This is a genomic window from Ignicoccus sp. (genome assembly GCF_056435145.1).
The window spans coordinates 1-111,189 of the sequence record NZ_JBWNMZ010000005.1 but is presented as its reverse complement, the minus strand read 5'-3'; the positions used below and the strand labels follow the sequence as shown (position 1 = coordinate 111,189).

Annotated in this window: 133 protein-coding genes and 4 tRNA genes (1 of these 137 only partly in view); 72 read left to right on the top strand and 65 right to left on the bottom strand. The window is 51.1% G+C overall.

The genetic code is table 11. The features are described from left to right. A protein-coding gene (gene dnaG / locus AC1HCZ_RS02175) for a DNA primase DnaG (protein ID WP_479461899.1) crosses the window boundary here: on the top strand, positions 1-662 show its 3' portion. It extends 679 nt beyond the left edge of the window; the window shows 662 of its 1,341 coding nt (coding positions 680-1,341); its start codon lies off the left edge, out of view; the stop codon is at positions 660-662. Positions 663-667: 5 nt separating this feature from the next. On the opposite strand, the gene AC1HCZ_RS02170 is transcribed toward dnaG, so the two are convergent. Both AC1HCZ_RS02170 and AC1HCZ_RS02165 read right to left on the bottom strand, forming a co-directional pair. After that, positions 668-3,043 carry a DNA-directed DNA polymerase gene (locus tag AC1HCZ_RS02170; protein WP_479461898.1) on the bottom strand — a complete coding sequence of 792 codons (2,376 nt, stop codon included), beginning with the start codon at positions 3,041-3,043 and terminating at the stop codon, positions 668-670. 23 nt (positions 3,044-3,066) lie between these two features. Beyond that, entirely contained in the window at positions 3,067-3,429 is a 363-nt protein-coding gene (locus AC1HCZ_RS02165) for a hypothetical protein (protein ID WP_479461897.1), read from the bottom strand. A gap of 87 nt (positions 3,430-3,516) precedes the next feature. Here AC1HCZ_RS02165 and AC1HCZ_RS02160 point away from each other — a divergent pair, with 87 nt between their 5' ends. Beyond that, positions 3,517-4,131: a hypothetical protein gene (locus AC1HCZ_RS02160; RefSeq protein ID WP_479461896.1), complete on the top strand. Its 615-nt coding sequence runs from the start codon at positions 3,517-3,519 to the stop codon at positions 4,129-4,131. A 35-nt stretch (positions 4,132-4,166) separates the two neighbouring features. Then, complete coding sequence (gene rpsJ / locus AC1HCZ_RS02155; RefSeq protein ID WP_479461895.1) at positions 4,167-4,487, top strand: 30S ribosomal protein S10; 321 nt, start codon at positions 4,167-4,169, stop codon at positions 4,485-4,487. Between the two features lie 341 nt (positions 4,488-4,828). On the opposite strand, the gene AC1HCZ_RS02150 is transcribed toward rpsJ, so the two are convergent. From AC1HCZ_RS02150 to AC1HCZ_RS02140, 3 genes are all read right to left on the bottom strand, one after another. Next, positions 4,829-4,917: transfer RNA gene (locus AC1HCZ_RS02150), tRNA-Ser, on the bottom strand. Between the two features lie 30 nt (positions 4,918-4,947). Next, complete coding sequence (locus tag AC1HCZ_RS02145) at positions 4,948-6,021, bottom strand: NAD(P)/FAD-dependent oxidoreductase (RefSeq protein WP_479461894.1); 1,074 nt, start codon at positions 6,019-6,021, stop codon at positions 4,948-4,950. 63 nt (positions 6,022-6,084) lie between these two features. Beyond that, a complete protein-coding gene (locus tag AC1HCZ_RS02140) occupies positions 6,085-7,065 on the bottom strand; it encodes an RsmB/NOP family class I SAM-dependent RNA methyltransferase (RefSeq protein WP_479461893.1) in 981 nt (326 codons plus the stop codon). 39 nt (positions 7,066-7,104) lie between these two features. Between AC1HCZ_RS02140 and AC1HCZ_RS02135 the strand changes: the two genes are divergently transcribed. Next, positions 7,105-7,881, top strand: coding sequence for a hypothetical protein (locus AC1HCZ_RS02135; protein ID WP_479461892.1), 777 nt, complete (start codon positions 7,105-7,107; stop codon positions 7,879-7,881). Here the strand turns inward: AC1HCZ_RS02135 and AC1HCZ_RS02130 are convergent. Further along, the gene (locus AC1HCZ_RS02130) at positions 7,878-8,588 is read right to left on the bottom strand and encodes a sulfite exporter TauE/SafE family protein (RefSeq protein ID WP_479461891.1); all 711 of its coding nucleotides are present in this window, start codon (positions 8,586-8,588) and stop codon (positions 7,878-7,880) included. The genes AC1HCZ_RS02135 and AC1HCZ_RS02130 overlap by 4 nt on opposite strands. 156 nt (positions 8,589-8,744) lie before the next feature. On the opposite strand from AC1HCZ_RS02130, the gene AC1HCZ_RS02125 reads away from it, so the two are divergent. Next, complete coding sequence (locus tag AC1HCZ_RS02125; RefSeq protein WP_479461890.1) at positions 8,745-10,040, top strand: C/D box methylation guide ribonucleoprotein complex aNOP56 subunit; 1,296 nt, start codon at positions 8,745-8,747, stop codon at positions 10,038-10,040. Positions 10,041-10,045: 5 nt separating this feature from the next. Next, entirely contained in the window at positions 10,046-10,738 is a 693-nt protein-coding gene (locus AC1HCZ_RS02120) for a hypothetical protein (RefSeq protein ID WP_479461889.1), read from the top strand. On the opposite strand, the gene AC1HCZ_RS02115 is transcribed toward AC1HCZ_RS02120, so the two are convergent. From AC1HCZ_RS02115 to gatE, 5 genes are read right to left on the bottom strand one after another with little or no spacing between them, the layout of a single operon-like run. After that, positions 10,735-11,670: a metallophosphoesterase family protein gene (locus AC1HCZ_RS02115; protein ID WP_479461888.1), complete on the bottom strand. Its 936-nt coding sequence runs from the start codon at positions 11,668-11,670 to the stop codon at positions 10,735-10,737. The genes AC1HCZ_RS02120 and AC1HCZ_RS02115 overlap by 4 nt on opposite strands. Before the next feature lie 60 nt (positions 11,671-11,730). Then, on the bottom strand, positions 11,731-13,713 hold the full coding sequence (locus AC1HCZ_RS02110; RefSeq protein ID WP_479461887.1) for a DUF2079 domain-containing protein: 1,983 nt from the start codon (positions 13,711-13,713) through the stop codon (positions 11,731-11,733). Positions 13,714-13,717: 4 nt separating this feature from the next. After that, positions 13,718-14,095, bottom strand: a complete 378-nt coding sequence (locus AC1HCZ_RS02105) for a ribbon-helix-helix domain-containing protein (protein WP_479461886.1) — start codon at positions 14,093-14,095, stop codon at positions 13,718-13,720. A gap of 52 nt (positions 14,096-14,147) precedes the next feature. Next, positions 14,148-14,333 carry a hypothetical protein gene (locus tag AC1HCZ_RS02100; RefSeq protein WP_479461885.1) on the bottom strand — a complete coding sequence of 62 codons (186 nt, stop codon included), beginning with the start codon at positions 14,331-14,333 and terminating at the stop codon, positions 14,148-14,150. Continuing rightward, positions 14,326-16,239 carry a Glu-tRNA(Gln) amidotransferase subunit GatE gene (gene gatE, locus AC1HCZ_RS02095; protein ID WP_479461884.1) on the bottom strand — a complete coding sequence of 638 codons (1,914 nt, stop codon included), beginning with the start codon at positions 16,237-16,239 and terminating at the stop codon, positions 14,326-14,328. Before gatE ends, AC1HCZ_RS02100 begins: the two co-directional genes overlap by 8 nt. A 189-nt stretch (positions 16,240-16,428) precedes the next feature. Between gatE and AC1HCZ_RS02090 the strand changes: the two genes are divergently transcribed. Continuing rightward, positions 16,429-17,493, top strand: a complete 1,065-nt coding sequence (locus AC1HCZ_RS02090) for a hypothetical protein (RefSeq protein ID WP_479461883.1) — start codon at positions 16,429-16,431, stop codon at positions 17,491-17,493. On the opposite strand, the gene AC1HCZ_RS02085 is transcribed toward AC1HCZ_RS02090, so the two are convergent. Next, entirely contained in the window at positions 17,465-18,139 is a 675-nt protein-coding gene (locus AC1HCZ_RS02085) for an MBL fold metallo-hydrolase (RefSeq protein ID WP_479461919.1), read from the bottom strand. The genes AC1HCZ_RS02090 and AC1HCZ_RS02085 overlap by 29 nt on opposite strands. Before the next feature lie 49 nt (positions 18,140-18,188). Continuing rightward, a complete protein-coding gene (locus AC1HCZ_RS02080; protein WP_479461882.1) occupies positions 18,189-18,545 on the bottom strand; it encodes a cupin domain-containing protein in 357 nt (118 codons plus the stop codon). A gap of 169 nt (positions 18,546-18,714) precedes the next feature. Here AC1HCZ_RS02080 and AC1HCZ_RS02075 point away from each other — a divergent pair, with 169 nt between their 5' ends. Beyond that, positions 18,715-22,923, top strand: coding sequence for a hypothetical protein (locus AC1HCZ_RS02075; protein WP_479461881.1), 4,209 nt, complete (start codon positions 18,715-18,717; stop codon positions 22,921-22,923). On the opposite strand, the gene AC1HCZ_RS02070 is transcribed toward AC1HCZ_RS02075, so the two are convergent. The 5 genes from AC1HCZ_RS02070 to sucC all read right to left on the bottom strand — a co-directional run bounded on the left by AC1HCZ_RS02070 (position 22,837) and on the right by sucC (position 26,248). After that, on the bottom strand, positions 22,837-23,391 hold the full coding sequence (locus AC1HCZ_RS02070; protein ID WP_479461880.1) for a GTP-dependent dephospho-CoA kinase family protein: 555 nt from the start codon (positions 23,389-23,391) through the stop codon (positions 22,837-22,839). The two genes, AC1HCZ_RS02075 and AC1HCZ_RS02070, sit on opposite strands and share 87 nt — an antisense overlap. 14 nt (positions 23,392-23,405) lie before the next feature. Beyond that, positions 23,406-23,618 carry a transcription elongation factor subunit Spt4 gene (spt4, locus tag AC1HCZ_RS02065; protein WP_479461879.1) on the bottom strand — a complete coding sequence of 71 codons (213 nt, stop codon included), beginning with the start codon at positions 23,616-23,618 and terminating at the stop codon, positions 23,406-23,408. Beyond that, positions 23,615-24,148: a DNA-directed RNA polymerase gene (locus AC1HCZ_RS02060; RefSeq protein WP_479461878.1), complete on the bottom strand. Its 534-nt coding sequence runs from the start codon at positions 24,146-24,148 to the stop codon at positions 23,615-23,617. Before AC1HCZ_RS02060 ends, spt4 begins: the two co-directional genes overlap by 4 nt. 62 nt (positions 24,149-24,210) lie before the next feature. Further along, positions 24,211-25,101 (bottom strand): succinate--CoA ligase subunit alpha, encoded by an 891-nt coding sequence (sucD, locus tag AC1HCZ_RS02055; protein WP_479461877.1) that lies wholly within the window; start codon positions 25,099-25,101, stop codon positions 24,211-24,213. Positions 25,102-25,117: 16 nt separating this feature from the next. Next, positions 25,118-26,248: an ADP-forming succinate--CoA ligase subunit beta gene (gene sucC, locus AC1HCZ_RS02050; protein ID WP_479461876.1), complete on the bottom strand. Its 1,131-nt coding sequence runs from the start codon at positions 26,246-26,248 to the stop codon at positions 25,118-25,120. A gap of 145 nt (positions 26,249-26,393) precedes the next feature. Between sucC and pfdA the strand changes: the two genes are divergently transcribed. The 5 genes from pfdA to AC1HCZ_RS02025 are packed head-to-tail and all read left to right on the top strand — an operon-like array spanning position 26,394 to position 28,734. Further along, a complete protein-coding gene (gene pfdA, locus AC1HCZ_RS02045; protein WP_479461875.1) occupies positions 26,394-26,846 on the top strand; it encodes a prefoldin subunit alpha in 453 nt (150 codons plus the stop codon). 10 nt (positions 26,847-26,856) lie between these two features. Next, positions 26,857-27,090 (top strand): hypothetical protein, encoded by a 234-nt coding sequence (locus tag AC1HCZ_RS02040; protein ID WP_479461874.1) that lies wholly within the window; start codon positions 26,857-26,859, stop codon positions 27,088-27,090. 26 nt (positions 27,091-27,116) lie between these two features. Further along, positions 27,117-27,863, top strand: coding sequence for a uroporphyrinogen-III C-methyltransferase (gene cobA, locus AC1HCZ_RS02035; protein WP_479461873.1), 747 nt, complete (start codon positions 27,117-27,119; stop codon positions 27,861-27,863). Next, positions 27,851-28,555: a uroporphyrinogen-III synthase gene (locus tag AC1HCZ_RS02030; RefSeq protein ID WP_479461872.1), complete on the top strand. Its 705-nt coding sequence runs from the start codon at positions 27,851-27,853 to the stop codon at positions 28,553-28,555. Before cobA ends, AC1HCZ_RS02030 begins: the two co-directional genes overlap by 13 nt. A 20-nt stretch (positions 28,556-28,575) precedes the next feature. Then, positions 28,576-28,734, top strand: a complete 159-nt coding sequence (locus AC1HCZ_RS02025) for a hypothetical protein (protein WP_479461871.1) — start codon at positions 28,576-28,578, stop codon at positions 28,732-28,734. Here the strand turns inward: AC1HCZ_RS02025 and AC1HCZ_RS02020 are convergent. Next, the gene (locus AC1HCZ_RS02020) at positions 28,731-29,345 is read right to left on the bottom strand and encodes an RNA ligase partner protein (protein ID WP_479461870.1); all 615 of its coding nucleotides are present in this window, start codon (positions 29,343-29,345) and stop codon (positions 28,731-28,733) included. The genes AC1HCZ_RS02025 and AC1HCZ_RS02020 overlap by 4 nt on opposite strands. Positions 29,346-29,408: 63 nt before the next feature. On the opposite strand from AC1HCZ_RS02020, the gene AC1HCZ_RS02015 reads away from it, so the two are divergent. Further along, positions 29,409-29,485 (top strand) — tRNA-Arg (locus tag AC1HCZ_RS02015). Positions 29,486-29,492: 7 nt separating this feature from the next. On the opposite strand, the gene AC1HCZ_RS02010 is transcribed toward AC1HCZ_RS02015, so the two are convergent. The 3 genes from AC1HCZ_RS02010 to AC1HCZ_RS02000 are packed head-to-tail and all read right to left on the bottom strand — an operon-like array spanning position 29,493 to position 30,936. Next, entirely contained in the window at positions 29,493-30,140 is a 648-nt protein-coding gene (locus AC1HCZ_RS02010) for a hypothetical protein (RefSeq protein WP_479461869.1), read from the bottom strand. 32 nt (positions 30,141-30,172) lie between these two features. Further along, a complete protein-coding gene (locus AC1HCZ_RS02005; RefSeq protein ID WP_479461868.1) occupies positions 30,173-30,577 on the bottom strand; it encodes a hypothetical protein in 405 nt (134 codons plus the stop codon). 50 nt (positions 30,578-30,627) lie between these two features. Beyond that, positions 30,628-30,936, bottom strand: a complete 309-nt coding sequence (locus tag AC1HCZ_RS02000) for a ferritin family protein (RefSeq protein WP_479461918.1) — start codon at positions 30,934-30,936, stop codon at positions 30,628-30,630. Positions 30,937-31,134: 198 nt separating this feature from the next. Between AC1HCZ_RS02000 and thsA the strand changes: the two genes are divergently transcribed. The 3 genes from thsA to AC1HCZ_RS01985 are packed head-to-tail and all read left to right on the top strand — an operon-like array spanning position 31,135 to position 34,744. Beyond that, positions 31,135-32,814, top strand: a complete 1,680-nt coding sequence (gene thsA / locus AC1HCZ_RS01995) for a thermosome subunit alpha (protein WP_479461917.1) — start codon at positions 31,135-31,137, stop codon at positions 32,812-32,814. Between the two features lie 46 nt (positions 32,815-32,860). Continuing rightward, positions 32,861-33,676, top strand: coding sequence for an ARMT1-like domain-containing protein (locus AC1HCZ_RS01990; protein ID WP_479461916.1), 816 nt, complete (start codon positions 32,861-32,863; stop codon positions 33,674-33,676). A gap of 3 nt (positions 33,677-33,679) precedes the next feature. Beyond that, positions 33,680-34,744 carry a glycosyltransferase gene (locus AC1HCZ_RS01985; protein WP_479461867.1) on the top strand — a complete coding sequence of 355 codons (1,065 nt, stop codon included), beginning with the start codon at positions 33,680-33,682 and terminating at the stop codon, positions 34,742-34,744. On the opposite strand, the gene AC1HCZ_RS01980 is transcribed toward AC1HCZ_RS01985, so the two are convergent. From AC1HCZ_RS01980 to AC1HCZ_RS01965, 4 genes are all read right to left on the bottom strand, one after another. Further along, a complete protein-coding gene (locus AC1HCZ_RS01980) occupies positions 34,726-35,139 on the bottom strand; it encodes a winged helix-turn-helix transcriptional regulator (protein ID WP_479461866.1) in 414 nt (137 codons plus the stop codon). The two genes, AC1HCZ_RS01985 and AC1HCZ_RS01980, sit on opposite strands and share 19 nt — an antisense overlap. Then, positions 35,133-36,119: a M24 family metallopeptidase gene (locus AC1HCZ_RS01975; protein WP_479461915.1), complete on the bottom strand. Its 987-nt coding sequence runs from the start codon at positions 36,117-36,119 to the stop codon at positions 35,133-35,135. Before AC1HCZ_RS01975 ends, AC1HCZ_RS01980 begins: the two co-directional genes overlap by 7 nt. A 58-nt stretch (positions 36,120-36,177) precedes the next feature. After that, positions 36,178-36,708: a Snf7 family protein gene (locus AC1HCZ_RS01970; protein ID WP_479461914.1), complete on the bottom strand. Its 531-nt coding sequence runs from the start codon at positions 36,706-36,708 to the stop codon at positions 36,178-36,180. Between the two features lie 76 nt (positions 36,709-36,784). Continuing rightward, positions 36,785-37,840, bottom strand: a complete 1,056-nt coding sequence (locus AC1HCZ_RS01965; protein ID WP_479461865.1) for a heterodisulfide reductase-related iron-sulfur binding cluster — start codon at positions 37,838-37,840, stop codon at positions 36,785-36,787. A gap of 67 nt (positions 37,841-37,907) precedes the next feature. Between AC1HCZ_RS01965 and AC1HCZ_RS01960 the strand changes: the two genes are divergently transcribed. Then, the gene (locus AC1HCZ_RS01960) at positions 37,908-38,117 is read left to right on the top strand and encodes a 30S ribosomal protein S27e (protein ID WP_479461864.1); all 210 of its coding nucleotides are present in this window, start codon (positions 37,908-37,910) and stop codon (positions 38,115-38,117) included. Between the two features lie 83 nt (positions 38,118-38,200). After that, entirely contained in the window at positions 38,201-39,520 is a 1,320-nt protein-coding gene (gene thiC, locus AC1HCZ_RS01955) for a phosphomethylpyrimidine synthase ThiC (protein ID WP_479461863.1), read from the top strand. Here thiC and AC1HCZ_RS01950 read toward each other — a convergent pair. The 16 genes from AC1HCZ_RS01950 to AC1HCZ_RS01875 all read right to left on the bottom strand — a co-directional run bounded on the left by AC1HCZ_RS01950 (position 39,502) and on the right by AC1HCZ_RS01875 (position 51,086). Further along, positions 39,502-40,626 (bottom strand): DUF763 domain-containing protein, encoded by a 1,125-nt coding sequence (locus AC1HCZ_RS01950; RefSeq protein ID WP_479461862.1) that lies wholly within the window; start codon positions 40,624-40,626, stop codon positions 39,502-39,504. The two genes, thiC and AC1HCZ_RS01950, sit on opposite strands and share 19 nt — an antisense overlap. Then, positions 40,626-41,384, bottom strand: a complete 759-nt coding sequence (pstB, locus tag AC1HCZ_RS01945) for a phosphate ABC transporter ATP-binding protein PstB (RefSeq protein WP_479461861.1) — start codon at positions 41,382-41,384, stop codon at positions 40,626-40,628. The genes AC1HCZ_RS01950 and pstB overlap by 1 nt, the downstream gene beginning before the upstream one ends. Then, positions 41,374-42,213: a PstA family ABC transporter permease gene (locus AC1HCZ_RS01940; protein ID WP_479461860.1), complete on the bottom strand. Its 840-nt coding sequence runs from the start codon at positions 42,211-42,213 to the stop codon at positions 41,374-41,376. Before AC1HCZ_RS01940 ends, pstB begins: the two co-directional genes overlap by 11 nt. Next, positions 42,206-43,129: a phosphate ABC transporter permease subunit PstC gene (pstC, locus tag AC1HCZ_RS01935; RefSeq protein WP_479461859.1), complete on the bottom strand. Its 924-nt coding sequence runs from the start codon at positions 43,127-43,129 to the stop codon at positions 42,206-42,208. Before pstC ends, AC1HCZ_RS01940 begins: the two co-directional genes overlap by 8 nt. Positions 43,130-43,175: 46 nt before the next feature. Further along, positions 43,176-43,763 (bottom strand): site-2 protease family protein, encoded by a 588-nt coding sequence (locus AC1HCZ_RS01930; RefSeq protein WP_479461858.1) that lies wholly within the window; start codon positions 43,761-43,763, stop codon positions 43,176-43,178. 1 nt (position 43,764) lies between these two features. Then, complete coding sequence (gene metG / locus AC1HCZ_RS01925) at positions 43,765-44,100, bottom strand: methionine--tRNA ligase subunit beta (protein WP_479461857.1); 336 nt, start codon at positions 44,098-44,100, stop codon at positions 43,765-43,767. Positions 44,101-44,137: 37 nt separating this feature from the next. Next, the gene (locus AC1HCZ_RS01920) at positions 44,138-45,121 is read right to left on the bottom strand and encodes a histone deacetylase family protein (RefSeq protein WP_479461856.1); all 984 of its coding nucleotides are present in this window, start codon (positions 45,119-45,121) and stop codon (positions 44,138-44,140) included. Between the two features lie 11 nt (positions 45,122-45,132). Then, positions 45,133-46,014, bottom strand: coding sequence for a TIM barrel protein (locus tag AC1HCZ_RS01915; RefSeq protein ID WP_479461855.1), 882 nt, complete (start codon positions 46,012-46,014; stop codon positions 45,133-45,135). 33 nt (positions 46,015-46,047) lie between these two features. Beyond that, the gene (locus tag AC1HCZ_RS01910) at positions 46,048-46,341 is read right to left on the bottom strand and encodes a hypothetical protein (protein WP_479461854.1); all 294 of its coding nucleotides are present in this window, start codon (positions 46,339-46,341) and stop codon (positions 46,048-46,050) included. Next, positions 46,328-47,128 (bottom strand): hypothetical protein, encoded by an 801-nt coding sequence (locus AC1HCZ_RS01905; protein ID WP_479461853.1) that lies wholly within the window; start codon positions 47,126-47,128, stop codon positions 46,328-46,330. Before AC1HCZ_RS01905 ends, AC1HCZ_RS01910 begins: the two co-directional genes overlap by 14 nt. After that, entirely contained in the window at positions 47,125-47,697 is a 573-nt protein-coding gene (locus AC1HCZ_RS01900; RefSeq protein ID WP_479461852.1) for a HesA/MoeB/ThiF family protein, read from the bottom strand. The genes AC1HCZ_RS01905 and AC1HCZ_RS01900 overlap by 4 nt, the downstream gene beginning before the upstream one ends. Before the next feature lie 191 nt (positions 47,698-47,888). Then, entirely contained in the window at positions 47,889-48,674 is a 786-nt protein-coding gene (locus AC1HCZ_RS01895; RefSeq protein ID WP_479461851.1) for a hypothetical protein, read from the bottom strand. Then, positions 48,664-49,386, bottom strand: a complete 723-nt coding sequence (locus AC1HCZ_RS01890; protein ID WP_479461913.1) for a metal ABC transporter ATP-binding protein — start codon at positions 49,384-49,386, stop codon at positions 48,664-48,666. Before AC1HCZ_RS01890 ends, AC1HCZ_RS01895 begins: the two co-directional genes overlap by 11 nt. Positions 49,387-49,435: 49 nt before the next feature. Next, positions 49,436-49,804 (bottom strand): hypothetical protein, encoded by a 369-nt coding sequence (locus AC1HCZ_RS01885; RefSeq protein WP_479461850.1) that lies wholly within the window; start codon positions 49,802-49,804, stop codon positions 49,436-49,438. 43 nt (positions 49,805-49,847) lie between these two features. After that, positions 49,848-50,390 carry a tRNA-intron lyase gene (endA, locus tag AC1HCZ_RS01880; RefSeq protein ID WP_479461849.1) on the bottom strand — a complete coding sequence of 181 codons (543 nt, stop codon included), beginning with the start codon at positions 50,388-50,390 and terminating at the stop codon, positions 49,848-49,850. 3 nt (positions 50,391-50,393) lie between these two features. Continuing rightward, positions 50,394-51,086, bottom strand: coding sequence for a hypothetical protein (locus AC1HCZ_RS01875; RefSeq protein ID WP_479461848.1), 693 nt, complete (start codon positions 51,084-51,086; stop codon positions 50,394-50,396). Between the two features lie 281 nt (positions 51,087-51,367). On the opposite strand from AC1HCZ_RS01875, the gene AC1HCZ_RS01870 reads away from it, so the two are divergent. After that, entirely contained in the window at positions 51,368-51,916 is a 549-nt protein-coding gene (locus AC1HCZ_RS01870; protein ID WP_479461847.1) for an Lrp/AsnC family transcriptional regulator, read from the top strand. 16 nt (positions 51,917-51,932) lie between these two features. Beyond that, a complete protein-coding gene (locus AC1HCZ_RS01865; RefSeq protein ID WP_479461846.1) occupies positions 51,933-52,514 on the top strand; it encodes a class II glutamine amidotransferase in 582 nt (193 codons plus the stop codon). On the opposite strand, the gene AC1HCZ_RS01860 is transcribed toward AC1HCZ_RS01865, so the two are convergent. Together AC1HCZ_RS01860 and AC1HCZ_RS01855 are read right to left on the bottom strand one after the other, a co-directional pair. After that, positions 52,501-52,731, bottom strand: a complete 231-nt coding sequence (locus AC1HCZ_RS01860; RefSeq protein ID WP_479461845.1) for a hypothetical protein — start codon at positions 52,729-52,731, stop codon at positions 52,501-52,503. The two genes, AC1HCZ_RS01865 and AC1HCZ_RS01860, sit on opposite strands and share 14 nt — an antisense overlap. 26 nt (positions 52,732-52,757) lie before the next feature. Then, positions 52,758-53,498, bottom strand: a complete 741-nt coding sequence (locus AC1HCZ_RS01855) for a rhomboid family intramembrane serine protease (protein ID WP_479461844.1) — start codon at positions 53,496-53,498, stop codon at positions 52,758-52,760. A gap of 103 nt (positions 53,499-53,601) precedes the next feature. Between AC1HCZ_RS01855 and AC1HCZ_RS01850 the strand changes: the two genes are divergently transcribed. Both AC1HCZ_RS01850 and AC1HCZ_RS01845 read left to right on the top strand, forming a co-directional pair. Continuing rightward, entirely contained in the window at positions 53,602-55,395 is a 1,794-nt protein-coding gene (locus tag AC1HCZ_RS01850; protein ID WP_479461843.1) for a DUF505 domain-containing protein, read from the top strand. A 36-nt stretch (positions 55,396-55,431) separates the two neighbouring features. Continuing rightward, positions 55,432-56,118: a TrmH family RNA methyltransferase gene (locus AC1HCZ_RS01845; RefSeq protein WP_479461842.1), complete on the top strand. Its 687-nt coding sequence runs from the start codon at positions 55,432-55,434 to the stop codon at positions 56,116-56,118. On the opposite strand, the gene AC1HCZ_RS01840 is transcribed toward AC1HCZ_RS01845, so the two are convergent. Together AC1HCZ_RS01840 and AC1HCZ_RS01835 are read right to left on the bottom strand one after the other, a co-directional pair. Continuing rightward, on the bottom strand, positions 56,087-56,689 hold the full coding sequence (locus AC1HCZ_RS01840; protein WP_479461841.1) for a MarC family protein: 603 nt from the start codon (positions 56,687-56,689) through the stop codon (positions 56,087-56,089). The two genes, AC1HCZ_RS01845 and AC1HCZ_RS01840, sit on opposite strands and share 32 nt — an antisense overlap. A gap of 13 nt (positions 56,690-56,702) precedes the next feature. Then, positions 56,703-59,138, bottom strand: a complete 2,436-nt coding sequence (locus AC1HCZ_RS01835) for a tRNA(Met) cytidine acetyltransferase TmcA (protein WP_479461840.1) — start codon at positions 59,136-59,138, stop codon at positions 56,703-56,705. A 49-nt stretch (positions 59,139-59,187) separates the two neighbouring features. On the opposite strand from AC1HCZ_RS01835, the gene AC1HCZ_RS01830 reads away from it, so the two are divergent. Beyond that, positions 59,188-59,886 (top strand): TatD family hydrolase, encoded by a 699-nt coding sequence (locus tag AC1HCZ_RS01830; protein WP_479461839.1) that lies wholly within the window; start codon positions 59,188-59,190, stop codon positions 59,884-59,886. Between the two features lie 83 nt (positions 59,887-59,969). On the opposite strand, the gene AC1HCZ_RS01825 is transcribed toward AC1HCZ_RS01830, so the two are convergent. Both AC1HCZ_RS01825 and AC1HCZ_RS01820 read right to left on the bottom strand, forming a co-directional pair. Next, positions 59,970-60,548, bottom strand: coding sequence for an HD domain-containing protein (locus tag AC1HCZ_RS01825; RefSeq protein WP_479461838.1), 579 nt, complete (start codon positions 60,546-60,548; stop codon positions 59,970-59,972). A 21-nt stretch (positions 60,549-60,569) separates the two neighbouring features. Then, the gene (locus AC1HCZ_RS01820; protein WP_479461837.1) at positions 60,570-61,820 is read right to left on the bottom strand and encodes a hydroxyacid-oxoacid transhydrogenase; all 1,251 of its coding nucleotides are present in this window, start codon (positions 61,818-61,820) and stop codon (positions 60,570-60,572) included. A gap of 72 nt (positions 61,821-61,892) precedes the next feature. On the opposite strand from AC1HCZ_RS01820, the gene AC1HCZ_RS01815 reads away from it, so the two are divergent. From AC1HCZ_RS01815 to AC1HCZ_RS01785, 7 genes are read left to right on the top strand one after another with little or no spacing between them, the layout of a single operon-like run. Then, positions 61,893-63,164, top strand: a complete 1,272-nt coding sequence (locus AC1HCZ_RS01815) for a phosphoadenosine phosphosulfate reductase domain-containing protein (protein WP_479461836.1) — start codon at positions 61,893-61,895, stop codon at positions 63,162-63,164. Positions 63,165-63,184: 20 nt separating this feature from the next. After that, positions 63,185-63,982 carry a hypothetical protein gene (locus AC1HCZ_RS01810; protein ID WP_479461835.1) on the top strand — a complete coding sequence of 266 codons (798 nt, stop codon included), beginning with the start codon at positions 63,185-63,187 and terminating at the stop codon, positions 63,980-63,982. Beyond that, entirely contained in the window at positions 63,933-64,379 is a 447-nt protein-coding gene (locus AC1HCZ_RS01805; RefSeq protein WP_479461834.1) for a hypothetical protein, read from the top strand. The genes AC1HCZ_RS01810 and AC1HCZ_RS01805 overlap by 50 nt, the downstream gene beginning before the upstream one ends. Before the next feature lie 2 nt (positions 64,380-64,381). Continuing rightward, on the top strand, positions 64,382-65,110 hold the full coding sequence (locus AC1HCZ_RS01800) for a hypothetical protein (protein ID WP_479461833.1): 729 nt from the start codon (positions 64,382-64,384) through the stop codon (positions 65,108-65,110). Beyond that, positions 65,064-65,504: a hypothetical protein gene (locus AC1HCZ_RS01795; protein ID WP_479461832.1), complete on the top strand. Its 441-nt coding sequence runs from the start codon at positions 65,064-65,066 to the stop codon at positions 65,502-65,504. The genes AC1HCZ_RS01800 and AC1HCZ_RS01795 overlap by 47 nt, the downstream gene beginning before the upstream one ends. Positions 65,505-65,507: 3 nt before the next feature. Then, complete coding sequence (locus AC1HCZ_RS01790; RefSeq protein ID WP_479461831.1) at positions 65,508-65,882, top strand: hypothetical protein; 375 nt, start codon at positions 65,508-65,510, stop codon at positions 65,880-65,882. Beyond that, positions 65,846-66,634, top strand: a complete 789-nt coding sequence (locus AC1HCZ_RS01785) for a ThiF family adenylyltransferase (RefSeq protein ID WP_479461830.1) — start codon at positions 65,846-65,848, stop codon at positions 66,632-66,634. Before AC1HCZ_RS01790 ends, AC1HCZ_RS01785 begins: the two co-directional genes overlap by 37 nt. A gap of 4 nt (positions 66,635-66,638) precedes the next feature. Here AC1HCZ_RS01785 and AC1HCZ_RS01780 read toward each other — a convergent pair whose 3' ends face one another. Next, positions 66,639-67,931 (bottom strand): ABC transporter substrate-binding protein, encoded by a 1,293-nt coding sequence (locus AC1HCZ_RS01780; protein ID WP_479461829.1) that lies wholly within the window; start codon positions 67,929-67,931, stop codon positions 66,639-66,641. Positions 67,932-67,986: 55 nt separating this feature from the next. Next, positions 67,987-69,282 carry an ABC transporter substrate-binding protein gene (locus AC1HCZ_RS01775; protein ID WP_479461828.1) on the bottom strand — a complete coding sequence of 432 codons (1,296 nt, stop codon included), beginning with the start codon at positions 69,280-69,282 and terminating at the stop codon, positions 67,987-67,989. A 182-nt stretch (positions 69,283-69,464) separates the two neighbouring features. Between AC1HCZ_RS01775 and AC1HCZ_RS01770 the strand changes: the two genes are divergently transcribed. From AC1HCZ_RS01770 to AC1HCZ_RS01755, 4 genes are read left to right on the top strand one after another with little or no spacing between them, the layout of a single operon-like run. After that, positions 69,465-70,139: a hypothetical protein gene (locus tag AC1HCZ_RS01770; protein WP_479461827.1), complete on the top strand. Its 675-nt coding sequence runs from the start codon at positions 69,465-69,467 to the stop codon at positions 70,137-70,139. Positions 70,140-70,190: 51 nt separating this feature from the next. Further along, positions 70,191-70,706: a hypothetical protein gene (locus AC1HCZ_RS01765; protein ID WP_479461826.1), complete on the top strand. Its 516-nt coding sequence runs from the start codon at positions 70,191-70,193 to the stop codon at positions 70,704-70,706. Position 70,707: 1 nt separating this feature from the next. Next, positions 70,708-70,908 (top strand): hypothetical protein, encoded by a 201-nt coding sequence (locus AC1HCZ_RS01760; RefSeq protein WP_479461825.1) that lies wholly within the window; start codon positions 70,708-70,710, stop codon positions 70,906-70,908. 4 nt (positions 70,909-70,912) lie between these two features. Further along, positions 70,913-71,356, top strand: a complete 444-nt coding sequence (locus AC1HCZ_RS01755) for a universal stress protein (protein ID WP_479461824.1) — start codon at positions 70,913-70,915, stop codon at positions 71,354-71,356. Positions 71,357-71,363: 7 nt separating this feature from the next. Here AC1HCZ_RS01755 and AC1HCZ_RS01750 read toward each other — a convergent pair whose 3' ends face one another. Beyond that, positions 71,364-73,043: a DEAD/DEAH box helicase gene (locus tag AC1HCZ_RS01750; RefSeq protein WP_479461823.1), complete on the bottom strand. Its 1,680-nt coding sequence runs from the start codon at positions 73,041-73,043 to the stop codon at positions 71,364-71,366. Positions 73,044-73,125: 82 nt separating this feature from the next. On the opposite strand from AC1HCZ_RS01750, the gene AC1HCZ_RS01745 reads away from it, so the two are divergent. Genes AC1HCZ_RS01745 through AC1HCZ_RS01735 form a run of 3 tightly spaced genes read left to right on the top strand, consistent with a single transcriptional unit; the run spans position 73,126 to position 75,187 of the window. Next, positions 73,126-74,085 carry an ATP-binding cassette domain-containing protein gene (locus AC1HCZ_RS01745; protein WP_479461822.1) on the top strand — a complete coding sequence of 320 codons (960 nt, stop codon included), beginning with the start codon at positions 73,126-73,128 and terminating at the stop codon, positions 74,083-74,085. A gap of 4 nt (positions 74,086-74,089) precedes the next feature. After that, positions 74,090-74,857: an ABC transporter permease gene (locus tag AC1HCZ_RS01740; RefSeq protein WP_479461821.1), complete on the top strand. Its 768-nt coding sequence runs from the start codon at positions 74,090-74,092 to the stop codon at positions 74,855-74,857. 42 nt (positions 74,858-74,899) lie between these two features. Beyond that, the gene (locus tag AC1HCZ_RS01735) at positions 74,900-75,187 is read left to right on the top strand and encodes a hypothetical protein (protein WP_479461820.1); all 288 of its coding nucleotides are present in this window, start codon (positions 74,900-74,902) and stop codon (positions 75,185-75,187) included. A gap of 212 nt (positions 75,188-75,399) precedes the next feature. On the opposite strand, the gene AC1HCZ_RS01730 is transcribed toward AC1HCZ_RS01735, so the two are convergent. Beyond that, a complete protein-coding gene (locus AC1HCZ_RS01730; RefSeq protein ID WP_479461819.1) occupies positions 75,400-76,242 on the bottom strand; it encodes a phospholipase D-like domain-containing protein in 843 nt (280 codons plus the stop codon). Between the two features lie 401 nt (positions 76,243-76,643). Between AC1HCZ_RS01730 and leuS the strand changes: the two genes are divergently transcribed. The 4 genes from leuS to AC1HCZ_RS01710 are packed head-to-tail and all read left to right on the top strand — an operon-like array spanning position 76,644 to position 81,374. Continuing rightward, entirely contained in the window at positions 76,644-79,700 is a 3,057-nt protein-coding gene (gene leuS, locus AC1HCZ_RS01725) for a leucine--tRNA ligase (protein WP_479461818.1), read from the top strand. Between the two features lie 39 nt (positions 79,701-79,739). Further along, positions 79,740-80,033, top strand: coding sequence for a DNA-directed RNA polymerase subunit K (locus AC1HCZ_RS01720; RefSeq protein WP_479461817.1), 294 nt, complete (start codon positions 79,740-79,742; stop codon positions 80,031-80,033). Then, positions 79,975-80,889: a hypothetical protein gene (locus AC1HCZ_RS01715; protein WP_479461816.1), complete on the top strand. Its 915-nt coding sequence runs from the start codon at positions 79,975-79,977 to the stop codon at positions 80,887-80,889. The genes AC1HCZ_RS01720 and AC1HCZ_RS01715 overlap by 59 nt, the downstream gene beginning before the upstream one ends. Next, the gene (locus AC1HCZ_RS01710) at positions 80,886-81,374 is read left to right on the top strand and encodes a signal peptidase I (RefSeq protein WP_479461815.1); all 489 of its coding nucleotides are present in this window, start codon (positions 80,886-80,888) and stop codon (positions 81,372-81,374) included. The genes AC1HCZ_RS01715 and AC1HCZ_RS01710 overlap by 4 nt, the downstream gene beginning before the upstream one ends. Here AC1HCZ_RS01710 and AC1HCZ_RS01705 read toward each other — a convergent pair. The 3 genes from AC1HCZ_RS01705 to pdxS form a co-directional block, all read right to left on the bottom strand. After that, a complete protein-coding gene (locus tag AC1HCZ_RS01705) occupies positions 81,326-81,862 on the bottom strand; it encodes a hypothetical protein (RefSeq protein ID WP_479461814.1) in 537 nt (178 codons plus the stop codon). The genes AC1HCZ_RS01710 and AC1HCZ_RS01705 overlap by 49 nt on opposite strands. An 80-nt stretch (positions 81,863-81,942) precedes the next feature. Further along, positions 81,943-82,536, bottom strand: a complete 594-nt coding sequence (gene pdxT / locus AC1HCZ_RS01700; protein ID WP_479461813.1) for a pyridoxal 5'-phosphate synthase glutaminase subunit PdxT — start codon at positions 82,534-82,536, stop codon at positions 81,943-81,945. 2 nt (positions 82,537-82,538) lie between these two features. Continuing rightward, complete coding sequence (pdxS, locus tag AC1HCZ_RS01695; RefSeq protein WP_479461812.1) at positions 82,539-83,585, bottom strand: pyridoxal 5'-phosphate synthase lyase subunit PdxS; 1,047 nt, start codon at positions 83,583-83,585, stop codon at positions 82,539-82,541. A gap of 86 nt (positions 83,586-83,671) precedes the next feature. On the opposite strand from pdxS, the gene AC1HCZ_RS01690 reads away from it, so the two are divergent. Together AC1HCZ_RS01690 and AC1HCZ_RS01685 are read left to right on the top strand one after the other, a co-directional pair. After that, positions 83,672-83,947 carry a U6 snRNA-associated Sm-like protein LSm6 gene (locus AC1HCZ_RS01690; protein ID WP_479461811.1) on the top strand — a complete coding sequence of 92 codons (276 nt, stop codon included), beginning with the start codon at positions 83,672-83,674 and terminating at the stop codon, positions 83,945-83,947. A 10-nt stretch (positions 83,948-83,957) separates the two neighbouring features. Continuing rightward, complete coding sequence (locus tag AC1HCZ_RS01685; protein ID WP_479461810.1) at positions 83,958-85,163, top strand: methionine adenosyltransferase; 1,206 nt, start codon at positions 83,958-83,960, stop codon at positions 85,161-85,163. Here the strand turns inward: AC1HCZ_RS01685 and AC1HCZ_RS01680 are convergent. Next, positions 85,160-85,441 (bottom strand): TIGR00304 family membrane protein, encoded by a 282-nt coding sequence (locus AC1HCZ_RS01680; protein ID WP_479461809.1) that lies wholly within the window; start codon positions 85,439-85,441, stop codon positions 85,160-85,162. The two genes, AC1HCZ_RS01685 and AC1HCZ_RS01680, sit on opposite strands and share 4 nt — an antisense overlap. Positions 85,442-85,464: 23 nt before the next feature. On the opposite strand from AC1HCZ_RS01680, the gene AC1HCZ_RS01675 reads away from it, so the two are divergent. Next, positions 85,465-86,049 carry a class I SAM-dependent methyltransferase gene (locus AC1HCZ_RS01675; protein WP_479461808.1) on the top strand — a complete coding sequence of 195 codons (585 nt, stop codon included), beginning with the start codon at positions 85,465-85,467 and terminating at the stop codon, positions 86,047-86,049. Here the strand turns inward: AC1HCZ_RS01675 and AC1HCZ_RS01670 are convergent. Next, on the bottom strand, positions 86,046-86,255 hold the full coding sequence (locus AC1HCZ_RS01670; protein WP_479461807.1) for a hypothetical protein: 210 nt from the start codon (positions 86,253-86,255) through the stop codon (positions 86,046-86,048). The genes AC1HCZ_RS01675 and AC1HCZ_RS01670 overlap by 4 nt on opposite strands. Before the next feature lie 46 nt (positions 86,256-86,301). Here AC1HCZ_RS01670 and AC1HCZ_RS01665 point away from each other — a divergent pair, with 46 nt between their 5' ends. The 3 genes from AC1HCZ_RS01665 (at position 86,302) to AC1HCZ_RS01655 (ending at position 89,441) form a co-directional block, all read left to right on the top strand. Continuing rightward, the gene (locus tag AC1HCZ_RS01665) at positions 86,302-86,913 is read left to right on the top strand and encodes an ATP-binding cassette domain-containing protein (protein ID WP_479461806.1); all 612 of its coding nucleotides are present in this window, start codon (positions 86,302-86,304) and stop codon (positions 86,911-86,913) included. A 73-nt stretch (positions 86,914-86,986) separates the two neighbouring features. Next, the gene (locus tag AC1HCZ_RS01660; protein ID WP_479461805.1) at positions 86,987-88,741 is read left to right on the top strand and encodes a molybdenum cofactor synthesis domain-containing protein; all 1,755 of its coding nucleotides are present in this window, start codon (positions 86,987-86,989) and stop codon (positions 88,739-88,741) included. Continuing rightward, complete coding sequence (locus AC1HCZ_RS01655; protein ID WP_479461804.1) at positions 88,716-89,441, top strand: ABC transporter ATP-binding protein; 726 nt, start codon at positions 88,716-88,718, stop codon at positions 89,439-89,441. Before AC1HCZ_RS01660 ends, AC1HCZ_RS01655 begins: the two co-directional genes overlap by 26 nt. On the opposite strand, the gene AC1HCZ_RS01650 is transcribed toward AC1HCZ_RS01655, so the two are convergent. After that, entirely contained in the window at positions 89,424-89,972 is a 549-nt protein-coding gene (locus tag AC1HCZ_RS01650; protein ID WP_479461803.1) for a hypothetical protein, read from the bottom strand. The genes AC1HCZ_RS01655 and AC1HCZ_RS01650 overlap by 18 nt on opposite strands. 62 nt (positions 89,973-90,034) lie before the next feature. Between AC1HCZ_RS01650 and purD the strand changes: the two genes are divergently transcribed. The 5 genes from purD (at position 90,035) to AC1HCZ_RS01625 (ending at position 94,006) form a co-directional block, all read left to right on the top strand. Beyond that, positions 90,035-91,420, top strand: coding sequence for a phosphoribosylamine--glycine ligase (gene purD, locus AC1HCZ_RS01645; RefSeq protein ID WP_479461802.1), 1,386 nt, complete (start codon positions 90,035-90,037; stop codon positions 91,418-91,420). Positions 91,421-91,474: 54 nt separating this feature from the next. After that, complete coding sequence (locus AC1HCZ_RS01640) at positions 91,475-92,173, top strand: hypothetical protein (protein WP_479461801.1); 699 nt, start codon at positions 91,475-91,477, stop codon at positions 92,171-92,173. Next, positions 92,170-92,961 (top strand): GTPase, encoded by a 792-nt coding sequence (locus tag AC1HCZ_RS01635; RefSeq protein ID WP_479461912.1) that lies wholly within the window; start codon positions 92,170-92,172, stop codon positions 92,959-92,961. The genes AC1HCZ_RS01640 and AC1HCZ_RS01635 overlap by 4 nt, the downstream gene beginning before the upstream one ends. A gap of 86 nt (positions 92,962-93,047) precedes the next feature. Then, entirely contained in the window at positions 93,048-93,857 is an 810-nt protein-coding gene (locus AC1HCZ_RS01630; RefSeq protein WP_479461800.1) for an ATP-grasp domain-containing protein, read from the top strand. A 61-nt stretch (positions 93,858-93,918) separates the two neighbouring features. Beyond that, a tRNA-Ser gene (locus tag AC1HCZ_RS01625) sits at positions 93,919-94,006 on the top strand. A 161-nt stretch (positions 94,007-94,167) separates the two neighbouring features. On the opposite strand, the gene AC1HCZ_RS01620 is transcribed toward AC1HCZ_RS01625, so the two are convergent. From AC1HCZ_RS01620 to AC1HCZ_RS01610, 3 genes are all read right to left on the bottom strand, one after another. Next, on the bottom strand, positions 94,168-94,521 hold the full coding sequence (locus tag AC1HCZ_RS01620) for a NifB/NifX family molybdenum-iron cluster-binding protein (RefSeq protein ID WP_479461799.1): 354 nt from the start codon (positions 94,519-94,521) through the stop codon (positions 94,168-94,170). 48 nt (positions 94,522-94,569) lie between these two features. After that, on the bottom strand, positions 94,570-94,947 hold the full coding sequence (locus AC1HCZ_RS01615; RefSeq protein ID WP_479461798.1) for a hypothetical protein: 378 nt from the start codon (positions 94,945-94,947) through the stop codon (positions 94,570-94,572). 66 nt (positions 94,948-95,013) lie between these two features. Beyond that, positions 95,014-95,091, bottom strand: a tRNA-Asp gene (locus AC1HCZ_RS01610). A gap of 98 nt (positions 95,092-95,189) precedes the next feature. Between AC1HCZ_RS01610 and glmS the strand changes: the two genes are divergently transcribed. Genes glmS through AC1HCZ_RS01585 form a run of 5 tightly spaced genes read left to right on the top strand, consistent with a single transcriptional unit; the run spans position 95,190 to position 99,086 of the window. Beyond that, on the top strand, positions 95,190-96,968 hold the full coding sequence (glmS, locus tag AC1HCZ_RS01605; protein ID WP_479461797.1) for a glutamine--fructose-6-phosphate transaminase (isomerizing): 1,779 nt from the start codon (positions 95,190-95,192) through the stop codon (positions 96,966-96,968). 54 nt (positions 96,969-97,022) lie between these two features. Beyond that, a complete protein-coding gene (locus AC1HCZ_RS01600) occupies positions 97,023-97,760 on the top strand; it encodes a 4Fe-4S binding protein (protein WP_479461796.1) in 738 nt (245 codons plus the stop codon). Beyond that, positions 97,742-98,380: a 4Fe-4S binding protein gene (locus AC1HCZ_RS01595; protein ID WP_479461795.1), complete on the top strand. Its 639-nt coding sequence runs from the start codon at positions 97,742-97,744 to the stop codon at positions 98,378-98,380. Before AC1HCZ_RS01600 ends, AC1HCZ_RS01595 begins: the two co-directional genes overlap by 19 nt. 33 nt (positions 98,381-98,413) lie before the next feature. Next, the gene (albA, locus tag AC1HCZ_RS01590; protein ID WP_011998210.1) at positions 98,414-98,707 is read left to right on the top strand and encodes a DNA-binding protein Alba; all 294 of its coding nucleotides are present in this window, start codon (positions 98,414-98,416) and stop codon (positions 98,705-98,707) included. A gap of 58 nt (positions 98,708-98,765) precedes the next feature. After that, positions 98,766-99,086: a hypothetical protein gene (locus tag AC1HCZ_RS01585; protein WP_479461794.1), complete on the top strand. Its 321-nt coding sequence runs from the start codon at positions 98,766-98,768 to the stop codon at positions 99,084-99,086. On the opposite strand, the gene AC1HCZ_RS01580 is transcribed toward AC1HCZ_RS01585, so the two are convergent. Then, the gene (locus AC1HCZ_RS01580) at positions 99,071-99,343 is read right to left on the bottom strand and encodes a hypothetical protein (RefSeq protein ID WP_479461793.1); all 273 of its coding nucleotides are present in this window, start codon (positions 99,341-99,343) and stop codon (positions 99,071-99,073) included. The two genes, AC1HCZ_RS01585 and AC1HCZ_RS01580, sit on opposite strands and share 16 nt — an antisense overlap. Then, entirely contained in the window at positions 99,343-100,053 is a 711-nt protein-coding gene (locus AC1HCZ_RS01575) for a 1-(5-phosphoribosyl)-5-[(5-phosphoribosylamino)methylideneamino]imidazole-4-carboxamide isomerase (protein WP_479461792.1), read from the bottom strand. Before AC1HCZ_RS01575 ends, AC1HCZ_RS01580 begins: the two co-directional genes overlap by 1 nt. Positions 100,054-100,103: 50 nt before the next feature. Here AC1HCZ_RS01575 and AC1HCZ_RS01570 point away from each other — a divergent pair, with 50 nt between their 5' ends. From AC1HCZ_RS01570 to AC1HCZ_RS01515, 12 genes are all read left to right on the top strand, one after another. Further along, positions 100,104-100,718: a KEOPS complex kinase/ATPase Bud32 gene (locus tag AC1HCZ_RS01570; RefSeq protein ID WP_479461791.1), complete on the top strand. Its 615-nt coding sequence runs from the start codon at positions 100,104-100,106 to the stop codon at positions 100,716-100,718. After that, positions 100,712-101,314 (top strand): XTP/dITP diphosphatase, encoded by a 603-nt coding sequence (locus AC1HCZ_RS01565; RefSeq protein WP_479461790.1) that lies wholly within the window; start codon positions 100,712-100,714, stop codon positions 101,312-101,314. Before AC1HCZ_RS01570 ends, AC1HCZ_RS01565 begins: the two co-directional genes overlap by 7 nt. 206 nt (positions 101,315-101,520) lie before the next feature. Continuing rightward, positions 101,521-101,970: a 30S ribosomal protein S13 gene (locus AC1HCZ_RS01560; RefSeq protein WP_479461911.1), complete on the top strand. Its 450-nt coding sequence runs from the start codon at positions 101,521-101,523 to the stop codon at positions 101,968-101,970. Between the two features lie 11 nt (positions 101,971-101,981). Beyond that, positions 101,982-102,482 carry a 30S ribosomal protein S4 gene (locus tag AC1HCZ_RS01555; protein ID WP_479461789.1) on the top strand — a complete coding sequence of 167 codons (501 nt, stop codon included), beginning with the start codon at positions 101,982-101,984 and terminating at the stop codon, positions 102,480-102,482. An 18-nt stretch (positions 102,483-102,500) separates the two neighbouring features. Continuing rightward, positions 102,501-102,893: a 30S ribosomal protein S11 gene (locus tag AC1HCZ_RS01550; protein WP_479461788.1), complete on the top strand. Its 393-nt coding sequence runs from the start codon at positions 102,501-102,503 to the stop codon at positions 102,891-102,893. 3 nt (positions 102,894-102,896) lie between these two features. Beyond that, positions 102,897-103,748: a DNA-directed RNA polymerase subunit D gene (locus AC1HCZ_RS01545; protein ID WP_479461787.1), complete on the top strand. Its 852-nt coding sequence runs from the start codon at positions 102,897-102,899 to the stop codon at positions 103,746-103,748. Positions 103,749-103,755: 7 nt separating this feature from the next. Continuing rightward, positions 103,756-104,112 (top strand): 50S ribosomal protein L18e, encoded by a 357-nt coding sequence (locus tag AC1HCZ_RS01540; protein WP_479461786.1) that lies wholly within the window; start codon positions 103,756-103,758, stop codon positions 104,110-104,112. Between the two features lie 4 nt (positions 104,113-104,116). Beyond that, positions 104,117-104,569: a 50S ribosomal protein L13 gene (locus AC1HCZ_RS01535; protein WP_479461910.1), complete on the top strand. Its 453-nt coding sequence runs from the start codon at positions 104,117-104,119 to the stop codon at positions 104,567-104,569. After that, the gene (locus AC1HCZ_RS01530; protein ID WP_479461785.1) at positions 104,569-105,015 is read left to right on the top strand and encodes a 30S ribosomal protein S9; all 447 of its coding nucleotides are present in this window, start codon (positions 104,569-104,571) and stop codon (positions 105,013-105,015) included. Before AC1HCZ_RS01535 ends, AC1HCZ_RS01530 begins: the two co-directional genes overlap by 1 nt. A 7-nt stretch (positions 105,016-105,022) precedes the next feature. Next, positions 105,023-105,232, top strand: a complete 210-nt coding sequence (locus AC1HCZ_RS01525) for a DNA-directed RNA polymerase subunit N (RefSeq protein WP_479461784.1) — start codon at positions 105,023-105,025, stop codon at positions 105,230-105,232. A gap of 2 nt (positions 105,233-105,234) precedes the next feature. Beyond that, positions 105,235-105,873: a 30S ribosomal protein S2 gene (gene rpsB / locus AC1HCZ_RS01520; RefSeq protein WP_479461909.1), complete on the top strand. Its 639-nt coding sequence runs from the start codon at positions 105,235-105,237 to the stop codon at positions 105,871-105,873. A 128-nt stretch (positions 105,874-106,001) separates the two neighbouring features. Continuing rightward, positions 106,002-106,241, top strand: coding sequence for a ferredoxin (locus tag AC1HCZ_RS01515; protein WP_011998225.1), 240 nt, complete (start codon positions 106,002-106,004; stop codon positions 106,239-106,241). A gap of 7 nt (positions 106,242-106,248) precedes the next feature. Here AC1HCZ_RS01515 and AC1HCZ_RS01510 read toward each other — a convergent pair whose 3' ends face one another. Continuing rightward, the gene (locus AC1HCZ_RS01510; protein WP_479461783.1) at positions 106,249-106,548 is read right to left on the bottom strand and encodes a hypothetical protein; all 300 of its coding nucleotides are present in this window, start codon (positions 106,546-106,548) and stop codon (positions 106,249-106,251) included. 40 nt (positions 106,549-106,588) lie between these two features. On the opposite strand from AC1HCZ_RS01510, the gene AC1HCZ_RS01505 reads away from it, so the two are divergent. Both AC1HCZ_RS01505 and AC1HCZ_RS01500 read left to right on the top strand, forming a co-directional pair. Beyond that, positions 106,589-109,414 (top strand): DEAD/DEAH box helicase, encoded by a 2,826-nt coding sequence (locus AC1HCZ_RS01505; RefSeq protein ID WP_479461782.1) that lies wholly within the window; start codon positions 106,589-106,591, stop codon positions 109,412-109,414. Between the two features lie 82 nt (positions 109,415-109,496). After that, positions 109,497-110,834: a TrkH family potassium uptake protein gene (locus AC1HCZ_RS01500; protein WP_479461781.1), complete on the top strand. Its 1,338-nt coding sequence runs from the start codon at positions 109,497-109,499 to the stop codon at positions 110,832-110,834. Here AC1HCZ_RS01500 and AC1HCZ_RS01495 read toward each other — a convergent pair. Next, positions 110,814-110,969: a hypothetical protein gene (locus AC1HCZ_RS01495; protein ID WP_479461780.1), complete on the bottom strand. Its 156-nt coding sequence runs from the start codon at positions 110,967-110,969 to the stop codon at positions 110,814-110,816. The two genes, AC1HCZ_RS01500 and AC1HCZ_RS01495, sit on opposite strands and share 21 nt — an antisense overlap. Between the last annotated feature and the right edge of the window lie 220 nt (positions 110,970-111,189).

Below are 111,189 nucleotides of genomic sequence, written 5' to 3'. Positions count from 1 at the left end.
TCTTATCACAAGCGGACGTCGATTATGTGGCCAGAGCCCCTCCAGGAAAAGAGGTGGAGGACTTGACAGCCAAGGAAATAGCCAAATCGTTGAGCAACTTAGTACCGGCGAGCAAAGTGAAGGAAGAACTCCTAAAGACAGAGCAGTTGCAAAAAGAGGAATCTAAAGAGATTATGATTATAGAGAAAGCAAAAAAGGTCGGAGCCGAAGAGGCGGTAACCAGAGAGGAGGCCTCTGAGAGGGGTGAGGAGATGGAAAGGAAGGCTAAGAAAGCCGAAGAGCAGACGGCCGTCGTTGAGAGGGCTGTAAAAGAGGAGACCGAACAAGAGGCGAAGGCCGAGGGCGTTGAGAAGGTAGAGGAAAAGGTCAAGGAGTATGTAATGTTCATCCCCGACAACGTATTCGAGAAGGCGAAAGAGATAACCGGAACGTTGAAATCGGTTCTCTACGATTCACAGTGGAACATGATAGCGGAGGTGCCCGCGAAGGACGTGGTGAGTGCTATTGAAGAGAAAGGAGCCTACGCAGTGCTCCACGACGGAGTCATAACGCAGAGGATGTTAGACGTCATGAGCATCAAAGGAGGTAGGCTGATACTGGGAAGGAGGGTAGCTAGGGTTAGCAAGAGACCCAAGGGAGTCTTCGTGGTCCTCTTGGGTTAAAGCTCTCACTTGCTTATGAATCTCCAGAGGCCATCCTTTTTCCCTTTTAGTCTTGCCTCAGTGATCCCGAAGTATCCCAGTATCCTCATAGCTGCTGGCACTACTTGGTGGTCAATATAATAGTTGTAGTCTATCATCTCCTTTTTAACCAAGAACCAAGGCCACGATCTGCCGGAAAGCTTCCCTACACCCTTTACTATTACGTATCCCACCTTATCACCTTTCCTAACTTCGTAGCCCCTTTCTATGGCCCTCTTGGCCGCGACAACGTGTGGAAGTTCCGACTTATAATCTTCTAGGGACTTCTCCAAGGTCTTCCAGATCACTAACTTCTCTATCGGCACTTCACCTCTCTTCAACCTCTCTATTACTAAATTAACGTATTCAACTGCTTTGTTTATATCACCTTCTTTTAGCACAATCTCGATAATTTTCTCTTGAACTTCCTTGGCGACTTCTGCCCAGTCTCCTCTAACGGCTTCGAAGCCCACTACGTCTATTCGCCCGTCCTCCAAGATACCTGCATATCTCTTCTTTGCCTCGGTAAAGAAGAGTTTTTTATATACCTTATCTATCTTTATTTCGAAGCCCAGCTCTTTTTCTATTCTATATATCAACTTCTTGACCTTTTCTTTGTCATATACTACGAACAGGCTGTCAGTGTCCCCGTAGATTACCTTGAGCCCGAGCTCACGAGCCATTTGAATAGCTTTCAGAATCAAGTCTCTCCCCCATGAGGTGACTGCTTCTGCACACTCTCTGCAGTACCACCTGGCATGAGGCCACCCCATGTAGCCGTAGTGAGCGTTGGCGAGTACCTTTACGGCTTTCTGTCTCTCGTCCAGAAGCTTGTACAAAGGGTCGTCCGGACTTAATGACTTCATCCTTTCCTTAATTTCTTTCCTCAAATTTATTAGAGTTACTAAGGATTTTTTGAAGAACGCGTCCGGTTTTTTCTTAAACATATAACCGGCTGGCGAGACGTATACCTCTTCCGGCGACACCTTTTCTCCCGGCTTGACTAAGGTGTCAGGACCTACGTTGTACTTTATCATTATGTTAGGGTACATGGACGAGAAGTCTAGGACTGCAACGTTCTCGTGGACGCCCTTGAGCGGGCGCAGTACTATGGCCCCTCTGTAGCTGGCGGCCCTCCTTTCTACTCTGTTAGGGATGAGTTCGTCCATAACATAGGCTATTCTCATCAAATACCATTCTACTCTATAACCTACAGATGCTGCCATGACTTGGTCCAACGGAAGGCCAGTTAGGTAGCTCAACTGTTCTCCGAAGGGAATGAATAGGTTAGCCAACAACAAGGTGCTGAGAGCGTCAGCCTCGTTGTATTTTCTCAAAGTCTCTCTCTTGTTAGGGTCTTCCCAGTACTTGTATATTAAGTGGTGTGGGATTATAGGTCTTTCTTCCTTCTTTACGACATTAAAGTAATCAGATATATTTTCTAAGCTCTTTACCTTAACCTCGTACACTTCCTTGGCGAAGTCGTATATATCCACGTTAAGGCGTCCTGGGACTGAGACGTGGCCGTAAGCGCCGGTCGTGGGTACGACACCAACCTTCCTTCCGACGTCCAAGCGTATCCCGACGACTTTGCTCCTCTCGATCAAGTACGGCCAATCGAAGTTGTTGCTGTTGTAACCGACAATTATGTCTGGGTCGCGCTCCAGTACCTCCTTCTTGAACCAGTTAATTAAGTCCTTGTCGTTCTTATCCTGTGCGAGCTTAGAAACCACCGAACCTTCAGAGGCCAGCGCAATAGAGATTATTGGGTCCCTATCAGGCCTCGGCGTCCCTGACTTGTTATACACTTCTATGTCAAATGCCATCGTCTTGAGCTTAGGTTTAGTATCCAAGTTTAGTGCCTTGGGTCCATTCACGACTTCGTAGACCGCTTCCACTCGATAGTTCTTCTCCGGACTTACTTCCTTTACCTCGAACTCGGCCCAACCACAAGGCCTCAAAGCAGTGTCTATTATGTATCTCATAGAGAATCTTATGTCAGCCTCTAGGACCTCCGAGACCCCTTCAAGTTTCTTGAGTTCCTCTCTGTACTCCCTTACGCTCTCCGGGACGACAGTGGTTATTCTTATTACATTTTTTTCTTCACCCACTAGCTTCTTTTTGACTACTTCGACCGATATTATTGGAGATTTAGGTTTGCTTACAAGAGTAATTCTTCTTTTGAGCTTTTCTATATCGACGCCCTCCCTCGGGAGTACATAGAAGTAAGGCCTAAACCTCTTATCTTTGAGCAATACTCTCCTTTCATTTTCATCTATCCCCCAAATCAATATCACAGGCTTGTTTCCTTCCAGCTCGTAGCTGACGTCGAGCACGTAGATCTTCAACACCCTTTCTACCACTCAAAATGGGTGAGGTTGAGGATTTACGTAGTATTAGTGGGCGGGAGGGGCGGCCACGAAGAGATCGGTGTGCTCACTTGGGTTGGGGTACTCACAGTTATGCTAAGGGGTAGTTGAGGCAAGCTCACGCTGGGCGGCGGGGGAAGACTAGTAGGTATTAACCCGTTATTTATGCTGGCGTTCAAGTACGTTCTCAATACTTTTAAGTACTCTATGTAGAGTTGGAAGTAAAGGCTCGTGACTTTGTCGTACTCATTTATTATTGTGTGGGTTGCGTCTCTGTACGCAGCAATCATCGATTGGTAAATGAGGAAGTATGCAAGAACGTTAAGTATTATCACAACTAGAACTATGCTGACGTATAACGTCGTCGGGTCCACGTCCAAGGCGGGTTGCCCGCGTCGCCGTGAAAACTCTTCTCAAAGAAGTTTTCCCGGGTCTTTGGAGTGGCCGTTCACGCACGAGCCATCCGTTTGGGAATTCCAGTCTTCGACGACAGAGTGGGAAACGTCAGTCTAGGCAGTCTCGAGGTGCTCGTGGGAGACAAGGACTCTCAAGTTCATTTGTTCAACTACTTAATAGCCAAAGCGTGGGTCGATAGGGGGGAGAGAGTAGCGTTCATAATAGATAAAGGCTTCGTAAACGTACACAGAATAGTGGCAGAGAGTTTCGGAATAGACACGCAAGGTCTCGAGGAATCGAACCTATGGAAGTACGAGGAGGTAGATAACAGCGACGACGTTATGACCAAGGCGTTTGAATTGATCGCTAACTTCGCGCTAGTGTTGGTGGACGCGACCTCGTGGTTCAATCCGGACACAACGCTTCTTCACCGGACCATGTCCACGCTTGTAAACAGCAACTCCATAATGGTCATAGCTTTAATTGCCGAAAGGACGAAGCCAGAAGTTCTAGGTATTCTCGAGGCCAACGCTGAATATGTCTTGAGGTTCGAGACTTATTGGGCAAATTTGAGGGTAGAAAGAATAATGAAGCTGGGCAAGAGCCGCCATCCTACAAGTCCCTTCGCGGCATACTACAGCGTGACTAGCGACGGGATAGAGATAGAGGAACTGAAGCGGCTTTGAAAAACCCCGTGGGGTAGTCCCGAGGGGGTTCTGGAGTGCCTTCCAAGAACATGGCTAGGATAAAGATGTGGAGTACGGACGTAAGGTCTATAGAGGAAGTTGCCAAGCAGATAAGGGAAATAGCGGAGCGCTCGGGCGTGGAGGTGAGGGGACCCATCCCCTTGCCAGTCAAGCGCCTTGAGGTATCTACCCTCCGCCTCCCCCACGGCGAGGGCACGAAGGTATTCGATCATTGGGAAATGAGGATTCACAAAAGGTTGATAGACGTGGAGCTGAACGACAGAGTGATGAGGAATATAATGAGGATACGAGTGCCCAGCAACGTATACATCGAAATTCAGATAAAAAAGGCGTAAGGGCGATGACAGCGCCGACATCGGAGGAGTGATGACTGAGAGCTCTCGCACGAGCCCTCTACGGGAGGAATGATGTGAAACCCCGGTACCGAAATCTGGTGTGGATCAACCCCGCATCTCTGACCCCAGGCGTTTTCTGATAACGCGACCGGCACCCGGCCAGACTCATGTGCCCTCAGTTTCAAGGCGCGTCACGCTCGTTTTCCCTCTTGGGCCGATGATCAGTACTCCCCAGGTCGAGGGGTGAGAGCAATTCCTTTACGTGAGGCCTCAGGGCTACAATGGGTCATCATTTGGACCCTTCAGTCCGCCCATCGTTCACCATCGGTTTGTGAGGAATTTGGCGCCGGGGGCGGGATTCGAACCCGCGCCCCCCGTTAGGGGGAGTGGCTCTCCAGGCCACCCCCTTGGGCCGCTCGGGCACCCCGGCGGGCTGACCTCCGTGAGGTTCCTTAAAAATTTAGACCGGTACGGGCGGCCTTAATTTTGCCTCACGGGCTAGCTTGATCATCACCCTCTCTAAGATTTCTTTTACTATAGGTGCTAACCTCCCTGAAATCACCACCCTCCTCACGACGCTTATTCCGTCGTTGGGGCCAAACGTTATGAAGCAAATAGGGTTATCCTTAGTCAAGAAGGGTTCATAGGGTTTAGTCTTTTTGCCAGCTATGTGAAGGACTGCGTACCAGCCGTGTCGGAGCGCCTCCTCTGCCATTTTTAATGAACGGCTACTCGAGGCGTCGCCGGCTACATATATCCTTTTACATCCCTTAGCCCTAAGATACTCGTCTACCACGTAAAACCCTCTCCTGTCCTTCTCGCCGCACGATATCTCAACGTTGGGGCCCCTAACGCCGGCGGCCCAGACCACCAAATCCGCTTCGTACTCCTTTCCGTCCTTCGTCACGACCTTTCTGTCCTTTATTTCAGATACCACGGCGTTTAGGTGATATTCGACCCCATGCTTTTTCAACAGTTTGGGAACGATCTTCCTCACCTTTTCGCACGGGAGCGTGGGCGAGATCGTCGACGCGGCCTCAAGCATGAACACCTTATAGTTGGCAATCCCGGCTTCTCTGACCCACACCAGCTCTCCCGCAGCCTCCAACCCTACCAGCCCAGTCCCCACGACGGCTATGGTGGCGTCGTTTCCTACCCTCTCCAGTTCTCTCCTCAGCGCGCGAGCATGTTCGACCCGGTATAGGGGGAAAGCCCCCTCTACGGGCACCCAAGCTGAGGCGCCGACTGCGACCACGGCGTAGTCTGCGGTTATGGTATCGCCGTCCTTCAGAACTATCTCAACCTTTTCATCACTCTCCTTCACTGCCTGGACGAAGGAGTTTACGTGTTCCCACCGGAACTTGGGAGTGACCTCAAGCCTCTCCGCTTCTCTCCTCCCGCTTAAGACCTTTGTCAAGGAGGGTAGGTACTCAAACTTTTCGGGCCCTATCTGGACTACCTCGAGGTCCAGCTTCTCGGCGGCATGGGCCGCGCTTAGCGCGGCGAAACCGTTTCCTACGATCGCTACCTTCATCGTCTATGTTCCGCGACGCCTCCTATTGTGGAGCCGGAATAAAGTTCATCCGTTTTAAAGTAGCTAAAGCTTTTTCAGTTTACAGAGAAAGAAACCCTCGGATTCGTGCAAGTGTGGCCAAAGGCGTCTGCAACTGTGAGCGAAGGGAAATTCCCACCCCAAGTACTCGCCTATCCCCGGAGAGCCGGCCTCTCCCCCGTTCACTATCTCAACATCATCCCTTCTCTCAAGTATTGAATCAATCACCAGTTCGTTTTCTTCAGGGGCGATAGAACACGTGGAATACACCAACTCGCCGCCCGGCTTTAAGGCGTCCAATGCCTTGTTGAGCAACGCTGTCTGAACTTTGTGCATGAGAGCTAGGTCCTCGGGTCCCCTGGACCTCTTACGCGAGGGGTCGCGCGCTATGACGCCCTCCCCCGTGCAAGGCGCGTCCAACAGAGCCTTGTTGAACGGGCCGTATCTCGGCGCGTTGTAGGCATCATCTATGATTACAATTGCATTTAATATTTCCATCCTCTCTAAGTTGCTCATCAAGGCCTTCGCGCGATCCCTCCTCTTTTCTATTAGTATCAGTTTTCCGCTGTTACCCATTAGCTGGGCCAAGTGCGTTGCCTTTCCTCCGGGGGCCGACGCTAGGTCCGCAACCGTCTCGCCGGGCTTGGGGTCTAGTACTAGAGGGGGTAATGTAGAGGCCTTATCTTGAATGTAAAACCAGCCGTCTAGGTGTTCGGGCGTCGAGGATATAGAGAACGGAGCTTTCAACACTTCGTACGCGTGAGAACACCAAGGGACTTGCCTCAAGACGAATCCTCTGCCCTCCAGCCTCTCTTTCAGCTTCTCGCAGCTCACCTTCAAGAAGTTACACCTTACGGCAATTGGCGGAGGGACCTCGAAAGCCTCGAGCAGCGGAAGGGGGTCGCCGAGTATTTCTCTATACCTTCTGATCATGTAAGGACGGTAACCGTATTTTCTAGCTAGCAACTTGTCCTCGGTTGTCACCTTCAAGTTCTTTAGTTTTCTCAGAACCTCTTGATGTCTCAAAATAAGCGGCCCGTCGGGCGTTTCCCCAGGATCGAGCTAATGTGGGTTGTTGTCGGTAACACTATAGCGGCGCGCTGCGTCGGCGGGCTCGTAGTGGACCCGGTCCAAGCGGATCCATACCCTCTCCGAAAAGCTAGGGTAGGCGGCGTAGATGTCCCAATGATTCCCACGTTGCTACCCCGGTGCCCCGAGCCCTTGGTGTGCGTGGAGGTCGAAGGCGACCCGACAGTTTTGAAAGACGGGTCTCACTACAAGGCTTGTGGAGGACTCCGTTGTCAACCGCCGTGGCCTTTGAGATGGAAAGATATGGAAAGGAGGTACCTTGTAAAAGAGATAAAATGGAAGGGTTCGGAGATTGACATAATACCGGGACGAATCAAGTGGTTAAAAGAGGGAAAGCTGAAGGTAGGGTGGAAGGAGATAGAGTTTGACAGACTGATTTGGACCGCGCCCTACCCCTACTTGGCCTCCCTACTAGGCTTAGCAGCGCCCAAGTGGAAGGAGGCCACAGTGGCCCTCTTCCTCTCCGAGGCTGAATGGAGCTTAGCGTATCATTTGGCCGACTCTAACCCCTTCTACGCGATATTGAGGGTCGGGGAGGTCACGTGGGCTCTGGGGCCTGGCTCGTTCGACGCCCTCAGCGCAGTGAAACACTTGGAAAGGAAAGGTCACTTGAAGTTGAAGGGCAAAGTAGTCAGTTACGTGGTGGACTACTACGCCCTCGAAGATTATGAACCCAAGCCTCCGAAGTGGGTGGAGCTTTTCGGCAGGACGGCCGAGTGGAGGGAGAAGTCGTTACTCGAGACGTTGTGTTAGAGGAGTTTGAGTCCTATTAAGATCATGAATACGCCGAAGGCGCGTTTTAGCGTCTTGCTCTTCAAGTCTTTCATTATGTGTGCACCTACCTTAGTACCAATTATGAGCCCCGGAATCCACGCTGCGGCCACGTCTAGCTTTGCGTAGCCGGCGAGGACCTTCGGTATCGCACTGGCGACCGTAATTAGTGGTAACGCGGTGACGCTCATGCCTATAGCGTACTTTATGTCTATACCTAGCAAGACCAATGTGGGGTTCAATAGTATACCACCACTCATGCCTACTAACGCCGCAAATATCCCCACAAAAAAGCCTATGACAAACAATTTCTTTATAGTGAACGACGAGTAACTGGTCTTCTTGGTAATATCTAGTAACATTAGAACGCCTATCAGAATGAATGACGCTCCCAGCACCGTTTTCATTGTCCCGATCCTACTGATGTAGAGGAAGAGCGCGTTACCAATTGAGGTTCCCAGCATTCCACCGACACCTATCCAGACCCCCTCCTTTCTGAGCGTTCCTTGCTTCCAGTGGAAGAAGGCCGAGAGTAAGGTGCTAGCAACTATTATCACCGAGTTCGTCGCTACAGCTTCGGGAGGCCTTAGTCTCAATAGGAAGATCATGACTGGAATAGACAAGACTCCTCCTCCAACACCGAAGAGCGATGCTATGATCCCTGTCAAAATGCTAATTAAGAGCGACATAATAATCACTTTGGTTTACACCGGTGTCCGGTGGGTTAGTGGAGTAATAAGCCTCGGTCCCGGGATAGGCGGTCATCCCTCCTTAAGGGGCGGGACGTCCTCATCGGCGAGAGCTGTTTTTAATTCCCGGGCAAGCCCGCTTTGGGGACTGAAAGAATGACGAAAAAGTACTTGGTTCAGCACGCTCTGGGAGCGTTCCTGCTCGACGCGCAAGGGAACGTCGAGAGGTACGAGTTGAATACGAAAGACGTTGACGAAGCTGCTGAACAAGCGCTGATAATGGAGGGTTGGGTCAAGGGGATGAAAGAGGGCGAGGAGAAACGCGCCGGACTAGCAACTCCGGCAAAGAAGCTATTGGAGAACTTAAAGAATGAGAACTTTGAAGGCATCTTGGTCTTCGAGACGGACTCCGAGTCGAGAGAGGCAGCAAAACTAGGGTTCGAGGTGGCGGTCGAGCCTGCAAACGAGCCGGCACGCGCGCTGCGCTCAAGGGTGGCGAGCTTTGCCGTCAAGTACGGCTTCGTCGACAGCGAGGAAGAGTTCTACGAGTGGTTGAGAAGAGTTGACATAGAGGTGGTCAGGAGAAAGCTGAGGAGCGTGGCCCAAAAGAGAGACCTATTGGCGGCCCAAGCAGTTAGGAGCATAGATGACATAGACAAGGTGGTAAACTTAATGGTCGCTAGGCTAAGGGAGTGGTATTCTTTGCACTTCCCGGAGCTGGATAAGTTAGTTAAGGACCACGAAGCCTTCGTGAAAATAGTTGCCGAACTAGGTGGAAGGGATAACATAACTAAGGAGAGATTGCTAGAATTGGGATTTAGCGAGAACTTGGCTGAGAAGATAGCCGAGGCGGCCAAGAGGAGTACGGGCGCTGATTTGACCGAGACCGACATAGAACAGCTACAGAAACTCGCTTCGATAATAACGAGCCTATATAACTTGAGGAGAGACTTGGTTGATTATATAAGCTACATTATGAAGGAAGTGGCCCCTAACGTGACGGCCCTAGTGGGGCCGGTGTTGGGAGCGAGGCTGATCTCTCTGGCCGGATCTTTGGAGAACCTCGCGAAGATGCCGGCTTCAACCATACAAGTTCTAGGAGCGGAGAAAGCGCTCTTCAGGGCATTAAGGACAGGGGGCAAGCCGCCCAAACACGGCGTGATCTTCCAATACCCGGACATCCACAGGAGCCCGAAGTGGCAGAGAGGCAAGATAGCTAGGGCTTTGGCGGCCAAGCTAGCGATAGCAGCTAGGACCGACTACTTCACCGGCAGAAACATAGGAGACAAGCTGAGAGAGGAACTAAGGGCCAGGATAGAGGAGATAAAGAGGGTGTACGCCAAACCTCCCAAGAAGACTGAGGAGGAGAAGAGGGCTCCCCCGGCCAAGAGGGGCAGGAGGAGGCCCAAGAAAGGCAGGAGAGCCCCCAGAAAGGGCGGCAGGAGGAAGTAGAACCTTTGTTAAGGAGGCTTAGGAATTGGAGAGAAGCTCGAGCCCCTCTGTTTTGTCACGTTTCCGAAGTTATTGATGAATTCGGGGAAGTAGTTTACTGGAAGGGGCCTTTCGACAAAGAGAGCTTAGCTCTATACAGCGTCTTCGGAATAGAGCCATCAAGAGCTCGTGCTAACTTGAACGTCGGCGAGCCCGTAGCAGTAGTGAGGGTGCCCACTCCCTACTCCAAGTTTAATGCCGTAAAGAACCTGATGAAAATAGAACACGATCCCGCGCTCGTCGTTAAGAAAGGTAATAGAATATTTATCGAGCCGGCCTTGAGGCACCCTAAGGGTTTTGCGTCCCTGAAGGAACCATTAAAGGTTGCTAAGGAAATGAGCTACGAAATCGGGAATCACGTAGTTCTCTTAAAGGAGGTTCCCACTCACTGTTGCTGGTTTGTGGCCCCCCTCGCTTGGACTGCCATCCCCTTCAACGACGCCGGGATCTTCCGCGGCGGCGTCCCGATAGGGACTAGCATTCCCCTCTTCCAACCTCTCGAGGGGTGTTGGGAATATGATGTAAAAATGGATGAGGAAGAAGGTGAAGGTTTTCCTCAAGATGTCCTAAGGCTAATTAAGGTGAAGATGAGCGATAGGGTTAAGATGAAATTAATACCGTTAAGGAGGATTATGATAGAAGTTTTCGGTAAACCCTAAACTACCACGGCCCACCTCTCGGGTTCTAGCTCCCACGCAGGATCCAAGAAGTCGGGGGCCCATGCGCCGACCCTTTTATTGAAGAAGGGCGAGCCGGCTCGGGTGAATATGCTGACAACCCTCTTTTTGTGAAAGAACTTGACGCCGTCGACCGGCGTGTGACCCCTTACCACATAACTTACTTCGAGCGCCTCCAACAGATAACGCGTGGCTCCAGGGCCCCAGAGGAAACCCCTCCCCCTTGGCGAGGGGGCCCAACAAGCCTCCGGCCCGTCCTCCCAGCCGCAGACATTCGCTGGGTCGTTCCACAGTATTTCTTCCACGACTTCCCTCTGAGGTTCGCCGAAGACACAGTCGAGGCCTTTGCACCCTCTGCGAAGGAGGACTGTGGCCGGCCCTCCGTGGTAAGCCACCACGGCTCCGTCGATCACCAGCGCTAAGGGCAGAGCTTCGAACACTGACCTAGCTGCCCTCAACACTTCTCTCCAACGTTTGAACCTCCTAGCGAGGTGTTGAGGGAAATCGTGAGGCAAGGGTTCCAGACCTTTGTAGGGCTCGTGGTTCCCTCTTAAGACGAACACTTCTGAGGGCCTTTTGGCCTTGAGTGATAAAACCAACAACAACGTTTCTAGTTGTTTAGGCCCCCTGTCTACGTAGTTGCCGAGGAAAACCAATTTGTAGTTTCCAAGGACTTCTTTTAGACCCAAGACGTTCCAAACATCGTAGACGCTCACCAAGTCCCCAAATAGGTCCCCGTGGAAAACGGTCCTGGCGTCCGGCTGCGTCACCACGAAGGGCCACTCTCCCCTGAAGTACTTCTTAGCTTCTTCCAACATCTCGGCTACTTCGTCTTCATCCAAGGCCTCGACGGCTTCAGCAAAGGCCCCTAGGTCCTCTACTGGCATGTCCTCTAGCTTCAAGTTCCACCACACTCCGAGGGTCCCATCGCGGTAATTTCTTCATCGCGTGTGCTCGAGGGGGGCAAGTCTTTGTCATCCCCCGATCTTCCGCTCTTGCATATTTAATTCTTTTGATGGTAGGAAGCGCGCGGCCGACGGAGGGTAGGGGGCACAGCTAAAGGGGGTTTTCCAATATAGCTGTACCCATCCTGGGAAGATCTTGACCTTTATCTTGTGCCAGCCTTCGGTGAGCCTCAGTTTGCCGAAGTAACTGGCGTGTACGAAGTCTTGCATAACTTCTATCCTCTTGGTTGGTTTCAAAGTGACATTATCTATCTCTATCTCCAAGACTGCGGGTGAGCCGTAGAGCTCGTAAGTACCGTCTACGCCAACGTAGATGTAACCCTCTAGCCACGTTATGTTTTTTATGCCGTACTTAGGTACGTAATCGTACAAGCTTGGGACGAGCTTCCCGTCTTTAGTGGCCAAGCCGTACTTCACTTTGAAGAGGTTCGATCCGCTGCTGCCTCTCCCTCCATCCTTCCCAACAATTGCGAATGTCCCGTTCGCCAACCAAATTACCTTCATACCACTTAGGATGGACTTGAGTCTAGCTAGTTTGGTTTGGTTCATAATAAATACGTATCCCGCGTCTTTGACCATTATTGCCTTCTCTACTACTTCATCCCAAATATACTTGGGGATATCCATAGTTCTTACTGTTCCATACATGTTTACAAAAACGTGCGCTCTGAGCCAAGTAGCTAAGATCACTGCAATCCTTTGCGGCGTCAGACGGCTGTTCCAATACCAATCCTTCATGGCCATGTTGCCCGTATGTAAGGGTTCATATTTACATGAGAAAATACTCATTAACGTATCGGGCACACTGACCCTCTCACCGGGTTTCAAGTATTTGGATGCGACGTCGTATAACTCCAACGCTTTCCAGAAGCAGTGTAAGTAGTTCGGAGCTATCGGCCTGTAGGTGGTTAACGAGGTCCAAGGGTAAATCGGGTAGGGCGCTGGTTCTCCTCCAGATGAATAATAGTAATAATACTCATATATCATGGCCCAATAAGCAAGGGGGTCGGCGACGACGGCTAAGATTAGTACTAGGGCTAACTGGGCCCCCCACACGCCGGCGCGCAAGCGACCTTTGAGCTTAGATGTATTCAAGATTGCTGCTATGACCATCATTGTTATTAAGAACACTGGGTATTGAAATCCATACCAGAACTTGAACTTATACCACGAAGTAGTGAACAAAAAGTTAAGGAAGTCCGGGAGCCAGAGTAGGACATTGACGTTCGGGATAAGTGAGGGGAATACGCTCAATAGCGTGACTATCAAGAACTGGACCTTCACGTAGTTAAACCTAGCTGAAGGTTTCTCGAAGAAAATATTCCACCTGTCGAACTGAAAGTTAACTAATCTTAGCTTGAGGATTAGGAGGAGTAACAGCGGTGCAACGACTAAAATGAGAACGACAAAAAGTCTCTCGGTCTTATGCTTTACTTTCTTGGTTGCAGTCCTCCATATCATTACGCCTAATAAGGGAAACGCCGCGGTCTCTTTAAAGAGAACAGCGGATATCATTAGAAAATAGCCCTTGAGAATAGACTTATTGGTAACCAAGTACTTAGCTCCGAGAGCCACCAAGGGAAGGGCGTAGGCCTCTGGGTGTATGTCGAAACTTACTATGCCGTGCATCGCTGGATGAAACGCGTATGCCAGGGACGCGACGAATGCCAGTTTCCAACTACCTAGGACCTCTCTAGCTAAGGAGTAGATCGCGTATGTCGCTAGCCCCAATCCCACGCCCTGGAGGAACGCCAACGTGGCTACGAACAGCCAGCACGGCATTACTGCGCACAGCGGTTTGAACAACAAGAGAGCGTAAGAGAAATGGACTTTCAATACTCCTTTATGGCTAGGGTATTGACATATCGTTAGGATAGATGTTGGGGCGTCGCCGTAGAATCTGAGGTCCAAGAACCTTAATACAGAATAGCTCCCAAACAACGTAGAGATGATTACAATATACATCGGTAAGGCGAACCTACGCAATTCCATTACTTTACACCTCGTCGAGGTCAGGGTATACTATAGGATAGATTATTCCTTTCAGCTTCCTCAAGCTCTCGAGGAGGGCGGTGCCCCCTCTCTTGGCGTCAATGAGGATTAGGGCGTATTTACCTTTCATCATTATACACGCAGAGGCCGAACCGTCAAGGCCCTCTAAAGTCATAGCCAGCTTTCCTGCTTCGCTCGAAGGGATTATTGCTAAAAATATAGCTGCCTTAGACGGATCATTTAGGGCTTCCAAGTAGTTGATGAATGTTGATACTGCCATTTCTATAACTTTTGACCTAGACACGTTCAACTTTTCGGCTACCTTGTCAAGACGCTCAACCAACCCCTTCGGTATGGCTACGCCGAACCTCACGTTGGTCATTAGATCCCCGAAAGGGGGAATTCCAAGTTCGGATTTAAATCATTAAATAGTCTCACTGCACTTCTAGTATCCACCAAGATATGACCAACGCTGAGAACAATACCGTTAAAACGTTCGTCCACTTTGCGAGTTGAGGAAAATTGAGGACGTACGCCAAGAAATTACCGACTTGCGATATTATTCCTATAGCTGATAACAAAAGGATAGCTGCCACTGTCACACGGATCGATTTAGTCATTTAGATCACCCAGCTCCTTTAGGAGTTTTCTCACGGTCTCGGCTACCACCTTCCCGTCAACCTTGCCCCTCAGCTCAGCCATGACCTTTCCCATGACTAAGCCGAAACTTCTCTCCGTACCTCTTCTCTTTATTTCATCTAAGTTTTGCTCGATTATCTTCTTGACAACCTCCTCTACGTTAACTTCGTGCGTCGCGGCAAACTCCTTCAGAGCGTCTTTAACGCTCGCTCCGCCGGCGACCTTGCGGAGGACTTCCGGAACAGCCTCCTTAGCTATCCTTCCCTCAGCTACGCTGTCTAACGTCGTCTCTATCGCTTCGTCGGATATCTTATCAACGTCGAAACCCTCTCTTTCCAATTCCCTTAGAGTGTCGACAACGGTCCTCGCTACTAGGTTGGCGCTCAGTCTGCCGTGGTACTTTTTGATTAGCTTGTAAGCCAAGTCGAAGCGCTCGCTAGATATGATTTTTTCTGCCATGTCCTTCGAAAGCTTGTAAGTAGTGATTAATTCTTGAATTAACTCTAGAGGGTTCTTCGGTTTTAGCTTCTCTGCCTTGGCCAGCATTTCTTCGGTTACAATTATTGGAGGTACGTCGGTTTCGGGATACATCCTGGCGGAGCCGGGCCTAGGCCTCAAGAACTTGGTCGTCCCGTCAGGGTTCGCGGCTCTGGTCTCCTCCGGAACTCCCTTGAGAGCGAAGGCCGCCCTCTCTTTGACAGCTTCTAAGGCTTTCTTGGCGTCCGGCGGCGGGGCTATTACCATCACGAACGCGTCTTCTTCGCCACATTCCAGCTCGCTTCTCAAGTCCTCGACCTCTTCTTCGGAAATCCCGTACCCAGGGAGTTCGTCGCTGTGGATTATCCCCCCCACGCCGGCCCAGAACCTAGCGTAGTCAGCAAGTTCTGTACCGAACCTCCGATTAGGCTGTACTTCCCTCCCGAGGATGCCTCTGAACTTGGGGAGCTTGACTGCATACACTCTGTTGCCCTTGGATAATGACTTCCTAACTAGCTTACTTTGGGTGTTCCTAAATATCTCTGTCACATCTTTTATAGGTTGGGAGACGATGTCCTCTTCCTTCACCTCCTTCTTCTTTAATTCATCCTTTATTTCGAGCAGCTTAAGTTGCCTGATCACCTCGTATTCTACTACCTTGTCGATTATCTGAAGTCTCTGAACCCCCTTTATTTCAGTCTTGGCGCCTCCCTTAATGGAGACGTTCAAATCTTGCCTTATAGTGCCTAACCCTCTCTTCACTTTTCCCGTGAGCCTCAACATTTGACCTATCCTAAGTGCAACCTTCTTAGCCTCTTGGGGAGAGGTTATCGAAGGTTCAGTAGCTATTTCTATTAGTGGTATCCCCAAGCGGTCTAGGTTGAAGATCGTAATCCTCTCCTTTTCTTCCACCTTCCTTGCGGCGTCCTCTTCTACACATATAGTTTCTATTCCAATCCTTTTATCCTTTAGGTCAAGCTCTCCCCCGAGCGCGACTAGCATGGTCCTTTGGAAACCGGAGGTGTTAGAACCATCTATAACCATTTTTCTCATCACATGGATTTCATCAACTATCTTCGAGTTGAATGATTTTGCAATGGCCAAGGCTATTATTATCGAGTCTCGGTCGGCCTCGTGAGGAGGTTCCTCGTCTGCTTCGACCAAGCAAGAGTGTCCTGTTGGCGCCTTGTATACGTAAGTTCTGCCCTTCTTCCACTCGAAGAGGGCAGCTACGTCTACCTCGCCCAGCTCGCTCCTCACCGGCCTTAGTCTCCTCTCTATTACGTCGAAGTCTTCATCTTCCTCTGCTAGTTCAGGTTTGCAGTGGCAGAAAAGCTTTCTTTCGGTTTTTAGTTGTTGGTGTATCTCGAGGCCGACTCTCAACCCCAGCTCCTCGTAGTTCAGATTCAAGTAGACCCCTCCTCGAGGCCAGATGTCGGGATATAAGGCATGTTACGCTCCCCCGTCTCGACTCTCGTAGTTAGCTTTATGGAATAGCACTAGGGGATGAGCGAGAACTTCCGGCGGTGAGCGATGAGCGGCTCTGCCAGCAGCGACCCCCTTTAAACGTCAAGACGTTTTCAGTTAACGGATGTCGGGTTGATATACGCGCGTTACCCCTTCGTCGGCAGCGTCTCTAAGCTCTCAAAGAGGATATTCGGGATTGAAATGGACGTGGAGGAGCTGTTGGAGTTATACCCAAATTCGATCAAAGTTGCCAAATCCATGATTGAAGGTGAAGACCTCAGCAGTGGGGTTAACTGTGACGACTTGTGTGCGGTGTTAGCCTATAGAATAGCTCTGGTCTTGGTGGCGGCTACAAGAAGCAGTTGGTTGAAGAACACTTTTGCTGTAAACGTGGCCAAGCGGGCCAGCGAGTCCTTCAAGAAAGAGAGTATAGAAATAGTTGTAGGGGTTATGAAGGCATGCGGCTTTTGGGCAGAAGTTTTGGAGGAGCCGTTGAGGGTTCCTTTGAGGCGTCACAGGAGTGTGGTGTACTCTGAGGAGTACCCAGCCAGAGTGACCTTGAATGATTATGTTAAGTTAGCAAAGAGGTTCCTCAGCGATCCTTCTTGGAAAGTTGTCAACAAAGCCTTGTTGGGAGGTTTTGTATACCTAAAGGAGGACGAGCTGCGGAGACTCGCTGAAGAGGCCGTCGTAATCAAAGTTCTGGAAGATTTAAAGGAGGTTGGCGACGTCGACCCTCAAGCTTTACCCGAAAAGTTCAAGGACGTTTTTGAAAGTATTAGAAAGAAATATACGGCAAAGGGTACTGGCACCCATATAAAGATAAAGGGGTTTGAACCGAAGGCCCTCCCCCCGTGCGTCCGCTTGATATACGAGAGGGCCCTCCAAGGGGACAACCTATCCCATCAAGAGAGGTTTACCTTAGCCACGTTCCTATTAAACGTAGGTAAGGACGTGGATGAGGTCTTAGAGGTTTTTAAAAATATGCCCGATTATAACGAGCGTATAGCGCGTTATCAAATAGAACACTTAGCTGGCCTCAGGGGTTCTCACAAGAAGTATTCTCCACCTTCGTGTAAGACTCTTGTGTCGTGGGGCCTTTGTCCGGGAAAAGAGGAGTGTAAGGGGGACCACCCGCTTAGGGAGTACTGGAGGAGACTCCGCAAGCTCACCAAGGCTCCTTCTCGGGAATCATGACCTTAATACCCAAGGTTTCGACTAACTCTTTGAACCTCAGTGCATCATCTTTCGAACCCACTATAGTTCCCCAGTGCATGGGTACGGCCAGTTGTACTCCTTTTATTAGTTTTAAAGCCTCTACTGCCTCTTCCGCGGTCATTACGTACACCCCCGAAACGGGTAACATGACGACGTCGGCCGAAACCTCGGCCATTTCTGGGATAACGTCGGTATCGCCTGCATGGTAGAAGGTCACGTCCCCCAATTCGAAGACGTAGCCCACCCTCCCGTCCTCCTTGGGGTGAAACACTATTCCAGGCGCTCTGAACTTGTTTACGTTGTACGCCGGGACGGTACGGAACTTAATTCCCGCGACCTCCCCCTCTTCGAACGGTCTCACGAAAACCTTCTCGTTGGGAAACATGGACAAGCACTCTTCGGCTATCGGCGGTGCGACTATTACGGTCTCGGGAGATATTATCTGAGCTATATCCTTGGGAGAGCAGTGGTCGAAGTGCTCGTGCGTGATAAATAATACGTCTGCCTTTTGGTTGCTAGTAACAATAATCTCGAAGGGGTCGAGAGCGACGAGCGTTCTGCCGTCTGTGAACTTGAAGCCGTCGTGGCCCAGCCACGAGACTCTGACTCCCTCTACGTATATCATCGCGTCCACTCGACGCCTAAACGTTCTTAAGAGGTAATTTGTAGGGGGCTCACTTGCCCCCCTCCTTCGGGATTATACATATGAAGCGAAGAACGTCGGTTCCCGTGTTCTTATAGTAGTGCTTGGAGCAAGGAGGAATATAGACGACCGTTCCAGCTTCCACTTCGTACTCCTTTCCGTCTATCTTTATTGTTCCTCTACCACTTAGTACGAATATTTCGTGCTCCCACGGGTGGGAGTGTTCGAAGATCTCCCCTCCGGGCTCTACTTCAAATATTCTCAGGTAGAACGTAGGAGCTTCTCCGGGCCCGATAATCCAACGTATAGTAGTCTTAGTAGCTACCTCCGCCGGAACTTCCTTGGCTTCGACCTCGTCCCACTTCACCACTTTCGGCTTACAGACCAAGGCCTCCCTCACGTTTTTACGAGCCTGGGTTAAAGCTGGACTTGGAGCCCCGCCGTTCCCGGCGACGGCTGGGAGGCCTTAACGCCCGCTATAAGCGGGCGGATGGGCAACCCGCCTCCACGGCGGGGTACACAACACTTTCGGCACTCGCTGGTCAACTATAAACCTTGTGCGCTCTACGAAGACGACGGTAGCAGTGATGGAATGTGGCCCTCTACCCAAGAGAGCGCCAAGCATAACGGGTAAGGACGTCTCTGAGTTGCTTAAGGAACTGTGGGGCGCCGGGGTCAAGATTAGAGAAGAGGTAGAGAACGTAGTGAGGTCGTTCTTAAATATGGTGGCCAACGCCGAGGAGACCGTTTCCATGTTCGTTATAGGCGAGTGGGGAGAAGGAAAGACGAGCGTATTTGACGGTTATATGAAGGCGTTGAAGCCCCCAAACGTCGTACTAATGGAGACAAGCGTGAAGAGGGTAGTATCTACCATTAGAGAGATGAAACATCGACCAGGGCAGTCCTCGGCGGCTACCTTCCTAGCGGCGTTGTTACACTCGTTGGCGATGGAGTATATGGAGAGAGGCGAGAAGTTGATAGAGCCATATGAAGGAGGTCCCGTCCACGAATACGCTAAGAAAGCTTTGGACGAGATGGTAGGCAAGTTCCCGGGGAAGAGGTTCGTCATATTCATAGATGAATTTGAGGAGATCGTGTCTCCTTCAAACAAAGACGTGGTTAAAGAAATAATAAACGGTTTGATAGAACTCATCAACGGTCAATTCGGGTACATGCAAGAGAAGTATCCCGGGATACTTCACTTGGTCGTTGCGATGACTCCTTATGCCTATCACAAGGCTTTAAGCTTGGCAGATATAGACGAGAGCTTGAAGGGGAGGGCTGAGAGGAGGCTCCACTTCAAGTTGGAGCTCCGGTCGCTCACGAGGAGCGAAGCCTATAAATTGGTCGGGTCCTTGTTCAGGTACTCATACGGGGAGGAGTTCTCACCAGTTCCTCCTCAATTTGTCAACACGATATTCACGGCTTCCCAAGGTAACCCGGGCGCCCTTACGAGCTTAACCAACTTCGTGATGAGTTCGTTGGTGAAGGACGGTTGTACCGTACCTTCTAAGAACCCAGAAGAGCTAGTTTCAATATTGTCCGGCGCCACAGTCTTCACGTACGTGGGCTCCAGCAAGGCTTTGGACAAGTTGTACTACGAAAAGGCTCTCCTTCCGTTAACTTATGGTGAAGAAGACAAGAGGAAGGTTTTGGCTGCCCTAGCGGCCTATTATTACCCGCTGTCCGAACGGGAGCTTGAAGAGCTCAGCGGCGTCGAGAGGGCCGTTGAAGCGCTGGAGGTCTTGGACCAGAGGGCCTCCCTAAGTTCGGAACCCCTGGTCTCGACCGTCTGGAGGACCTCTGACTACCAGAGGGCCTTCAATGTCCTCCGAAGGACGCTGAAAAGCTTGATTCCGGACATTGACGACGATACGTTAAAGATGTTAGTGGAAGAGCTCACCTACCCTAAAGGCCTCTGGAGCGAGGAGTACTACTTGGTCCTCCCCGGGGAAGGGGAGGAGCCCGTCTTAGAGGACGTTCTATCTAAGGAAAAGGCTGTGATAGACGCGAAGAAACTAGTCAACTTCTTAAAGCGAAAAATGGAAGAGGAAGGAATAACCTTCGAGAAAGCTTACGTGTTATCCCGCAAACACGCCCTAAACCTCTATCCGCCCCCCGCTGTGACAGCGGCGTCCTTCATAAAAGACCCCCAGCTCAGGGCAAAGGCTTGGAAGGAAGCACTAAACGCGCTCATTAAGGGAGACATAAACCTAGACAAGGTCTTCGCTGAAGTAATAATAAACTCGTTCAAGGGTACCATAGTTGGTAGGTCCGTAAGCGTGAGCCTGGGTGACGTACAACTAAGGATATATCCTAAGGTAGTTCTGTCCTTAGACGCTAAAACGTTGGAGGAGGTCGCTAAGGAGGCTAAGAGGGAGGGCGCACACCTGATAGTAATATCAACCAAACCTGAACTATACGAATCCATAAGGGATAAGGCCTCGTTACTCCCTGTGGACTCCGTAGTGCTGGAGGTCAGAGAAGCCAAGTTGGTTCAGATGGCTGTCTACGAGCTTTACGTGAGAAAGCCGGAGAGACGCGCCTTCGTGGATATGGAGAAGGCGGCGTTGACGTTAAAGCAAATAGGCGATGAAATAGGTATCCCGAAAGCAATAGAGAAATGGATAGAAAAGGCCCGTCGAGAAGGCGTGATAGTAGAGGACTTCAAGAGGCCTTCAGGGGCCAGCGAGGAGACTATTTCCGACGCTTATGTCTTCTACTTAGCATATCCAAAGGACGTACTAACTACCGAGGACGTGTTCGAGCACATAATAAAAACAGTTAGGAGGTTTACAGTCTACGGAAGGGGTTCACGAAGGAGGGCTCCCTTTTCCTCGGGTTTGGATATCGAGAACGTGAGGGGACTAAAGAGGTTTGAGGAGGACTTAATAAGTGCTGGGTTGTTAGAGAGGCTCGAGGACAACAAGCTCAGAATCAGAATAAGCAAGGTGGAGGAGAGGCTGCTGAAGTTGTTGAAGGAGAGAGGGGGCAAGGCGACTTGGAGAGAACTAGAGAGAGAATTCATAGTGGTGTCCCACAACAAGCGAATACTCTCAGACTTCTACTTAAAGATATTAGAGCGAAGGGGACTCGTGAAAGTAGAGAGAAGAGGAAACGACCCCTATTTCGTCACTTTGATTAACACGAAGTCTCTAGTAGAGGAGTTAGAGAACTGGTTGGAGAAGGTAAATGAACTCTGGAGTACCAACGGCGACGTTTGGAGGAGCTACGCTCACTTAGTAGTTTCGAAGAAGAAAGAAGACAATGTCATAGTTCTGGACGAGATCAAAGATTACATAACGAAGGGAGTCGTCTCGCTGAGGTCAGAGTCCTCTAAGGCTACTGTTGCCAGAAGGGCAGCTTTCTTGATTTCCCTCTCCCGTTACCTCGTGGAGACGTTGTACCCAGTCACCCACAAGGCGTGGAGGGAGGCCAACGAACTAATGGATGTAACTAGCAGTTCTGTGACCTCTACAATTTCCAAAATAAGGAACGTCTTGAGTAAAGCATCGGGAGAGGTCGGCGTTCCTGTGTTAGACGCGGAGGAGATGAAGGAGAGTGTGATGATAAAGAAGATGTTGCGCAAGATGGACGAGCTAGCGGACAAATACTTCACGCGCGATGAGTTGGAGAAACGCGTGGCCGAATTAAGGAAAGAGGGAGTACTGCCTGATAAGTTCTATTTTGAGCGCTTCTATGACCAGCGCGAATGGAAGAGGGCTTCTTATTTCAACGTCAAGTATTACATGCTGGAGAAACATGCCGAGGAGATAAAAAACGAACTGGAAAAGGTAAATATGTTAATCAAGGAGATAGATAATATGATATCGAAGATGGTAGAAGGAAGGAGGAAGGTGGAGGAAAAGTTGAAGGAGCTTTCACTAAGGAGCTATAACAGCGAGCTGGCTTCTAAGGCTTACGACCTGTTGTTGAGGCAAGTTATGATGCCTAAGGAGGTCTTGCCCGACGACCTAACCGTGGACTCGCTTGAGGAGTTACGTTTAACCTTGGATAAGGCTATATCTAGCGTCAGTATGACTGATCAGAAGATATTAAGCGTTATCGTGAAGCTGGGCGAAGTCGCGAGGGAAGAAGAAGAGCTGGAGAAGGAGTTCAGACGCCTCAAGAGCTGGTGCTCTTTCGCCTCCAAGTTCTATTCAAGCACGCCCTACTGGGAAGATTTCGAGGAGCTCTGTGAGGGGCTAAACTCGTTGAGGCTGGCCTACGAAAATATGAGTAAAGAGGTGAGGGAGCCAGCCTCCGTCAGCGAACTCAGTGCCGTGTTAGAAAACGTTAAGGATGAGCTAAGGAGGCTCAAGCGTGAAGCCGAAGGCTTGCTGGCTGAAATGAAAGAAATTCACGAGAAGGCAATGAATGAACTTGTAAAGAACTTAGATGAATTAACTAGGATAAGTAGAGTAGCCATTAAGCTAGGCCTAAACATAGAAGATATAAACAAGATGCTAAGCTCTATTAAGTTAAAGATGGAATCGGTAAAACCTCCGGGGGTTGTTGACAACAACACATATCAAATCCTTTACGACGCCCTTGAGAAGACGAGGACTTTGTTGACCATAAAGTTAAGGACGAAGATAAGCCAGAACGAGGAGAAGGTGCTAAGTATCTTGGAGAGGGGTAAATTAGACCTAGTTAAACTCATAGAAGAGGGCAAGAAGTTAAAGCTCAGGGAAGAGGAGGTCGTAGAGGCGCTCGTCCAACTCGCCGAGAAGGGGTTGGTAAGGGTCGTAGTTGAACTCTCTTAAGAGCTCTTCTACATCACCTTCGAACCTCTTAATTATCTCTACAAAATGGAACTTGGTGTATTTGTTAACCTCAATTAGCACTACGCCAGCCTTCGGCTGACCGTACAGCAAGGTCCACCCGTTCTCCGAGCTCAAGAGCGCCGGGATCGCTAAGAGGTCTTCCTCACCCTCAACCTTTACCCACGTAGAAGTTAGGGTTGCTTTCTTTACAACCTTGGCCGCGTCTAAGCATATCTGTCCGGGAGGGTTGAAGGCCTTTAGCACGCCGTTGGGAGCCTTTAGTTCTACCCATCGCGACCTCCTTGTCTTCCCGTCAAATATTGCTGTTCGGGGTACTAGTCCCAACTCCAAGCACCTTTTCGTAGTTACGTCTCCCACGGTTATCAGCGTCTTCCCCTTTAATAGTGCTGGTAAGAGGTGGTCGTTCCTTATCAGAGCTCCTCTAGGGGAAGCCAGGAGGGTCCTCAAGCCCCGGGGTAGTCTCACTCCCTTCCCACTTCTACAGCGTAACGCCCCGGCTCCTTGAGGTATTCCACCTTTCCTACCAGTTCTGAGTCCGTCTTGATTAATATTATCATTCCCTCCCAGTTCTCCGTTAAGTCCGTGGAACCGCACCTCGGACACCTCTCGACCTCTCCTCTCCTGGGCACTAGGAACCTACAATTCATACATGCTAAGAAAGGCTTTCTTCTCATCGTCTAACCTCCTCCGCGTCCTTAATTTTGCCCAGGTAGGGCCCTTTCATGCTCATACCTACCTTAAGGCCCCTCCTGGTGGATATCTGTACTATCCTAGCTCTGACGAGATCTCCTCTCTTTATGACGGTCTTTGTACTCACGCCGACCATACTTCCCGTCGCGGCGTCGTATTCAAACCTCTCGTCCCCTAGTTGGGCTTTGTGTACCATGCCGTCTATCGGGCCTATATTAACGTATATCCCGTTCTTTGTGACGTTTACTACTATTCCTTCAACAACTTCATTCCTTAGCGGCTTGAAGGCCAGTAAGGTGAAGGTAGCTTCGTGGTAGGTGCCGCCGTCTCCCGGCACTATGTAGCCCTCCGGGGATATGTCCACGTCGGTTACGGTCAAGATTACGCCCAACTCTTCATCTATCACGCCCTCGTACTCCTCCCTCAGGAGTTCGAGTGCAACCTTCCTTAAATCCTCGCCAAACCTTTCGGGCGGTATTCTAACCATATTCTTAAAGCGGTAAATTCGGTACAACTCGACGCCCCGCTGGGCGTAGAAGAAGAGGTTTTGATAGATTTGTCTCCCCAGAAGGGGGTTTAGAGCTTGCCCAGCTCTTTGAGCTTCTCGATCACCAGGTCTGGCACTTGGCTGGGTATGTCTGCGACGGGTATGCCGGCTTCCCGGAGGGCCTTCACTTTGCTCTCCGCGGTCCCCGCTCCCATGCTTATTATCGCGCCCGCGTGGCCCATTCTCTTCCCCGGCGGGGCAGTCCTCCCGGCCACGTAGGCCACGAGGGGCTTCTCGATCTCCCCCTTCCTTATGGCGGCCGCGAGCCTCTCCTCGGCGTCTCCCCCTATCTCCCCTATGACTACAATGAGGTCGGTCTCAGGGTCCTTGTCCATAAGCTTAACTGCCTCCACAGTGTCCAGACCTATAATTGGGTCTCCTCCTATCCCTATAGCGGTGCTCTGGCCGATGCCTTTCTTGCTCAACTGGTAGGCTATCTCGTACGTCAGCGTGCCGGACCTGGACACTATCCCTACTCGTCCGGGGGCGAAGTACTTTTCCGGCATTATACCTACCTTCGCTTTACCCGGACTTATCACTCCGGGGCAGTTGGGGCCCACGACAGTGGAACCCTTATTCCTGGCGTACCTTATGGCCTTCATGGTGTCGTGAACGGGTATTCCCTCAGTTATGACAACTATTAGTTTTAACTCTGCGTCTGCGGCCTCAATTATGGCGTCGGCCGCCCCTCCGGCGGGCACGAAGATGATCGAGGTGTTTATCTCTGGGTGCTCCTCTTTTGCTTCCTTGACAGTATCATAAACCGGTACCCCTAGGACCTCTTGTCCTCCCTTTCCCGGAGTTACCCCGGCTACTACTTTGGTTCCGTACTTCATCATCTGCTCAGCGTGGAACCTGCCGTACCTTCCAGTTATGCCCTGAACCACGACTCTAGTGTTTTCGTCTACTAACACGACCATACTTCATCACCCCCGCTCAAGCTGCCTTGGCTAACCTCACGGCTTCTTGTGCAGCCTCGTCCATACTTTCAAAAAGCGGTATGCCCGCTTCCCTCAATATTCTCTTGCCCTCCTCTTCCGCGGTCCCCACGATCCTCGCTACTATGGGTTTCTTAACGTCGGACTCGGAGATTGCGTCCACAATTCCTTGAGCCACCTCGCTAGCCAAGGTTATTCCTCCGAATATGTTGACAAATATGACCTTTACCTTAGGGTTTTTTAGGAGTACGTTGACAGCTGCTTTCACCCTATCCCTCCTGGCCCCGCCCCCTATGTCGAGGAAGTTGGCCGGCTTACCTCCGTAATAGTTAACGATGTCCATAGTAGCCATGGTAAGGCCAGCCCCGTTGCCTATAATCCCTATGTTGCCGTCAAGCTCTACGTAGAAGAAGCCCCAGTGGGCCGCCTCCCTCTCCAATTCGCTCAATTCCCTCTCTCTAGACGCTTCCAACTCGGGGTGTCTGAAGATGGCGTTATCATCAATTATCATCCTGAAGTCTAGAGCTACTAGCCCCCTGTCGGTTATGGCCAACGGATTGCTCTCTACTAGCTCTGCGTCGTAGTCTTCGAAGATCTTGTACATAGTCTTAGCTATTCCTTCGAACTGTCTCAACAAATGGCCGTTTAGGCCTATCCTCTTCCCGACCTCTCTGGCTTCGTGGGCTTTGAGGCCTACCTCGGGCTCTATTGGCAACTTCACTATAGCTTCGGGCTTCTCTTTAGCTAGCTCTTCTATCTCCATCCCTCCTTCCGAGGAAGCCAACATTACTACTTTGCGGTTAGCCCTATCTATGGTAAACGATAAGTATAGCTCCCTTTGGATGTTCTCTGCCCTTTCTACTAGCAACGAGAGTACCGGGAACCCCTTTATCTTTTTCGAGAAGAGTTCTTCCGCGATCTCTAAGGCCTCATCCGGCTCCCGTGCTAGCTTGACTCCTCCTGCCTTCCCCCTCCCGGCCACCGGCACTTGAGCCTTCAGCACTACTGGTAGGCCAAGCTTCTCTACCGCCTCGCTCACTTGTTCGGGCCTTTCTATCAAGACGCCCTCGGGTGTAGGTATTCCATACTTCTTTGCGATAGTCTTAGCTTCATACTCGAGGAGGTTCAAGGCTCGCCCCTCTCTGGCCCCGCTGTGCGGATTAAACTGATTTATGCAATATATATTTCTCATATAATAGAAAAAAGATTAAGCGAATCTTTCCTCGTCACCCCAACTTATATACTTTTCACACAGCTGCTCGCTCGGTGGAAGTGTGGCGGAGGAGAAGGTCCAAACTAATGTAGGAGAGACCAAGGGCAAAGCAGAAGAGAAAGTAAAACTCTTGCAAGACGAGATGAGGAGCTTACTAGCACAGATAGAGTACTTAAGGGATCAAATAGAAACGGTAAATACCGTGATAGATGACCTCTACGCCAGCTTGGAGGTACTTGATTACTTGACCAAGGAGGGCAAGGGTAAGGTGGTGTTGGTGCCCATAGGTGCTGGGAACTTCATCAAAGCGAAGGTAGAAGACACCAACACCGTGATAACGTCCGTCGGAGGTCGGCTGAGCTTAGAAGTTCCTAGCGACGAGGCCAAAAAGGCCATAGAGAACAGAATAGCTGCCTTAGAGCAAGTTAGATTAACGTTGCTGAGGAAGTTAGAAGAACTGAACAGGAAGGTAAACGAGCTCCTCCCCCGCGTGAGGGAAGAGAGCGGTCAGTGAAGGTGGTCCCTTGAAGGTTTTTGACCCTAAGGGGCGCCCCCCTCTCCCCGAGGTCGAGGTAGTTGAGTTGGAAGAAGCTCTGAGACTAATAAGGGAAGGTAAGGTTAGGTCTGCATATAGGGTTTTCGGCAAGGTGATCTTGGAGGTCCCCTTAGAAGAGGCCGAGAGAACAATTAAAGCTCGGTTGAAGGAACTGAGAAGAGACCTCGAGGGGGCCGGGCGCGCCGCGGTCAATACCCCCTAAACCCGCACCTCTAAAGGGGACATTTCTTGAAGGGCAAGGTTTATCTCGTGGGGGCAGGGCCCGGGGGCGCTTGGCTGGCCCCGGCCGCGGTCTTCGGCCTCCTTAGGTCAGCAGACGTGATCTTGTACGATAAGCTGGTAGACGAGTCCCTCCTATCTTCAGCGTATAGGGCCGAGAAGGTTTACGTCGGTAAGGCCCCCGGCGCTCACGCGTTGAGTCAAGAAGAGATAAACGAACTCCTAATAAAGTATGCCAAAGAAGGAAAGACTGTTGTGAGGTTGAAGGGAGGAGACCCCTTTGTGCTGGGAAGGGGGGACGAGGAGTGCGAAGCTCTGGTAGCAGCCGGAGTTGAGTGCGAAGCGCTCCCGGCCCCCACCTCAGCAACGGCAGTACCCGCTTGTGCGGGCATTCCGGTAACTAGGAGGAACTTGGCCAACACCTTTGCCGTCGCTACCGGGTGGGCGGCAGAAGGCAGTAAGAGGCCGCAGTACGGCGAGATGATGAAGGTAGTGGATACTTTAATAGTTTTGATGGGGGTTACGAAGATACGTGAAATAGTTGAAGATGTTTTGAAGACAAGGGATGTCCCGGCCGCGGCCGTGTCCAACGGGTGTACAGAAGCCCAGAAAGTGGTCGTCGCGAGGGCTTCTAGGTTGCCAGAAGTCATGCTCCGCAACGAGGTAAAGCCGCCGGCGGTACTGGTGTTTGGAGAGGTGGTCAAGTGGGCTTGCAAGGCGGGCACGATAAGGGACGTGGTAGAGTGCTCGCTCTAAGCCCTCACGGACCTCCTCCGTTCAAGGAGTTCGAAGTGATCAACATACCGGCACTCGAACTCGTGGACGTCGCCGACGCCGAGCGCATTAAGGAGGCCATAAGAGAGGGAGAAGCGGTAGTCTTCACATCAAAGACCGGTGTAAAGATCGTGTTTGAAAAGCTTGGAGAGGAAGCCCTAGAACTCCTTAAGGAGAAAGACGTAGTCGCAATAGGTCCCAAGACGGCAGCCGAGCTTAAGGCTAAGGGGTTGGAGCCTATAGTGCCGGAGGAATATCACTCCGAAGCTCTGGCAAAGCTCTTGAGACGTTATAACAAGGTAGTAGCACTGAGGTCCGATAAGGCTTCGAAAACGTTGAAGAACGAACTCGGGGACAAATTAATAGAAGTTGTTATTTATAAGACTTTGAGGAAACCATCTCCCAAGATAGTGGAGGTCGCTAAAGAGGTTGACGCAGTCGTGGTGAGCAGCGCCGAGGTAGCTCGGACGTTAATAGAGTCTTTTAAGAAGTACTCTACCCTCGACGAACTTAGGAAACTAAAGATAGCCGTAATAGGTCCAGAGGCCGCGAAGCCTTTGAAAGAGTTAGGGGTAAACTTCGCGACGGCGCCGGAGGCCACGTTTGAGGGGCTTGAGAGAGTAATTAAAAGGATAATACAGAACAAGTCGGAAGAAAGCTCCGAGGGAGCCTAACCGAAAACTGGGAGCGTCGGATGAGGGTGAAGTCCTTCGACGGTCTCCCGGTGGAGGCTGAGGGCGCGGAGGACCCGGAGATGGTCGCGGCCTTGTTGGGAGAGATAGGGAAGCTGATGAAGAGATTAAATATCAAGGTGGTCAAGCTCGACGGCGAGATAGTCGTGGGAGAGGGCTAGCCGTGCCTCCTAATTAAGTTTAGGTACTCCTCAATTGTTTTGACAAACGTTAAGGGGTCAATGCAGCTGACCCCGAGTTTGGACGCCAGCTTACATAGCCCCTCATCGTTGGTAACCAAAACTGCTCCGAGCTCTAGCGCCAGTATCACGGCCTCTAAGTCCGCCACCGAGTCCAAAAGTCCCTTGCGCGTGGCTTCTCTGTATTTCTCCCTCAAGTTACGGATGTGTTCGCCTATCTCCCCACCTTCCATAGCCTTTCTGGTACTTTCCTCTGCTACCCTGAGGCCCTTGTCAAGCCTCCTCTTCACTTCGGCTACGTACTCTAAGAAGACCCTTGCCGGTATCTTAACTTCTGTTTGACTGACGTCCTTTACTAGTATCCAAACACCAAGTTTGCTTATTATTTCTGAGGGACACATAGATCTTTCTAAGAATCCTTTGATTTCTTTCATAACGCTCGGGGTCGTATAGAACGAAAATCCCAACTTAAGTTTTGCTAATGCCATCAATTCTAAGTATTTTTCCATAACTTCCCACAGCTCGTTGACATCGAACACTTGCCTCAGCCTAGGGTCAGTAACTGCGCTGGTATCTATCACGAACTTTATCAAGAGCCTTGCCCGCCGCGAGGCGTATGTGAGAAGCTATTTAGTTGGGCCGCCTCTAGGCGCCCGGCCCCCGTAGCTCAGCCAGGAAGAGCGCGGGCCTTCGGAGCCCGTGGTCGCGGGTTCAAATCCCGCCGGGGGCGCCACCCGGAGCTAAATTTCTATTAAGAACTTTCCGAGCACTGTGCTCACAAAAGCAAAAGTTACTGAGGACATCAAGAAGGGGGCTCCTGGCGCCCCTTTAAGGGCGTCCACTGCCTGTGGAAGGGTCGAGAACAGGAATGGGGCTGAGAGGGCGGCTAGTGCTACGGAAGACAGCAGAGTTCCGGCGTCCGTGTATATTATCATAAATGAAACTAACGCCCCCAAAGACGCCATGTACAGACTTAAGCTGAACACGTATATTAAGTATCCCTGAGATAAGAACGCCTCAGAGGAAAAGAAACTGGTCAAGAGAGCGAAGACTAGATTAAAAGGTACTAAGAACAAGAAGAGGGACGTTATCTTAGAAGCAACGGTTACCTCTGGGGGTATTGGAGCTAGCTTCATCGCGTATATGGTCCCCCTCTCGGCCTCCCTTAGTACTAACACGAAACCCAAGACAGTAGTTATGATTAAGCTGACGGCTTGCTGAGCTAACACCACTAAAAAAGGGGCATCTTGGGGACGAACCGACCCTGGGCCGGATATGGCATAGGATGTTGGCAGTGCCAGGGCAGCAGTTAAAGAGAAGAGCGCCGCTAGTTCGTGCTTTCTCCTCATTTCTTCCTTAATATCCTTTGCGATCAACGTGATGAACAAACTGCAGCCCCAGAGGGATGTGTAGGAGACGTTTAGGAGTTGACTGCGGGTTGTCCGTAGGCGCTGTGACAGCCTTTCAAGATCTCTTCTACTTGCAATACTTTTCCGTCCCAGTAGCCCTTGACGACCATCTCGCCGTTAGTTATGACGACTTGGCTTAGGGGGCCGTATTTCTTTTCTATGTAGCTAACGGGAACGTCGGCCTCTATAGTGGTGCCGTCTTTTCCTCGAAGGTACAAGACTAGGAGCTGTCTGTCAGGAGTTACAGTCCATTTTACTACATCGCCTCTCACCAGGTACGTCCCCGGCTTAGACTTCACCAGTTCAGAGACGTCAGTATAGGAACTGCTAGCCCCTGCGTAGAAGCCCACTACCGCGAAGAGTGCCAGTAGAGAGACCGACATTAATAAGTACCTCGCGCTAGATTTGGTCTTCAACGCTTAGGCCCGCGTGGAGGATAGACACAACCTTAATGGGTTTTACCCATCTACGGGAGGCTCTTAGGTACTATGCCTACTTCCTCCTCTACCTCTTTGTAACCTTTGACGATCATTTCCTTTAGTTCTTCGTCGTATTCGAGCAAGAGCGCGAGGAACTCGCCCACGTGTTCCTTCTCTTCTCGCGCTATGTTTAAGAATACTTTCTTTACACGATCGTCCTCTATCGCTTCAGCCAGTTGTTCGTAAAAGTTTATCGCGTCCAACTCAGCTATGATGCCCCAACGGAGGGCTTGAGCTACTTCTACTTTCTTGAGCTTTCTATCTTTTGGAATAATTAAGGGGTTTTCGCCTAGCACGGGAGCCACCATGCAAGCATTGTGTCGGTCAACTTAAAGTGAGTTATGCGAAGGTAAAACGAATACCTTAATGATAGCATTTATAGTATATGGACGCTCGATCTAAGTCCCTCAGCTTTCAGTTTGATGCACTTATTCGAACGTGGGGAAAAACTTATATAGAACCGGTCCCACCACACCCCACGGTGGGTGAGCGCGATGGCAACCGGTGTGCCCGTTCTGATACTCAAGGAAGGCGCCACTAGGACCTACGGCAGAGAGGCTCTAAGGAGCAACATCTTGGCTGCGAGGATAATTGCGGAGGCATTGAAGACCAGCTTGGGTCCCAGAGGAATGGACAAGATGATTGTGGACGCCTTCGGAGATATAACCGTAACTAACGACGGTGTGACTATACTTAAGGAGATGGACGTCCAGCACCCAGCGGCCAAGTTGATCGTGGAGACTGCTAAGGCCCAAGACGCCGAGGTGGGCGACGGTACCACCAGCGTGGTAGTGCTTGCGGGCAGCTTGCTAGAGAAAGCCGAACCCTTGCTAGACCAGAACATACATCCAAGCATAATCATAGAAGGTTACAAGAAGGCTATGGAGAAGGCCCTAGAGGAGCTCAGCAACATAGCAATTAAGATAAACCCCAAGGACAAGGAATACATGAAGAAGCTGGTGTACACGACCCTCAGCAGCAAATTCGTAGGCCAAGAAGCTGAAGAGATAAGGAACAAGCTACTCGACATGATAATCGAGGCAGCTTACACTGTGGCCGTCGAACAGCCAGACGGTACCCTGAGGATGAGTCTTGATGACATAAAGATAGAGAAGAAGAAGGGTGGGAGCTTACTCGACAGCCAGTTGGTAAAGGGCATAGTGCTCGATAAGGAGGTCGTGCACCCCGGCATGCCGAAGAGAGTAGAGAACGCAAAGATATTGGTACTCGATGCGCCGCTAGAGGTCGAGAAGCCCGACATAACGGCCAAGATAAACATAACTGATCCTAGGCAGATAGAGGCATTCTTGGAGGAGCAGACCAAGATACTCAAGGAGATGGTAGACAAGATTGCCGAGGCGGGCGCCAACGTGGTAATAACTCAGAAGGGCATTGATGACGTGGCTGCCCACTTCCTAGCGAAGAGGGGGATAATGGCCGTCAGGAGGGTGAAGAGGAGCGACATAGAGAAGGTGGCCAAGGCCACTGGGGCTAGGGTGGTGACCAGCATAAAAGACGTCAGTCCCGACGTACTGGGCGAGGCCGAGCTCGTGGAAGAGAGGAGAGTCGGTAAGGACAAGATGGTCTTCATAGAGGGTGCCAAGAACCCGAGGGCTGTTACCATATTGCTGAGGGGCGCCAGCGACATGGCACTCGATGAGGCCGAGAGGAACATAACCGACGCCCTTCACGTACTGAGGAACATATTCATGAAGCCTATGATAATAGGCGGTGGAGGGGCGGTAGAGGTAGAGCTGGCCGAGCGCTTGAGGAAGTTCGCTTCTACCGTCGGCGGTAAGGAACAGCTCGCCATAGAGGCCTACGCCGAAGCTCTCGAGGAAATACCGGTCGTGCTGGCTGACACAGCAGGCATGGACACTCTCGAGACACTCATGGAGTTGAGGAAGCTCCACAGGGAAGGTAAGCTCTGGGCCGGCGTGAACGTGATCGAGGGTAAGATAGAGGAAGACATGACCAAGCTTGGAGTAGTAGAACCAGCAAGGGTGAGGGAGCAAGTACTCAAGAGCGCCACTGAGGCGGCCAACGCGCTGCTGAAGATCGACGACGTAATAGCAGCTGCTCCTCCGAAGGAGAGCAAGAAGGGCAAGAAGGAAGAGGGCGAAGAGGAAGAGGAGGGAGAGAGCTCCGGCAGTAAGTTTGGAAGCGAATTCTGAGGCTTTTTTAGTTTCTCGGCCTTCCCCGTCCTGGAGCCCAGATTTGATGAAATGGCGGGAGGAATGCGTCCGCTGCTTGTTAGATGCTCGCATCTATGACGCCTTTAAGGGTGGCGCCACGGACAAGGAGCTTCAATTCATTTTGAGCGCCACAGTCGGTTCTATGCAGCTTCCCAAGAGCAAGGCTTTCCGTTTCTCATGGAAAGCCTTAAAATCTATCGTGGGCAACGTATACGCCCTCGAGAAGAGGAAGCTCTTGGATGAGGCCCTCTCGAAGGAGCTCAGGGTACCTCAAACCTTCGAAGAGGCGCTCCGGATGGCTACTTTGGGCAACTTGTACGACACAGCGGTCGGCGGGGAGTACAGACTCGGGAAGGTGAAATACGGGAACTTAGTGACCGAAGGCGTTGAAGTGCTCCTTAACCCTGCTGGAACGTTGATCTATGCGGTGGACAACCTTCCAGAGTTGCCATACGATATAATGGTAGCTAAGTACTTCAAGTACATGGGTTGGGACGTGACACTGGTAGCTCGAGAGGAGGATTACGAAATAGACGTCACTTATCCTGAGCTGGCGGAGGTCGCCCAACTCTTGGGCTGGGATGGTCGGCTCGACTCCTTGCCCGGGGACTGCACGATCTTCGATCCTTGTGAGGACGCTAAGAGGCTTAGGAGAGACTCGGACCTCGTCTTCGCCAAGGGTTTACTCAACGCGGACGCTTACGTAGACTACAAGCCTTCCGAGCATGCGGTGCTGGCTTACGCGGCTAAGTGTAGGCCTTTGGCCGAGGCCGTGGGGGCAGAGATAGGCGACGGTGTGGTTGTTTTAGGAGAAGTGCTCCTAAGGTCTTTTAGGAGATGAACGTTGAGAATAGCTGTAGTAAGCTCTTACCCTCCAATGCCGTGCGGTATTGGAATATACGCCCGCGACCTAGCCCACGCATTGGCGAAAAGGGGTCACGAGGTGGTCGTGATTGCTACAGAGTACGCAGATGCTCCGCGGGAGGAGGGCACCAACCCAAAGGTTTTGAGGACGTGGACCCGCGGAGGGGAGAGGTTCCATTACCAGATCTTGGATGCGTTAGAGAGGGAGGGTCCCTTCGACGTTATAGAGTTTCAACTCGAGTACGGCTTGTGGCCAGTGATACCGTTAGACTCTAGAGGCATCTGGTTGTTGAGGAACGCTAAGGCTTACGGTTCAGTCGTCGTCACCCTCCACACAGTTCGATTCTCCTCAGACCGTTGGTGGAGGAGGTTACACGAGGAATTGATAAAAACTAGCGATGCTATAATAGTACACCACTTCATGATGGAAAACACATTGTACAGGATGTTAGGCAAACTGAAGAAGACTTTCATCGTTCCCCACGGCAGCGCTCCGTTACCCGGCGAGAAGAGGGATCTGGGCTACGAGAGACCAATTTACTTGCTCTACGGTTTGTTAAGGAAGGACAAGGGACTGGAGGTCGCGGTGAGGGCGTACGAGTTGGTGGGGAAGGGAACCTTGCTGTTGGCCGGCAAACCCCTCTCTGAGGAAGACGAGGAACTTGTAGAGAAAGCTGAAGAGCTCGGGGCGGTTCGCGTTAAGGGCTTCTTGGACGACGAACTCTTAGGAACCCTTATAAAATCTTCAGACTTCGTCTTGCTGCCCTACGAGGACTTGTCCGACGACTTCGGGATCTCAGGGGCTTTCCACACGGCCATAGCCACCGGGGGTTACACGTTGTGTTCCAGGGTCCAGAGGCTCGTGGAGTGTTGGGAGAGGGCGCCGGAGCTGAGCTTCAGGCCGGGCGACGAGACCGCTCTGGCGTTTGTCATGAGGGCTCCCAAGCTTCCGGACGCCTGGGGAAGGCTTCAGAGCTTCGCTCGTCAAACCTCGTGGGACAACATAGCTAAGCTCAGAGAGAGGATTTACTCTTTATTAATATAAACTGCTATTAAGAACGGCGTCAACGCGTAAACCACCTTCTTGCCCTTCTCCGTTAGTACGTACGCGCTCCTCTTACCCCCAACTTCCACTTTCTCGATCAAGCCTAACTCTTGAAGCCCTTTCAGCTTGTCCGAAAGCACGCGAGAGGATATTCCCAGAGCGTTCTTGAGCTCGTTAAAACTCATTTCATTCTTAAGCATTAGGGCATAAAGTATCTCCGGTATCCACTTCGCGGAGACGGCGCTCACGAAGGGTCTGATCTCCTCTATCCTCTCCTTGACCTCATTTAAGTCTATATCACTTTTCTTTAAGTTATTATCTATTCTTTCCAGTTCTGACAAGCAGCGCTTTACTGCCTCCACTACCTCCTTGGCAGGCCCTCCGGCCCTTACCACCACATCACCGGTGTGGAGTTTAGCACTACAGGGTTATAATCCACGTAAACTAGTTGCTCTACCCGAACCCCGCCTAACCCCTTGAAGTAAACTCCGGGCTCCACCGTGACCACTGCGCCCCTCGGCACGACTTCCTCGGATGAGGGTGACAAGAAGGGCGGCTCGTGGATGTCCGCTCCGACCCCGTGGCCAAGGCCGTGGACGAATGCTCCCCCGAAGCCGTAGTCCGCTAGCACCTCTCGGGCGGCCGAGTCTACGACCTTGCCCTTCACTCCGGGCTGCAAGACCTTAAGCGCTGCGTTGATTGCTTCTAACACCGCGTGGTACCAAGACGTGTAGGGTTCTTTGTCCGGCACGTATGTTCTGGTTATATCGCTCCTAAAGCCCCCGTAGACCGCCCCGAAGTCGAAGAGCGCTACGCTGTCTAGGCTGAACCGGCCATCGCCGGGGACGGCGTGGGGCTTGGATGAGTTAGGTCCGAAGGCAACTATTGTAGGGAAGGCGAACTCTTGTGCCCCAAACTCCCTCATGTGAGCTTCTAGGGATCCCGCCGCGGCGAGTTCCGTCGTGCCCTCTTCTAACTCCTTCCAAGTCTCGAGAAATGCCTTCTCTGAAACTCTCAAAGCATTCTTTATTCTCGAGAGCTCTTCATCGTCCTTAACCATTCTGGCCTTCTTAACAATCTTAGACACGTCGCCCACTCCTAGCTCAGTCATCAAGGTAATTGCAGTCTTGAAGCTGAGGTATGAGAGGTCGGCGAAGAAGGGTCCCTCGCAGAGTTCGAGAGCCTTCTTCCAGAGGGCTCCCCGGGGTCCCTTCACTACGTTCAACCAACCTACGACCTCTAAGGCCCTCTCGTACTCTAGCTCGGGAACTATCAGGTAATCATCGTCCTTCCCCATTAAGACTATACCGGCGTCAAAGCCGGTCAGCCAGCGGACGTTTGAAGGGTGGAGGATGAGGGTACAATCTAAAAACAGTTCCCTCTTACGGGAATAACTGTTTTTCGAGGGGAGTCACCCGAGCGGGTAAAGGAGTTTATGCTTTAGAACCTTCCCCGGACGCTACGACCAAGCCCTCTTCGAACCTCTTCTGCGCTATTAGTTGGGCTTCCTTCATTATCTTCTCTGCCTCGCCGTCCAAGAAGACGTCCACGTAAGTACCTCCTATCAGCTCTTCCTCAGCCAACTCGTCCATGGTCTCTATCAAGTCGTTCATCTCTTCTTCTATCTCCGGCAGGAGGGCCTTCAGTGGGCCGACTATGGTCTTTATCTCATCCATTACAGGTTTTAACGATGCGCCCGCGTCACCGAACATCAGCACGCTCTGCAACCATAGCTCCGCTTGTTCCAACCTGGCTTCGAACACAGTTACAACTTCCATGAACTTCCTCAGCTTAGCGACCTCGTTGGCGTAAACCTTGGCTCTGAGCTCATCGCCGTTCTTCTGGGCTTCCACCACCTTCTCCATAAGCTCTCTCTCCCTCGCCTTAGCTTTGTGTAAGTAAGCCTCTAGCCTCCTCCGGGTGCGGTTGATCTTCCTTAAGGCTTTCACTATCTTAGCTCTCATCCCCACTGGACACTCCCCACGGAGAGGTTAGGGGATCGTAGGGTTACCGGGAGGACGTTCTAATAAGATAACAATATTACGGAGGGGGCAAGGGCATTCCCATCGACCAGGCCACCAAATACCCTAATCTGTGCACTCGGAAGCCCCCTCCGAGCAGCAAAGAATAGGACAACAACATGGACTTACACTTGGCACACGCAGTGGTCACCACCTCAATTCCCCTGAATTGCCGAACTTTCTTGTGCCCCACCACCTCCACTGCCCTCCTCTTCCAAGTTTCGGAGAACGACACGCCCCCGCCCCCTCCGCAGCAGATCTGGTCCCTCCCCCCTGGGCCCCTCTCCTCGTAGTTCTCGCTGATAGTCTTTAGCAGCTTCCTAGGGGGTTCGGTCAGAAAGTTGTATCGCGAGAGCCCGCATGGGTCGTGGTAGGAAGTTTTCCAAGGGAGCTTCCTAACTACGTGCCTTGACCTCAGCTTATTCGAAATGATATTTATTGCAATTTCAACCTTTAGGTCGTGTTTGACCTTTAGGTAGTTCGCTACCCTAGGCCAAACCTTGTAGTCGGCCCCACACTCGCTGAGCAAGAGACCCTTTACTCCCAACATTTTCGCCACTTTTATTATACTAACCACTTTCCTCTTGAAATACTGAGGTTCAGCATAATCGAAGTAAAAGTTGCCAAAACCCTCTGGGACCTCCCTTGAAAGCGTGAAGTCCGTTCCGAGCTCCCTTAGTGTCCAGAGGAGTGCGACGAAGTCGTTCCGCGATGTCGGCAAGGAGTCGAAGCCCCCGGGGAGGAGGAGCCACTCAGCCCTTTCGTCTAATGGATACTCCTTCAAATTGTTCCAGTCCATCTCGACTCCGAAAGTGGAGCCCCTTTCCTTTACCTCATCTCTTATGGCTTCCAAGTCTTTGGGTATCATTCCCTTAGCCTTTCTTTCGTAAACGGCCTTATGGGTTGGTACTTTTAAGGGACACCCTAAGATGCAGTTACCACACATCGTACAACTCTCAACAGCTTTCCGAAGTCCCCGGTTCCTCTGAGAAGGCTTAAAGACTGGGTACCAGGGGCAGCGCGAGGCACACAAGTCACAACCAACGCAGGACCTAGAAAGGAGTTCGTACAACATTTCCCGTCGGTCAGTCGTCCGGTTAAACCATTATAACTGTAGCCCGAGAGCGCCCCGGGGGCGAGAGGTGCCGCGCAAGAGGAAACTCTACAAGATACTGACACCTGAACCGAGGTCTAAGTTCTTGAAGGTTAGATGCCCTACTTGTCATAACGAACAAATAGTGTTTAGCCACGCCACCTATCCGGCTACGTGCCTCATGTGTGGAACCCCCTTGGTCAAACCAAGGGGAGGAAAGGCCGAAATACTGGGAGAGGTCGTCAGGATACTTGACTGAACACGTTTTTTGTTCAGCGTTTACAAAGTCCTAGCCCTAATGCTTAATACCCAACGATGCGTGCGCCCTAAAGGTCCGACATCATGACTATATACGAAGATGCCCGTAACGGGAGGATTACTGAAGAGATGAGGAAGATTGCTGAAGTCGAGGGCGTGGACCCGGAATTCGTTAGGAGAGGGCTGGCGGCGGGCCGAATAGTGCTTCTCAGAAACATCAAGAGGGCTGACAAACTAAAAGTCGTAAGCGTCGGAGAAGGTATGCTGACTAAGGTTAATGCCAACATAGGCACCAGCAATACTTTAATAGACATAAACATGGAGATTGAGAAAGCAAAGATAGCTAAAAAGTATGGAGCCGACACAATAATGGACCTCTCTACCGGAGGAAACTTGGACGTCATAAGGAGGAAGATAATGGAGGCGGCGGAGCCCCTCCCTCTAGGCACAGTGCCCATATATCAAGCCTTCATGGACGTGGCCACGCGTAAGGGAGCGGGACTCTACATGACTGAGGATGACATACTAAATACGATAGAGAAACACCTTAAGGACGGAGTAGACTTCATGACGCTGCACGCCGCTCTCACGAGGGAGCTCGCGGCAAAGGCCGTCAAGAGCGATCGGGCTGAGCCTATAGTGAGCAGAGGAGGATCCATAATCGCCGCTTGGATGCTCGAATACGGAAAAGAGAACCCGCTCCTCACCAACTTCGACTACATCTTGGACATGTTCAAGGAGTATGACGCAGTCATCAGTCTAGGCGATAGCTTGAGGCCCGGCGCGTTGGAGGACGCCCACGACGAGTACCACTTGAGCGAACTTATGGTGAACGCCAAGCTGGTTAAGAGGGCCCGAGAGGCGGGGGTGCAAGTCATGTTAGAGGGACCCGGCCACGTGCCGTTGGACCGCGTTGTGGCAGACGTTAAGTTAGCAAAGAGGCTGACCGAAGGAGCTCCCTACTACATCCTCGGTCCCCTAGTAACAGACATAGCCGCTGGCTACGACCACATCGCTGGCGCGATCGGAGGGGCTATAGCCGCTGCTCAAGGAGCCGACTTCTTGTGTTACGTTACTCCGGCGGAGCACTTGAACTTGCCCAACCCAGAGCAAGTCAGGGAAGGCGTGATAGCCTTCAAGATAGCGGCTCACGCTGCCGACATAGTGAAGTATCCTGACAGGGCGATGAAGGTGGACATAGAGATGGGGAGGTGCAGGGGGAAGCTGGACTGGGAATGCATGATAAGGCTCTCCCTAGATCCAGACAAGGCGAGAGAAATAAGGAACCAGTACGGTCCTACTTCAATAAAGAGCTGCAACATGTGTGGAAGCTTGTGTGTCTTCTTGCTCTTGGATAAGTGGAGGAAGAAGGAGGGCGAGAGGCTTCACGCCCCCCTCACGTGAAGTTTTTCCACTGTACGTCCCAACCTCCTCAAGGCTTTGAGCTTCTCCTTCTCACCCATTTTAGCCTTCATTATTATCTCCTCTAGCGTCTCGATTACTTTGTCAGCAGTCTTGACGTCGTAAGGGTAGGGAACTCCGTCTTTTCCGCCTACTGTATAGGAATACAAGAAAGGATCCAATGGAATTGATACGGGGTCCTCAAACGAGGGCTTCGCGCCGTATACGAGGTGGCTTATTAGCGCTAGGGCTCTCATGACCTTAGGCCCGGCTCCCGGAGCTACGAGTAACTCTTCCCTCCTCTTGGGACGAAACTCGTAGAGGTTTGTTAAAGCTCTCTCCAGCTGGGGGCTCGGCCTGACAGGGTAGTAGAACTTCACTTGAGGCGCTCTTAGCCTCTCCCCCCTTAGGGTCCTCTGTCCCTTAAGCGCTGCCCTCGCAGACTTTAGCATTGATAACACCTTCCTAGGCCCCTCTTTAATCAAATCTAATGATATATCTATAACTTCTATAGAATCCTTCGAGGTTAAGTCTAGCGCTTCTCTCTTCCTCCCCGCCACGGCCGAGTGAGGGTCCTCCCAAGGGGCGTTGAGGTGGCTCAGCTGGTACCTTCTGGCCAACGCGAGCTCCTCGTTCATCCCTTGTTGGACTACTGTCCACGAACGCTCGCTGACCACCAAGGAGTGGATGTAGAGTTCATAGCCATCTTGTAACAAGGCCGAGTCCAGCCTCGCAGAGGCTTTGGAGGCTCTCTTCAACGCGTCGGGGTCGACGTTCAACCGCTTGGCTGCCAACTCGGCTTCATCCTTCACCTTTAACATGTTCTTGCCTTTACCGCCTAGGACCAAAAAGCCGTAATCCTCCTTCCAGCTTATTTCCTTAAGTACTCCCAAGACTACTGTAGTGGAGCCAGAGGAGTCCCAATCCATGCCTATTACGTTGTTAAGCGCCTGAAACCAGAAGGGATCTGATAGTCTGTACACGAGCTCTTCGGGACCCCACTCCTCTATCATAATTTCAACTATGGCCTTAGCTAGGCCCTTCATCCTAACTAGGAGATGAGGAGGGACCTTGCCTCCGTGAAGGGGAAGCTCGCTCCACGAAACCATTATACCTTCCCCAACACGTACTTTTCTGTCAACGGGTTCTTGGGTCTAGTGAATATTTCTGACGTCGGTCCGACCTCCACTAGCTCGCCGTTGTAGATGAACGCAACGTAGTCACTTATCCTCGCGGCTTGTTGAGGGTTGTGAGTAACTATTATTATTGTGAAGTCCTTCTTTAACTCCACGATATTTTCTTCTATCCTCTTCGTAGAGACTACGTCCAGTGCGGACGTGGGCTCGTCCATGAGTAGGACTTTTGGTTTTAGCGCTATAGCCCTAGCTATGCACAGCCTCTGTTGCTGTCCTCCGGAAAGCGCGTGAGCCTTCTTCTTCAGTTCGTCTTTCACTTCGTCCCATAAGTACGCTTTCTTCAATGCCCACTCTACGCGCTCTCTCAGCTCTTTCTTGCTCTTGACGAGTTTGTGGAGCCTCAGTCCTATGGCGACGTTGTCGAATATACTCATATGGGGAAACGGGTTGGGCCTTTGAAATACCATCCCTACGATCTTTCTAAGCTCGTGGGGCGGCATCTCGTCCGTGTCTACTCCGTTGATGTATATCTTCCCGACTACCTTCACTTGCGGGTACAGGTCCCACAGCTTGTTTATTGCCCTCAATAGGGTGCTTTTTCCTGATCCCGAAGGCCCCATTATGGCGAATATGGTGTTCTTCGGGACCTCTAAGTTTATGTTTCGTAAAACTACCCTATCATTTATGGATACTCTCAAGTTCTCTATTTTTACCATTATCTCAGAACTCATGTCTCTTCACCATTAACTTACTCAATACTATTAAAGGAAGAACTATAAGGAACACTAGAACGAAGGACGCGGCCCAGCTCATCTCCAGCCACAGCTCTTGTGAGCTGAAGCCGAACTTGTATATGAGGACGCTGAGCGTGGAGACCGGTTGGAAGGGGTCGACGACGACCTTTTCGTTCCAGCCCGCAGTGAAGAGCAGCGGGGCCGCTTCTCCTGCCCCCTTTGCAACTGCTAGGAGCACGCCCGAAACAACTCCCGGCAATACCAGCCCTCTGGTTAACTTAAACAGTACGGTAGTGTACTTGAGGCCCAACGCGAGCCCTCCCTCTTTTATCAGCTTGGGCACCTTCCGGTAGCTCTCCGCAGTGTACAACGCTATGTAGGGTATCATGATAAGTGACAGAGCTAAGGCACCGGCTGTCGCGGAGAAGGAACCCGTGGGCACAACGACCGTCCAATAGACGGCGACCCCTGCAGTTATGGTGGGCACCTCAACCAGCGTTGAGGCCAAGTTCTCCACTAGCCTTCCCAACCGGGTGTTTCCGAACTCGGATATCACTACTCCAGCCAAAAAGCCTAATGGGAAGGAGATGAGTAAAGCCATCCCAACGACAATCAGTGTCCCAACTATTGCCGGCGCGATGCCGACCTCTATCTTTCCAAAGAGGAAAATTGGGGGCGGGATGTCCTTTAGGAGTATGCCTACGCCGTACTTCGCTATAACTTTAGCTCCGTTTACCGCTATCGAGCCGAGTATCCAGAGCAAGACGGCTAACGCGCTTAAGCTAATTAAATATATCAATGCTATCCAGAGAACTCCCCTACGCAATTATCTCAGCCTCCGTGAGAGCTCTTCCCAGCTTTCTGCCCAAGGCAAGTACTACACTTCCGAGAAAGATCAGGATTAGAACGAGAGCAGTTAACGCCTTGATGTGGTTAGGGTTCATCATTGCTTCCTCGAACTCGTTGACCACCAGAGACGTTATCGTCGATCCCCTACACAGCAAACAAGGCTTGAAAGGCTCTATGGAGTTTCCTATTAACATTGTAACGGCCATGGTTTCTCCCATGGAACGGCCCGCAGCTATTATCACTCCGGCCAGGATTGAGGATTTTATGTAACTCAAGTTTATTCTTATCACATCCCACTTAGTGCCCCCGAGCGCGTAGACGGCCTCTACGAGTTCATTTGGTACCATCTCGTACGAGTTCCTAATTATCGCGGAGGCGTAAGGAGTTATCATTAGCGATAAGATCAATATGGCCGTTATGAAACACTGAGGGCTTATCGCACTTGTGGAGAACAATATACCCAATACCGGAACTCTCGACAGTCCGGCCAGCGCCGGGTAAACCGTGTTCGCCAAGAGTGGACCGAAGATGAGGAGCCCCCAATAACCGTATATTACGCTGGGCACGGCCGCTATCAGATCTATTAGAGTTCCGAAAAATGTCCTCGTCCTTCGGGGCACTAACTCTGTTACGAAAACTGCCAATGCGACTGCCAGCGGGGTAGCCAGTAAAGTCGACCAGAAGGTCACCCAGAGCGTGCCTAAGATGAACTGTAAGCCACCGAACTTGTTGTCGTAGGGTGACCACTCCATCGAGGTTAGGAGCTCCAATATGTGCTTGGCGATGAAATCAAAGCTCATAGCGAACAAGGGTACTGTTAAAATAATTAGCGGTAGGACTACGCCTATAGCCCCTAATATCGCCACTACCTTCAGCGTCCTTTCCTTTATCATAAACCTTCGGGGCTTCCTACGTTAGGGCAAAATAAATTTTTCATCACTAATACACGAAGGTAAAAAGTACGGAAAGCGTGAACAGTAATAGCCACAAGACTAGGTCGTATCTCATAACTTTTGCTCCGTCGAGCGGATCCAGCGGCAGCAAGTTAAATGACGCTAGGAACCAGTTAACGTTAGAGATTATCAGCAAGCCCCAGCTCCCGGTTAGGTAGAACAGCGCTTGCGACGCCAACGCTACAGCTATGTTGGCGATTGGTCCCGCCGCCGCTATCACGCCCTCGGCCTTCCTACTGCGGTAAGCGCAAGCGAAGGTTACGGCCCCTGGGGCAGCGAAGACGAAGGATCCCTTACTTATCAACGCTAAGAACAACGCTATTGCCAACCCTGTAGGCCACAGGACGTATTCCGCCCGACACCCCATCCTCTTGGCGGTCTCCTTGTGTGCGAGTTCGTGAAAGATGAAACCCGTCGCCACGGCTAAGGCTACCCAGATCAAGAGGTACCAGAATCCAAATATCAAGTACCTTATTCCAAAGGCTACTGTTAGCACAACCCACGAGATCAAGAGTGCCGTGAGCCCGTACATAAACTTTATATATTTTTGGTTTGAGGGGAACCAAGCGTACATTTTAGAACACCTTCGTTCCGGGCTTCACGGGCTCGTTAGGAACGACGAAGACGGGCTTGGCCCGTTCGTCCTCTTGTGCCATTAGTATCATACCTTCTGATATAGAACCTGCCATCTTCTTGGGTTCTAAGTTGGCTACCACTACTACGTAGCGCCCGACCAGCTCTTCCGGCCTGTACCACTTCTTTATCCCACTGAGTATTTGCTTCTTCCCCAAGGGTCCCAAGTCTACTACCAGCTTTACCAGCTTCCTCGACTCGGGCACGTCCTCTGCCTCGATCACCTTGCCAACTCTTAAATCAATTCGACTGAAGGTGTCAAAGTCGACCATCTCCACCGCCTCGCACCCCGAGGTCGCTCTAGGGCCGTGAGGTTTAGAACCAATCAACGTTCTTTTCGAAATATCCTAAGACTTGCTCTATCCTTTCTACGGCCTCTGACGGAGAGGGCGTGGATTCTTCTTCTATTACCTTAAACCCTAATTCGGTCAGCATGGGAATAACCGCCCCTTCCCCGTAGCCTCCTCCCCCAGCACCAGCGACGGGAACGCCCAGCCTCCTCAACAACTCGCCTACCTTGTAGTACGCGTTAGTGGTCAGATTTAGGGCACCGCCCAAGGGGTCCTTCCAGTAGCCGTCGACACCCATCTGGGCCACTACGAAGTCAGGTTCGAAGTTTTCTATAGCTCTCTTGACTATTAGGTCTATGGCCATTGCGTACGCCTCGTCGCCCGCGTTTGGGGGCAAGGGTATATTGAGGGAAAAGCCCCTACCCTCCCCAGAGCCCAGCTCCGTGTACCACCCCGTTCCGGGATAGAAGCCAGGGTAGTACATGTGTATGCTCAAAGTAAGTACGTCGTGCCTCTCGTAGAAGATCTCTTGGGTACCGTCCCCGTGGTGGACGTCGAAGTCCAAGTAAGCTACTCGGTAACCTTTTCTAGACAAGGCTTCGGCCAACGCGGCGACGTCGTTAGCTGGACAGAAGCCGGCCGCTCTGCACTTACCGGCGTGGTGCAAACCACCGTAGGGCGTGTATCCAAAGCCTTGTTCTTCTGCTAGCTTCGCTGCCATGAAGACTCCTCCCAAGACGTCTACGAGCGTCGAGACGGAGCCTGGGTATATGTAGGTATCTCCGTAATCTATGACGCCGCCGATGAAGTCGAGCTCTCTTATCTTTTCTATCAAGCTTTCACAGTGTACTAGCTTAAACTCCTCTAAGGAGGCCTCTTGAGGAGGCACGAACTCTGCCTTACCAGTCATCACCTCTTTAAATTTCTTCATCCTAGCAATCCACTCGCGGACTACTGTGGGAGGCGCGAAGAAGTGCCTCGTAAACTTATCACTCCAAACGACCCTCATACCAACTTCCCTCACTTGATGTACGACGTAGCCCTCCCCATAACTTCGCAGTAGAGCCTTACGACGTCTCTGTACTTCAACTGCCAAGGACCAGTGTAGATTAAGTGAGCCTCCAGCCCGGAGGCAGCGTAGTAGAGGTCTTTGGTTAGGAATAGCGCCAGCGCTTCGGCCAAGGGTTCAAGGCTTGGGTAGCCCTTGCCCAAGGGAACCCTCTTCTTCATTATGAACGTTCTAAACTTAAACGCTATTATTTGACTGAATCTAAGACTGAAGTACTTGTTTGTCATATTCTTTAGCTTGTTAAATATGGATAGCCAAAAGTCGACAGTGGCTTGCTTGTCAGCTACGGTCAAGTCTCCATGAGCGTATGCCTTCGTTTCTCTCATGAAGTCGTTTTCTAACTGGGCCGACGGTATGACCCTTTCGCTTCCAACCATTTCTATGATCTCTTTTATTTCGTCTAAACTGCCCAAGAACCTCTCGGTATAGGTGGTCTCTAAGGAGACGTACAGTGAGGGAACTTCTTTTAGTATCGCCTTAACGACGTCTACGACGGGCTCGTAGTCGTATGGGATACCTCTCACCTTCGCTCCCAAATGCATGTTAAATATCTTGGCTCCGGCCGTGCTGGCCTTCTTAGCTGCTTGAACCATAGCACGCTTTACCTTTTCGTGAGTATACTTGTCATGATTCACTAAGCTGTAGTACGGCGCGTGGGCCGTGACCAAGTGGAAGTACTTTGATGAGAATTCTCTGTATTTTAGAAAATGTTCCTCAGTATAGTATTTTCTGGACAGCTCGGCCGGCGGTATTTCGGTGAGCCTCATCCCGGTCAGCGACGCACTCTCAAGCTTCGTCAAGCCGTTATAGGTTCCCCAGTCGAACAGGGCCACGAAGGCTTCCCCAGAGCGGTTTCGCGAGAAGGCTTAATCAGATAGCTTTTCAACAGTTTCTAACTTTTCCTTAATTTTGTCCGCTAGTTCGTCAAGGCAGTCGGCGAAGGCATATAAACCGTGAGGGACTAAAAAAGCAGAGGAGCAAGTGAACGAAGGCGGGAGCTTGTGGAATGGGACGACCTTTGCGTAGTAGCCCTTCGCCCCCTCCTTAACTATGATTGTATACAAACCCCCATTTTCCTTATAATAACACGCCGTGCAGTCGCCCAAGTCCTCACACTTCACGTCCAAGCCCTTAGATCTTAGGACTTCAGCCTCCCTCAAGCCCCCTCACCGCGTACGCCTCTACCCAACCGTCCCCCCTGCCGAGAGCTATTATGTTGCCCCTCCACGCTACGGAGAACAGCGTTAACTGGCATTCCTCAGAGAAGTAGAACGTCTTACGGAACAACAGTTTCCCCGTAGTGGCCTCGACCAAGTTGAGGGTCCCGCTGTACACCTCTGGGTAAACCAAGTACTTACAGTCGTCCGAGAAGTCCGGCTCTCCCGCCCAGCTGGCGGGAGCCTTCCACAAGAGCTTAGTTCCCTCGAACACTGCGATGGAGGAGGTATTAGTCAAAGCGAGTAAGCCCTTACACGAGGAGCCTGCCGTGGCCCCGGCCCTCAACTCCGCTATTATCTTGCCGTCTTTAAGATCTATTAGATATGTAGAGTTGTCCGAAGAGACGAATAGGACCGTGCCGTTTGTCCCTAGCCAGTTACACTTGATAGGGAGCGACCTCTCGGGAGTCACAAGCCTTCCGTCCCTCGTACACTTCGCTAAGCCCTCTTTGAGGGGCAAGGCGTAAGTGCAGTTACAGTCCACCTTTTTAATTACATTTCCATCAACTACGTAAACTTCGTGGTCCCCTACGAACGCGTACTTCCCAAAGGCGTACGAGGCGCGGAGTATCTGAGATCCTGGACACTTCTTGAGGGTCACTGCACCGTCGGTCCAGTTCAACAAATAGAAACAATGGGCGAAGGTCGCGACTCCCAGTTGAGGCCCTGGCGCTAAGGAGCTGACTAGCCAACCTCCCTCGAAGGACCACAACAATATTAGTTCAATCAAGGTTTTTTCCACCAAAATTCAAAATTGTAAGGAGTTATCAAAAGCATTTTTCCTTCGATAGTCGAAGCGCCGCGAGTTAAGTATTCCAGAGCTTCTCTCGCAGCTACAGAGGCCACCATGGTTACCATAGTTACTTCTTGAGGTCCCGTATGTTTACCCTTTCTCATTAAATTCCTCAATTTCAATTTGTTGTCAGTCATCAGCAGGATACCTAAGCCGGGCCTAACCATCGCGTGAAGAGTCTTGTACTTTTCCTCTACCTTTAGTCTGCTAGGTATATTGTCAGTTAGAGCTAAAGCTAGCGGAGCGTCCGGGAGCTCTTCTATGACCTCTTCAACGGCGTTCGGAAAGGCCTTGACCTTAGCCCCTAACGTCTCTAGCTTCCTCTTTAGAGCAAAGACCTTTCTCTTCCCAACGTCCTCGGGGAAGTAAGCTTGTGTGTATAAGTTCTTTTCTTCGACCACGTCGGGATCCACTAGTACGAACTCCTTCCACCCTCCTTTAGCCATTATTATTGAGGTCCAACTCCCCAGTCCTCCACAGCCTACTATAACGGCGGGCCTCTTCAAGGTACCACCTCACGTACTTTTCCAAAGATTTTTTAGTGAGATTGTCGAGCCTCTCCCTCCAGTTTGGCAAGCAACGCTTGCACACCCTAATCCCGGGCTGAACCTCTTCACTGCAACTCTTACAGACGAGTCGTCCGCACACGTAACACCTCGATACTGAGAGCCTCTTTCCGCAGACCTCGCACGTTCCCCTACGACACGCGGGACAGACCGGGGAATGCCTTTCGCAGACCGGGCGCCCGCAGACCTCGCACCTCGCTGTAGCCGAGGAATCGCAGAAATAGCACCTCACCGGCCCTTACCGCTACGGCAGAGCTCGCGCAGGCTAAAGGGGCAGCCAGAGTTGAGGACAGAGCCCACGAGAGGACGAAGAATATAGCCGTGGCTTTGATAGTATCCTTCACGCCAACGGCTGAGAGGGCGAGCACGTGCGCCAGTAAGAACCCCAGGCTTAACGTCAGCGAAAAGCCGTTGAGTATTGAAGTTACCGCCAAGAGAGTCAACCATAGTGCGGGTTTCATGTTCTTCAAGAGGGCGAATTCCGGATCGAAGATAGAGTAGACTACGTTTCTTCTAAATATCACTAGAAAGGACGTTAATAAGACAGTTATGGCGGTTAGGTATAGCGTGCTGGGACACACAAACAAGAACCCTGTGAGGAGCGATTGAGCATAATCGTATACTTCGTAGCTTAGGTAGGGCATCATGAGTGTTGTGATAGTATACGCTATTGCTTTTAAGTAGAGGACTTGACGGCCTCTGCTCCTCCACAAAGCGGCCGCGACTGGTACGGCCGCAACAGACAAGACCACGACGTCTGCCTTCCCTAAGAAGTACAGAGACAGTATAGTAATGGCGAGGGCGAAGTCAGAGGATGCGGGTACTAAGAATGTCGCTCTTAAATACTTCAAATACTTACCAACGTATGATGTCGTAGCAAAAAGGACAGAGTTTAACAAAATAAAGTTAACGTCCATGCTGGTCACCTACCAAGGGTATACACAGCCTTCCTTGCACTAGTACTGGGATCTCTATTCCGTACGTCTTCAACAAGTTTTCTTTAGTGAATATCTTTAGGGGATCACCCACAGCTATTAGTTTCTTGTTCAACAGCGCGACCCTTTTCACGTGATTTGCTATAGGTGTGATGTCGTGAGTTACTAAGATTATTGTAGCCCCTTCTTCCTTATTATATTTCTCCAAGAGCTGCGCCACGATCCTCGAGCTCTGGGCGTCGAGCGCAGAGAACGGTTCGTCCAAGAGCAAGAGCTCAGGCTTTGAGACTATGGCCCTCGCTATCAACACTCTCTGCTTCTGGCCTCCTGACAACTCTCTATAGCTCTTATGAGCCGCGTCTATCAAGCCCACCTCTTCTAACGCTCTGAGGGCCTTGTCCAAGAGGGTATCTTCGTCTTGTGGCTTGAAGCCCTCTATCAGACCCATCATTACTACGTCTATTGCCCTTAGAGGCACCTCGTCGTTTACGTTCTCTTTCTGGGGAACATATCCTATTTTCTTTGCGATCTCGCTTCTTTGTTTATACGGGTCTTTTCCAAATACTCTAACGCTTCCTCTTATCAAAGGCGTTAGGCCCAAGATGGTCTTTAATAGTGTACTCTTTCCAGCGCCGTTGGGCCCCATGATTGCCAAGAAGTCGCCCTTGGGTACATTCAGGGTAACCCCTTCCAGCGCGTATTCGTTACCATACCTTACCCAAACATCGTTTATTTCAACTACGTTAGAATAGGTCTTCGTAGCCGCGGAGCTTGCTCTTTAGCTTATCAAGAGCCTTCTCCTCCTCCTCTACCTCTTTTATGAACGTATCTTCCTTCTCCTCACCTTTCCGGAGGGCCCAAGCGCAGCGGCCGTCGGGCAACAAGTACTTCTTCTCACAGTACGCGTACTGACACCTATATCCTATACACTTGTCTCCTACTAAGCGGCATGTCACCACCGTAATAACTTTCCCTCTCTGGTATTTCTTGGTGAACATGAGGGCGTTTTGGGAGCAGCGGAAGAACGGACACGCTGGGTTGCACTTGTCGCCTAGAGGTTTTGGTTTTAGATCCCTACGACCCCTGCCGCCTCTCCTTACTCCGTTCCTCAACTTAAGCACCCACCTCGCTCCAAGTCCTCTCGTCGAGGGTATCTCACGGTAAGTACCATTTAAGCATAACGTAGTTTATAGAGCCGTTCTCTACTATTGCCATAATGTACCTCTTTCTCACTCCGTGTGCCATCCGACCTCCCTTTATTATTTCTGAGGGATCTATGATTGCGTTCTTTTTTATAACGTCAACCACGTAAGGGGCGTGGTCTATTCCGGGCCCGAACTCGTAGACCACGAAGTCTGAGCCGTACTTTAGCCCCGATCTCACGACGAATCCTTTGTCCCTCAGCTCTTTATATACTATGTATTTGTCATCCAAATCCTCCATGAAGTTCCAAATACTCTTTAACTCTTCGGGAGTATATGCTTTGTCGGTCGTTATGTCCCTTATTTCAATTACTCCGGTCTCCAACAAGTAAAGAGCTTCCAACGGCGAGAGCGCCAGTGGAGCCCTCACGTCCTCCGGCCCCTTTGGCTTTTCTATTCCCAATGGGTGACCGAAGAAGCCTCTCGAATATATTTCCTTGGCGGCAACGTCGCTGAGTACTATTACCCTGTCGCCGACCAAGTAGGCGGTGAACAAAGTTCACACCTTATGCATCAAGAAGTATTTTAAGTTTTCGGCAGCGTCCTTTAATATGTCCGATGCGTCTTCTAAGTTGCCCAGTATTTCCCACGAGAGGACTGCGGACGCACAGTCTTTAGAGCTCTCTAGAACATCCATTAGCTTGGAACGGTAGGTTTTATCTATCTCGTCTTCTAGGTCTATACTTTCGTCTACGTATTTCATTGCCATTTTAGGTTCAGTCACTACGCGGGCCGCTTTGGCTAACCGTTCTGCTTGATCGAGTAAGAGCCCTAGCAGCTCTTGTGTCTCGAGTAAGAGTTCTTCGTGCGCTTTTCCCCTCTTAGCGAGGATACCCAGCCTGTAGCAAGAGCCATCAACGTACTGGGCAGTGTTCGAAATGCCAAGAACTATGGGCATGAACGTATCTTTCATTATCAGTCCGGCGGGTAGCCTAACCAAGTACTCCATCGCTCTGTCCTTGTGATTTTCTATACTCTCCTTCAAACTCCTTACCTTTTGAAGCGCGGCATCTATCTCCACGCCAGTACCCCCGCTGGCCTTCTTGACCATGAACAAGGCCGCCCTTATCTCTTCTGTTAATACATTCATCAAGTTATTCAACGTCTCGATGAGGTTCATCTCGGCTATGCTGCTATACACTTTTGCTTGGGACTCGGGCTCTAAGTAATCGACGCCATGCTCTTCTTCCACTATAGCTCCCCCTTTAACTCACCAAATGTTCAAAGTAAAAAGCTCGATGGACGGTGAGACGTCAATTGTAGAGTCGTAGATAGCGTACTAATATTGATTAAATTTCTTTGTTTTACATGAATAGTGTTTAAATCGTGGAGACCGAGTTAGCTCCTCGAACATAAATCTAGGCTTAACTGTGCGGAAAGTAGCAATTTGGACGCCCGTTCTATATAGAAAGAACCAGAGTAGCGGAAGCTTCATTAGCGGGTAATGTTAACCCCCCTAATGGGGTTCTACAGGTGGCCACTAGGAGGGTTAGGAACCTCGGGGAACCTAACATAATTGATTTCGTCCGCTGGGAGAAAATAAACGACAGGGACAAGCTAATCCTAAAGACCTTGCTGAAGAATTCAAAAACAACGACAACAGATATAGCCGACAAACTCAACATAAGTGACGTAGCGACCAGGAGGAGGATCAAAAAGCTAGAGGAAGAAGGCATAATAAGGTTTTACACCACAATTCTAAATCCGAAGAAGCTAGGGTTCAACGTGGTGGCCCTTCTGCTTATAGAAACTGAGCCTTCCAGCGTGGACGAGGTCGCAAAGACGTTGGTTGAAATACCGCACGTAGTAGAACTAGGCACCCTCTTAGGCGACGCGAGCGTTTACGCCGTTGTGTGGGTAGAAGACTTGGAGAGTTTGGAAAACATCGTTAAGGAAAAGATAGGCAAAATAAAGCAGATAAGGAAGATACATACTTACCTGTTGGCCAAACATTACAAAATCAACGGGTTGCCACTCAAGGAGGGTGAACTTGTGCCGGATGATGGCGGGGACAAGACCTAAGTTTATTACCAATTTCGTGAAGGTAGCCTACAAGGACAGCAAAGGCCTGTCCAACGGGGACGGTTGGGGCTTCGCGGCATATTTGGAGGACGGCACGGTCATAATTAAGAAAAAGGTTGAACCTATATGGGAGAGTCTAGAACCGCTCCCGAGGGCGCCTTTCATCCTCCACGCCCGCAGGGCGGAGAAGCTGCCCAAATCCTTGGAGCACGTCCATCCCCACTTCTGCAACGGCATCATTTTGGCCCACAACGGCAACGCGGAGGTCCCGAGGCTCGCAGGCCTCAAGCTCTACCGAAGGACCTCGAGTGAGGCGCTGGCCTGCTATCTCGGGGCACTCCTAACCTCCGGAAAGGAGTTGGAGGAAGCGCTGGAGATCATCTCAAGGACGGTCAAACCAAAACCGTCGGCCAACTTCGTATCTATAATTCCGAGCTTGTCCAAGCTTGTAATATTCAACTACCACGCTGGTGACGAGTACTACGTAATGTGGGAAAAAGAAGGGGTTTACGCGAGCGAGCCTTTAGGGGGCGGCTGGCGCCCGCTTTCGAAGGACGGAAGTCCCGCGTGGGAAATTCTGGACCTCAGACCCTCTTAACGACTAAAATTAACTTGCTGTTTTCTTCCCTTACTTCAAGCACCTCTGCCCCAATAATCTTTAGCGCTTCTCTATACACGTCCACGCTCTCCTTGTATTCTATGGGGAGTATTATTTTTGCCTCTTCGCCCTTCTCGAGCTGCTGAACAGCCATCGCTATGTTAGACACCATGTCTCCGCAGACGACGTTCTGGTAAGCTAAGTCTATCTCTTTCATACTCCTCCCCGGCCCTTATCGTTTGGTCAGATATAAACGACGTACCTGCTCCTCAGACGCAACTCGACTATCCTGTTGCGGTCGGCCAGCAGGTAGGTCAGAGCGGCCCCGGTCAAGAAACCTCCAACGTGAGCCCACCAAGCGACTCCCGTGGGCATCCCGGTGAGGCTCCAAGCGCCCATTATCAACTGGTAGACAAACCATAAACCTATGAAGACGCTGGCCCTTATCGGGATTAAGAGAGGGTAAGGTGCAAACATAAGAGTCATCACGTGGGCGTGGGGGAAGAAGAGCACGTAAGCAGCTAAAACGCCGCTTATCGCGCCCGACGCGCCTATAGCGGGGGTGAGCCAGGGGTTCTGTCTCAAGTACGGACTCAGTATCATTGAAGGAGTTAACATTATTGAGAGTAAGTGGAAGACCGCGGCCCCCAACCCGGAAAGCAAGTAGAGAATCAAGTACCTCTTCTTTCCCAGTACGGTCTCTACGTTGTCCCCGAAAATGTAAAGGAATAGCATGTTTCCCGCGATGTGTTCTATGCTGCCGTGGAACCACATGTGCGTCAAAAGAGTATACTCCCTCATCCCGTTTACAACGAAGTATGGTACCACGCCGTAGTTCTTGATTAGTTCGTCGAACATCAGTACGTTTCCTTGTAGTAACAGCGGTAGTTCCAACACGGCGAACACCAAGATATTTAGTGTTATTATTGCTGTATTAACTATCGATTTTCCCCTTACTGTGTTTATATCGTAGAGCGGTATCATCCTTCAGTCCGCATCCTGTAAGAAATAGAGAATTCAAAAGACTTGTCCTCTCTAGGACTGATGTATTTATACACCCATCTGGGAGCCGTGCCGGAGGAGGACCGTGCTATTAAAAAGAGAATACATGCAAATATTAGAAAAATTTAAGGATAAGGAGGAAGTCGACATAACCGAAATTGCTACTGGCGAGTACGAGGAGGCCGAAAGCATTTTATTCATCTTGCTCTCCTTGGAGGTGCAAGGGCTTATAGAGCCGGTCAGCAAGGAGAAGCCTCGAAGTTTCAAGCTGACAGATGCCGGCAAGAAGGTCTTGGAGGCTTGGGAGGAGGCCGGAAAGCCGGAGACGGAGAGGTGGTTCGACAGCTCCATCCACGCGGCCGTGTGGAGCTTGTGGAGGACTTCTGCAAAGGCGCCCAAGGACTGGTTCACACCTTTGAGGGAAAGGGGGCTGGTAAACGAAGAGGGGTTATTAACCGACGCTGCCAAGAAGCTCGTCATGCAGTTTGAGCCTAAGGTAAGACCAGCGAAGATAAGGGTCACTAGGGACTTGGGCTGGACCTTGGCGAGGATCCCTCCGGGACTTGCAGCAGTCTCTCCACTCAGTAAGTTCCCTGAGGATCACATAGACTTACTCGAGGCGATGGGCGTCATAGTCTTTACTTCCCCAGATAGGAAGTACTACGCGCTCACGCGTCTCGGACGGTTCTTGAGAGAGGCGGTCAGAGAACTCAGACCGGTGGCTATGGAATACGTCCTCGTAAATATGAAGATAGCAAATATGGTTAAAAAACTTGTAGAAGGGAGCGAGTTAACAGAGGAAGAAAAGTATTGGTTGATGAACTTGGGGTATTACAGAGGCGGCAAACCTACGCGCGCCGCCAAGTGGTTATACCTAGCACTAAAGGAGCTGGAAAGGGGAGAATGGTGGGACACGTTCCCCGTGGGCTTGACTAGGGTGGACGAGTGGGTACTCAAGACCATAGACCACTTGTGGAAAAAGGCCGAAAACAACCCAGAACTAAAGCCGACCAAGAAGTTGGTACAGTACTGGATAGAAAAGCATAGGGACGAGCTAGGGATGGACGAGGAAACCTACAAGGAGCTGGAGTTCAGCGACTACACGATAGGTCTTGCCCTCTATCGCTTGGAGGCAGCGAGGCTGATAAACTCCTATGAAGAGAAGGGTAAGTTGGTCTACGAGTTGACGGAATACGGCAGGAGGCTGCTGGAGGTACTAGGCCAAGTGACGGAGGTGCCCGCCCACGCCGTAAAGACCTTGGTCTACGCGGACAAGGGTATACCGCCGTTCAGACTCTGGATAGAAGACGCTATACGCTGGGGGCTGATGGGGCCTCAAGGGGCCGGCAGCAAGGCCAGAGTGCTCATGTGGATATCGAGAAAGGTAAAGAGGATACCTCTAATAACTAAGTTGGAACACGTAGTGTTACAGAAGACCTTGCCTTCTAGGAGAGCAGAGCCGTTGGAGGAACTAGTCAAGAGGGTGAGCGCCCTAGGTTACGACGAAGAGGAGGTCAGAGCGGCTATCTACTGGCTAGAGATGTGGGGAGCGGTGGAAGTTTATGGGAACGGCTACGTCGAGCTTACTGAAATAGGCGACATGATTAAGCACGCTTTAGTGGCCACCCCTCCCGGCGTGGCCACGCCGGTCCACCCGCACTTCATAAGGGTATTACAAGCGGTTAGGGAGCTCGGAAGCTACGAGGACGTGGCCGAGATAGTCAATAAGACTAGGCTTACACTAGGTATAGTGAAGGACGCTCTAGTGGTCGCTAGGGAAGCGAAGCTCCTCGGCGCTAAGGGCTTGACCGGCGAGGGGGAGATGCTGTTAGAGGCCGTCGAGAAGATACAAGCCCACGTGGAGGAGGGCGTACAATAAACTCTTTTCGGAGCTCCGTCTTCGGGGCTCGCTTACTTGAAGGTCCGTCTGGTCCTGGTGGAACCAGAAGGCAAGATAAATTTCGGGTTCATACTGAGGTTGTGTAAGAACTTCGAAGTGGACGAAATAGTACTGGTAAGGCCGAAGTTTGATATATATGACGAAGAAGTGCTCAGGTTCGCGGCTAACGGGAGGGATTACGTGAGCAGAGTTAGGGTAGTCGAAAATTACAAGAAATCTTTAGAAGGTTTGGTGGTATGTACGAGCTCTAAGGTTTCCAACGTAGACCCGCTCAGAGACTTTATCTTGCCGTGGGAGCTCAAGGAAAAGTTCGGCGAGCCGGACAAGCTTACCCTAGTCTTCGGCAGGGAGAGCGTCGGCCTTACTAGGGAGGAACTGAAGGAGTGTGACGCCCTTCTCCACGTGCCGGCCTCCTCCCAGTACCCAGTGTTAAACCTGTCCCACGCAGTCGCTGTGGTTCTGTGGGAGGTGTGGAAACAATATAGAATAGAAAGAGGGACGTCTGTCGAAAGGCCAGACGAGAAGGACATGTTGCTAACTTTAGGCGTGCTTGAACGTTTAGCGAAGAGGCTGGTAAGGGACGAAAGTAAGAGGGAGAGGACAATGATTGCCGTGAAGAGACTCTTAACAAAGGCTACTAGACAAGAGCTACGGAACTTGTTGTACTTGCTCAGCAAGTGCGCCAACCAGTTGGGGGAATGAAGGAGAGGAGCCCCTCTCTAACCATCGCTATCCCAAGTCCCGCCATAAGTATCGCCAGTATTCTGCTCAGGGCGAGAGTTCCGTTCTTTCCTAACAGTTTATCCAAGTACCCTCCTAGCAACAGAATCGGCAAACTTACTAGCATAACTCCCACTACGACTAGCGCGAGCTCGAAGGGCCCTAACACGGACCTATAGTAAAGTACCAAGCTTATGGCTCCGGGTCCGGCCAGCATCGGAATAGCCATCGGAACTATAGCCACGCTCTCGGGGTCTATCATCTCTGCTTCACTCTTTCCCAATAGAGCTTGGATAGCGTAGATGAGTAGGATCAAGCCAGTAGCTACCTTTATATCTTCTAACGTCATTCCGAACGGCCTCACTATCAAGTCTCCGAACAACGCGAATATCAATAAAATAATCGTCGACAAAGTCGCGCTCCTGATAATAATCCTCTTTCTCCGTTTGGGGTCGAAGCTTGAAGTTAGTTGGTAGAACACGGGAGCGTTAGTAAAGGGGTCAATTATTACTAACATAGAGATAAATGCGTTTATCAAGTCATACGGGTTCATTGTTTAGTACCCCCTAGAAGTCCAACAGCTTCCTCCCCCGAAAGGCTAGGAAAGTCTCCAGCATGGCTTTGGTGACGCCCCTACCTCCTTCTTCAATATCCCAGTAGTGCTTCAGAGCCTTTCGTGCAAACGACTTTAGTATAGCGGTCTGCTTGTTGAATGAGATACCCGTCTCCTCCGCGACCTCTTCCCATTTCTTCGCCTGTAATACTTTAGTTATCAATACTATCTTCATTTCTTCGTCTATTTCCGGTCTCCACGCCTTGGGTTGGGACCAATAGGCCAAAGTTAAGCGGTACAACAAGTCACTCGCCGCTTCGAAGGTCATGGGTCCGTAGGCGTAGATCCAGAGCCTATCTAAGTCCACCGGATGGAAGTGAGGGACCTTTAGGTCTGGTTGGAGGGGCAAGGGCTCCGTTTCTAAGATGAGCTTGGCTACGTCCCACTCCAAGTCTTTGTAGTTGAGGTGCAGCGCCATCAATACCCTTCTGCGGAACAGCCTGTTGGCCTCCATTATTAGGCTCCTTAGGTTCTCGCTGAGTGGCTTTGCCAAGAGTATGGTAAATTCGCCGCTGGAAGGATTTCTGTCGGGGCTCATGTGAACCGGTATGAAGCCGGACCTCAACCAGAACCTCAAGAGTTGGGCGGTGACACCAAATCCCGAGGCGACCCAGTCGTAGCCCCTCTCAGACGCCTCTTCGGACACCTTTCCTAGTCCGAACGTGCCTATGCCCTTTCCCTGGACCTCTGGATGCGTCGCTATTCTTACTATTCTCCAACCCTTCGTATGCGCGAACTCCCTAACCCTCAAGTGCTTCAAGAACCTGTCGGGTATTATGTTTCCCGCTATCTTCCCTCCGGCTAAGAGGTCATCTATCATATCTTCCGGTATGGGACCTTCCTCCGCTAAGTGGATCGCCCCGACTACCTTACCGGTCTCCGTGATGACGGCCCGGGGCTTGTGGTGGGGGGCGTCGGCAATCATCGCCAAATCGTCGGGCTCGTTGCGGTAATGTGCTAGGACGTATATTCCGAAGAGCTGTCTCAAGATTCCTTCGCCTTCTTCCGAGAAGAGCCACTCCGGGTCGAGCTTTAGGTACTTTAACTTCTTCTCCTCTATTGCTTTCAAGTCCTCGCCGTCCAACTTAGCGGGCTCCGCGTCCAACAGGAGAGCGTCGTAAAGCCATCTCTCTACGGGGTCGCCCAAGGCGTACCTTATCGGTTCGGTCATGCGAATCATTTTTAATTCAGTCTTCTTGTCGTTCTTTAAGGCGGGTAAGAAGCGTACGTTAAAGCCCCTTCCGGCGCCCTCGTAGCCGTGTATCGTGGTTGCGAAAAGGCTCCTCTTATGGTTCTTCCATATTTTGTGGAGCAACGGGACCGGAATTCCTGCGGCCTCGTCCACCACTACCAAGTCTGCACTTTTGGTGGCGGCGTCGGCCGGGGGCCAGTACTCTATGCTCCAACCCTCTCCGTGAATTTCGTAAACGTAACCCTTCCTCTCTAACCTTTTAGTCTTAACCTCTAAGATGTTAGCTGCTTTTATTGCTAAGGTGAAGAGTGTCTGGACGCCTATGGGGTCTGCGCTGGTTACTATTACCCTTACGAAACCACCTTTCGACTTCTTGAACGTTTCCACGAACCCTACGAGCCCGATCCCCACGGCCCCGCTCTTACCCCTGCCCCTGTCGGCTGTAACTGCCAACACCCTGTGACTCTTCTTCCTCCCTAATAGCCACTCTATCCCTTGGATTACGTTAACTTGATCTTGGGTAAGTGCCAATTCGTAGAGCTTTCGAGAAAACCGGACCTTCTCCGGTATTTTTGGCCTCTTCGGGATCCATTTAGGGCTCTCAAATCTTTCCTGTTTGATTATTTCGTCTTTATCAGCGTGGTATATGTGCGAGGGATGTTTCATCAGCTTCCTCTTAAACCACGTTATGAAGACGTGGCGCGGCTCTGGGTACTGTGGTACGGTCAATAGCTTCTTAAACAGCGTAATTCGGGCGTCCCACTCTTCCCACTTGGGGACTATCAAGACGACAGGGGCCCCTCCTTCGACCACCTCCACTAGCCTTCCTACGTCGTTCGGCCTCAAGTCGTGTGTTAGGTCCAGCACCAAGCCTTGGTACGTACTCCCGAGGAGCTTCTTAGAGGCCTCATAGACATTTATGCTTAGTTCTATGTTTTTTCCATTTTCTTTGACCCCGGATTTAACTATGTCCTTTATTTTCTTAGCGTCTTCGAACTCATCGTGGAACACGTAGAGTACCGTACCTTTTTCCATGTCCCTCCTGTGTCTTATCCTGTCGTATAGTAACAGAACCTCCTTGACCACCTCCCCGACCTTGGAAGGGTCGTCGCCGGAGACGACCACCAACCTCCTGTGTTTTCCCTCGACCGCGTTTTCAAGGTCGTCCTCAAGCCCCCTTAAGAATCGTTTTAACATTAATTTCGGCCCTTGCGGACCCGCGCGGTGGAAGGCTATTAGGAAGGTAGTGGACGCTCACGTCCACTTACACGAGGATCCCACGATGGTAAGGCGAGAGATCGTTTTGGTGGCTGTTTCTGACGACTTGAAGAGTTCGATCAAGACCATATCGCTTAAGAGCGAGAACGTCGTCCCATGCGTTGGCATTCACCCTTGGAGCTCGCTTGAGACCAGCGACTCGGAGCTGAGGGAGCTTGGAAAGCTAGCGGAAACGGCTCAGTGCTTGGGCGAAATAGGGTTGGACAGGAGGTACGTCTCGGACATAGAGAGGCAGAAAGTGGTCTTCGAATACTTCTTGAAGCTCTCCAAAGAATACTCCCTACCCGTCAACCTTCACGCGCTGGACTCTTGGGAGGAAGTCTTCAATTTGCTTCTGAAGTATGACGTAGATAAGGCGTACTTCCACTGGTTCAACGGCCCCATCTACCTTTTAGACGAGATAACCTCTCAAGGTTATTACGTAGGCATTAACGCAGCGGCTAAGCTGCAGAAGAAGCACATGAGGGTAATAGAAAGAGCCCCCCTTTCATCCATAATGACGGAGAGCGACGGCCCTTATGCTTATAGGGGAGTAAAGCTAACTCCCGAGGCTATCTTAGAATTGATTAAGTTGATTGCCGACGTTAAAAAGGTAAGCGAAGAAACGGTGAAGAACGCTGTGTGGCGCAACTTCAAGCGCTGGTCGGGCGCCCTCGCCCAAGGCTGAACTCCTCACCCCTCGGCCCGGGGGAGCGCTCATCGGACAGCGGGTTCCCGCACACGAGGCAAAAGTTAAACTCGTCTCTGTACTTAAGCCCACAGACCTTGCAAACCTTCATCGAGCTCACCCAAAGCCTCGCTTAGCGCTCTCGCGAACTCCCCGTCCTCCTCCCTTACTTTATTTATGATTTCCTTTAGGTGCGCTAGCATAGTATCTTTTATTTCCCCGACCCTGGAAAGTCCCATGCTTTCGTACTTTTCAGCTTGCCATAACGTTGCCAGCGTTTCGCTTACTTTAGCTAGCGTCCTCTCGCGGCTCTGCTCGTCTATATAGGCTTTAGAGTATTCTACGACCTTCAACGAGTTTAACTCCTCTATAGCGTTTAATTCCAAATCCTCCTTCACGCTGCCTACCTTGTCGGCAGTCCACTTGGGCAAGTCTCCAACTAGGACTTCGGGGAGGTCGTGCGCTAGCGCTATGGAGGCAGCCCTCTCGGGATCCACCTCTATGCCTACTTCCTTTAGCTTTAATCCGAGCTCCAATGCTATTAGTGCCGCATAGAAGGAGTGGAGGGCTACCGTTTCCCCGAGCGAAGGGGGTACTCCCCTTTGCATCCACCCCGTCCTGACCAAGGATGCAGCTGCATCTAAAACTTCCCTTAACTTCATGATTTCTCTATCCCCTAAGGTTTAGTAGTTTCTCATACTCCTCTTGTAAACCCAGTAGACGTCTTCTTCGGTCACGGGCCTCGGGTTTGTAGCTAACAGCCTCTTCTGGTTCAGCGTTTCTTTTGCCATCTCCATCAAGTCTTCTTCCTTAACTCCGACGGCTTCAAGTCCCGGCGTAAACTTTATGTCTCGTTGGAGGGCTCTGATAGCGTTGGCTGCCCACTCGGCACACTTCGCTAGGTCCCTCTCCGGACACTTCTCGCCGGTCAACAGTTCTCCGACTCTTTTGGCCTTCTCGTAGTTGGCTGGCGCGTTGAACTCCAAGACTGCCGGCAACAGTAAGCCCACCGCCTCTCCGTGGGTCACTTTGTAGCGCCCTCCGAGCGGGTAGGAGGCGGCGTGCGCCAGTCCCACACCGGCGTTACCGAAGGCGAGGCCTGCCAAGTAGCTGGCTATAAGCATCCCAGATCTAGCCTCCAGATCGGTCTTACCTTGATATACCGCCCTCCTCAAGTACTTACCTATAAGCTCTATTGCCCTCTCCGCTAGCGCGTCGGTTACCGTGAAGGAGCCCACGTAGACCGGTCTCATGGCCGGGTCCTCCGGCCTCTCCCTTGCCCAGTAGGGCTTGGCTATGTAAGATTCCACGGCATGAGTAAGTGCGTCCATCCCTGTGTCGGCTGTCACTTTAGGAGGCATAGAGAGGGTAAGTTCAGGGTCTAACAAGGCCAGAGCGGGTCTCAAGAAGTCTGAGCTTATGCCTACCTTTACTCCAACGTCCTTTAAGGTAACTACGGCCACGCTCGTGACCTCGCTACCAGTACCAGCGGTGGTGGGGACGGCTATCATGGGCTTGACGGGCCCAGGGACGGGCTTCCCCTCCCCGTAGGGGGGAGCGACGTAATCCCTAACCCTTCCACCGTAGGTAGCGAGCAAGTTAGCTATTTTGGCCGTGTCTAGCGCGGAGCCTCCGCCGACGGCTATTACCGAGTCCGCCCCGCTCTCCGCCAGCGCCTTGGCAGCCTCTTCAACGCTCTCGGCAGAGGGCTCTGGTTCTACTCCGTCCCAATAGGGGACATCCTTTCCAAGTATTTCCCTAATCCTGTCCGTTATACCTCTCTTTACCCACCCTTTGGTAGTTATCAAGAAGGGTTTCTCTACTTTAAGCCTCTCTAAGTCCACCTTGAGTTCGTTCAGCGATCCCGGTCCGAACTTGCTACGAGGCGATCGGAACTCCCAGACGTAGTCGCCGAAGGGGTTGTACACGGTCATCGCCGCGCCCGAAAACCTCTGACAAGTATTTAGTTTTTAAGGAAGTGAGGACAAGCAGCGCTTTGAAGGCTAATGATGCGCATAATCGTGCGAAGTAATAGGGACGCCGACGCGGTCAGGGCAATGCTAGACCAAACCCTCCCATCTTGGAACGTCGAGTTGACAACGCTTAAAGGGGCGAGGAAGGAAAAGATATTAGACGTTATTGATCATGTCGTAAATCCCGACGCAATTAACATAGTATTATTAGGAAGGGAGGATTCCGAAGTAATAAGGAAGTTAGTCGAAGTTACGCCACCTAACGTGATAGTGCACTTGGTGCCGAGGGCTAGGGTTAGGAACGCCAGACTATCCCACTTGAGGTGGGAACTTGAGAGAGCCAAGGCCCAGCCTAGGGGTTGGGTTCGGTGGCAGGACGAGGTACCTTACTTGGGAAAGAAGTACCCCGCGAGGGTGGAGCCGAGCGAGGAACCCTTCCTAGCGTGGGGCCTCTGGTGGAAGACCTTAGGCTTGGGCAAGCCCTCTAAGGACGCATTCTTGGTCTTTAAGAGGCAGAAGGGTTTCCACGAAATATTTTCAGAAGGAAGAACGGTAGCCATGTTCGAAATGAACGACTATCACTACCCTAAGGTAGTTAAATTGGGAGACGTTAAGGGTTTCGACATAATGAGGTCTGTCGAGATGAGCAAAGAATTTCTCGATATATGGGAAAAAGTCTCTTCCTTCACGCTAAGGGGGTGCGAAAAGGCCGTCGTCCCGTGGAGCGGCGGGAAGGACAGCACAGCTGCCTTGATAATAGCAAAGAAAGCATGTGACGAGGTTGTTGCGGTTTACGTCGATACAGGGGTCGATATGTATCTGAATAGGAAGTACGTAGAGTTCTGGTCAGAGCGGCTGGGTGTAGATTTGATAATTAAAGAGGTTCCAGTGAAGAGCCAGATATTTCAGAGAGGCCTCCCTACTAGGGAGGAAAGGTGGTGTACCGCCCTCAAGTTGAAGGGGCTGGAGGAGATAATAAAGGAGGTAAAACCTGACTACATAGTTGTGGGCGACCGGGACGCCGAGTCCCAAGCGCGCTCGGCCAGATGGGAAGAGAGGGTTTGGGAGGGCGTTGGCACGGTCAAGGCCCCTTTGAAGCTCTGGAGCGCCGCGATGGTTCAGCTGTACTTGTTTAGGAACGGAGTACTGCCAAATCCGCTCTACGCTTCGGGCTTCTACCGGTTAGGCTGCTACGTGTGTCCCTTCTTCCGAGCCTACGAGAGGGAACTCGTGAGGTCCGTGCCTCCGGCCAAGCTCGGGACGGACGAAGAACTTCTGAACAAGTTCTTAGGGGTGAGGGCGTAGAGCCCACTAGGTAAAGACTAATGATGTGCCAATCCAAGGAGAGGTTCTTTTTAGAGTTCGAAAAGCTAATGATAGAGAGCGCCAAGGACGAAGTTAATTGGGATTCGACAGTAATAATGGAAATACTGGCAGAGGCTTCCAACAGCTTGACGTCCATTCCGTGTACGCCCAAAACGTCGGTTAAGTGGTCCAAACTAACGGAGATCGTAAAGAAAGCCAGAGAAGAGAACGACCGTTTCCTCAGAAAGATTTATGCAGAGAAAATTAGGGACGGCGCACAAACCTTGGTGAATTTAGAGAGGGAATGGAATGTCAAGTTAAACGTGATATTGTTAATATCGATAATGGTAAGCTTGATGATTAGGCCACTCACGCTTGCCAACTACGTCCCGTGGGCGAGCTTGTTGATTTATCAAGCCTTGCCCTTAGTGGCTCTGGGCATACTCGCGCTCTCAGGATTAATCCTCTTGGCTTCCAAGCCTGCTTTGGGACTAATATTCTTGTTGTCCGCTATAGGAGGGTACCTAGAGAGGGATGTGGAGTTGGACTTGAGCGTGCCTAAGGGGGTGAAGAGGATATCCCGGGAAGACGTAGAACGCTTGTTCGTTCAGTACTACGGTGAGAAGCTAGGGCGCGAGCTCTTCCGTTTCGAGCTATATCAGCTGGTGATATCTGGAAGGACCGTTGAGGAGGCCCTTTCTGAACTATGGGAGAGACTCACCAACACACAAATATCCTCAAAGGGTTCTGGACAACCAGGAGGAGAGCGTGTCAGCGCCGGGAGGAGGGAAGACCAAGGAACTGAAGATAATAACTAGACAAGTGCTGACCGTTGAAGACGTCAAGAAAAATAAGAACATGAAGATAGTGCTACACATAGTCAAACACTTGGGCGAGATCTCAGAAAAAGGATTGACGAGATTACTCTACGAGATGAAGGAGAAGGGCGTCGACTTGGGATACGAGTTCGTGAAAATAGGGAAAGTAATAGGAAGCAAGGATCTCCACCAAGACATAATGGATTTACTCTACGTAGGACTCTTAGAGAGGAATCCGGCCAAGAACAAGCTCAAGTTAACGCGCGACGGGGAGGAATTCTTGGAGAAGTACAGCCTCCCCGAAGAAGAGATCAAACCCATATTGTCGCTAGTTGATCAGTTGAAACCCGTGATCGAACCGATAGAGGCCGAAGTCGAGATGAGGAGGAGGCCGTAAAGTTGAGCACCGAACCGGGCGAGATCCACCTAACTATATTGATGAAGCCCGAGTTCTCAGAATACCACGTAAGTGCCAACTACGGTGAAACCCCGGACGAGGTGAGAAGCAAGCTGGCAGAGAAGCTCGGCATAAGCCCTTCAAGGATAAGGCTATTCATAAAGAGGCCGGACGGGGCGGAATACGAGATAACCCACTCTTCGGAAAGCGTGGGCCAGATAGTTGGCGTTTACGGGAACGTCTGGTACGCTTCCATAGAAGAGCCCTACGGATCGTTGATCGACGCTATCGAGATTTTCAGGGAACACTACTTAGGTTCGACTGAGCTGCGAAACAAATATTCCCCTCTGGCCAACGATCCGGGTTTGGGCATTTGGACGGAGAAGCGTTGTAAGAAGAAGGAGTACTGTAGCCCTTCCAGGCTCTATCGGGTCTTCGTTTTTCCTAGCCTCGGCTACCCCATCACCCAGCCTTTAATATTCGTCTCTCCTAAAGTACTTCATAAGTGTTGTTTTTACAACTTGAAGTCCCAATTCTTTGAAATAAAGGCCAGAGAACTGCCGGAGTTGGCGCCGGCCTTCGAAGAGGCTTCCAAGTTAGTGAACGTTAATATGTGTGTCATGCATATAGAATCTTGGGAGTACTTAAGAAAGACTGAAAGGAACCCCCTAGAGGTGCTAGACGTTGCCCTATGTACGGACGTTGGACTCTGTCACAGTACCGGTACATAACGTCATAATAGACCCTAACATATTCATTCCCTTGGTTGAGGTGGGCATCAAGAATAACTGTTACGAGCTCACTTTAGATGCGTCTGAAGACGCGGTGTCGCTCACGGGAAACATGAACGACACTATAATATTAATTGATGGAATCAGGTACATGAAGGTAATAGAAAAAGGACCGACGTACGTGAGGACATACGACTTCCTACCGAACGACATAATCATTGCACACTACCACTGCGGCATCCCTCCCGAGCCCTCCGCGGTTGACGTAGAGACCATGAAGTTGGCGCTTAGAGCCCAAATAATGGCCACGTTGCCTGGAAGACCGCGAGTCTTCGGCATAATTTCGCCTGTCGTGTCCGCCTCTTCCTTTTGTTTGTCTTTGAGCCTTTACTAACCGGTGCCCAGTGCCACGATAGCCTTCACTACAAAACGCTTGAGGCTGAGCGAGGTCGAAGCCTTGGAGAAGGTTAAGAAGGGCTTCGCTCTCTTAGAGAAGGATGAAGAGGAGTACTACTTAAACGATTTATGTGAGAGGCCGGAACGAGGGTGCTATCCTTTCCGTTACGGGTCCGTGCCGGAAATAGTGTTAGAGGACTTCATATTTATTATTTCATATAGTATAAATACAAACAGCAAGAAGTTTCCATACGCAAAAGTGACGCCGTCCAAGGTACTCGTATATGAAGTAGAGGTCGCTAATTTGGACGTAAGGGAGGCGACCATACGGGGTCTCGTGTGGCGACTCCGAAGGGCTTCTACGAGCGGACGCTAAGGTACTTGCAAGAGGTCGCAAACCCTGAGGAGCTAGAGGACAAGAGCGTTTTGGTAGGCGGCATAGGCACCATAGGTTCTAGATTGGTCAGAAACCTAGCCCGGTTCAATTTTAAAAGAATAACAATAGTTGACATAGACTACGTCGGCCCAGAGAACGTAGGTTACCAATGTTATCATACGGAAGAGATAGGCGTGGCCAAGGTTACCGCGTTAAGCGAGAGGTTTCAGAAGTACCACCCTTGGACGAACGTTCAAGGGGTTTACTTAGAAGTCTTCACCCCATCCGGCTTGAGTTCCTTCAGCGAATTGAAGAAGTTTGCAGAATTGGTAAAGAAGAGCGACGTCGTAGTAACGGCCTTCGATACCTTGCCTCCTCGGGCCACTGCGCTGTTGCTGGCCGTGAAATACGAGAAGAAGTACGTCGACTTAGGTCTTGGGAGTACCAGGGGATACGTCAAGGTATTAAAACGAGGGTACTGCCCGATCTGCTCAAAGGTGTGGCACGAGAAGGCCACTTACTATACTAACCCTAATCTGGCTGAGCTTGTGGCTGCCCTCGGAGCACAAGCGGTTTTGCGGATCGCGTTGGGCATGGACTGGCCTAGCGAAATACACGTTAACTTAGAAGAACCCATGAGAGCCTACATGGCTAGCGACGTCAAAAACGAAGGGTGTCCGCTTTGTTCTGAGGAGGTTAGGTCGCTGAGGATCGAGGAGGTCCCTAAGTACTTAGTAAAAAACGTGTACTAATTGTTTACCTAGGTGTTAGGTTAGTAAAGAGCTTCAGTCCCTCGCTGGGGCTCCAGAACCCTACGTCTTCGAATGCGGGCTTGCCGTTAACTATCTTGATGGTCCAGACGCTGTAGCTGGTACTCAGAGGCTCCTGATATATGGCGTTCATGCTCTTATCACCGCTGAAGCCTTTGTATATGTAGCTCATTTCTATTATGCTGTGCTCCACCAAGTTAGGGTTGTAGCTGGCCGCCCTCAAGGCGCCTAGAGTCACCAGCCATACGGCGTCGTAGAGGGTGTCGCTGAAGACTACTGGCGCTTTGCCGTAGACACTTTCATAGTACTTAATGAAGTTGCCGGAGGTGTAGGGTGCAGTTCCCAGTACGTGCTTTGTTGCCAACACCCGCGCCACTACGGGGTCCTCTATGAGAGCGGGACCCTTTACGGCTTCAGTGAAGAACCACGGGTACCTCTGCAAACCCAGCTGTAAGGCTTGGCGCAAGATGACCTTGATCTCGTCAAAGGCGAGCCATACTATTGCTTGGGGTTTGTAATTGTTGATCGTCCTTAGCTCGGCGAGGTAGCTCCTGGCGTTGGGGTCGTATGGTATTAGGTAAGCCTTTCCCCCTTCAGACTCGAAGGCCTGTTTGAAGGCCATAGCGAATCCCTTGCCGTAGTCGTCGTTTCTGTAGAAGAACACCACTTTGTCGTATCCAAAGCTCTTGACGACCTTGGCTAGAGCCTTCGCTTGGAATAAGTCGCTGCTAACGCTGAAGAATACGTAGCTGTAGCCCAACTTAGCTATGTAGTCGCGATTGTTGAACCTAACGAGCGGGGAGGTGCTGGAGTGGCTCATCAATATTACCTTCAGTTCACCGTTGATTACGTCTTGGAGGGTACCGACGGCTGCGCTGGTGGCGGGGCCGACGACCAAGCGAACTCCGTCCACGTTGACGAGCTTCCTAACTTTTTCTAGGGCTACTTGCGGGTTGGTTTGAGTGTCCTCTACAACCCACGTTACCTTGAACGGGAGACCCAGCTCCTTGAAGCAGTAGTTTAAGTCCCTCGCGGCCAGCTCTACTGCGTAGCGTTCGTCAGAAAAGCTGGCCAGAGCACCGCTCATGGGTATTAGAGCCCCTACCTTTATGACAGTTCCTCCGAGGCCTTCTCGTACCTTCTCTAGACCGCCGGCTCTCTCTATGGCCACCTTGATGTAGCTGCACTTAGGCCCTCCATACGCTTCTTGAGGCGCGAGGGCTAAGGCGGTGGATGCCGTTATTGCTAATAACAGTAGCAAAGGGAGGGACTTCCTCATGGCACTATCTCCAAAGTCTGGGGGCGACTTTCGGTTTAAAAACTTCAATTTATTCTCACTTAGGCCTAATGGACATGAATAGTTCTATACCCTTCTCCGGATCCCAGAAACCTGCCTTGACGATAGTAGGCTTGCCGTCAGTTATCTTTATAGTCCAGTAGTGGTAGGACGACTTCATGACCTCTTGGGTCAATGGATTGAACGTCTTGGGCCCGGTGTAGCCCTTGAAGTAAGCTCCTACCTCGAGGAGCGCCTCTCTGATTGCGTCAGCGTCGTATTTCTTGGCCTTTAATACGCTGAGGGCCGAGAGCCACAATGTGTCATATATATAATCAGCGTAGAGCATGGGCGGTATGCCGAACCTTTCCTCGTACAGCTTTGCGAAAACGTCGCTACCTCCTGGCCCGGTACCCATGCCGTTCTTTATTGCAACTATCTTGGCTAAGTAGGGGTCGTTCAAGAGTACGCCTCTGCAAGTCTCGCTGAACAACCACGGGTACTTCTGTAGGCCTAACTGTAGGGCTTGTCTCAGTATTACCTTCAACTCGTCAAAGGAGATGAAGAGTATTGCGTCAGGATTGTTGTTGGCGATAACTCTTAACTCGGCGTCGAACGTCCTAGCGTTAGGATCGTAGGGGATCAGTATGCTCTCGCCGCCGTTTTGGGAGAAGTAGTACTTGAAAGCGTTGGCCAGTCCGACGCCGTAATCGTCTTGACGGAACATTATCGCGACTTTCTTGTAACCTAACTTGGAGGCCAGCTCAGCTAGCGCCTTTCCTTGGAAGTAGTCGTTGGTTATGGCCCAAAATATATAGGATTTGCCGGTCTTAGAGATATACTCCTTATAGTTAGCCAACCTTAAGTTGGGTGCAGTGCTGGTAGCAGACATTACGACTACGTGAAGTTCAGAGTTGACGGGATACATCAAAGATCCCATAGGCCTGCTAGTGATTCTGCCCGCGATTATTTGGACGCCTTGGAGTGCTAGCTTTCTTACTACTTCAACAGCGACTTGTGGATCCGTTCGAGTGTCCTCCATTATAAACTTGAACCTCCACGGAAGTCCGAGCTTTTCCATACAACCGTTTATATCCTCGGATGCCATTTTGATGGCATTGTAGTTAGAGACCGCGAAGGAGCCTAAAGCGCCGCTCAAGGGAGCTGGAGCTCCTATCGGTATTTCCTTTGGAAGGTGTATATTGTTCGTGCCGCCAACCCACTCTATTACCTTCTTTATGCTTTCACAGTTGGGACCCAGCTGGTAGGGTTTGGTGAGTAGGCCCATCTCTTCGGTCGACGCAGCTATCACTAGGGACGCCGCTAATATAGTTAATAGTAAGCTGCTCCTCAATTTTCTGTTCCCTCGTTTCTCGCTTGTCCGACCGAGTTATTTGAGTATATGCACCCCTTGGTCTGTGCATCACAACATTAATATATCAATATAATATATACAGCTGTGTCACTCTTCCGTCACCGTCGGCTGGTTTATATATGGCTGGTGGATAGTACTATTCTACATCGGGTGTCCTAAAGGTGGCCGTGGTAAGCATTCCAAAGAACGCCCAAGTTTCGAGCGGCGTTCACTTCGTCCGGGTTCCTCCGAAAAAGAGCATAACTCTTATGGGAACCTTCGAACCTAAGTACAAGATAATCAATTCTCTATATATAGCATTGACCAAGCTCGAGGAATTAGACATGCTGAGTTCCGCAGGAATAATAGATAACAACTTGTTCTCCGTACAAGGGGATCAAGCACCATACGCTAAGGTGGTATTTAAGGTAGGGAGGAAGACAAAGGAATATTGGCTGGTAGGCGTTCCCTCGGAGGTATCGTCTAAGATATTGTCGAATCTAACTGACAGTATAAGGGCGTTCAGGGGGATCATCCCAAAGGAGTCCTTCTACGAAGTAGAAAATCCAAACGAATTGGCCAAAATAATGGAAGGCACGAGGAGGATAATTTATGTCTTTGACGCAGAGAGTCAAGCTTACGCTTCCCTCGAGCTCTCTAACATGCTCGCGAGTTTGGAGGGAAGGAAAGTGGAGAAAGTTGCGATAATCAACGTAGGGAGGGGCATGCCGTCCTTCGTTCATGGCACTCTACGAACCTTGGAAAGGCTTGGCTTCGTCAAGAGGAGCCTAGTTCTGGAATCGCCGACCTTAAATAGCTTTGAAATGATCAAATTAGCCAAGTTCATCTTTCTTTGATAAAGACTTCATTTCAAAAAGCCCTCGCCCCCTTCTCCCGTGGGAGGAGTTTTGGTAGCAAAGGGTGAGGCAAAAGTATACTTAGACGGCAACGTCTTGTTGGCCGCGTCCACGCTGGAGGACAAATTGCACGACGAGACCGTCGAGTTCTTGGATCTAGTGAAGAAGGCCGACTGGGAGCTTGTAATAGGGACGCCAATATTGCTTGAGTTGGAACAATTGCTTTACTTAGGCGATATGGGCTGGTTCAGACTCAGACACGCACTCTCAGCTCTACCCAAATATGGGATAAAAATAGTAGAGGACGATCATAGGAAAGTCCTAGAGTTGGCGAAAGAGTACCTAGACGAGAAGGTGTTGTCTGAAAAATACTTTACAAACTTGTTGGTTATAGCTTCCGCTACACTCGGAGACGCCGATTACTTGGTCTCGTGGGATTCCCGGAGAATGGCCAACAAGAGCGTCGTTACAGCCGTGAACAGAATCAATCTAAACAAGAAGCTCCGAGAAATAGAAATAGTCACACCTAAAAGGTTATCTCAGATTATTAAGGATGAGGTGTTGTGAAGTGGCGAAAGCCAGGGAAGAGGAGTCTCTCAGCTTCTTGTTGGATGAAAAACTAAAAGAGTTCGTCGCCAAGAATGTGCTGAAGGCAAAACTAGAGGAATACGAAGAGGCCGTCTCCATAGCAAAGGAAGTAATATTGCCCTTAGCGAAGGCTGTTGAGAGAAGCAAGAAGGTAGTTAGAATGCTCTTATTAGGAGGCTGATAGCATGTTTAGAAAGATACTCATGGCTCATGATTCTAGCCTTTGCGGTTGGAAGGCGTTCGAGGTAGCCGTCGACCTAAGCAAGAAGTACGGAGCAAAGCTCTACGTGTTGCACGCGGTAGATACTACTGCAATACCCGACATACCTCACAGAGACGTGTTCGTGAAGCCTCTGGTGGAAAGGGCGGAGAAACTTAAGAGGGAGGTTGAAGAGAAGCTCAGAAATGTTGGCCTCGACTGGGAATTCGTGATAGTTCACGATAACCCCGTTAATGCGATAGTGAAGAAGGCAGAAGAGCTAGACGTCGACTTGATAGTCATGGGCGCGAGGGGCACGGGACCGGTGGGCGGCTACCTATTGGGTAGTGTCTCAACAAAGGTACTACTAACTTGTAACAAGAGTATCTTAGTGGTCAAGGGCAAGGCTCCCGCAGCCAGTACGCTCTGAATGAGCTTCACCCTACTAACAACTTTTTGGACACGGCGTTCCTTAACACCAGTTCCACTACCTTTTCGTGTTTTATGACGAAGTTATACTTCTTTACGTCGAATATCTCCATCGGACCTGTTCTAACCCTAACCTTGATCGTGAGGGGACCGACGGGGAGCTTTTTCTTTAGTTTTTCGGCTACTTGCTCGAAGCTCCCTTTTAATCTCAATTCGTCCACGACGATGGTGGCGCCCTTTAGTGGGTCGAGTAGCTCCCTCAGCTCCTCTTCTACGACGTCTGCCTCGTCTTGCAAGAACCATAGTTTGCCGTAGGGAGAATGCACGTACGCTGCAACCCCCTCTTCTCCCATCTTCATCAGCAACCTCTTAACCCGAGAGAGCGGAAGCGAGGACAACTCCGCGATCAAGTCTTCCGGAAGCGCCCTTCCACTGAGGGCTTCGAGTACGTTGCCTACGCTGGAGACCTTTAACAGCCTCTTCAAGACCTCTGGATCTACGTTAGGGTCCACTCCTACCTTCTTAGCAACCTCTAACCCTTCTATTAGTAGGTCGACGTCTACGGTATCTGGGGTTACTATAAACGTTAAAAACTTAACAACTTTGCTCCCCTTAGGCCTTAACAACCTCCCAATCCTCTGTATGAGACGCAATGCAGAAGAAGTATTGCTCCAAACAACTAGTAAGTCTATTTCGGGCAAGTCCAAGCCTTCCTCCCCCGCTGAGGTAGCTACTATCACCTTGGCCTTCTTCAATCTTTCTAAGGACTCTTTGTTCTTACTAGTCAGGGGAACTGCTCCCAGCTCCTTCGAGATGGTCAGCGCTATGTTGACCCTATCTACGAAGACCAATGCTTTTTCGTATACATGATCATTTAAGACTCTGAATAGTGCTGGGAGCTTGTGGAGCGGCGCCTCTTCGTAACACTTCTCTATCTGGTCGGAGTAATCCTTAAGGAGCCGTGCCAACGCGCTCCCCTTCTGGGACGACTCTTTGAGGGCCATAGCCCCGTCTCGGGCCAAGAACCTCAACGCTAATGATATCAGAAGCCGAGTCCTCTTGTCCGACCCCGGCCAACGGGACTTAAGCGCCTCGTAGAGCCTCATACACGCTTCGGGCAAAGGGGCCTCGTAGACCTCACCTATATAGGGGGGTAGGTACTTGCGAACCTCTTCGTCGTTCCAGGGTATTTCCACTATTGGGCCTATGTACGTCTCTATGAGGCTCCTTCTCTTCGGGGGTATGAATGCGCTTAAGCCTAAGCGCCACTCGGCCTTGACCGAGCTAACTACCTTCACGTAGGGGTCTTTCCCGCTAGTGTGGTGACACTCGTCGACCACTAACGCGTCTGACCCAGCGAGCTCCTCCAACCAGAGCTCTGCCTCTTCCGGGGTAGCGACGACCACGTCTGCTTTCAAAGCCTCGAGCTTTTGGGTTTTGGACCTCTTCCCGTGTAAGGGTGCGGCGTTCAGCGAGAAGGCGTTCCTTAAGAGTAGAGAATTCTGTTCTACGAGTATCCTTGTAGGCTCTAGGACCAACGCCTTGCGCACCAATCCCCTTTTGAAGAGTTCCTTAAGCCAAGCCCCTGCCACCACCGTCTTCCCAGATCCAGTCGGCATAACTATTACGCACCTTTTCATTCTTAATGCAATATCCAAGGCTTTTGATTGGTAACTCCTAAGCCTCATTTATTTCAATCCCCTTATTTCATTTTGTAAGTGTGCTATCCACACTTTTTAGCCTCTTCCCCTATACCGCGCGGGAAATGTCGTGGGCCACGCTATAGAAGCTATAGACCTCCGAAAGAGGTACGGCAGCTTCGAGGCTGTTAAAGGAGTCACCTTTAAGGTAGAGTGGGGCGAGGTCTTCGGCTTCCTCGGACCGAACGGCGCTGGGAAGACTACTACTATAATGATGTTAACAACTTTAATCGAACCTACGTCCGGCGAGGCTTACGTGGCCGGTCATCACGTGGTCAAGGAGAAGAACGAGGTGAGGAAAAACATTGGTATAGTCTTCCAAGATCCCGCTGTAGACTCGTACCTAACGGTGTACGAGAACATGTACGTTCATGGTAAGCTATACGGAATCAGGGGAAACGAGCTTAAAGAGCGGATAAAGGAAGCGCTGACCTTCTTTGACTTGTGGGAGCACAGAAACAAGGTGGTGAGGCACCTCTCCGGAGGAATGAGGAGGAGGTTGGAACTGGCCCGGGCCATGTTACACGAGCCCAAAGTTCTGTTCTTAGACGAGCCCACTGTAGGCTTGGACCCACAGTCGCGCAATAAGGTCTGGGAATACATAAAGTCGTTAAACAGAAATTTGGGAGTTACTGTGTTTATGACTACTCACTACATGGATGAGGCCGACGAGATGTGTGACAGGATAGCGATAATTGACCACGGCAAGATAATAGCGGAAGGCACGCCCGAGGAACTCAAGAGGTCCGTAGGCAATGTGCTCCTAGTAGTGAAGACCAAGAACGAGGCTCCATGCCCGACTGGGTTCAAATGTGAGAAGAAGGGAGACAAAATGATCATTTCAATAGATAACATAGGTAAGGATTTGGTAGCAGTAATCGAGTCGCTGAAACAATACGAAATAGTAGAGTTAGACGTGAGGAAGCCGACGTTGAACGAAGTTTTCTTGAAACTCACGGGAAGAGAACTTAGAGACGAGGAATCAGATGACTATCTGAAATATCTAATCTCCAAGAGGCTGTGGGGGTGAAAGGATGGAAGCGCTTCTGGCGATGACTTATAGACAATTGAAAAAGTTCTTAAGGGCAAGAGCTAGAGTAGTCTCCATGCTAGCTATGCCGCTATTCTGGACAATATTTTTCGGAATTGGGTGGTCCTCCAGCATGAATTTTCCAGGAATAGAACTGATCTTGGGAACCGATTACTTGAGCTTTATGTTACCCGGAGTTATAGCAATGGCAGTGTTCACTTCTGGTTTGATGTCTGGCGCGTCGATCATATGGGACAAGCAGTTCGGATTCCTCAAAGAAGTCTTGGTGGCCCCAACCTCCAAGCTAGAGGCAGTGCTCGGGAGGATCCTGGGCGACGCGTTGGTGGCCTCGCTCCAAGGCTCTGTTATGCTCTTAATAGGCTACTTAATAGCCACCAGTATGCGACCGTCGGGTATTCTCCCTACGTTGGTTATTATGTTTATGACGGCATTAGGATTCAGTGCACTTGGAGTAGCTATGGCCTCGCTGAGATACGTAAAATCCGTTGAAGGATTCTTTGCTATGATAAATTTGTTCATGATGCCAGTAATATTCGCTTCTGGTGCGTTCTTCCCCCTGAATAACTTGCCAGAGTGGTTCTGGGCCATAAGTTACGTAAATCCTCTTACTTATAGCGTCGATATAATGCGCTACTTCTTGGTTGGCGTGAACAAGTTCGAACCGATTAATGATATCTGCGCCTTACTACTGTTCGATATATCGATGCTAATGTTGGCGACCAAGCTATTCGAGCGATCAAGCGCGGAGTGAGGTTTTTGACTCCCACTAATGGGCAGTAGGGGGTCTCGGAAGGTGGCTGAGGACGAGGGGATCGTTCTAGTAGTCAGAATAGGTGAAGGCGAAAACGCCAAGGAGATAGAACTCACGGAGGAAGTGTTAAGGAAGGTGAGGGTCTACTTAAGGACGGAGTACAGTTTGGAAAAGCTAGCTGAGGAGCTGGGCTTGGACGGTTGGGAAGAAGCTTATGAGTTCGTAAAGAAGATGCCCGCATGGCTAGTCTGGATACCACCGACCTTGCTTAGGTATAAGATGAAAATGGTCGAGGAGAAGCTGAAGAACAGCGAGTCTCAGTTGAAGTAGCGGTGACCGTGAAATGATAGTCCTTACGGGAGTCGAAGAGAAGGAGGTTAGTTGCGAGGAACTCCCGCGCGCACTTCCCAAGTCAGGTGAGTTCGAGGTCAAAGGTGACCCTCTGGAGCTCGAGAGGTGTTGGCGGACCGCCTTGTGGAGACTCAAAGGGGAGAAGTACGTCCTCTCGTGGGACTTGGAACCCGGACGCTTGAGGGGTCTAGTTATCGTACGGGCTTCGAAGCCTCCCAGAGTAAGGAGAACTCCCTCGAGAGCTCGTACGCGCCCTCGCGGTAGACGTTCGCGAGGCAGCTGGAAGAGGAGAGGCGGCACTCGGAAGAGAAGCCGTGCTTCCCGTCAACGACGACGAGGGTAGAGGGCAGCTCGTCCATAACCCTAACTTCTACGTTTTCAGTGCTGCTCCCCCTAGGCCCAAATGTCTTGATCATCAGCTCCGCAAAAGATGTGATACATGAAATCTTAAGCACCCACGGGATAAACGTGTACGCGTAGTGCTCCCGCCAGAAGAAGAGCTCGTTGAAGAGCAGCGCGTAAGACGCGGGCAAGGAGGACCCTACTATCAGTCCCAATAGGGAATATTGACTGAAAGCGGCGCTCCAGCTAGCCGGGATGACAAGTGAAGCTGCTAACAGCGGAAGCCTCATTAGCGTACCCTTCATTAAGTCTTTTGTTATACACTTGACGGTTCTTAAGCCCCAAAACTTTAGGACGTCGCAGCTTTCCTCCGAGGTTACGATCTTTACACTTATCCCGCTCTCGCTCTTCCTCTTGAGGGCCCTTAGAACTTTGAGCGATAACTTCTGTGACGCTACGTTGATTTCTCTTTCCGCAACTTCTATGAGGGCCAGCGCCGCCTCCTCTAAATTTATTTTCTCTAACCGCCTCTCTATCCTGCGTCGCTCTTGTCGCTCCTCAAGCCTGGCGTAAGGGACTAGCAGCGCCTTGCGTTCGGGAACGCGGGGCATGGGGACCTTGCGGGGAAAGCTAGTCACCGGGACCTTCGGCGCCTTGGGGACCGTCCTAACGGTCTTTACTGAAGGTACCATGAACCCTAAATCAGCCAAATACTTGATTACGATATTTCGCTTGTCTTCGGAGAACTCTTCTGTTAGTATTACCTTCGCGGCCTCCTTATCGCCGGCCTTTAATGCCAGTATTATGTTTTCTAGAGCTCTCTTCTCTCTCTCATTAAGTTCATCTATACTGGTTATACTGGACCCCTAGTGGAGCTGATGGGGCGTAAGTATTATGTTGCTCCCTCTGTGGCTTCTTCGTAAGTCCTTGTACTGAAGGCTTCAAGTTGCGGAATCGTCGAATAAGTAGAAGTCGTGAAACCTTAGGACCCGCCCGCGGATCCCTCGGGAGCTTATGTCGGCTTCAGATGGAGCTCTGGACGCCGGAAGAAGGACAAAAAGCGTTTCGAAGAGGAGCTGACGAGGGGGACTCCTTGGAAGACTTCCTCCGCTACCTCAAGGAAATAGCGTCTAAGTGGAGGGAAGAGTGGGAAAGGGCGGGACTACACGAGGCTGACGTTGACCCTAGCAAGCCCAAGTTTTACGTAACTGCTGCTTTCCCTTACCCGAACAGTCCTATGCACTTAGGGCACTCTAGGACTTACAGCGTCACCGACGCTTATGCGCGATTTAAGAGGATGAGGGGGTTCAACGTACTATTTCCCATGGGTTTTCACTACACCGGTACACCCATAATAGCGATGAGCGAGAAGGTGAAACAAGGTCTTCAAGCACTGAGGAGTTTAGGTGACATCAAGTCTGTCTTGGATGACATTTGGAAAATTAAAGTAGAGAGGAATTTATCGATCGGAGACGCAATAAAGGAATATTTGAAGTCCGTCGGACGCGAAGACTTAATAGAAAGGGCGGACTCGATAGAGTACTTAGTCCTCTTCTATAAGGTCTTCGAGATACCGGTCGAGGATCTAGATAAGCTAACTGAGCCCCTCTCCACGGCAAACTACTTCTCTTCAATAACTGAAGAAGGTATGAAAGAGCTCGGCTACATGATCGACTGGAGGCGCAAGTTCACTACCGTCGATCCCGACTTCCAAAAGTTCGTCACGTGGCAATTTCTGAAGCTCTATGACTTGGGCTACGTAGAGAAGGGCACCCACCCGGTCGCTTGGGACCCGGTCTACGACACGCCAGTTTCTCAGCACGACACTAAGGGGGACGTGGAGCCGGAGATCGAAGAGTATGACCTAATTTTGTTCAGGTTAAAAGATAACGATTTGTATTTGCCGGCGGCCACACTGAGGGCAGAGACAGTCTTCGGCGTTACGAACGTCTGGCTCAATCCAGACGCCGAGTACGAGGTAGTGGAGGTCGAGGGGAAGAAGTGGGTACTGAGCAAGAAGGCTGCATACAAAATAAAGTTCCAAAAAGAGGGTGCGAGGACACTCGGCCCTATAGATCCCAAGAACTTGCTCAAGAAAAGTGTAATCAACCCCGCTACTGGGGAGGAAGTACCCGTTCTGCCGGCCAAGTTCGTCAACCCCGACGTGGCCACCGGAGTAGTCATGAGCGTCCCCGCCCACGCACCGTTTGATTACGTGGCATTGAAGGAGTTGGAAGAAGACCCCGAGTATGCAGAAATAGTCAAATCCATCAGTCTCGTCCAAGTAATTAAGGTCCCTGAAGAGGGGTTGCTCGTCCCCAAGTTAGTAGAGAAGCTGGGTATAAAGGATACTAGCAATAAGGAAAAGTTAGAAGAAGCTACGAAGGAGGTGTACGCGAAGGAGTATAGGAAAGGAAGGATGATGGAAAGCGTTTTGGACAGAGTTAAGGGCGACGAGAGGCTCCGCGCTGCCTTGAAGGCCTTCTTAGGGAACGATCCAGTTCCAGACGCTAGGGAGAAGACTGCAAAGTGGTTAAAGCTCTTTGGCGCGGGCGACGTTTTCTACGAGATCAAGAACGCGCCAGTATACTCTAGGTTCGGCAACGAAGTGGTCGTGAAGGTCCTCAAGGATCAGTGGTTCTTGAACTACGGTGACCCCCAGTGGAAGGAGCTCGCTCGGAAGGCTTTGGCGAGGACGAAGGTCGTTCCGGAGAACTTTACGAAGGAGTTTGAGGATACCATAGACTGGCTGCAGAAAAGGGCGTGTGCGAGGACGAGGGGGCTAGGGACGCCGCTGCCTTGGGACAAGAAGTGGATTATAGAGAGCTTGAGTGATTCCACAATCTATATGGCATTCTATACAGTAGTGAACATACTGAGGAGGGCGTCCGTTGACCCGGAGAGCCTTCAACCCGAAGTGTGGGACTACATAATGTTAGGTAAGGGCAACCCCGAGGAACTCGGGGACAAGTACGGAATAAGTGCGAGTGTCTTGAAAGAGGCCAGGAGGAGCTTCGACTACTGGTATCCCGTGGACTCTCGCCACTCTGGAAAGGACTTAATTAGGAACCACCTCACTTTCTTCATCTTCCACCACGCCGCCATCTTCCCGGAGGACAAGTGGCCGCGCCAGATAGTAGTCAACGGCTTCGTTAACCTGGAGGGTAAGAAGATGAGCAAGAGTTTAGGGAACATAATACCAATAACCGTTGCTATAAGGAACTTCGCTCCGGACATAATAAGGTTGGTGTTGCTGCACTCAGCAGAGTTAGGCAGCGATGCGGACTTCCGCACTGAGATGGTATCTAGGGCCGTTAGTAACCTCAAGGAGATAAAGTCTATAGTTGAGAAAATTAAGGGCTACAAGGCCCCTCGTCCTGCCGACCTAACTATGTTAGACGCTTGGTACCTAAGCTCCTTCGTAAGGGATGTGGAAAACGTAACCAACTTAATGGAGGAGTTGAAGATAAGGGAGGTTACTAACGTATTGTACTTCATACTACTAAATAGGACGAAAGAATACCTTAACTTGTTGGAAGTGATGGGCAGAGGGTTAGACGACGTCGCCAAATGGGTCCTTAGGTACGTTGTAGAGAGGTGGGTGAAGATGATGACTCCTTTCACACCGTTCTTTGCAGAGGAGATGTGGCACGAGCTGGGCTTCAATACTTTCGTGGTGACCGAGCCTTGGCCGGTGAAGGACGAAGAGCTGGTGAACCCTCTGGCGGAGGCTGCTAAGGAATACGTAGAGAAGGTTATTCAAGATATAAAGGAGATAATTAAAGTGGCTAAGATCAAGAAGCCCAAGAAGGTAAGGATCGAGGTGGCTTCCACCGATCAAACAGAAATGCTGAAAATGGCTGTAGAATTCGTAAACAGTGGAAAAAGCTTGAAAGACTTTATGGCAGAGGCTACCAAGGTGTTTGGCAAAAAGGAAGCGAAGAGGTTGAGACAAGCTTTCGAGAAGGCTACGTCCCTAAGTGAAAGCATGAGGAGCGTTATAGCCAAGGGTGAGTTTGACGAGAAAAAGGTTCTAGAAGAATTCAAAAAGCTGATAGAAAAGGAGGTGGGGAGCGAGGTGGAAGTGGGGTACTACGAGGGGGGGAAGAAGCGCCCCGAGCCCCTGAGGCCAGCCATTTATATGGAATAAATTATAGCTCTTCCCCTTCCCGCACGTCCGGGGCAGACGTTGAGCGAAGAGTGTAAGATCGAGTTGGGCCCCCCTCATCTGACTAAATTCGAAAGAGCAGTAATAGTTGGCGTAAGGGCCCTCCAGCTCTCAATAGGAGCACCACCCCTTATAGACATAACCAAATTGCCTAAGAAGGACACACTCCTAATAGCGAAGGAGGAGCTGAGGCGAGGCTTGCTCCCAATAACTGTGAAGAGGAGAACGCAGAGCGGCAGGGAGGTGTTAGTACCCCTTGACTGCCTTCTTAAAAAAGAGAAGGAAGTCTTCGGAGAGGTACCCAAGCTCATGTAACCCTCTGGCGTCGGACGGCTACCTCTTGACTTCGCGGAGAGAGGCTTGCGGGTGCGAGGGCTACGGCGAACCGGTAGGCCCGTTTGTAACCCTGAGGAGGTTAGAAACCAAAGATATTACCTACGTTTCATTGATATCGATAACGTTCTTAGCGATTCTCGTGTCAACACACTCCAGCGCACTCTCGTCAATGAGTACTATTGACTTCGAAACGGCCTTTTTCGGCTACTTAGGCACGCTCCTTCTCCTAGCGGGCTTCCAATCGGTACTGAGCTCGTTTCTGGCCAGAATGATGGGAGCTACATTAAACGTGAAGTGGATCGTAGTACCATCGCCTCTACCGTCCATCTTGCCCTTGTTTACTGCCGAGAGGACCTTCTGTCGTAAGGGCGATTTTCAGTTAACACTCGCCCTCCCGCTATTGGCCTCGACCCTTTTGGCGTTCGCATTGTCGAGGTTCCTCGTATTTCAAATATACCCGAAGAGTAAGCCCCAGCTACTCGAGCCTGTGCCGCTCGTCCTCGCGGGCGCCCCTTCAGGGCCGGTGCAGCTGGCGGTCCTCGCTTATGCCTTTTCCACGCTGTTCCAACTCACCGCTTATCCCTACTCGCCGGCTTGGTCGTTCCTAGGGCGCTCCAACGCGCTGTTTCCGCTTTTGATAGCGTTAGTCTTGTCGTTTAATAGACCACTCTTAGGAGAGGTTTTGAGTGGTTACGCTCTGGTAGCTGCCTTGCTGCCAGCGTTTGTCAAGGAAAGGCCCCAGTGGAAGGACCCGTTTTCCAAGTCAAGCGTCCTTGCCCTCACATCAACTTTGATAACTTTCTTCCTCGTCGTTCCGGTGGGAAAGGTGCTGTGAACAAAGCGAAAAAGGAAGCTATTGAGTGGGTAAAAGCTATAATAGAAGCGATTGTAATAATAAGCATACTCAAGTTCTTGCTCAAGACAGACGTCCCCTTAGCTGCCGTGGCCTCCGGGAGCATGTTGCCCACACTGGAGAGGGGGGATCTAGTAATTGTCAAGGGAGTAACACCGCAAGAGGTGAGCGTTGGAGACATAATAGTGTATAAATCGTGTCAAGGCCCGTTGATAATTCATCGCGTCATCAAGGTAGTAAAAGTTGGTTCCGATTATTATTACGTGACGAAGGGGGATAACAACCCGGACAGCGACTACTTCTTGGGCCAGTTCGTCGACTGTAAGACCGGAAAGCCCTTGCCGGGCGTGCCATATGAGAGGGTCAAGGGTAAAGTGCTCGAGGTTTCCGGCCGCGCTTTCAAGGTTCCTTACTTGGGCTACGTAGCGTTGTTTGCGTTCCCGTTCCTCTGGTGGGTATCGCGCTGAAACAGCGCCATTATTCTGCCGATCAAGCTAGCATCTTTCGTACCCTCTTGACACTTGAGCATCTTTTCCGCGAGTCTGGCTACGGCTTCCCTCTCTGGCTCAACGATCTGTTTGCAAAGCTCTTCGTTCTTCCACTTGCTCCAGAGCTCTGAAGCTCTCATCACTTTTCTGTAGGTCTCGCACCCTTCACACGTGTCCTTGAGCTTTCCAAGATTCTTGTCTATCCATTTTTCTATATACTTGACGCTTTCGTTGAGTTTTTTCATGACTGATACTATGTTAGATAGGACTTCGTTGAGCGCTTCTAGCTTCCACCGAGCCCTCTTAACGTCTTCACAAATATCAATGCCACCCTCCATGAACCTCATATAGTTTGTATACGTTTTTAGGACATCGCTATACATTACTACCTTATTTAAATTGACTATGAGTCCGCTTAGCTCTTCCTCTGGTATGAGGTTCTTCGCTTCCTCTATCTCATCGTGCATTTCAATTAAAGGGGTAGGTAGGCGCGGCACCGCCCCCACGTGGCCGAAATCTGGTTCTGAGCTTATATGGAGAGGCTCCCTCACTTGGCTTCCGACAGCAGCAGTTCGTGAATTCTGGTGTCGCCGGTCAGTTCAGGGTGGAACGACGTGGCTATTATACTACCTTGCTTCACCATTACGGCATTTCCCTTGAACTCGCTCAATACCTCTACGTTCGAGCTTAGGGGAACCATTACTGGAGCCCTTATGAATACGCCTCTGAAAGTTCCTATTCCCTTCACGTTTAAGTTGGCCTCGAAGCTCTCCTTCTGTCTTCCGAAGAAGTTCCTAATTACCTTGAAGTCTGCAATCCCTAGCAGCGGATCGTAACTTTTACCACTCTGTGCGTCCTCGACCTCTTTCGCTACCAGCGCAGCGCCGGCGCACGTGCCGAGGGTCGGCAAGCCCTCGAGGAGCGCTTCCTTGAGTGGCTTGTCGAGTCCCGTCTTCTTGCCCAGCTTGTACACGGCAGTACTCTCTCCGCCGGGCAATACTATCGCCCTTAATGAGTTCAAGTGCTCCGGCTTCCTCACCTCAACTATTTCCACTTCGACGCCGACTTTCTTCGCCGCTTCTTTTACCATATAGATGTGCTCCGCTACTCCTCCTTGAAGCGCCAAGACGCCTACCTTCACCTTTATTCACCTCTGACTTGGAGCAGCTCCTCAGGCTTGAGTTGCTTTACGTCAATACCCATCATGCTCTTCCTCTCGCTGATCATGGACTGCGCTTCGAGTACGACCTCGGGATCCATCCAAAGGGACGTTGCGAGGACTATCGCTTCGGCCCTCTGTTGGGGGTCCTCGCTCTTGAATATCCCAGAACCGACGAACACGCCGTCCGCGCCTAACCACATCATGAGCGCCGCGTCGGCCGGAGTAGCTATTCCTCCGGCCGCGAAGTTGACCACCGGTAACCTTCTCAACTTCACGACCAGTTCGACTAGCTCGTAGCCCACGCCCATCTCTCTAGCTTTGAGGACTCTATCCTCCTCGTCCATCGAAACCAATTCTCTTATCTCACCCATAACCGTTTTCATGTGTTTAACCGCCTCCACTACGTTGCCTGTTCCCGCTTCGCCCTTAGTCCTTATCATAGACGCTCCCTCGCTGATCCTCCTGAGAGCCTCGCCCAAGTTTCTCGCTCCGTTAACGAACGGCACTTTGAATAACCATTTGTTTATATGATGTTTCTCGTCGGCCGGCGTTAATACTTCGCTTTCGTCAATCATGTCCACGCCCAACGCTTCTAACACCTTAGCTTCCATGAAGTGACCGATCCTAACTTTGGCCATGACCGGAAGTGACACAGAATCCATAACCTCCCTAATTACGTTTACATCAGCCATTCTTGCGACGCCCCCGCTCTTCCTAATGTCGTAGGGGAGCTTGTCCAGAACCATCACTGCGACCGCTCCGGCGTCCTCCGCTATTCCGGCTTGTTCTACGTTGGTAACGTCCATGATGACCCCGCCTTTCTGGTACACCGGGAAGCCGAGCTTCACGCGTACGGTACCCTTGGCCACCTCGCGTTCGGCCTCGCGGGGGTCGGGCAAGTAAGTCCACAGCCCTTCCTCCTTTAGCTTGTCTGCCGCCTCGGCGAGTTTGTAGAAGAAATTGGCTATCGCGTCGAAGCCTACCTCTACCAACCCGTCCCTATGCCTCAAACCTTCAGCCCGAGGCATTACCTTCCCGTGAGGCGTATATAAGTCTCGAACCCATGGAACTACTTTAAGCTATCTACCCCTCATGGGAAGGTGGGAAAGAAGCGATGGCACGCGGCCAAGAGAAAGGTAAGCTGAACCTCGAGAACCCGTTGAAGTATTTGAGAGCGGCAGTAGAGAACGTGGTGCTAGTGAGATTAAAGGACGGAAACGAATACGTGGGTAAACTCGTTTTCACCGACAATACAATGAACTTGATACTCGACGACTGCACCGAACTCTCTCCTGAAACGGGAGAGCCCGTAGCTAAATATGGCCGGATAATGATTAGAGGGAGCTACGTACTCTTCATAAGTCTGGACTATCATAAGGTCATGAGATAGGTGATCGAAGATGAAGAACATAGCCGTCACTAAGCTCCCTCTCCCACCTCAAGACGAGTTGGACGTAGAGATAGTTGAGAGGAAAGGGACCGGACACCCGGACTACATAGCCGACGCGATCTCGGAGGAAGCGAGTAGACAGCTCTCTCTGTACTACTTAAAGGAGTTCGGCCACGTCTTCCACCACAATTTAGACAAGACTTTGCTGGTCGGCGGTCAGGCCTCCCCGAGGTTCGGAGGGGGCGAGGTGCTCCAACCCATCTACATCGTTATCTCTGGGAGGGCCGTCACGGAGGTGAGGACAGAGGGCGGTGTAGTTGACGTACCTTTGGGTACCGTGTTGCTTAAGGCCGCGAAGGACTGGCTAAGGAAAAACATGCCACACTTAGACGTAGAACACCACGTAGTGGTCGACTACAAGGTTGGTAGGGGATCAGCAGACTTGGTTGGCGTGTTTGAGTTGGGCAAGACCGTGCCGCTGGCCAACGATACGTCTGTAGGCGTGGGCTTTGCCCCATTCAGTACCTTAGAGAACCTCGTCTACACCGTCGAGCGCAAGCTTAATTCTGTGGAAACCAAGGCCAAGATTAAGGCATTGGGTGAAGACATAAAGGTAATGGGACTTCGTATGAAAAACAAGATAAAGCTTACTGTAGCAGCTGCCATAGTTTCGGAACAAGTTAGAGACGCGGGGGAGTATGCGGCGGTGAAGGAGGAAATAAAGGAGCTAGTGAAGACCATCGCTCACGAAGTTGCTCCGGAACATGAGGTCGAGGTCTTCATCAACACGGCTGACAAGCCAGATAAAGGGATATTCTATTTGACAGTCACCGGGACCAGCGCGGAGCACGGCGACGACGGGGCGACGGGCAGGGGCAATAGAGTAAACGGCTTGATAACTCCAATGAGACCAATGAGCTTGGAGGCCGCTGCCGGAAAGAACCCCGTCAACCACGTAGGCAAACTCTACAACGTTTTAGCTAACATAGCGGCGAGAAAGGTAATAGAAGAAGTACCTGAGACGAAGGAGGTATACTTGGAGATACTAAGTCAAATAGGGAGACCTATCAGCGAGCCCCTCATAGCGGCCGTCAGAGTCAAAGGGGAGCTCACTCCGACTATCGAAAAGAGAGTAAAGGAGATAATTGAAGTAGAGCTTGAGAGGTTGCCTACAATAACGAAGGAAATATTGGAAGGAAAGATAACCGTCTTCTAAGCTCCCCTCGTCGGCTGTTTGCCCAGATAGAACGCCGTAGTAAACATCAAAACTATCATTGCTAGGGTGAGCAATGCCGCTATCAGGAGCGCCACATGGCCTAGCCTGCCCCCGCCTATCGCTATGGGGATAGGCCCCACGAAGATTATTGCTCCTCCACCCCACTCCACCTCGCCGCCCCTCAGCGCGACCACGAGTATCATTCCTATAATTATTAAAAACACGCCTAAGATTATTAAGCTCAAACCTAGGGTACTCAAATTAAGAGCTTCGCTCAATGCGCCACCCGCGGTGTTCGCGCGTGAAGCACTACTTCAAGGGAGGGGTTGGCGGCCGACCCGAAGTGGTGGGTGCGTGGCTGAGGGGCGTTCCATTGAAGTTCATTGTGCCTAAGGGGCTGTTCTCGAGCTCTAGGGTAGATTTGGGTACCGCGCTCCTAGCGGAGTTTATGGAAATACCTAAGGATGGCAAAGTACTTGATGTAGGTTGTGGCTATGGTGTATTGGGAATATTAATTGCAAAGTTAAATCCCAACTTGGAAGTTTACATGGTTGACGTAAACCCCGTGGCTGTGGACGCGGCCAGAAGAAACGCGGAACTGAACGGGGTGAGGGTGAACGTCTTGCACGGGAACCTCTACGAGCCCACGGACTTAATAGGAATAAAAGACTTCTCAACTATCGTTAGTAATCCACCGTTAGCTGCTGGGAAGAGCGTAGTGAAAGGGATAATAGAGAATGCTCCTCCGAGGTTGAAGAAAGGCGGGTCACTCCAGCTTGTTATGGCCCAAGGTGGGGAGTGGGCGAAGAAGGTGATGGAAGGATACTTTAGGGACGTAGAGCTTAAGAGGAAGAAGGGCTACACCCTCCTTCGAGGTTACGTCTAAGGGGCTACTGCTCGGGCTTGTACGGACTTCAGTACAGCGAGCCTCTGTTGTTCCATGGTCCACCAGACGTTTATGAACCACGCCATCACTAGTATAGTCATGAAGAACGTGAGGAACAAGAGCATGTTAAGCGGCGTTAGGTATTCCGACACGATATCGGCAATTGAGCCCCTTCGCCACTTCTTCACTACCCTTCCCGGGCGCACTATGGCTACTTTAATTTTTACACTTTACCGCTCACTGGGAGACCAGTTGGACGTATTGGTTTTCAGAGGAGTTTGGAAGGTCTACAATAATAAGGCCGTATTAAAGGACTTCAACTTAACCGTGACTGAGGGGGAGGTGGTGAGGCTGGAGGGACCTAACGGTTCCGGGAAGAGCACCGTCCTGAAGCTCGCCTCCGGCATAGAACGCCCCACCCGAGGTGAGGTTTACGTGGGGGGCTTGAAGCCGTGGACTCCTTCAGGGAAGAGGTTGTTTGGCGCGGTAATGCACGGAAATATGACCTATCCCGAACTTACCGTACTAGAGAACATAGAGTTCTTCGTGAAGCTTTACAGAGCGGACGAGGGCTATGCCCTCGAGCTAGCTAAAAATATAGGCCTCGAGGATAAGTTGGATCAGAGGGCTTCCGAGCTGAGCTTTGGGTGGAGGAAGAGGCTTGAGATGGTTAGGGCCTTGTTGCATAAACCGAAATTGCTTTTGTTGGACGAACCATTCGTAGGTCTCGACAAGAACGGTTTGGAAGACATAGTAACAATACTTAGGTCGGTTAACGAGGAGGGTGTAAGTATAGTCTACACCGCCCCTACGGGCGTGCCCTATTCGATTAGGGCCAACGAAAGGGTGGTCTCCCTAGCGTAAATTTATACCAGTTTACATAAACCGGGTATGCGTAAAACGTGACCAATGGGTGACGGTTTACGGAGGACTGAGCTTGAAGAAGGAGAGAAAGGTATTCAAGGAACTCCTCCCTCCAGATGAGGCTGTGAAGAGGCTCGAGGATAGGGTCCCCCCAACTCCTCCCGAAGCGGAGGAAGTACCGATAGAAGAGGCATTGGGCTTTTACCTCGCAGAGGACGTGAAGTCGCCGATAAACATACCCCCGTACCCCCGCTCGTCCGTGGACGGCTACGCCGTTAAGGCCCGCTCCACTTGGGGCGCCTCTGAAGACGAGCCCGTAGAACTGAGGGTAGTAGGGGAGGTGAGGGTGGGCGAAGCACCGAACTTCGAGGTCAGAGAGGGGGAAGCGGCAGAAGTCGACACGGGTTCGGCCCTTCCGCCGGGGGCTGATGCGGTAGTTATGATAGAGTACGTGAAGGAGGTCGGAGACAAAATACTGGTCTACAAGTCCGTGGTCCCCGGCGAAAACGTCCTCTGGCCCGCCACCGACGTTTACTCCGGACAGCCCCTCTGGAAGAGGGGTACCAGGGTCGACTCGAGGGTAATAGCCTCTTTGGCAGCAGTAGGCATAAGGAAGGTAAAGGTCTGGAAGCCCAAGGTTTATCTGATATCCACGGGTTCCGAGCTGGTGGAGCCCGGCGAGCCTCTGGAGACGGGCAAAATATACGACGTCAACACCTACTCTCTACAAGCCCGGCTGAAGGAAGAGGGATTCGTCCCAATAGTTCACGGAGTGGTGCCCGACGACAAAGAGAAGATAAAGAGAGCCATATTGAAGGGCGTAGAGAAGGCTGATGTGGTCGTGACGACGGGCTCCACCTCCGCGGGACCCGCGGACTTCGTATACCGGGCAGTCGGCGAGGTCGGGGAGGTACTGGTCCACGGATTGGCATTCAAGCCCGGCAAGCCGGTTATGTTGGGTGTTGTAAAGGGTAAGCCGGTCTTCGGCCTGGCGGGCCATCCCGACTCGGCGTATTTCAACTTAGAGCGCCTAGTAATCCCCTACTTGAAGAAGATGGTTAAGGCGAGCGAGAGCACACAAAGTTCTGTAAAAGCCATAGCGACGACGAGCTTCGTGGGGGCCAAGGGGAGGAGAACTCACGTCCCGGTCAGCTTACTTACTGACGGCTCGAGGTGGTACGCGTTTCCCGCTTCACACTCCGACCACGCGATGGTTAGTTACTCCAAAGCGGACGGTTACATAGTAATACCCGAGACCCGGAGAGCTCCTGTGGAGCCCGACGAGGAAGTAGAGGTGTGGCTCTTCAAGGACCCCGGATACAAGGGAGCTATAGTCGGCGACACCGACGTGGCAGTAGACATCGTAGTGGAGACGCTCGATTACCCTCCAAAATTACTGCCTCTGGGCAGCTACAGCGGCGCCTACGCCTCTAAGAAATCTTTACGTTCCGTCTGGATATCCCCTGAGGCTTCCGGAAAGGAGGTAGAGGTAGAGGTAGTCGTCGTGGGGAGGGGAGAGCGGGTGGGGGTACCTCACAAGTCTTCCTTCCTTTACCCCTTCTTCTTCAAGTTCTTGGATGCTGAGGGGATAAGCAAGGAAGAGGTACAGAAAAAACTAGTAAGGCTCACCATGCCTACTCCCCAGGCCCTCGCTTCGGCCGTAGCCAGTGGGGAGGTTGACGTCGCCGTGACGACTAGAAACGCTGCAGAGGCCCTAGGTTTGGATTGGAGGCCCTTGGGCAAGGCGAAACTTCGCATAGGCTGGACTGAAGACCACGCCGAACTGGGGAGGGAGGTCCTCAATGAGTTCCTACGCGGCAGAGGCTAGGGACGTGTGGAAGGTCTACACATTCGGGAACTCTTCCTACCCGGCGCTCAGGGGAGTTACCCTAAAGATACCCAAAGGGAGCTTTGTCGTGATTTTGGGTCCCTCGGGCTCCGGCAAGAGCACGCTCCTACACTTGCTAGGGGCCTTGGACACACCTACCAAGGGGGAAGTGATATTAGCTGGGAAGAACGTGAAGGACTTAGACGAGGAGGGCAGGGCTAGGCTCAGGAGGGAGTATGTAGGCTTCGTCTTTCAGAGGTTCTACTTGATAAACAGACTAAGTGCGATGGAGAACGTCGAGCTACCTATGTTGGCTAGGGGAATTCCGAAGGGAGAGAGGAAACAGAGGGCTTTGACCCTCTTGAGGAAGGTTGGTCTGGGCGAGAAGGCTTTTAGAAAACCCACTGAGTTGTCGGGAGGGGAACAGCAAAGGGTTGCAATAGCAAGGGCTCTAGCCAACGATCCAGAAATAATACTAGCGGACGAGCCTACTGGTAACTTAGATACGACGAACGCACTGAGAATAATGAACCTGTTGGAGACACTTAACGTAGAACTGGGAAAAACTGTAGTGGTAGTAACTCACAACCCGGAACACATTAGGTACGCAAATTATGTCGTAAGGATCAGAGACGGGAAAGTAGAAAATGTTGAGGAAGGGGGAAGGCCCGCCGGCGATCCATCACTGCTCCTCACTTGAAGAAGAGATGTTAATATAGAGCTTGTTATCTTCCTTCTTGATCTGTACCTTTGAGTCTTTATGGGTCTTTATGTAGAACGTGTGGAACCTGGAGCCTAACACGTTGACGAAGTCAGGCCTTTCAGCCTCTAGTTTCACTTCTTTGACGTAGAACTTCGCCGGTTTCTTGTCGCTGCCTATGAGTTCTACCGTCACGTAACTCCTATTGAGGGATGCTCTGATCCCCAGCTCGCCCTCTGCGGAGCCACCGCGCTCGTCCACCTTCACTACTTTCCCTTCCAAGCTGTCCCAAGTAGGTATGTACCTGTCCGAAGATACACCTATTACGATGTAATTGCCGTAAGTGCTGAACTTGGGGTACTGATCATAACTAGCTTCTAACTTAATCCCTTCCTCGTCCAAGACTAGCTTTGCATTAGAAGGGGATACCAGGACTACGTGCTCTGTGCTGAAGCTCCTACCATCAACTATACACTGATTGTTCTCAAACCTTATACGAGTTTTTTCTTTAACGTTGGCTGGAACGAGCATGATATCCCACCTAGGAGCCTATTTAGGGCCAAAAAAGTTGGACGCTTCGAGGGATATAAGGTTTGGCCGGTGAGAGGGTCCTCCTAGTCGGGGGCGGCGGGAGAGAACATGCCATCGGAGAGCGCTTGGTCCGTCATGGGGCGTCTTTGGGGGTGGTATCTTCCAACTTGAACCCGGGGTTGCTTTCTCTTACGAAGGACTCTGGGGGAGAGTTTTTCAAGGGTAGCCCCACGAGCCCTCAAGACGTCGTAGAGGCGGCCAAGAAGTTCAGGGCGGAGCTTGTGGTAATAGGCCCTGAGGAGCCACAGTTCAGGGGAGTTTCCGACGCCCTGAGAGCGGCAGGCTTTACGGTTTTCGGAGCCTCCTCAAAGGCCGCCGAAATAGAGAAGAGTAAAGTCTTTGCTAGAAGTTTAATGAAAAAGTACAACATCCCCGGGAATTTGGACTTTTGGTTCTTCGACAGCTGGGAAGAAGCCATAGAATTCTTGGAAAGGGCAGGGAACGTAGCTATAAAGCCGGCCAGGCAAGCCGGAGGTAAGGGCGTTAAAGTAATCTCTGACATGCAAGCGTATTTGAGCGAAGAAAAGAAAAAAGTAAAGGAAGAACATGCCAGGAGGATACTGACTGAAGTTATGGCTAAGTACACAGACATTAAAGAGAAGTTATTAATAGAAGAGAAGGTCGACGGCGTGGAGTACACAGTCCAAGCCTTCACTGACGGCGAACGCGTAGTTCCTTTGCCTGCTGTTCAAGACAACCCACACTTATTTGTTTACGACGTGGGACCCGAAACCGGCGGAATGGGTACCGTTCAAGGCCCCGGCAAGCTCTTACCATTCATAACGGAGGAGGAGTACAAAGTAGCCGTGGAAATTCTAGAAAGGGTAGTAGAGGCCATAGCGAAGGAGACTGGGGAGAAGTATGTCGGAGCGATATCGGTACAGATGATGTTGACCACCAAGGGCCCGGTCCTAATAGAGTTCTATTCAAGGCTGGGCGACCCAGAGGCAGTTAACGCAATGAACGTTGTTGAGGGGAACGTGCTGGAAGCCATGTTTGAGGCGGCTCAAGGGGAGTTGAAGACCGAGTTCAGCGTTAAGGAAGTGGCGAGCGTAGTGAAGTGCGTAGCGCCCATGGGTTATCCCGAACGAAGGGATTTGGCCAAAGGCAGGGAGGTTGTGGTTCCTGAGTGCGAGAGGGCTAAGTTGTACTACGCTTCGGTGGACGTCCAAGACGGTAAGCTCGTGAGTGGAGGCTCGAGGGCGGTTGAAGTTTATGCGGAGGGCAAGTCCGTAAGCGAGGCGGCCGAGAGCGCCAACGCGTGCGCCTCCAAGGTGAGGTTCTTGGGTTGGAAGAGCGTGTGGAGGCCCGACATAGGTACAGAATGGTACATGAAGAGAAGGGTCGAAACGGCTGAGCTCATGAGGTCGGTTTGGAACTTAAGGTAAGTATCTCAAAAAGGGAATTAATGTTTCACGGGGCTTACCCAGCGTGGAGCACAGATGATAACCAACACGACCGTGGAGGCAGCCAAAGTAACGTTTTACATAAGTATGTTATTACTCACGCTAGTCTTCTTACAGTACGCTTTAATAAACTATAACACCGGCGAGACGTGGTACCCCTTCGTGGTTGGTCCCCTCATGGGGATCTCGTTCCTCTTACTTCTTTCAATTGCCGTCTTTGGTGGTGACTACCGTTTGGCTGCAGCCCTAGACTTGTTGTTCGTGTTGTTAACTTTAATCGCTTATACCATGACCTATGAAAACTCTTCGATATTTGATTACGAGTACGTACTGGTGCTCTTGACTTTAGACTTACTGTTAATTCTTTATATAGATAGGCAGAGGGGAAGTGTCGGTCTAAGCCCCATTTTGTTGCGACTCGCCCTCCTTGTGTCTTACGTGCCCTTTTTGATCTACGTACTGTTGGCGTTCAAACAAGGCTACTATTACAGCCACTTAGCTATGATAATGTCACTTATACTAGCTCTCAGCAATTTCTTACTTATAATTCAAACTTTTATAAATAACATTGTTCAAACGCTAACGTTGGAGATGTTTACGATACTTATATTCTTTATGTACGTTATTGCTTCTGACCCAATAGGTCCGGACGTGAGCGAGTGGATTATTCGGGCTACGCTCCTTTCCAGCTATTTAACCCTATTGTGGAGTGTGCTCAGGAGCAGATGGGAATGATAACCCTCAGCTGGGGCTCTCTGGCCTCCCTCATGAGGAGGGCCGACGTGGTGGTCGAAGCTATAGACGCTCGAGTACCCCTCACCACCAGGAGCAGGAGGCTCGAGCGCCTCGCAGAGACCATGGGGAAGCCTATAATAATAGCAATGAATAAGGCCGACTTAGTCCCTCGAGAAGTAGCTGAGGAGTGGACAAGGATCTTCAGAGGGGAAGGCTACGAAGCCGTTTATTTGGCGGCCAGAGAACATAAGGGCACGCGTGTGCTGAGAAGAAAAATAAACAGGGCGACTGACGTGAGGCCTATTGTGGTGGCCGTGGTGGGCTACCCCAAGACGGGGAAGAGCACAGTAATCAACGCCCTAAGGGGGAGGGCCGGGGCGAGCACTTCTCCGGTGCCGGGCAGTCCGGGCTTCACGAAGAGGCCCGGTCTCTACAAAGGTCCCGGCCAAATCTACTTCCTCGATACGCCTGGCGTAATACCGCCGGACGGGACCCCTCTGGAGAAGACCCTTAGGGGCGCACCGCCGGAGAAGCTAAAGGATCCCGTGGGCGTGGCCGTACAACTCTACACTTTTATCAAAAAATATAGTCCTAAAGCGTTCGAGGAGGCTTACGGGTTCGACACCGAAGAACCGTATTCCTTCTTGGAGGAGTTGGCTAGACGGAGGGGTTGGTTCTACAAGAGCGACCACGAACCGCTCGTGGAGGAGGCCGCACGGACCCTTCTCTACGATTACCATAAGGGCAAAATACCGTTCTACGTACCGCCCGGTGAGTACTGGAGATGAGGAGGGCTGGTATTGGTGAGTACGGCGATGATCGTGGATGCCAGGGCCGAACCCCCCACATACTTATACTCTATCCTCAGAGAAAGATGCCTCGTTCTGCACTCATATTAGGCGCTTATTTAACTAAGCTTGGCGCTGTGACGTCATTAAAGTCCTACGACGAGCTCAGTTGTCGTGATTTAGACAAGTTCGATATGGTCGTCGCAAGGGGTTTGCCGTACTACTACGATTCCATCAGGATGCTCTCCTTAGTGGAATGCTTAAAGAGTGCAAAGAAGGTAATAAACGACCCTCAAGCCACGCTGGCGGCGCGTAACAAATACGTCTCTATAAAATTGTTGGAATCCAAAGGAATAGCTGTACCGAAGACGTTCTTAGTGAGGACCAGGTTCGAGTTATTGGAAAAAGTGCGAGAACTGGGCGAGGCCGTAATAAAACCCCTTTCAAACAGTCTAGGGCTAGGCGTCAACAGGGTTAACGAGAGGTCCGTACACTATTTAATACCATTACTTCCCTACAGTTTTGACGCAGTCGTTCAAGAGTACATAGAGAAGGCGAGGGACGTCCGAACTTTCGTAATAGGGAAAGAGGCGGTGGCTTCGATGTACAGAATATCACCCTTCAAGATCGCTACCAATTACGCCCAAGGTTCCGAAGTAGATCCCGCTCCTTTGGAAGAGTACTCGGAGGTATCCGTGAAGGCCGTGAGCGTTTTAGGGCTGAGCTACGGTGGCGTGGACTTGGTTGAGAGCCCGGAGGGCCCTAAGGTGATAGAGGTCAACCCCTCTCCGCTCTGGTTTGGCGTATCGAAGGCCTACGACGTCGATGTGGGGTTCGAGCTCGCGAAGTTCTTGTTAGAGGAGGCCTGTGAGGACCAGACGGGATCTGATAGGTGAGGAGCAGGCTAGGATCCGAGGCACAAAACTTATTAGAGGAATGATACTCCCCCAACCCGGAGCCGGGGTCGCCTAGCCTGGCCAGGGCGCCGGCCTGCTAAGCCGGTGGGGGAAACCCCGCGCGGGTTCAAATCCCGCCCCCGGCGCCAAGGAAAGCTCCCTTATTTACCGATCTCAAAGCCTTCAATCGTGTCCCTTCAAGACTAACACTCAAAGGTCGGCGCTATACGAGTCGTCGTTATCTATAACCAGAGAACGAAGAACGGGAAGTCGAAAAAGCTATGGAAGAGCAAAACTTCGTTATGGGCGATTAGGCTAAACGGAGACTCGCTTCTACCAACTTTAATGCTTCTTCTATGGTTGTCTTGGGTTTTACTCTAACAATCACCTTTCCGTGTTCTTTCATGAAGTTCTCCCCTCCAGGGCCGAAGACCGTGTAGACGAACACGTCACAGTCTTTGTTAAGTTCCAATATATTTCGCCTTTTTTCGAGTGTGTTGTGTTCATGCTCGTGTTCATCCTCCTCCTTGTATGGGTTTACAACTTCTTTGACTAAGGTCCATTTGTTTCCTTCCCCCACGAAGTGTAAATAATACTTTGCGTCGCCGAAGTGTCCTAACTTTACCGTCTTTTTATCATCTGTAGGCACCACGACGCATGGCACGTCTCTATACCCAAAGGTGGGGATGTGGATCGGTTAGATAAACCTAATTCAATCGAAGTGTGGCCCACGGAGGCGCAGCAGGTCCCACTCCTCAGCGGCCTCTACTAACCATCCGGCCAGGATTTTGGCCATCTCCCTTTTTGCTTCCTCTTCATCGCCCACGGGATAGTTGAGCTTTTGGAAGGCTTCTAGTGCCTTTGTCCCATTTACTCTGTTCATGAAGTACTCCTCTAGCCTTTCCAACAAGTCTACAAGCCTCATCTTATCTCTCGTCACTTCCTTTAGGTAGTTGAAATCGTCCTCGTTTAGGAAGGCCTTGTCGTACCATTCCGTACCTCTGACCAGCTCTAGGTAATGTTTAAGTGCTTCGTAGTTTTTCACTATCTTACCGGAACCCGCGAAGGGTTTCCACCGGAACTCTACCACGCTAGGTAACACCTAAGGGTTGGAAACTCGGGCCCGTTTATGTGTGACATATATGGAAGAGGTGTTTGGCGCCGCGGCCGGGATTTGAACCCGGGTCACGGGCTTGACAGGCCCGCATACTGGGCCAGGCTATACTACCGCGGCACTTCCCACACAGACGCGGACTCGTTCCGTTTATAAATTTTTTGTAATATGAGAGAGCGCAAAAACTCAAGGAGCGAGCGGTCTTAGGGCTCGACAGCTTGTGTGGAATAGCCGGCGTGGCGGCTAGAGAAGAACACTACGGAGACGTGTTGAGAGAGTTGGTGAGGCTGTTGGAGTCCTTGGAATACAGAGGCTACGACTCCGCGGGGATAGCAGTTTATGACGTTGAAGCTAACGTCATAAAGGTCTGGAAGAAGAAGGGTAAGGTAGCGGACCTTGTCAAGCTACTAAGGTCCCAGTTGGGGGGCTTGAAGCTTAGGGCTAGCGTGGGCATAGCCCACACCCGCTGGGCCACGCACGGCGCCCCTAAGGACGAGAACGCACACCCTCATACGGATTGCGAGGGTAAAGTAGCGGTAGTTCATAACGGAATAATTTCAAATTACAAGAAGCTCAGACAAGAGCTCGAGGCCGAGGGACACACTTTTAAAAGCGAGACGGACACGGAAGTTTTCGCCCACTTGTTTGAAAAGGAACTAAAGTTCAAAGAACCTTTCGAGGCGTTCAAGGCGGCAGTAGCGCGCCTCGAAGGGTACTACGCGATAGTAGCAATAACTTCTCTAGAACCACACAAAGTGTTCTTCGCGCGCAAGGAGAGCCCGTTAGTGGTCGGAAGGGGACCCAAGGGGAACTACGTCTCCAGCGACGTGGTCAGTTTGGTGAACAGCTGCTGGGAAGTGTCCCCTTTATACGACGGCGACGTGGGGTGGATGGACGCATCGAGGATTTACGTTGAAAGGGAAGGTAGGCAGAGGCGGTTGAACTTCGTTAAGCCCGCGTGGAGCCCCGTTCAGGCACAAAAAGGAGACTACGACCACTTCATGCTCAAAGAAATTCATGAACAACCTCAAGTCGTCAAAGAAACCTTAATATCTATAGTATCCGAGTGGGATAAGGTAGAGAGAGTAGTAGACCTCCTCGACGACTGGACCGTGGTCGTGGCAGCGGGTACGTCATACCACGCTGGCTTAATATTCTCGTACAGCGTAATGAAGGAAACCGGAAAATACATCCCAGTTATAGACTCTAGCGAAGCTCTGCACTTCTCCAAAATCCTCAGAGGAACGGTCATAGCTATAAGTCAGAGCGGCGAGACGTACGATACTTTGAAGGCCGTGAGGATAGCTAAGGAGAACGGAGCAAAGGTCGTAAGCGTGGTTAACGTAGTCGGTTCTACTCTAGATAGAGAAGCAGACGTGAGCCTCTACACAAGGGCCGGGCCGGAGATAGGCGTCGCGGCCACAAAGACCTTCTTAACTCAGTTGAGTATCCTCAAAGTGTTGGTGGCTCGGATAGTCGGAGAAGGTGTGGAAAAAGTTAAGAGTATGGCCGACGAGCTCAGCGAACTGACTAAGGAGAGCATTGAGGTTAGTGCGGGATACGCAAAAGGGCTTGCCGAGCGTTTGTACTTTAAACGGGACATGTACGTCTTGGGGACCGGTATATCTTACCCGATAGCAATGGAAGGAGCATTAAAAATTAAAGAGATATCGTACGTCCACGCGGAGGCTTACCCGGCAGGTGAAGCCAAGCACGGCCCTATAGCGCTGGCAGAGCCCGGATTCCCCGTGCTCCTAGTTTGGAGTCCAGAGGACGTAGAAAAGTTGGACGTCGCCAAGAAGGAATTCGAAAGTAGAGGGAGCGAGGTCCACTGGCTCGCTCCCAACGGCGACGTTCCGGTCCCAGAGGTCGACTGGGAATACGCCCCGTTTGCCTTAACTCCGCCCTTACAGCTGTTATCCTACTATATGGCCATTAAGAAAGGCTTGGACCCGGATAAGCCTAGGAACTTAGCGAAGAGCGTTACGGTTCACTGAGTTCACCCGTATCCTAATTCGGTCTCTCGGCGTCCTATTTACGGGATTTTAAGCTTGCTGAAGACGTTTGTGCTAACTTCCTTCAGCGGCGGAGTCGGGAAGACTTTGTTCGGCGCCGAATTGGTGAGAAGGGGTTACGTGGTACTGACGACATCTCCCATCAGCAGCTATCTAGACTCTTATAATGTCACAGAGAGGTACGAAATTTACGACGCCATCAAAGCTTACATTGACGAGAGTGTATGCGACAAGTGTGGGGAGTGCTTAAAAGCCTGTACCAAGGGGGCGATAACCGAAGACTTGAAGGTAATAGATGGCTTATGTGAGGGTTGTCCGGCCTGCGCATACGCTTGTCCCCGAGGTGCGATAAAGTTCAAGCAGACCAAGGGTGCGGAGTACGAAATAATCAACGCGGGGGACGGCTTCGCTATAGAGCTGCGCGTGGAACCAGGGCTTAACGAGTTTGGCTACTTACTTGGCTTGATGGGCGTCGCGCGGAGGTTGGCCGAGGACAACGGCGCCGACGCGGTAGTCGTCGAGACGAACACGCCTATGCCAGCGCAGAAGGGCTTGCTATTCGTGAGGAAACACCCCGGGGCGGAAGAGCAAGTGAAGGAGTTCGAGTTGCGTTCTGCGAGCTATTACGAGAGGGGGGCGGCGGTCGTCGTCAACGTGGGCCTTGGTCAGTTCAACGTACATACAGCTTTGAGGAAATTCTATATGCCTTACAAGGAAGACCCGGGCTTTGGTAATTTCGTCGAGGAGGTGGTAGATTGGTTAGAGTCGCAGTAGTTGGCTTGGGCGGAGAAGGGAAAACGCTGCTCGCCCTCGAACTCGCAGAACTGCTGAGGGCCGTGCCGGTCGAGGCCAAAGAGGTGTGCGAGTTCCACTACTTCATCAATGCGCCCAGAGTTCTCGTAAAGACTGTGAGATCGTTTTATCCGACGGTTCTCAAGGACGCGTGTTTGAGGTGTAACTTGTGCGCGGCAGCCTGCCCAGACAAGGCTATGCTACGTGACGAGGAGGGTTACCCACACTCCATCCCCGAACTGTGTAGTTCGTGTACTTCGTGTTTCTGGGCGTGTCCCCACGGGGCGTTGGAGAGGCACACGAAGGTAATCGCAAAAATATATAAGGTAGGTAGCGCCCTACAACTCGAAGGCAAGTTCTTGAAGGGCATTCTAAGGGAGCTTGACACCCTAGCGGGCGAGTCATGGGTTCTCGACTCCGGACGACCAGAGTATGCCCTCTTCGCTGACGTAGCCGTCGTCGTCAGCAGAGACCTAAGGCGACGTCCAAAGGCTTTGCAAATAGTCAATTTCCTTAAGAAGAACGGCTTGCATGCGGTATTACTGAACCCTGAAGACGAGGTCGCAAAGGGAGAGCTACTCGACTTTCTCAATCATTTATAATCCCCCACGGGCCGGCTAGCCCGGTGAAAGGTCGTGGCCGCGCAAATACCCCAGAGCAACGAGGTTAGGGTTGGTAAGAAGCCGGTCATGAACTACGTGCTGGCGACCCTGACCCTCCTAAACCAAGGCGTAGACAGGATAGAGATAAAGGCCAGGGGCAGGGCCATAAGCAAGGCAGTGGATACTGTAGAGATAGTGAGGAATAGATTCTTGCCCGGCCAGGTAAGGGTCGCCGAGATAAGGATTGGCAGCCAGACCGTCACCAGCGCCGACGGCAGGCAGAGCAGGATAAGCACTATAGACATAGTACTGGAAAGGGTTAAGTAAGCTCAAAAGAACCAAGCTATTTTTAGGCGCAAGCCCCAAGTCTCTCCGCGGGGCTAGCTTGGAGAAGTCGAGGAAAGTGGCCGTATTCGAAGGCGAGGCGAAGATAGGCCTCATTAAGGTACCTACACTAAGTATAACCTTAGACCCAGAAGACTTGGAATCTCCCATATCGTTCCAGATGGCTCTGAGCAGGCTAATGGACGAGATAGCTAAGGCCATAGAAACTCCTCCCGAGAGCAAGTACGTCGCCGAGGTAAAGTTCAAAGACCACTTAAACAGGCCAGTGTTCGTAGCTATAGATTTGGGCAAAACTTTGCCTCCATTTAGCAAGAACAAGGTGAGGGCGAGGATAGTCGTAGAGGTTTATGAGGAGGAGTGACGCTTCTTCCGGGCTTCTAGGTATTCTTTTGCCTTCTTGCTTACCCACTCCTCGAAGTCCACTATCACGTATTCATATTTCCCCCTCTTCTCCAACAATCCAAGCTTCGTCAGCCTCTTTATTATGTTGAACGTCACCCTCTTCGGAAAGTAAGGAGACAGAACTTCTACTGCCTCCCCTAAGTTGAAGGTGTTCCCGAAGCGCTCCTTTAGCAAGTAATAGGCGCTAACTTCCCTCTTGTCGGGCCAGAACCCCATTACCACACCAAGTCCTTGAGGCGCAGTTTGCCGGAATATAACGCCATTCCCAATATCACTACATCGACGCCAGCGCTTTCCAGCATCTTCACGTGCTCCGGAGAGCCGACGCCTCCAGCATACTCGAGGAGCTTGTTGGGATATTCCTTCCTGATATATCTAACACCACTTACGTCGGGGCCTTTCATGGTTCCTTCAGTATCTACGTATGTATATAGGAACCCTTTGAACGCTTTCCCACTGAATTTTTCGAGGGCCTCCTTCAAGCCTACGGGTATTTCCTCTTTCCATCCCTCTACGCTAACCTTACCTCCCTTCAGGTCTATAGAGACAATAATCTTGTCCGCCCCGATCGCTTCGGAGGCGACGTCCAAGAAGTCGGGGTCTTTATGGACCCTGCTCCCTATAACGAAGGCGTCTGCTCTAGGGTACAGCCTCAAGTGTTCTAGTTCCCTCAAGCCGCCCGCCACTTGGACCCACAGCCCATATTCCTTCGCTTTATCAATTATCTTGTTTATCACTTCGACGTTTATTGGTTTACCGGCCTCGGCCCCGTCCAAGTCCACTATGTGAAGTCCTTGTGCTCCCTCGAGCGCCCAGAACTCGGCCCACCTCACAGGGTCGCCCAAGTCCAATCCTGTGCCCTTGACTCCCCTCACCCTCTTTACGGCCCGTCCCTCTGACACGTCTATGCTGGGAAGAACCTTCATTTCTGACCAGCCAGGGGACTGTGTTGCGGGTGAGGTAAATACTGGAAGTATTGAGCCTCTTGGCGAAGGGCGCGGAAGCTGAGGTGTACTTGGCGAAGTACTGGGGCTGTAAGGCCGTCTACAAGGTTAGGAAGCCCAAGGCCTACAGACACCCTAAATTGGACTCGAAGCTGAGGTACGAGAGGACCCGCAACGAATTCAACAACATGCTTAGAGCTTACAAGGAGGGCATTAACGTGCCCACACCTTACGATGTGGATTACAACGAGTATTCGATTGTTATGGAATATATCGAGGGAATACCTCTGAGCGAGAAGGTAGAGGCGTGGGCGATAGAAGAGGCGGGAAAGCAGCTCGCGACCTTACACGCAGCTGACATAGCCCACTGGGACTACACTACAGCAAACTTGATCGTTAAGGGTAGAAAATTATTCATAATAGACTTCGGACTCTCGAGGAAGACGAAGTCAGATATTGAAAAAGCGATCGACGCTCACTTAATGATAAGGTCATTCCTCAGCGCACACCCAGAGAGGGAGGATTTGGTAGACAGCTTTTGGAGGGGGTATTCTGAATTTGGCGACGCCGAGAGAATGATCGAGTTAACTAGACAAATAGAGCTTTTGGGGCGTTACGTCAGAGAGAGGAGGAAGACCGTATGGTAAGGAAAAGGGTGTACTTCTTAACTTCAAACCCTCACAAGGTAAGGGAAGTAAATGACATACTCTCAGAATTCTCAATCGAAGTGATCCCCTTGATGGGAGAAAAGGTAGAGGTTCAAGCGGACAGCGTAGAGGAGGTCGCGAGGTTCGCGGCGGAAGAGGCCAAGGGACGATTCGAGGAGAGACCCCTCCTCCTCGAGGACAGCGGGCTTTTCGTCGACGCGCTGAAAGGCTTCCCGGGCCCGTTCAGCAACTACGCTTACCGGACCATAGGGCTGAGGGGCTTGTTGAAGTTGATGGAGGGGGTCGAAAAAAGGAGTGCGCGATTCGTGTGCGCTGCTGCGTTGGTGGACGAAGACGACAGAGTCTTAGTAGAAGTCGGAGAAGTCCGCGGGACGATAGCCCCCGAGCCCCGGGGCGATAAGGGGTTCGGTTTCGATCCCATATTCGTACCCGAAGGTTACGAGATGACGTTTGCTGAGCTGGGCGAAGAGGTAAAGAGGAAAATTTCGCACAGGGCAAAGGCGTTCGGGAAAATAGCTAGACGTTTGGTTCTGAAGGGACGTTCGGCGGAAGATGTCCGGGGAATAACAGAGTGACCCCGGCTCACAGCGGGCCCCTAGGCCCCCTTGCCGGGGAGCCGCCGGACGACGGGACGGCAAGTCCTTGAAATGTTTTGAGGTCGCTCTGGTAGCCCGACCATCACCTCTCAGGGGCGGTGGTTGCGCTCATCCCTCATCTTTACGAAGCGCCCCCTTGGAACTAGTTTTAAGCTCGCTAGAGGAGACCCGGCGGGGTGGCGAGACTGGCAGAAGAGTTCAAGTATATAGTGCGTATAGGCGATACGGACATAGACGGCGCCCTACCGGCCGTCTACGGGCTAGCTAAGATAAAGGGCATAGGTTATACGACAGCGCTTGCCATCCTTAGGAAACTGGGAATAGACCCTCACATGAGGCTGGGCTATTTGAGCGAGGCCAGGATAAGAGAGCTAGACGAGAAGGTCAAAGACATAACCCAGCTGGGCTTTCCCAGCTGGCTCTATAATAGGAGGAAGGATTATGCGACCGGCAAAGACTTGCACTTGATAGGCGCAGACTTGGTGTTCTACGCGAGACAGGACATAGAGAGAGAGAAGAAGATAAAGAGCTGGAGAGGCTTGAGACACAGCTTAGGCTTGAAGGTGAGGGGCCAGAGGACCGCCACTACGGGTAGACTTGGCATGACTGTGGGTGTCAGCAAGAAGTCTAAGTGAGGTGACTGGTCGTGGGAGATCCGCGCAAGCCTAGGAAGAAGTGGTCTCCTCCCGGTCACCCGTGGGTGAAGGAAAGGCTCATCGAAGAGATGAAGCTAATGGGCGAGTACGGACTGAGGAACAAGAGGGAGATATGGATCGCCGCTGCAATGTTGAGGAGGTACCGCCACCGCGCGCGAGAGCTGCTGGCCTTGCCGGCCGACGTTAGGGAAAAGGAAGAGAAGGCCTTACTAAAAAGGCTCTACGACTTGGGTCTGGTTGAAGAAAACGCTACCCTCGACGACGTGTTATCCCTCACGCTTAGGGACCTACTGGAAAGGAGGCTGCAGACCGTTGTTTACAAGAAGGGGTTGGCGAAGAGCATCCACCACGCACGTCAGCTCGTCGTACACGGACACATCGCCATAAACGGCAGGAGGGTCACAAGCCCGGGCTACATAGTGAGGAGGGAAGAGGAGGACTTGATAGGCTACGCGCCTACCAGCCCGTACTTCAAAAGGGCACAGGAGTAGCGGCAGGGGGTCGTGACTATGCCGAAAGAAGTAAGGTGGGGCGTGGCACACATATTCAGCTCGCCGAACAACACATTCGTCCACATAACAGACATCACCGGCTCTGAGACCGCTTCAAGGGTTACCGGAGGAATGGTAGTGAAGGCCGACCACGAGAAGCCCTCTCCCTACGCCGCTATGATAGCTGCCGCGAGGGCGGCACAGCAAGCCATGGAAAGGGGTATAACAGCCATCCACATAAAGGTGAGGGCCCCCGGCGGCTACGGGCCCAAGACTCCCGGTCCCGGTGCGCAAGCAGCCATCAGGGCTCTGGCGAGGTCGGGATTCATCATAGGGAGGATTGAGGACGTGACTCCATTGCCTCACGACACCATACGCAGGCCCGGCGGCAGAAGGGGCAGGAGGGTCTGAGTTTTGCCCCTCGAGGTCCTGGAAGAAACCCCAACCTCCATACGTTTGTTGGTGAAGGGTTATCCCCTAGCAGTTCTCAACGCGATCAGACGGGCTGCGTTAGAGCTCGCCCCTAAGATGGCGATCGACTTTATTGCTGTTGATAGGAACGATAGCACGCTGTTCAACGAAGTGATTGCCCACAGACTAGCAATGATCCCCCTAAAGAGCGAGGAAGCCTTGGAGAGGTACGCTCCTCCAGAAGCATGTATGGATTGTACTCCGGAGGAGGCTGAGGCAGATAAGTGTGTGGTCGACGGGAAACCTTGCTACGTACGCTTGTACTTAGACGCGTCCGCGAACGGAAAGCAAGTAATCGTTTACTCAAAAGATTTGAAGAGCGAAGACGAAGACGTGAAGCCGGTATACGACAACATCCCGGTGGTCGCCTTAATAGGGGAGCAGAAGGTGAAGATAATAGCATACGCAAGATTGGGCAGGGGGAGGGAACACGCCAAGTGGATGCCCGCCACCGTTTCCGTGGTCAAACCCCTGCTAAAGGGGATATCTGTCAAAGAGAGTTTGTGCGACGTGGAGTGTCAGAAGGAGTGCGTAGAGAAGTGTAAGGAAGCTTTCGTTATGAGGAACAACAAACTCAGCTTGAAGGAGGGGACGACCCTATCCATGGTTATGTACTGTACAGAATACGTCTGCGAGGGTAAGGGAATACGCCCCGTTTTCGAAGAGGACACCTACTTCTTCGAGCTGGAAAGCGACGGCTCGTTAAGCGCTAGGAGGACTTTGGTCGAAGCGGCCAAGGCGGTTGTCGAGAAGCTGAGCGAATTAAAGAACCACCTGCAGTCTCGCGAGGGGTGAACGACCGGTGCCCGCGAGGAGGAGAAAAATCACCAACGTCTTGTTAAGGAAAACGCTGGACGAGCTCTGGAAGACTAAGTCTCCGGCGTGGAGGAGGGTCTACGAACTCCTCAACAGGCCGGCCCGCCAGAGGGTTGTGGTAAACGTAAGTAAGATAAATAGGTACGCCAACGACGGCGACGTCGTGGTAGTGCCCGGCAAGGTCTTGGGCTCGGGTGAGTTAGAGAAGAAGGTAACGGTGGCAGCTTTCTCGTTCTCTTACACGGCCTTAGAGAAGATAGAGACAGCGGGAGGTAAGGCCCTTCATATTTTGGAGTTGGTAAAAGAGAACCCCAAAGGTAGCGGTATTAAAATAATAACTTGAGGTGATGGGCTTGAAAAGGGTAGTTGTTGTCGACGCTACGAATCAAATAGTAGGTCGGATGGCTTCCCACATAGCTAAGATGTTGTTAGAAGGGTGGGAGGTTAACGTGATCAACGCAGAGAAGGCAGTGTTGTCGGGCGAGCCCACAAGAGTAGTAAAAGGTTACCAGATAGTGCTGAATGTAAAGACCCACACCAACCCTTACAGAAACAAGATAAAGAGGCCGAGAACCCCAAGAGGGATAATAAAAGACGCTGTTAAGGGTATGCTTCCAAAGCACAACTCCAGGGGACGAGAAGCCTTGAAGAGGCTCAAAGTATACATCGGGGAGCCGGAATACGTACCTAAGGAGAACACGTTAAGGTTCCCGGACGCGGACGCGCTGAGGCTCTCCGGAAAGTACATAACTGTGGGAGAGGTGGCACGCCGGATGGGGTGGAAGGGAGGTGAAATGTGATGGTAGTTGTGAAGTGGGCTAAGGAGCAACAAGGTAAGGGAGGCGTAAGGATAGTACTCGCAACGGGGAAGAGGAAAAGGGCCGTAGCTAGGGCCGTTATCTACCCCGGTAAGGGGAGGGTCTGGATCAACGGCGTTCCTGTCGAGATAGTTAAGCCTGAGATAAAGAGGTGGAGGATCCTCGAACCTCTGTTGTTAGCGGGCGAGAAGGTGATGAACAATATAGACATCAAGGTATTCGTTAAAGGAGGAGGCTTCATGGCTCAAGCGGAGGCTGCGCGCATGGCGATAGCTAGGGGATTAGTCAAGTATACCGGGAGCGAGGAACTGAAGGCCCTATATGAGGAGCACGACAGACACATGTTGTCCGGCGACCCGAGGAGGACCGAACCGGAGAAGTGGATGAGGTACTCCGCCAGGAGGAGGAAACAGAAGAGCTACAGGTGAGTCGCCCTTGATGCTCCCTATTCGCTGTTACACTTGCGGAAGGCCCTTGTGGCCGGAGTACGAGGAGTTCTCGCGAAGGGTGGGGGCCGGCGAGGATCCCGGCAAGGTGCTGGACGAGTTGGGGATAAAGAGATATTGCTGCAGGAGGACTATGCTCTCAGCTGTTGACGTATCAAAGGAGATTATTAAGTTCAGCACGCGCGTTCACAGGTGGTAGTCGTGAGCGCGGAGACAAGCGAAAAAGTGGTAGAATTGCTAATACCCTTGGAGATGTATTTACAGCACGGAGTACATATAGGGACCAAAATGGTAACTAACTATATGAAGAGGTTCGTGTATAAGAGGAGAAATATAGACGGCCTCGCAATACTTGACGTGAGGAAGATAGACCAGAGGATCAGAGTGGCGGCCAAGTTCCTTTCTCGTTTCGAACCGGAGAAGGTTATGGTGGTCTCTGTAAGGCAATACGGTCATAAACCGGTTACTATGTTCGCGCAGTTCACAGGCGCCAAGCCCGTAATAGGTCGCTTCGTCCCGGGCACGCTGACCAACCCTGCCTTGGAGGTCTACTATGAACCGGACGTCTTGCTAGTAACTGACACTAGGATGGACCAGCAAGCCATAGTCGAGGCAGCCGAGATAGGGATACCGGTAGTCGCTATATGTGATACTGACAACAAGACTGAAAATGTCGACTTGATAATACCGGGCAACAACAAGGGGAGGAAGAGCTTAGCGCTCTTGTACTGGTTGCTAACGCGTCAAGTCCTGGTGGAGAGGGGACAGCTCAGCCCCGACGCTCCTGAGGACCAGCCGGCTCCTGTCAGCGAGTTCGAAACGAAGGTCAAGATGATCTGAAGGCCTCCGAGGGCTCCTAGTCCACATCCCTTTGTTCGGTGTCCGCCACACACGTCATCGGCCCTCGAAAAGGTTTCCGCCGTAAGTAAAATAAACCGTACGTGCAGCCCTCCTCCGGTGAAAAGGGGATGGCCAAGTACAAGGTCTGGATAGAAAACGAGAAGTGTATATCCGATGCTGTATGTGCGCACTTATGTCCCGACGTCTTCGAGATGAATGAGGAGTACAAGGCAGTTATAGTGCCCCAGTACCGCACCGGCGACAACCCCGCTGAGGGCGTCATACCGGAGGAGTTGAAGGACTGTGCGGAGCAGGCGGCTGCCGCTTGCCCCGTTCAAATTATCCACGTAGAGCCGCTCCAAGAGTAAACACTACTCAGAACTTTTTCTTGCTGCGTTCTTCTCTCTTCTTGATGACTTCTTCGAGCTCCCTTACCAAAGATTTGGCGGCGGGTAGGCTGGTCTCTAAAGGGATCCTCTCCATTAATCTCTTAAAGAACTCTAAGGCACACTTCTTGCTGTGGAAGTAGAAGGTTTCACCACCTATGTTTATTATAACGCCTTGGCCCTTGAAGAACATCCTTCCGCAGTACATACACTTCATCTTTTCCTTTTTCCCCAACTTCTGTACCCCCTCGTCGGCTCCTTCATCATTTATATAGGCATAACGGGTCAACGACGAAGCGGTTAAGGTCGCAGCCAGTGAGGTGATGGGAGTGAGCACGGTCGAAGCCGACTTGCTGCCGTCGCGTTTGGTAGAGCTGATAAAGGAGAGGGGTTGGGAGGGCTTAACTGAAGTTCAGAAGAGGGCTTTCAAACCGATAATGGAAGGCAAGAACGTCTTGATTGCTGCCCCGACAGGTTACGGGAAGACCGAGGCCGCGATGCTTCCGATATTTGCAAAGATGATAAAGGAAAGGCCCGAACCCTTGAGCGTCCTTTACATTACTCCTCTCAAGTCCTTGATCAACGACCTAAAGAACAGGATAGAGTGGTGGGCAGAAAGACTAGGCTTCGTAGTCGCCAGGAAACACGGAGACGTGAGCGCCTCCGAGAGGAGCTTGAGGCTCAAGAGGGCTCCACACATACTGTTGACCACCCCAGAGGGATTTAAGATAGACCTAGACTGGGCTTCCCAGTTCCGGAAGTATTACAAGAACGTGCGATGGGTCATCGTCGACGAGGCCCACGAGCTGGTGGGCAGCAAGAGGGGCGTTCAGCTAAGTTTACTCTTAGAGAGGTTGAAGGCTTTCAGCGGCAGGGACTTCCAAAGGATAGCGCTCAGCGCCACGATCGGGGATCCGGAGACCACGGCCAAGCTGCTCTTCGGTTCATCTTCCAGGGACTCGGAGATCGTACAAGTTAACGTTAAGAGAAAGATAGAGCTGATCGTTGACAATATAGGGGAAGCGAAGGAAGAAGAAGGTTTTTGGAAGACTTCTGCCAAGAAGATACTCGAACACGTCGAACCTCCTACGCTCGTGTTCGTCAACACGCGTTACGCAGCAGAGAGGCTACACGAAGAGCTCTCTAAGATGGAAGGTCTTAAGGTAGAGGTGCACCACTCTTCGATATCCAAGGAAATAAGACAAGAAATAGAGAAGAGGTTGAAAGACGGGAATCTGGACATAGTTATAGCTACTAAGACGTTGGAACTAGGTATAGATATAAGTAACCTAAACAAGGTAATACTATTCAAACCTCCGGGAACCGTAGCTTCGCTGCTTCAGAGGGTAGGAAGGGCCGGCCACAAGCTTGGGGCAGTGTCTAGAGGCGTTATAATCACTACGGACGACATAGAGGCGCTGGACGGTTACACCGAAGCCGTTTTAGCCGTAAAAGGGATAGTAGAACCTCCAAATGTGCCGGACGCGCCTTTGGACGTCCTCGCTCGCGAGATCGTCGGTATGACGTTACAAGAGAAAAGGCTGGACCCCTCGTGGGCCTACGAGGTCGTGAAAGGAGCTTATCCGTACAGGAACCTAACGAAAGAGACGTTTAACGAACTTATAAATGTATTAGTGAAGAACAAGATACTCGCTTGGGACGAAAACAAATTAAAGGTAAGCTACATGTTCTATAGACTCTGGTCTTTTGACGGCGGTGAAAAGAAGAGGTGGAGTCGTTCCTTCGGCGAGTTCTTCTCGGTTATTTCCGAGAGGGACGTCTTCATAGTTAAGTGGGGTAATAAGGTCGTCGGCGACTTGGACGCCTTCTATGTTTACAAGTACTTGAGGCCGGAGAGCAAGATAAGGTTGGGGGGAAAGACGTGGAAGGTAGTTGGGATAGACGACGAGGGCATGAAGGTCTACGTGGAGCCGGCCACTGATCAGACGGGCGAGATACCCCTCTGGAAGGGCGAGGAGTTCCACCGCTCTTCATTGATCCCAGATTACGCTAAGAAGGTACTCGAGGAGGAGAGACCGAAGGAGGTGAAGCTCCTCCCTGAGGCTGAAAAGAAAGTGAGGAAGGTGTTCGAGAGCTATAAGAGGAAGAAAGTAGACATCCCCGGCGGGGACGTTTATTATTTGGAAAAAGTTCCCGGGGGTTACGTGCTCACGGGCTTCATGGACCAGAGGCTCGCGGAGGCCTTGGCCCACTTAATAATGTATAAGGTTTCCTCTGAGTACACCACGGCGGTGAGCGTCCGTTCGTCCTTTACCGGTATAGCCGTTACCGTAGATGGCGGCGAAGCTCCAAACCCGATAAAGTTGCTCAAAGAAATAGATGACGTTGAGAGCGCTATTAGGAAGGCAATGGAAAGGTCCCCCTACTTAGTACAGACCGCTAAGGAGATCCAACTAAGCTTCGGTAAGCTGGGGAAGGTCACTCCGGACGACGGCTTAGTCTTCGAAGAGGCGGTCAAACAAGCTATCGAGAAATACATAGATGTGGAAAAGGCAAAGAAGTTCATAGATATGTTAAAAGAAAAGAAGATAAAGGTTAAGTTGGTTAAGGCTAAGAGCCTAACGCCCTTGGCAGCCCACGTAATGAGCTTGCCGGCCTTCAGGCCGTGGCTAAAAATAATAGAAGCTCGCATAGTGAGCTTGCTCAAGGGTGAAGCCTTCACGGCTGAAGAGTTGGCAACCATGCTTGACTTGAGCCCAACTACGGTCGAAAACAAGCTGAAGGAGATGAGGAAGCCTACCTCGAAGGCGAGGGTAGTACACTTCATAGACGTGGAGTTCGGCGAGACGCGGTGGTGTTTGTTAGAGGACTTAGAAAACGTCATGAAGAAAGATGAGTACTCAAACTCATTCAAGCCCTTAGATCCTTACGAAAACTTTACAATGTTTTACAGGACGTCACCAAAGGAAGAGTATTCTATGAAGTACTTCAAGCCGCTGGACATAATCAACAACACCGAGGAGTTCTTGAGAGGTATAAATTCTGATGAGCTCTATGAAGTGAAAGTGATGTTCCAAGGAGATCCTCTGTTTAAGAACCTTGTGCCGAGATACTTTTACGTTCCCAAGAAAGCGCTGCCGGCGGTACTGCTTAATGCAGTGGCTTACATACAGAGGGTTAGAAGGTCTGCTTAGAAAGTGGCCAGTACTCGCTTGGAGTCTCTTGCTGTCTTTAGTGGTATCGTCCCTTGCGCTTTTCCTTGCTTCCGTAACAAGTTTGACCTATCCCTACTTCGACTCTAACGTCGCAATATCGTTCATAATAGCTATCATGTACGCTCTGACGGCGTCCAAGCTAGTGAAGTACGCAATCGCGGTAACCAATCCATCTATAATGATAAAGTCCTTAGTCTTGTTCTGGTTTTTAACGCCCTTCTTAGTTGCGGTGCCCTTCTCCTACTTTTCCGGAAAAGGGCTAATCGACTCTTACTTCGAGATGGTGAGCGGTTTCACTGGCACCGGACTGACTATCTTGAACCCTTCGAACGAATCTCCCTTCGTAAACGCGCTCCGAGCTTCTAGCCAGTGGGCCGGCGAGGTGGGGGCGCTCTTCCTAACCCTCATATTGGCCATAGTCTTCCACGTCTCTCCGACCGGCATAGTTTCGGCATTGGGGAAGGGAGAAAGGGTTAGGCCAAGTATGTATAACACCCTAATAGACTTAATCTCGATATACTTGATCTTGACAATTATTCCTATAATATATATGAGACTGGCCGGGATGAGTTTATACGACTCAATAGTTTACACCTTTGCTGCCTTGGCCACCGGGGGATTCGCGCCCACCGCCGGAGGCACGGCGGACTTGTCGTTCGTCCAACAACTCGCGGTGATAACGACTTGTATACTGGGAGCGCTCAACTTCTCCGTATACCTAAACTTGAGGTACGGTAAAGTTAGGAATGGGTTCAAGCATCCGGAGTTGATACTCATGATCTTCTCGATATTCTTCTACGCATCGTTGTTATTGTTGGTTTGGAGAAAGTTCGGTCCGGAAGAGTTGTGGAGCGCCCTCTTCCACTCGGCCAGTGCAGTCACCACCTCGGGCTTCCAGATCCAAGACGTTAGCAAGTTCAGCGAGTCGTCGAAATATATTATTACGGTTGCAATGATCGTGGGCGCTTCTGCCTTCTCGACGGGCGGAGGCGTGAAGCTCTATAGGGCCTACATACTGGGAAAGTCAATAATGAAACAAGTGAAGTCCTTAGGCACCCCTAGGGGATACGTGAGCACCATAAGCGTAATGGGAAAAGAAATAACTTCAGATGAGCTAGCTACGATGCTAACGGTCGTCGCTACTTACTTGTTCACTCTATTCGTGTTAGCTCTGGTGATAACTGAACAGTTGAGCGCCCACAAGCTAAGAGCACCGAGCATAGATGTGATATTCGAAGTTGCGTCCGCCATGTCTGGAACGGGATTGAGCTCCGGACTCACAGCAATTGCGCCGTCCGACGTGAAGATAACGTTATCCATTGCAATGATCCTCGGAAAGCTCGAGGTCCTGCCGTTCATCTTCTTCGTTTACGACAGTCTACGTTCGTTGAAGGAGTAACGCCTTGACCTTTTTAATTGCTTCGTCTTCGTTATGAGCTGATACATTAAACTTTATGTTGGTTCCCCTCAACCTCACTACGAACCTCTTCTCTGCAAAGAGTTCGTAACTCTCGAGTACCTCGAAGTCCCACAACGCCTCTCGTGTAAGGGTTCACAATCCTCACACTAATATGCCTTAATATTGCGCGGTTTTGGAGCGTGAGGTTTTGTGGTGGCCGGGGTTTGCTGGTCCCGCCGCGGGGATTCGAACCCCGGACCACCCGGTGTCTGGGCCGGCGCCCCCTCATCCCGCGGGCCAAGCCCTTGGAGTCCGGGGGCGGGCCTGAAGGGCCCTACAGCCGGGCGCTCTTCCG

Excerpts from the sequence above, each read along its gene's own strand:
- AC1HCZ_RS02145 (WP_479461894.1), bottom strand. The coding sequence starts at position 6,021 with ATGAAGGTAGCGATCGTAGGAAACGGTTTCGCCGCGCTAAGCGCGGCC.
- AC1HCZ_RS02135 (WP_479461892.1), top strand. The coding sequence starts at position 7,105 with ATGTGGGTTGTTGTCGGTAACACTATAGCGGCGCGCTGCGTCGGCGGG.
- AC1HCZ_RS02130 (WP_479461891.1), bottom strand. The coding sequence starts at position 8,588 with ATGTCGCTCTTAATTAGCATTTTGACAGGGATCATAGCATCGCTCTTC.
- AC1HCZ_RS02125 (WP_479461890.1), top strand. The coding sequence starts at position 8,745 with ATGACGAAAAAGTACTTGGTTCAGCACGCTCTGGGAGCGTTCCTGCTC.
- AC1HCZ_RS02110 (WP_479461887.1), bottom strand. The coding sequence starts at position 13,713 with ATGGAATTGCGTAGGTTCGCCTTACCGATGTATATTGTAATCATCTCT.
- AC1HCZ_RS02105 (WP_479461886.1), bottom strand. The coding sequence starts at position 14,095 with ATGACCAACGTGAGGTTCGGCGTAGCCATACCGAAGGGGTTGGTTGAG.
- AC1HCZ_RS02100 (WP_479461885.1), bottom strand. The coding sequence starts at position 14,333 with ATGACTAAATCGATCCGTGTGACAGTGGCAGCTATCCTTTTGTTATCA.
- AC1HCZ_RS02085 (WP_479461919.1), bottom strand. The coding sequence starts at position 18,139 with ATGATATACGTAGAGGGAGTCAGAGTCTCGTGGCTGGGCCACGACGGC.
- spt4 (WP_479461879.1), bottom strand. The coding sequence starts at position 23,618 with ATGAGAAGAAAGCCTTTCTTAGCATGTATGAATTGTAGGTTCCTAGTG.
- sucD (WP_479461877.1), bottom strand. The coding sequence starts at position 25,101 with ATGGTCGTGTTAGTAGACGAAAACACTAGAGTCGTGGTTCAGGGCATA.
- AC1HCZ_RS02025 (WP_479461871.1), top strand. The coding sequence starts at position 28,576 with ATGAGGGTGAAGTCCTTCGACGGTCTCCCGGTGGAGGCTGAGGGCGCG.
- thsA (WP_479461917.1), top strand. The coding sequence starts at position 31,135 with ATGGCAACCGGTGTGCCCGTTCTGATACTCAAGGAAGGCGCCACTAGG.
- AC1HCZ_RS01990 (WP_479461916.1), top strand. The coding sequence starts at position 32,861 with ATGAAATGGCGGGAGGAATGCGTCCGCTGCTTGTTAGATGCTCGCATC.
- AC1HCZ_RS01970 (WP_479461914.1), bottom strand. The coding sequence starts at position 36,708 with ATGAGAGCTAAGATAGTGAAAGCCTTAAGGAAGATCAACCGCACCCGG.
- AC1HCZ_RS01965 (WP_479461865.1), bottom strand. The coding sequence starts at position 37,840 with ATGTTGTACGAACTCCTTTCTAGGTCCTGCGTTGGTTGTGACTTGTGT.
- thiC (WP_479461863.1), top strand. The coding sequence starts at position 38,201 with ATGACTATATACGAAGATGCCCGTAACGGGAGGATTACTGAAGAGATG.
- AC1HCZ_RS01950 (WP_479461862.1), bottom strand. The coding sequence starts at position 40,626 with ATGGTTTCGTGGAGCGAGCTTCCCCTTCACGGAGGCAAGGTCCCTCCT.
- pstB (WP_479461861.1), bottom strand. The coding sequence starts at position 41,384 with ATGAGTTCTGAGATAATGGTAAAAATAGAGAACTTGAGAGTATCCATA.
- pstC (WP_479461859.1), bottom strand. The coding sequence starts at position 43,129 with ATGATAAAGGAAAGGACGCTGAAGGTAGTGGCGATATTAGGGGCTATA.
- AC1HCZ_RS01930 (WP_479461858.1), bottom strand. The coding sequence starts at position 43,763 with ATGTACGCTTGGTTCCCCTCAAACCAAAAATATATAAAGTTTATGTAC.
- AC1HCZ_RS01920 (WP_479461856.1), bottom strand. The coding sequence starts at position 45,121 with ATGAGGGTCGTTTGGAGTGATAAGTTTACGAGGCACTTCTTCGCGCCT.
- AC1HCZ_RS01895 (WP_479461851.1), bottom strand. The coding sequence starts at position 48,674 with ATGGACGTTAACTTTATTTTGTTAAACTCTGTCCTTTTTGCTACGACA.
- AC1HCZ_RS01860 (WP_479461845.1), bottom strand. The coding sequence starts at position 52,731 with ATGAAAGAGATAGACTTAGCTTACCAGAACGTCGTCTGCGGAGACATG.
- AC1HCZ_RS01855 (WP_479461844.1), bottom strand. The coding sequence starts at position 53,498 with ATGATACCGCTCTACGATATAAACACAGTAAGGGGAAAATCGATAGTT.
- AC1HCZ_RS01840 (WP_479461841.1), bottom strand. The coding sequence starts at position 56,689 with ATGAACCCGTATGACTTGATAAACGCATTTATCTCTATGTTAGTAATA.
- AC1HCZ_RS01835 (WP_479461840.1), bottom strand. The coding sequence starts at position 59,138 with ATGTTAAAACGATTCTTAAGGGGGCTTGAGGACGACCTTGAAAACGCG.
- AC1HCZ_RS01825 (WP_479461838.1), bottom strand. The coding sequence starts at position 60,548 with ATGAAGTTAAGGGAAGTTTTAGATGCAGCTGCATCCTTGGTCAGGACG.
- AC1HCZ_RS01820 (WP_479461837.1), bottom strand. The coding sequence starts at position 61,820 with ATGACCGTGTACAACCCCTTCGGCGACTACGTCTGGGAGTTCCGATCG.
- AC1HCZ_RS01815 (WP_479461836.1), top strand. The coding sequence starts at position 61,893 with ATGATGCGCATAATCGTGCGAAGTAATAGGGACGCCGACGCGGTCAGG.
- AC1HCZ_RS01810 (WP_479461835.1), top strand. The coding sequence starts at position 63,185 with ATGATGTGCCAATCCAAGGAGAGGTTCTTTTTAGAGTTCGAAAAGCTA.
- AC1HCZ_RS01780 (WP_479461829.1), bottom strand. The coding sequence starts at position 67,931 with ATGAGGAAGTCCCTCCCTTTGCTACTGTTATTAGCAATAACGGCATCC.
- AC1HCZ_RS01755 (WP_479461824.1), top strand. The coding sequence starts at position 70,913 with ATGTTTAGAAAGATACTCATGGCTCATGATTCTAGCCTTTGCGGTTGG.
- AC1HCZ_RS01750 (WP_479461823.1), bottom strand. The coding sequence starts at position 73,043 with ATGAGGCTTAGGAGTTACCAATCAAAAGCCTTGGATATTGCATTAAGA.
- AC1HCZ_RS01740 (WP_479461821.1), top strand. The coding sequence starts at position 74,090 with ATGGAAGCGCTTCTGGCGATGACTTATAGACAATTGAAAAAGTTCTTA.
- AC1HCZ_RS01730 (WP_479461819.1), bottom strand. The coding sequence starts at position 76,242 with ATGGTACCTTCAGTAAAGACCGTTAGGACGGTCCCCAAGGCGCCGAAG.
- AC1HCZ_RS01705 (WP_479461814.1), bottom strand. The coding sequence starts at position 81,862 with ATGCACGATGAGATAGAGGAAGCGAAGAACCTCATACCAGAGGAAGAG.
- pdxS (WP_479461812.1), bottom strand. The coding sequence starts at position 83,585 with ATGCCTCGGGCTGAAGGTTTGAGGCATAGGGACGGGTTGGTAGAGGTA.
- AC1HCZ_RS01690 (WP_479461811.1), top strand. The coding sequence starts at position 83,672 with ATGGCACGCGGCCAAGAGAAAGGTAAGCTGAACCTCGAGAACCCGTTG.
- AC1HCZ_RS01685 (WP_479461810.1), top strand. The coding sequence starts at position 83,958 with ATGAAGAACATAGCCGTCACTAAGCTCCCTCTCCCACCTCAAGACGAG.
- AC1HCZ_RS01655 (WP_479461804.1), top strand. The coding sequence starts at position 88,716 with ATGAGTTCCTACGCGGCAGAGGCTAGGGACGTGTGGAAGGTCTACACA.
- AC1HCZ_RS01650 (WP_479461803.1), bottom strand. The coding sequence starts at position 89,972 with ATGCTCGTTCCAGCCAACGTTAAAGAAAAAACTCGTATAAGGTTTGAG.
- AC1HCZ_RS01640 (WP_479461801.1), top strand. The coding sequence starts at position 91,475 with ATGATAACCAACACGACCGTGGAGGCAGCCAAAGTAACGTTTTACATA.
- AC1HCZ_RS01635 (WP_479461912.1), top strand. The coding sequence starts at position 92,170 with ATGATAACCCTCAGCTGGGGCTCTCTGGCCTCCCTCATGAGGAGGGCC.
- AC1HCZ_RS01630 (WP_479461800.1), top strand. The coding sequence starts at position 93,048 with ATGCCTCGTTCTGCACTCATATTAGGCGCTTATTTAACTAAGCTTGGC.
- AC1HCZ_RS01580 (WP_479461793.1), bottom strand. The coding sequence starts at position 99,343 with ATGGGGTTCTGGCCCGACAAGAGGGAAGTTAGCGCCTATTACTTGCTA.
- AC1HCZ_RS01575 (WP_479461792.1), bottom strand. The coding sequence starts at position 100,053 with ATGAAGGTTCTTCCCAGCATAGACGTGTCAGAGGGACGGGCCGTAAAG.
- AC1HCZ_RS01565 (WP_479461790.1), top strand. The coding sequence starts at position 100,712 with ATGGTAAGGAAAAGGGTGTACTTCTTAACTTCAAACCCTCACAAGGTA.
- AC1HCZ_RS01550 (WP_479461788.1), top strand. The coding sequence starts at position 102,501 with ATGCCGAAAGAAGTAAGGTGGGGCGTGGCACACATATTCAGCTCGCCG.
- AC1HCZ_RS01535 (WP_479461910.1), top strand. The coding sequence starts at position 104,117 with ATGGGCTTGAAAAGGGTAGTTGTTGTCGACGCTACGAATCAAATAGTA.
- AC1HCZ_RS01530 (WP_479461785.1), top strand. The coding sequence starts at position 104,569 with ATGGTAGTTGTGAAGTGGGCTAAGGAGCAACAAGGTAAGGGAGGCGTA.
- AC1HCZ_RS01515 (WP_011998225.1), top strand. The coding sequence starts at position 106,002 with ATGGCCAAGTACAAGGTCTGGATAGAAAACGAGAAGTGTATATCCGAT.